115 protein-coding genes, 1 pseudogene and 1 riboswitch (2 of these 117 cut by a window edge) are annotated in these 111835 nt (G+C 62.7%); of the genes and pseudogenes, 92 read left to right on the top strand and 24 right to left on the bottom strand.

Annotated elements, in window-relative coordinates; translation table 11 throughout:
- The 3 genes in view from GEOBRER4_RS19085 to GEOBRER4_RS19075 are tightly spaced (each overlapping or abutting the next) and all read right to left on the bottom strand, a layout consistent with a single transcriptional unit that may run on beyond the window.
- On the bottom strand, positions 1–1544 hold the 5' portion of the coding sequence (locus GEOBRER4_RS19085) for an ArnT family glycosyltransferase (protein ID WP_185243573.1). The gene continues 76 nt to the left of window position 1, outside the view; 1544 of the gene's 1620 nt are visible here — the first part of the coding sequence; the start codon lies at positions 1542–1544; the stop codon falls past the left edge of the window.
- The gene (locus GEOBRER4_RS19080) at positions 1522–1809 is read right to left on the bottom strand and encodes a lipid-A-disaccharide synthase N-terminal domain-containing protein (protein WP_185245370.1); all 288 of its coding nucleotides are present in this window, start codon (positions 1807–1809) and stop codon (positions 1522–1524) included. Before GEOBRER4_RS19080 ends, GEOBRER4_RS19085 begins: the two co-directional genes overlap by 23 nt.
- On the bottom strand, positions 1809–2522 hold the full coding sequence (locus tag GEOBRER4_RS19075) for a glycosyltransferase family 2 protein (RefSeq protein WP_185243572.1): 714 nt from the start codon (positions 2520–2522) through the stop codon (positions 1809–1811). The genes GEOBRER4_RS19080 and GEOBRER4_RS19075 overlap by 1 nt, the downstream gene beginning before the upstream one ends.
- 205 nt (positions 2523–2727) lie before the next feature.
- Here GEOBRER4_RS19075 and citC point away from each other — a divergent pair, with 205 nt between their 5' ends.
- From citC to flhB, 42 genes are all read left to right on the top strand, one after another.
- On the top strand, positions 2728–3729 hold the full coding sequence (gene citC / locus GEOBRER4_RS19070; RefSeq protein WP_185243571.1) for a [citrate (pro-3S)-lyase] ligase: 1002 nt from the start codon (positions 2728–2730) through the stop codon (positions 3727–3729).
- A complete protein-coding gene (citD, locus tag GEOBRER4_RS19065) occupies positions 3726–3986 on the top strand; it encodes a citrate lyase acyl carrier protein (protein WP_085814677.1) in 261 nt (86 codons plus the stop codon). The genes citC and citD overlap by 4 nt, the downstream gene beginning before the upstream one ends.
- Before the next feature lies 1 nt (position 3987).
- On the top strand, positions 3988–4464 hold the full coding sequence (locus GEOBRER4_RS19060; protein WP_085814678.1) for a PPC domain-containing DNA-binding protein: 477 nt from the start codon (positions 3988–3990) through the stop codon (positions 4462–4464).
- Positions 4464–5384 (top strand): HpcH/HpaI aldolase/citrate lyase family protein, encoded by a 921-nt coding sequence (locus GEOBRER4_RS19055; RefSeq protein ID WP_085814679.1) that lies wholly within the window; start codon positions 4464–4466, stop codon positions 5382–5384. The genes GEOBRER4_RS19060 and GEOBRER4_RS19055 overlap by 1 nt, the downstream gene beginning before the upstream one ends.
- Positions 5371–6909 carry a citrate lyase subunit alpha gene (citF, locus tag GEOBRER4_RS19050; protein ID WP_185243570.1) on the top strand — a complete coding sequence of 513 codons (1539 nt, stop codon included), beginning with the start codon at positions 5371–5373 and terminating at the stop codon, positions 6907–6909. Before GEOBRER4_RS19055 ends, citF begins: the two co-directional genes overlap by 14 nt.
- 4 nt (positions 6910–6913) lie before the next feature.
- Positions 6914–7378, top strand: coding sequence for a citrate lyase holo-[acyl-carrier protein] synthase (locus tag GEOBRER4_RS19045; protein ID WP_264177094.1), 465 nt, complete (start codon positions 6914–6916; stop codon positions 7376–7378).
- Positions 7368–8186, top strand: a complete 819-nt coding sequence (locus GEOBRER4_RS19040) for a triphosphoribosyl-dephospho-CoA synthase (protein ID WP_185243568.1) — start codon at positions 7368–7370, stop codon at positions 8184–8186. Before GEOBRER4_RS19045 ends, GEOBRER4_RS19040 begins: the two co-directional genes overlap by 11 nt.
- A gap of 130 nt (positions 8187–8316) precedes the next feature.
- The gene (locus GEOBRER4_RS19035; RefSeq protein WP_226377838.1) at positions 8317–9009 is read left to right on the top strand and encodes a class I SAM-dependent methyltransferase; all 693 of its coding nucleotides are present in this window, start codon (positions 8317–8319) and stop codon (positions 9007–9009) included.
- A gap of 295 nt (positions 9010–9304) precedes the next feature.
- Positions 9305–10198: an ATP-binding protein gene (locus GEOBRER4_RS19030; RefSeq protein ID WP_085814684.1), complete on the top strand. Its 894-nt coding sequence runs from the start codon at positions 9305–9307 to the stop codon at positions 10196–10198.
- Between the two features lie 292 nt (positions 10199–10490).
- Positions 10491–11834, top strand: coding sequence for a TolC family protein (locus GEOBRER4_RS19025; protein ID WP_185243567.1), 1344 nt, complete (start codon positions 10491–10493; stop codon positions 11832–11834).
- Positions 11831–12925, top strand: coding sequence for an efflux RND transporter periplasmic adaptor subunit (locus GEOBRER4_RS19020; protein WP_185243566.1), 1095 nt, complete (start codon positions 11831–11833; stop codon positions 12923–12925). Before GEOBRER4_RS19025 ends, GEOBRER4_RS19020 begins: the two co-directional genes overlap by 4 nt.
- Positions 12926–12970: 45 nt before the next feature.
- Positions 12971–16204, top strand: coding sequence for an efflux RND transporter permease subunit (locus GEOBRER4_RS19015; protein WP_185243565.1), 3234 nt, complete (start codon positions 12971–12973; stop codon positions 16202–16204).
- A 101-nt stretch (positions 16205–16305) separates the two neighbouring features.
- A complete protein-coding gene (locus GEOBRER4_RS19010) occupies positions 16306–16746 on the top strand; it encodes a C-GCAxxG-C-C family protein (protein ID WP_185243564.1) in 441 nt (146 codons plus the stop codon).
- A 10-nt stretch (positions 16747–16756) separates the two neighbouring features.
- A complete protein-coding gene (locus tag GEOBRER4_RS19005) occupies positions 16757–16969 on the top strand; it encodes a YgaP family membrane protein (RefSeq protein ID WP_085814688.1) in 213 nt (70 codons plus the stop codon).
- Positions 16966–17796 (top strand): MBL fold metallo-hydrolase, encoded by an 831-nt coding sequence (locus GEOBRER4_RS19000; protein ID WP_185243563.1) that lies wholly within the window; start codon positions 16966–16968, stop codon positions 17794–17796. The genes GEOBRER4_RS19005 and GEOBRER4_RS19000 overlap by 4 nt, the downstream gene beginning before the upstream one ends.
- Positions 17797–17816: 20 nt before the next feature.
- Positions 17817–18206: a rhodanese-like domain-containing protein gene (locus GEOBRER4_RS18995; RefSeq protein WP_185245369.1), complete on the top strand. Its 390-nt coding sequence runs from the start codon at positions 17817–17819 to the stop codon at positions 18204–18206.
- 164 nt (positions 18207–18370) lie between these two features.
- Positions 18371–19399, top strand: coding sequence for a sensor histidine kinase (locus GEOBRER4_RS18990; protein ID WP_185243562.1), 1029 nt, complete (start codon positions 18371–18373; stop codon positions 19397–19399).
- 114 nt (positions 19400–19513) lie between these two features.
- Positions 19514–19876 (top strand): response regulator, encoded by a 363-nt coding sequence (locus GEOBRER4_RS18985; protein WP_085814691.1) that lies wholly within the window; start codon positions 19514–19516, stop codon positions 19874–19876.
- Positions 19873–20382 carry a chemotaxis protein CheX gene (locus tag GEOBRER4_RS18980; protein WP_371674856.1) on the top strand — a complete coding sequence of 170 codons (510 nt, stop codon included), beginning with the start codon at positions 19873–19875 and terminating at the stop codon, positions 20380–20382. Before GEOBRER4_RS18985 ends, GEOBRER4_RS18980 begins: the two co-directional genes overlap by 4 nt.
- A gap of 15 nt (positions 20383–20397) precedes the next feature.
- On the top strand, positions 20398–21396 hold the full coding sequence (locus GEOBRER4_RS18975) for a response regulator (protein ID WP_185243561.1): 999 nt from the start codon (positions 20398–20400) through the stop codon (positions 21394–21396).
- 175 nt (positions 21397–21571) lie between these two features.
- Positions 21572–23665, top strand: coding sequence for a tetratricopeptide repeat protein (locus GEOBRER4_RS18970; RefSeq protein WP_185243560.1), 2094 nt, complete (start codon positions 21572–21574; stop codon positions 23663–23665).
- A 115-nt stretch (positions 23666–23780) separates the two neighbouring features.
- Positions 23781–24200 (top strand): flagellar basal body rod protein FlgB, encoded by a 420-nt coding sequence (gene flgB, locus GEOBRER4_RS18965; RefSeq protein ID WP_185243559.1) that lies wholly within the window; start codon positions 23781–23783, stop codon positions 24198–24200.
- Complete coding sequence (gene flgC / locus GEOBRER4_RS18960; protein WP_085814695.1) at positions 24200–24640, top strand: flagellar basal body rod protein FlgC; 441 nt, start codon at positions 24200–24202, stop codon at positions 24638–24640. Before flgB ends, flgC begins: the two co-directional genes overlap by 1 nt.
- An 18-nt stretch (positions 24641–24658) precedes the next feature.
- Positions 24659–24961 carry a flagellar hook-basal body complex protein FliE gene (gene fliE, locus GEOBRER4_RS18955; protein ID WP_185243558.1) on the top strand — a complete coding sequence of 101 codons (303 nt, stop codon included), beginning with the start codon at positions 24659–24661 and terminating at the stop codon, positions 24959–24961.
- Positions 24962–25032: 71 nt separating this feature from the next.
- Complete coding sequence (gene fliF / locus GEOBRER4_RS18950; RefSeq protein WP_185243557.1) at positions 25033–26592, top strand: flagellar basal-body MS-ring/collar protein FliF; 1560 nt, start codon at positions 25033–25035, stop codon at positions 26590–26592.
- 44 nt (positions 26593–26636) lie between these two features.
- Positions 26637–27629 (top strand): flagellar motor switch protein FliG, encoded by a 993-nt coding sequence (gene fliG, locus GEOBRER4_RS18945; protein WP_185243556.1) that lies wholly within the window; start codon positions 26637–26639, stop codon positions 27627–27629.
- The gene (locus GEOBRER4_RS18940) at positions 27616–28347 is read left to right on the top strand and encodes a FliH/SctL family protein (protein ID WP_185243555.1); all 732 of its coding nucleotides are present in this window, start codon (positions 27616–27618) and stop codon (positions 28345–28347) included. Before fliG ends, GEOBRER4_RS18940 begins: the two co-directional genes overlap by 14 nt.
- Positions 28340–29659, top strand: a complete 1320-nt coding sequence (locus tag GEOBRER4_RS18935) for a FliI/YscN family ATPase (RefSeq protein ID WP_185243554.1) — start codon at positions 28340–28342, stop codon at positions 29657–29659. Before GEOBRER4_RS18940 ends, GEOBRER4_RS18935 begins: the two co-directional genes overlap by 8 nt.
- Positions 29660–29682: 23 nt before the next feature.
- Complete coding sequence (gene fliJ, locus GEOBRER4_RS18930) at positions 29683–30126, top strand: flagellar export protein FliJ (RefSeq protein WP_085814701.1); 444 nt, start codon at positions 29683–29685, stop codon at positions 30124–30126.
- Entirely contained in the window at positions 30123–30596 is a 474-nt protein-coding gene (locus GEOBRER4_RS18925) for a MotE family protein (protein WP_143424312.1), read from the top strand. Before fliJ ends, GEOBRER4_RS18925 begins: the two co-directional genes overlap by 4 nt.
- Before the next feature lie 69 nt (positions 30597–30665).
- Positions 30666–32615, top strand: a complete 1950-nt coding sequence (locus GEOBRER4_RS18920; RefSeq protein ID WP_185243553.1) for a flagellar hook-length control protein FliK — start codon at positions 30666–30668, stop codon at positions 32613–32615.
- Positions 32616–32632: 17 nt separating this feature from the next.
- Entirely contained in the window at positions 32633–33301 is a 669-nt protein-coding gene (locus tag GEOBRER4_RS18915; protein ID WP_185243552.1) for a flagellar hook assembly protein FlgD, read from the top strand.
- Between the two features lies 1 nt (position 33302).
- Entirely contained in the window at positions 33303–33695 is a 393-nt protein-coding gene (locus tag GEOBRER4_RS18910; protein WP_085814704.1) for a TIGR02530 family flagellar biosynthesis protein, read from the top strand.
- Between the two features lie 114 nt (positions 33696–33809).
- Positions 33810–34694, top strand: coding sequence for a flagellar hook-basal body protein (locus GEOBRER4_RS18905; RefSeq protein WP_085814705.1), 885 nt, complete (start codon positions 33810–33812; stop codon positions 34692–34694).
- 444 nt (positions 34695–35138) lie between these two features.
- On the top strand, positions 35139–35657 hold the full coding sequence (locus tag GEOBRER4_RS18900) for a flagellar basal body-associated FliL family protein (protein ID WP_085814706.1): 519 nt from the start codon (positions 35139–35141) through the stop codon (positions 35655–35657).
- 15 nt (positions 35658–35672) lie between these two features.
- Complete coding sequence (fliM, locus tag GEOBRER4_RS18895; RefSeq protein ID WP_185243551.1) at positions 35673–36653, top strand: flagellar motor switch protein FliM; 981 nt, start codon at positions 35673–35675, stop codon at positions 36651–36653.
- Between the two features lie 41 nt (positions 36654–36694).
- On the top strand, positions 36695–36955 hold the full coding sequence (gene fliN / locus GEOBRER4_RS18890; protein ID WP_143424313.1) for a flagellar motor switch protein FliN: 261 nt from the start codon (positions 36695–36697) through the stop codon (positions 36953–36955).
- Entirely contained in the window at positions 36952–37428 is a 477-nt protein-coding gene (fliO, locus tag GEOBRER4_RS18885) for a flagellar biosynthetic protein FliO (protein ID WP_085814708.1), read from the top strand. Before fliN ends, fliO begins: the two co-directional genes overlap by 4 nt.
- A gap of 11 nt (positions 37429–37439) precedes the next feature.
- On the top strand, positions 37440–38183 hold the full coding sequence (fliP, locus tag GEOBRER4_RS18880) for a flagellar type III secretion system pore protein FliP (protein ID WP_085815202.1): 744 nt from the start codon (positions 37440–37442) through the stop codon (positions 38181–38183).
- A gap of 111 nt (positions 38184–38294) precedes the next feature.
- Positions 38295–38564 (top strand): flagellar biosynthesis protein FliQ, encoded by a 270-nt coding sequence (fliQ, locus tag GEOBRER4_RS18875; RefSeq protein ID WP_085814709.1) that lies wholly within the window; start codon positions 38295–38297, stop codon positions 38562–38564.
- Between the two features lies 1 nt (position 38565).
- Positions 38566–39351, top strand: a complete 786-nt coding sequence (gene fliR / locus GEOBRER4_RS18870; RefSeq protein ID WP_185243550.1) for a flagellar biosynthetic protein FliR — start codon at positions 38566–38568, stop codon at positions 39349–39351.
- A 7-nt stretch (positions 39352–39358) separates the two neighbouring features.
- Positions 39359–40417: a flagellar biosynthesis protein FlhB gene (gene flhB, locus GEOBRER4_RS18865; protein ID WP_185243549.1), complete on the top strand. Its 1059-nt coding sequence runs from the start codon at positions 39359–39361 to the stop codon at positions 40415–40417.
- 34 nt (positions 40418–40451) lie between these two features.
- Here flhB and glgP read toward each other — a convergent pair whose 3' ends face one another.
- Genes glgP through GEOBRER4_RS18850 form a run of 3 tightly spaced genes read right to left on the bottom strand, consistent with a single transcriptional unit; the run spans position 40452 to position 45856 of the window.
- Positions 40452–43004 carry an alpha-glucan family phosphorylase gene (gene glgP / locus GEOBRER4_RS18860; RefSeq protein ID WP_185243548.1) on the bottom strand — a complete coding sequence of 851 codons (2553 nt, stop codon included), beginning with the start codon at positions 43002–43004 and terminating at the stop codon, positions 40452–40454.
- 23 nt (positions 43005–43027) lie between these two features.
- Entirely contained in the window at positions 43028–44395 is a 1368-nt protein-coding gene (locus tag GEOBRER4_RS18855; RefSeq protein ID WP_185243547.1) for a sigma-54-dependent transcriptional regulator, read from the bottom strand.
- 54 nt (positions 44396–44449) lie between these two features.
- Positions 44450–45856 carry a sensor histidine kinase gene (locus GEOBRER4_RS18850; protein WP_085814714.1) on the bottom strand — a complete coding sequence of 469 codons (1407 nt, stop codon included), beginning with the start codon at positions 45854–45856 and terminating at the stop codon, positions 44450–44452.
- A gap of 196 nt (positions 45857–46052) precedes the next feature.
- On the opposite strand from GEOBRER4_RS18850, the gene GEOBRER4_RS18845 reads away from it, so the two are divergent.
- The gene (locus tag GEOBRER4_RS18845) at positions 46053–46247 is read left to right on the top strand and encodes a hypothetical protein (RefSeq protein ID WP_085814715.1); all 195 of its coding nucleotides are present in this window, start codon (positions 46053–46055) and stop codon (positions 46245–46247) included.
- A 2-nt stretch (positions 46248–46249) separates the two neighbouring features.
- On the opposite strand, the gene GEOBRER4_RS18840 is transcribed toward GEOBRER4_RS18845, so the two are convergent.
- Positions 46250–47101, bottom strand: coding sequence for an HDOD domain-containing protein (locus GEOBRER4_RS18840; RefSeq protein ID WP_085814716.1), 852 nt, complete (start codon positions 47099–47101; stop codon positions 46250–46252).
- Positions 47102–47246: 145 nt separating this feature from the next.
- On the opposite strand from GEOBRER4_RS18840, the gene yihA reads away from it, so the two are divergent.
- The 12 genes from yihA to GEOBRER4_RS18785 all read left to right on the top strand — a co-directional run bounded on the left by yihA (position 47247) and on the right by GEOBRER4_RS18785 (position 56945).
- Positions 47247–47891: a ribosome biogenesis GTP-binding protein YihA/YsxC gene (yihA, locus tag GEOBRER4_RS18835; protein WP_185243546.1), complete on the top strand. Its 645-nt coding sequence runs from the start codon at positions 47247–47249 to the stop codon at positions 47889–47891.
- A 37-nt stretch (positions 47892–47928) separates the two neighbouring features.
- Positions 47929–48109, top strand: a riboswitch (cobalamin riboswitch).
- Between the two features lie 87 nt (positions 48110–48196).
- A complete protein-coding gene (cobU, locus tag GEOBRER4_RS18830; RefSeq protein WP_185243545.1) occupies positions 48197–48721 on the top strand; it encodes a bifunctional adenosylcobinamide kinase/adenosylcobinamide-phosphate guanylyltransferase in 525 nt (174 codons plus the stop codon).
- 44 nt (positions 48722–48765) lie between these two features.
- Entirely contained in the window at positions 48766–49818 is a 1053-nt protein-coding gene (gene cobT, locus GEOBRER4_RS18825; RefSeq protein ID WP_185243544.1) for a nicotinate-nucleotide--dimethylbenzimidazole phosphoribosyltransferase, read from the top strand.
- Between the two features lie 11 nt (positions 49819–49829).
- A complete protein-coding gene (gene cobS, locus GEOBRER4_RS18820) occupies positions 49830–50585 on the top strand; it encodes an adenosylcobinamide-GDP ribazoletransferase (protein ID WP_185243543.1) in 756 nt (251 codons plus the stop codon).
- A gap of 9 nt (positions 50586–50594) precedes the next feature.
- Positions 50595–51191: a histidine phosphatase family protein gene (locus GEOBRER4_RS18815; RefSeq protein WP_185243542.1), complete on the top strand. Its 597-nt coding sequence runs from the start codon at positions 50595–50597 to the stop codon at positions 51189–51191.
- Positions 51192–51195: 4 nt separating this feature from the next.
- Complete coding sequence (locus GEOBRER4_RS18810; RefSeq protein ID WP_185243541.1) at positions 51196–52584, top strand: cobyrinate a,c-diamide synthase; 1389 nt, start codon at positions 51196–51198, stop codon at positions 52582–52584.
- A complete protein-coding gene (gene thiC, locus GEOBRER4_RS18805) occupies positions 52581–53888 on the top strand; it encodes a phosphomethylpyrimidine synthase ThiC (protein WP_185243540.1) in 1308 nt (435 codons plus the stop codon). The genes GEOBRER4_RS18810 and thiC overlap by 4 nt, the downstream gene beginning before the upstream one ends.
- Before the next feature lie 47 nt (positions 53889–53935).
- Positions 53936–54667 (top strand): energy-coupling factor ABC transporter permease, encoded by a 732-nt coding sequence (locus tag GEOBRER4_RS18800; protein ID WP_226377968.1) that lies wholly within the window; start codon positions 53936–53938, stop codon positions 54665–54667.
- Positions 54660–54944, top strand: coding sequence for a cobalt ABC transporter permease (locus tag GEOBRER4_RS20180; protein ID WP_226377836.1), 285 nt, complete (start codon positions 54660–54662; stop codon positions 54942–54944). The genes GEOBRER4_RS18800 and GEOBRER4_RS20180 overlap by 8 nt, the downstream gene beginning before the upstream one ends.
- Position 54945: 1 nt before the next feature.
- On the top strand, positions 54946–55710 hold the full coding sequence (cbiQ, locus tag GEOBRER4_RS18795; protein WP_185243539.1) for a cobalt ECF transporter T component CbiQ: 765 nt from the start codon (positions 54946–54948) through the stop codon (positions 55708–55710).
- Between the two features lie 13 nt (positions 55711–55723).
- Positions 55724–56560: an energy-coupling factor ABC transporter ATP-binding protein gene (locus tag GEOBRER4_RS18790; protein ID WP_185243538.1), complete on the top strand. Its 837-nt coding sequence runs from the start codon at positions 55724–55726 to the stop codon at positions 56558–56560.
- A 166-nt stretch (positions 56561–56726) separates the two neighbouring features.
- Positions 56727–56945, top strand: coding sequence for a hypothetical protein (locus GEOBRER4_RS18785; protein ID WP_185245374.1), 219 nt, complete (start codon positions 56727–56729; stop codon positions 56943–56945).
- Positions 56946–57016: 71 nt separating this feature from the next.
- On the opposite strand, the gene GEOBRER4_RS18780 is transcribed toward GEOBRER4_RS18785, so the two are convergent.
- Positions 57017–58453 carry a transglutaminase-like domain-containing protein gene (locus GEOBRER4_RS18780; protein WP_185243537.1) on the bottom strand — a complete coding sequence of 479 codons (1437 nt, stop codon included), beginning with the start codon at positions 58451–58453 and terminating at the stop codon, positions 57017–57019.
- Between the two features lie 456 nt (positions 58454–58909).
- On the opposite strand from GEOBRER4_RS18780, the gene GEOBRER4_RS18775 reads away from it, so the two are divergent.
- Together GEOBRER4_RS18775 and GEOBRER4_RS18770 are read left to right on the top strand one after the other, a co-directional pair.
- The gene (locus tag GEOBRER4_RS18775) at positions 58910–61189 is read left to right on the top strand and encodes a sigma 54-interacting transcriptional regulator (protein ID WP_185243536.1); all 2280 of its coding nucleotides are present in this window, start codon (positions 58910–58912) and stop codon (positions 61187–61189) included.
- 239 nt (positions 61190–61428) lie between these two features.
- A complete protein-coding gene (locus tag GEOBRER4_RS18770; protein WP_012532229.1) occupies positions 61429–61608 on the top strand; it encodes a hypothetical protein in 180 nt (59 codons plus the stop codon).
- Positions 61609–61686: 78 nt separating this feature from the next.
- Here GEOBRER4_RS18770 and cysS read toward each other — a convergent pair whose 3' ends face one another.
- The 6 genes from cysS to GEOBRER4_RS18740 form a co-directional block, all read right to left on the bottom strand.
- On the bottom strand, positions 61687–63129 hold the full coding sequence (cysS, locus tag GEOBRER4_RS18765) for a cysteine--tRNA ligase (protein ID WP_185243535.1): 1443 nt from the start codon (positions 63127–63129) through the stop codon (positions 61687–61689).
- A 191-nt stretch (positions 63130–63320) separates the two neighbouring features.
- On the bottom strand, positions 63321–65018 hold the full coding sequence (locus GEOBRER4_RS18760; RefSeq protein ID WP_185243534.1) for a glutamine--tRNA ligase/YqeY domain fusion protein: 1698 nt from the start codon (positions 65016–65018) through the stop codon (positions 63321–63323).
- 250 nt (positions 65019–65268) lie between these two features.
- Positions 65269–65748 carry a 2-C-methyl-D-erythritol 2,4-cyclodiphosphate synthase gene (gene ispF, locus GEOBRER4_RS18755; RefSeq protein WP_185245368.1) on the bottom strand — a complete coding sequence of 160 codons (480 nt, stop codon included), beginning with the start codon at positions 65746–65748 and terminating at the stop codon, positions 65269–65271.
- 5 nt (positions 65749–65753) lie between these two features.
- Positions 65754–66452, bottom strand: a complete 699-nt coding sequence (ispD, locus tag GEOBRER4_RS18750) for a 2-C-methyl-D-erythritol 4-phosphate cytidylyltransferase (protein WP_185243533.1) — start codon at positions 66450–66452, stop codon at positions 65754–65756.
- 184 nt (positions 66453–66636) lie between these two features.
- Positions 66637–68043, bottom strand: a complete 1407-nt coding sequence (gene selA / locus GEOBRER4_RS18745; protein WP_185243532.1) for an L-seryl-tRNA(Sec) selenium transferase — start codon at positions 68041–68043, stop codon at positions 66637–66639.
- A 309-nt stretch (positions 68044–68352) separates the two neighbouring features.
- Entirely contained in the window at positions 68353–69042 is a 690-nt protein-coding gene (locus tag GEOBRER4_RS18740; RefSeq protein WP_185243531.1) for a GntR family transcriptional regulator, read from the bottom strand.
- Positions 69043–69187: 145 nt separating this feature from the next.
- On the opposite strand from GEOBRER4_RS18740, the gene GEOBRER4_RS18735 reads away from it, so the two are divergent.
- Together GEOBRER4_RS18735 and GEOBRER4_RS18730 are read left to right on the top strand one after the other, a co-directional pair.
- Entirely contained in the window at positions 69188–70240 is a 1053-nt protein-coding gene (locus GEOBRER4_RS18735; protein WP_185243530.1) for a potassium channel family protein, read from the top strand.
- Positions 70233–71003 (top strand): sugar phosphate isomerase/epimerase family protein, encoded by a 771-nt coding sequence (locus tag GEOBRER4_RS18730; protein ID WP_185243529.1) that lies wholly within the window; start codon positions 70233–70235, stop codon positions 71001–71003. The genes GEOBRER4_RS18735 and GEOBRER4_RS18730 overlap by 8 nt, the downstream gene beginning before the upstream one ends.
- Here GEOBRER4_RS18730 and GEOBRER4_RS18725 read toward each other — a convergent pair.
- From GEOBRER4_RS18725 to GEOBRER4_RS18715, 3 genes are all read right to left on the bottom strand, one after another.
- On the bottom strand, positions 70991–71461 hold the full coding sequence (locus tag GEOBRER4_RS18725; RefSeq protein WP_185243528.1) for a DUF2127 domain-containing protein: 471 nt from the start codon (positions 71459–71461) through the stop codon (positions 70991–70993). The two genes, GEOBRER4_RS18730 and GEOBRER4_RS18725, sit on opposite strands and share 13 nt — an antisense overlap.
- A gap of 23 nt (positions 71462–71484) precedes the next feature.
- On the bottom strand, positions 71485–71790 hold the full coding sequence (locus GEOBRER4_RS18720) for a putative quinol monooxygenase (protein ID WP_185243527.1): 306 nt from the start codon (positions 71788–71790) through the stop codon (positions 71485–71487).
- A 77-nt stretch (positions 71791–71867) separates the two neighbouring features.
- Positions 71868–72197: a DMT family protein gene (locus GEOBRER4_RS18715; RefSeq protein ID WP_085814738.1), complete on the bottom strand. Its 330-nt coding sequence runs from the start codon at positions 72195–72197 to the stop codon at positions 71868–71870.
- A gap of 433 nt (positions 72198–72630) precedes the next feature.
- On the opposite strand from GEOBRER4_RS18715, the gene GEOBRER4_RS18710 reads away from it, so the two are divergent.
- From GEOBRER4_RS18710 to GEOBRER4_RS18700, 3 genes are all read left to right on the top strand, one after another.
- Positions 72631–74073 carry a glyceraldehyde-3-phosphate dehydrogenase gene (locus tag GEOBRER4_RS18710; RefSeq protein ID WP_185243526.1) on the top strand — a complete coding sequence of 481 codons (1443 nt, stop codon included), beginning with the start codon at positions 72631–72633 and terminating at the stop codon, positions 74071–74073.
- Positions 74074–74239: 166 nt separating this feature from the next.
- Entirely contained in the window at positions 74240–77806 is a 3567-nt protein-coding gene (locus GEOBRER4_RS18705; protein ID WP_185243525.1) for an AsmA family protein, read from the top strand.
- Positions 77807–77877: 71 nt separating this feature from the next.
- The gene (locus GEOBRER4_RS18700) at positions 77878–78549 is read left to right on the top strand and encodes a DUF1318 domain-containing protein (RefSeq protein WP_185243524.1); all 672 of its coding nucleotides are present in this window, start codon (positions 77878–77880) and stop codon (positions 78547–78549) included.
- Between the two features lie 303 nt (positions 78550–78852).
- Here the strand turns inward: GEOBRER4_RS18700 and GEOBRER4_RS18695 are convergent.
- The 5 genes and pseudogenes from GEOBRER4_RS18695 to uppP form a co-directional block, all read right to left on the bottom strand.
- A pseudogene (locus GEOBRER4_RS18695) lies at positions 78853–79059 on the bottom strand (hypothetical protein); the annotation flags it as partial.
- Positions 79060–79078: 19 nt separating this feature from the next.
- Positions 79079–79549 (bottom strand): hypothetical protein, encoded by a 471-nt coding sequence (locus GEOBRER4_RS18690; RefSeq protein ID WP_185243522.1) that lies wholly within the window; start codon positions 79547–79549, stop codon positions 79079–79081.
- Positions 79550–79563: 14 nt separating this feature from the next.
- Entirely contained in the window at positions 79564–79923 is a 360-nt protein-coding gene (locus GEOBRER4_RS18685) for a hypothetical protein (RefSeq protein ID WP_185243521.1), read from the bottom strand.
- Positions 79920–80615, bottom strand: coding sequence for a RadC family protein (gene radC / locus GEOBRER4_RS18680; protein WP_085814743.1), 696 nt, complete (start codon positions 80613–80615; stop codon positions 79920–79922). Before radC ends, GEOBRER4_RS18685 begins: the two co-directional genes overlap by 4 nt.
- An 85-nt stretch (positions 80616–80700) precedes the next feature.
- Positions 80701–81516 carry an undecaprenyl-diphosphatase UppP gene (gene uppP, locus GEOBRER4_RS18675; RefSeq protein WP_085814744.1) on the bottom strand — a complete coding sequence of 272 codons (816 nt, stop codon included), beginning with the start codon at positions 81514–81516 and terminating at the stop codon, positions 80701–80703.
- 192 nt (positions 81517–81708) lie between these two features.
- On the opposite strand from uppP, the gene GEOBRER4_RS18670 reads away from it, so the two are divergent.
- Both GEOBRER4_RS18670 and GEOBRER4_RS18665 read left to right on the top strand, forming a co-directional pair.
- Positions 81709–82326: a DUF47 domain-containing protein gene (locus tag GEOBRER4_RS18670; protein WP_085814745.1), complete on the top strand. Its 618-nt coding sequence runs from the start codon at positions 81709–81711 to the stop codon at positions 82324–82326.
- Positions 82319–83320 (top strand): inorganic phosphate transporter, encoded by a 1002-nt coding sequence (locus tag GEOBRER4_RS18665; RefSeq protein ID WP_085814746.1) that lies wholly within the window; start codon positions 82319–82321, stop codon positions 83318–83320. The genes GEOBRER4_RS18670 and GEOBRER4_RS18665 overlap by 8 nt, the downstream gene beginning before the upstream one ends.
- Before the next feature lie 69 nt (positions 83321–83389).
- Here GEOBRER4_RS18665 and GEOBRER4_RS18660 read toward each other — a convergent pair whose 3' ends face one another.
- Positions 83390–83875: a DUF2062 domain-containing protein gene (locus GEOBRER4_RS18660; protein WP_085814747.1), complete on the bottom strand. Its 486-nt coding sequence runs from the start codon at positions 83873–83875 to the stop codon at positions 83390–83392.
- Positions 83876–84024: 149 nt separating this feature from the next.
- Here GEOBRER4_RS18660 and proB point away from each other — a divergent pair, with 149 nt between their 5' ends.
- The 9 genes from proB to GEOBRER4_RS18615 all read left to right on the top strand — a co-directional run bounded on the left by proB (position 84025) and on the right by GEOBRER4_RS18615 (position 91870).
- Positions 84025–85146, top strand: a complete 1122-nt coding sequence (proB, locus tag GEOBRER4_RS18655; RefSeq protein ID WP_185243520.1) for a glutamate 5-kinase — start codon at positions 84025–84027, stop codon at positions 85144–85146.
- A 24-nt stretch (positions 85147–85170) separates the two neighbouring features.
- Positions 85171–86484, top strand: coding sequence for a glutamate-5-semialdehyde dehydrogenase (locus GEOBRER4_RS18650; protein ID WP_185243519.1), 1314 nt, complete (start codon positions 85171–85173; stop codon positions 86482–86484).
- A 16-nt stretch (positions 86485–86500) separates the two neighbouring features.
- On the top strand, positions 86501–87151 hold the full coding sequence (gene nadD / locus GEOBRER4_RS18645; RefSeq protein WP_185243518.1) for a nicotinate-nucleotide adenylyltransferase: 651 nt from the start codon (positions 86501–86503) through the stop codon (positions 87149–87151).
- A complete protein-coding gene (rsfS, locus tag GEOBRER4_RS18640) occupies positions 87141–87527 on the top strand; it encodes a ribosome silencing factor (RefSeq protein WP_085814751.1) in 387 nt (128 codons plus the stop codon). Before nadD ends, rsfS begins: the two co-directional genes overlap by 11 nt.
- Positions 87524–87988, top strand: coding sequence for a 23S rRNA (pseudouridine(1915)-N(3))-methyltransferase RlmH (locus GEOBRER4_RS18635; protein ID WP_185243517.1), 465 nt, complete (start codon positions 87524–87526; stop codon positions 87986–87988). The genes rsfS and GEOBRER4_RS18635 overlap by 4 nt, the downstream gene beginning before the upstream one ends.
- 83 nt (positions 87989–88071) lie before the next feature.
- Positions 88072–89610, top strand: coding sequence for a 2,3-bisphosphoglycerate-independent phosphoglycerate mutase (gene gpmI, locus GEOBRER4_RS18630; RefSeq protein WP_185243516.1), 1539 nt, complete (start codon positions 88072–88074; stop codon positions 89608–89610).
- Between the two features lie 21 nt (positions 89611–89631).
- Positions 89632–90294 carry a flavodoxin family protein gene (locus tag GEOBRER4_RS18625; protein WP_185243515.1) on the top strand — a complete coding sequence of 221 codons (663 nt, stop codon included), beginning with the start codon at positions 89632–89634 and terminating at the stop codon, positions 90292–90294.
- Between the two features lie 58 nt (positions 90295–90352).
- Positions 90353–91006 (top strand): lactate utilization protein, encoded by a 654-nt coding sequence (locus tag GEOBRER4_RS18620; protein WP_185243514.1) that lies wholly within the window; start codon positions 90353–90355, stop codon positions 91004–91006.
- A gap of 144 nt (positions 91007–91150) precedes the next feature.
- Positions 91151–91870: a ComF family protein gene (locus tag GEOBRER4_RS18615; RefSeq protein WP_185243513.1), complete on the top strand. Its 720-nt coding sequence runs from the start codon at positions 91151–91153 to the stop codon at positions 91868–91870.
- 217 nt (positions 91871–92087) lie between these two features.
- On the opposite strand, the gene GEOBRER4_RS18610 is transcribed toward GEOBRER4_RS18615, so the two are convergent.
- Positions 92088–94580, bottom strand: a complete 2493-nt coding sequence (locus tag GEOBRER4_RS18610) for a helicase C-terminal domain-containing protein (protein ID WP_185243512.1) — start codon at positions 94578–94580, stop codon at positions 92088–92090.
- Positions 94581–94692: 112 nt separating this feature from the next.
- On the opposite strand from GEOBRER4_RS18610, the gene GEOBRER4_RS18605 reads away from it, so the two are divergent.
- The 19 genes from GEOBRER4_RS18605 to GEOBRER4_RS18515 form a co-directional block, all read left to right on the top strand.
- Complete coding sequence (locus tag GEOBRER4_RS18605; RefSeq protein WP_185243511.1) at positions 94693–95634, top strand: TIGR01212 family radical SAM protein; 942 nt, start codon at positions 94693–94695, stop codon at positions 95632–95634.
- Between the two features lie 190 nt (positions 95635–95824).
- Positions 95825–96619, top strand: a complete 795-nt coding sequence (locus GEOBRER4_RS18600) for an FRG domain-containing protein (RefSeq protein WP_185243510.1) — start codon at positions 95825–95827, stop codon at positions 96617–96619.
- A 560-nt stretch (positions 96620–97179) separates the two neighbouring features.
- Positions 97180–99258 (top strand): flagellar biosynthesis protein FlhA, encoded by a 2079-nt coding sequence (gene flhA / locus GEOBRER4_RS18595; protein ID WP_185243509.1) that lies wholly within the window; start codon positions 97180–97182, stop codon positions 99256–99258.
- Positions 99248–100609: a flagellar biosynthesis protein FlhF gene (gene flhF / locus GEOBRER4_RS18590; RefSeq protein WP_185243508.1), complete on the top strand. Its 1362-nt coding sequence runs from the start codon at positions 99248–99250 to the stop codon at positions 100607–100609. The genes flhA and flhF overlap by 11 nt, the downstream gene beginning before the upstream one ends.
- A complete protein-coding gene (locus GEOBRER4_RS18585) occupies positions 100609–101526 on the top strand; it encodes an AAA family ATPase (RefSeq protein ID WP_185243507.1) in 918 nt (305 codons plus the stop codon). The genes flhF and GEOBRER4_RS18585 overlap by 1 nt, the downstream gene beginning before the upstream one ends.
- The gene (locus GEOBRER4_RS18580; RefSeq protein WP_185243506.1) at positions 101510–102262 is read left to right on the top strand and encodes a FliA/WhiG family RNA polymerase sigma factor; all 753 of its coding nucleotides are present in this window, start codon (positions 101510–101512) and stop codon (positions 102260–102262) included. The genes GEOBRER4_RS18585 and GEOBRER4_RS18580 overlap by 17 nt, the downstream gene beginning before the upstream one ends.
- A 10-nt stretch (positions 102263–102272) precedes the next feature.
- Positions 102273–102986 carry a flagellar basal-body rod protein FlgF gene (gene flgF / locus GEOBRER4_RS18575; RefSeq protein ID WP_185243505.1) on the top strand — a complete coding sequence of 238 codons (714 nt, stop codon included), beginning with the start codon at positions 102273–102275 and terminating at the stop codon, positions 102984–102986.
- Between the two features lie 61 nt (positions 102987–103047).
- Positions 103048–103836 (top strand): flagellar basal-body rod protein FlgG, encoded by a 789-nt coding sequence (gene flgG / locus GEOBRER4_RS18570; protein WP_085814765.1) that lies wholly within the window; start codon positions 103048–103050, stop codon positions 103834–103836.
- A gap of 6 nt (positions 103837–103842) precedes the next feature.
- Entirely contained in the window at positions 103843–104598 is a 756-nt protein-coding gene (gene flgA, locus GEOBRER4_RS18565) for a flagellar basal body P-ring formation chaperone FlgA (RefSeq protein ID WP_185243504.1), read from the top strand.
- Positions 104599–105288, top strand: coding sequence for a flagellar basal body L-ring protein FlgH (locus GEOBRER4_RS18560; RefSeq protein ID WP_143424315.1), 690 nt, complete (start codon positions 104599–104601; stop codon positions 105286–105288).
- An 81-nt stretch (positions 105289–105369) separates the two neighbouring features.
- On the top strand, positions 105370–106443 hold the full coding sequence (locus GEOBRER4_RS18555; protein WP_371674868.1) for a flagellar basal body P-ring protein FlgI: 1074 nt from the start codon (positions 105370–105372) through the stop codon (positions 106441–106443).
- A 10-nt stretch (positions 106444–106453) separates the two neighbouring features.
- Positions 106454–106786, top strand: a complete 333-nt coding sequence (locus GEOBRER4_RS18550; protein ID WP_185243503.1) for a rod-binding protein — start codon at positions 106454–106456, stop codon at positions 106784–106786.
- The gene (flgM, locus tag GEOBRER4_RS18545; RefSeq protein ID WP_185243502.1) at positions 106776–107075 is read left to right on the top strand and encodes a flagellar biosynthesis anti-sigma factor FlgM; all 300 of its coding nucleotides are present in this window, start codon (positions 106776–106778) and stop codon (positions 107073–107075) included. The genes GEOBRER4_RS18550 and flgM overlap by 11 nt, the downstream gene beginning before the upstream one ends.
- A gap of 46 nt (positions 107076–107121) precedes the next feature.
- The gene (locus GEOBRER4_RS18540; protein ID WP_185243501.1) at positions 107122–107622 is read left to right on the top strand and encodes a flagellar protein FlgN; all 501 of its coding nucleotides are present in this window, start codon (positions 107122–107124) and stop codon (positions 107620–107622) included.
- 1 nt (position 107623) lies between these two features.
- Positions 107624–109072: a flagellar hook-associated protein FlgK gene (flgK, locus tag GEOBRER4_RS18535; RefSeq protein WP_185243500.1), complete on the top strand. Its 1449-nt coding sequence runs from the start codon at positions 107624–107626 to the stop codon at positions 109070–109072.
- Positions 109073–109102: 30 nt separating this feature from the next.
- Positions 109103–110002 (top strand): flagellar hook-associated protein FlgL, encoded by a 900-nt coding sequence (gene flgL, locus GEOBRER4_RS18530; protein WP_185243499.1) that lies wholly within the window; start codon positions 109103–109105, stop codon positions 110000–110002.
- 36 nt (positions 110003–110038) lie between these two features.
- Positions 110039–110278 (top strand): carbon storage regulator CsrA, encoded by a 240-nt coding sequence (csrA, locus tag GEOBRER4_RS18525; RefSeq protein ID WP_185243498.1) that lies wholly within the window; start codon positions 110039–110041, stop codon positions 110276–110278.
- Positions 110279–110282: 4 nt separating this feature from the next.
- The gene (locus GEOBRER4_RS18520) at positions 110283–110714 is read left to right on the top strand and encodes a flagellar assembly protein FliW (protein WP_185243497.1); all 432 of its coding nucleotides are present in this window, start codon (positions 110283–110285) and stop codon (positions 110712–110714) included.
- A gap of 561 nt (positions 110715–111275) precedes the next feature.
- On the top strand, positions 111276–111835 hold the 5' portion of the coding sequence (locus GEOBRER4_RS18515) for a flagellin N-terminal helical domain-containing protein (protein ID WP_143424316.1). 256 nt of this gene lie beyond the right edge of the window; the window shows 560 of its 816 coding nt (coding positions 1–560); the start codon lies at positions 111276–111278; the stop codon falls past the right edge of the window.

Genomic DNA, 111835 nt, shown 5'->3' with positions numbered 1-111835 from the left:
ACCACCTGCTTGCTCCTGAACGGCTGCCGGAAAAAGGCCTCATCCGGCGGCACCGCCTGGTCCTCCCGCGGATAGGTGACCAGCGCCACCTTCTCGTGGGTCTGGGCATAGCGGCGGATCTCGTCGCTTCCCTCCAATTCCAACAGCGGCTGCTGCAGCCGTCCCATGAAATGGTACTGGCCGTGGTATTTTCCCTGGTGCAGCACCTGGTACCCCTCCTGCTGCTTCTTAAGCACCGCAGCCGAGACCGCGTGTATGTCGTAGCGACCGGAGAAGGTGTGGCAGCCGACCACGACCAGGGCGACGAAGGGGAGCGTGGACGCCGCCACGAGCTTCAGCGCGGCCGAGGTGTCGCGCGGCTTCGGGAAAGAGAGCGCCGCGCCCAGGAGCAGGAGACCGCCTGCGGCGATTCTCAGCTCGCCCAGGTCGAAGCTGTGCAGCGCGCGCCCCTGCTTCAGGAAGGTGAGCGTCATGATTGCCGCGCCGACCAACAGGTAGAAGGCAGCTATCGGGAGCTGGAAGCGCCGGCCGCTCTCCTCGCAGCAACTGACCGCCTTCGCCATCAGCAGGGAGCAGGCGGGGATCAGGGGGATCAGGTAGTGCACCTGTTTCCCGCTCAAAAGCGAGAAGACGACGAAACCGCCGGCGATCCAGGTGAGCACCAGCTTGGTTCCCGCGTCGAGCGTCAGGCGGCGGCAACCGCGCCAGAAGGGGGCGAAGAAGATCCAGGGGGCCAGAAGGACCGGTACCCACTGGAAGTACCACCAAAGCGGCCTCTTATGGGCGAAGGAGTTGGCCATCCGGTTCACCGTCTGCCCCCACAGGATCGCCTTGCGGTACACTTCCCCCCCGGTGAGAGCCGCCGGAATGAGCCAGACGAGGACCACTGCGATCCCTATCAGCAGGGAGAGGAAAGTCCAGGCGTACCACCTTGGGGTGACCTCGCCGCGGGGGCGCCACCAGAAGGCGAAGAGCGCCACCGGCAGGATGTAGACCAGCACCACCGGCCCCTTGGTGAGGATGCCGCCCCCAATAGCCACCCCCGCCAGCGCGAAGGGGCCAAACCGCCCCTCTTTGCCCGCGCGGATCAGTGCCGAAACGGCGATCAGCACCCAGAAGGAGAGGAGCACGTCGAACATGATGATCGAGGACCAGAGGAGGTAAGCGAAGGTGGAGCCGAGGATGACGGCCGCGTTCAGCGCCAGCTTGCGGTCCTCCCAGAGCTGCAGGGCGATCCGGTACACCAGGCAGACGTTGAAGAGGCTGAAGATAAGCGGGATGAAGCGGAGCGTCCCCTCGTTCACCCCGAAGAGCAGCCAGTCCAGGTTGATGAGCCAGAAGAGCAGGGGGGGCTTGTGCGAGTAGGGGAGCGCGTTCTGGATCGGGACGATAAAGGAGTCATGCACCTTCATCTCCCAGGCCACTGAGAGGTAGCGGGTTTCATCCACCGGGAAGAAGGGGAGGACCAGCGAGAAAAGGAGGCAGGTCCCGGCGAGGATCAGGAAGGGGAGCCAGAGCCCTTTAGCTTGAGGCGTTTGCGACATCTTTCTTTTCCTTGTGGATGAAGAAGAGGTTGCGGACATAGACCGTGGTGCCGAAGGCCTGTCCCAGGATGAAGACCGGGTCCTTGCGGTAGAGCGAATACACCAGCAGGATCAGCGACCCGAAGATGCTGAAATACCAGAAGGATTCGGGGATGACGCTCCTGCGGCTCCTTTCGGTGGCGATCCACTGCACGACAAAGCGCATGGTGAAGAAGAACTGCCCGGCAAGCCCTATCCCTACCCACATCTTCTCGGAGAGCACCATCAGTCGCACCTCGTGATCTTCACGTTCTTGGCCCTCATGCGCAGCCAGCAGACTCCGAAGATGTCGACGATCCCGACCCAGAGCCGGTTCAGCGTGCCGTACTTGGAGACGCCGTGGGTTCTCGCGCGGTGCCCCACCTCCACCGAGATCACCTCGCCCCCCTGCATCTTGATCAGGGCGGGGAGGAAACGGTGCATGTGGTCGAAGAAGGGAAGGTTCAAGAACGCGGCGCGGTAGAACACCTTCAGCCCGCAGCCGGTGTCGGGGGTCTCATCCCTTAAGAAAAAGCGGCGGTAGGCGTTGGCGATCTTGGAAGAGATGATGCGCCATGCCGCGTCGTCGCGTTTCTTGCGGAACCCGGCGACCATCTTGAGATTTTTGTCACCGCTTTGAAGGAGCGCCTGCACCATCTTCGGGATGTCGGCCGGGTCGTTCTGGCCGTCGCCGTCCATGGTGGCGATCAACTCTCCGCTGGCATGCCTGATCCCGGTAGACACTGCGGCGCTCTGGCCGTAGGAGCGGTCGTGCTGGACGATCTTCAGCGTGGGGACCGTCTTTTTCAGCGCGAGCAGCGTCGCGTGGGTTTCGTCGGTGCTGGCGTCGTCGACGACGACGATCTCACATTCGAGCCTGGTGGCCAGGATTTCCTGCACCAGGGCGCCTATGTTGCCTGCCTCGTTGTGTGCAGGTATCACGATGGAAATTGTGCTCATTAAGTCCTCGATTCTGTGTCGTTTACCAGGGTGTGGCTGGGGAAATCGGCAACTCGGCAAAATAGCACAATCGTTGCCGATAATCCTAGATTTTTCTCTGTGGGGGCGGAAACCGCGGACAGGGCGCCCAGGCCCCCGGGAAGATAAGGAATTTTTGCGGTATACACGGTTTGGTTTACGGTGGAATGGTGCTAGTCTTTCCCGCATGGTCACTTCGCTACTATCCACCGATGATCTGAAGCAGGCGCAGGCGCTGGTTGCCCAAAGTGGCCTGCGCTTCGAGCTTCCCTACGACGACCTGGTCGGCGTGTTCGAGTCCGGGCAGCTGGTGGCGGTCGGAGCCAGAGAAGGGCGGGTGCTCAAGATGCTGGTCGTCGCGCCCGCGCACCAGGGGGGGACCCTGCTCGACGAGGTGGTGACCGAGCTCGTTGGGCGTGGTTACCAGGAGGGGATCGATTCCTTCTTCGTCTTCACCTCTCCGGCGCTCGCCACAAGCTTCGAGGCGCTCAACTTCAACCTCCTGGTCGCCTCGGGAAAGACCGCTCTTTTGGAGTACGGAGACGGGCTGCGGCGCTACCTGACCCGGTACGGCAGGCAGGTTTTCCCCGGCAACAACGGCGCCGTGGTCGCCAACTGCAACCCCTTCACCATGGGGCACCGCTACCTGGTGGAGGAGGCGGCCTCAAGCGTCGACCACCTCTACCTCTTCGTGGTGCGCGAGGAGCGCTCCCTGTTCCCCTTCCCGGCGCGCCTCAGGATGGTGCAGGAGGGGACCGCCGATCTGAAGAACGTCACCGTCCTCGATACCTCCTGGTACGCCGTCTCCAGCGTCACCTTCCCCACCTATTTCCTGAAAAGCGACGACCCGGCCGGGGCCATCCAGATGGAGCTCGACCTGCTACTTTTCGCCACCCGCATCGCGCCCTTTTTCCACATCGCCACCCGCTTCATCGGCTCCGAGCCCTTCAGCCGCACCACGGCGGAGTACAACCGCGCCATGCACAGGATTCTGCCCCCCCTGGGGATCGCGGTGCGGGAGCTGGAAAGAAGGAGCGCGGTCGGAGCGGCCGTCAGCGCCTCGAGGGTGCGGGAGATGCTGATGCGGGGCGAACTGGAGGGGATCGCCGAACTGGTGCCGGTGAGCACGCTCGACTTTCTCCTCTCCAGCGAGGGGATCAAGATCTGGGACAAAGGGGGGAGCAAATGAAGATCATGAAGAAGGTGCAGGCGGGAACGCTGCAGTCGAGCGACCTGATGGTTTTCCTGGAGCCGGCCGAGAGCCTCACCGTGACCATCGAGTCCACCGTGTTGAAGCAGTTCGGGGAACTGATCCGCGCCAAGGTGGACGAGGTGCTTGCCAAGCACGGGGTCGAGGCGGGTGAGGTGCGCATCACCGACCGGGGGGCGCTGGACTACGCCATCGAGGCCCGTCTGGAAACGGCCCTGATGCGGGCGGAGGGTTGACATGGAAGGTCTCTGGTACAAGGAGTGCTCCAACGGGAGACGCTTCATCATCAAGATCACCCCGGGGGAAAGCCTCACCACGCGGCTTTTGCAGTTCGCGCACCTGACCGACGTGCGCTACGCCATGATCGTCTCGGCCCTGGGTAGCGTGAAGAACGTGAGGCTCAGGGGGATCAAGACCGGCGCGAAGCTCCCCATCACCGAACCACGCATCACCATCCACGACATCGAGGGTCCCTGCGAGCTTTTGGGGCTGCAGGGAAACATCGTCCCCGGCGAGGCCGACCTCCTCGATTTCCACTTCCACATCATGATGTCCAAGTCCTCCGGCGAGGTCGTCGGGGGGCACCTCTACGACGCCGAGGTCTTCGCCACCTGCGAGATCGTCCTCACCGAGCTCGACGTCTCCGGGGTGGAACGCCACGTCTCCAAGGTGGGAGGGATCCCCACCATCTACATCGACGAGGAGGCACCTTGATGCCGGATTACAAGCTCAGGCGCTCGCTTTTGTACGTCCCGGGCAACATGCCCTCCATGCTGCAGAACATCCCCATCTTCAACTGCGATTCCGTGATCATCGACCTGGAGGACGCGGTCCCTCTCTCCGAGAAGGACGCGGCGCGCCACCTGGTGAAGCGCTTCCTCATGGAGTACACCGACCGCAACAAGGAGCTCCTGGTCCGGATCAACCCGCTGGACACCCGGTGGGGGTACGAGGACCTGAAGGTGGTGCTCCCGGCCATGCCGGACGGCATCCGCCTCCCAAAGGCGGACACCCCGGAGATCGTGGAGCGGCTGGACACGCTTCTGACCGAGTTCGAGGAGGAGCTCGAGGTCGAGATCGGGCGCTTCGGCATCCTCCCCTCCCTGGAGAGCGCGCTGGGGGTCATCAACGCGGTGGGGATCGCCCGCAGCTCGCAGCGCATCTTCGCCCTTGCCTTCGGCGCCGAGGACTACACCGCCAGCATGGAGATCGAGAGAAGCCGCGGCGGCGAGGAGCTCTTCAACGCGAGGACCCGGGTTCTCTGGGCCGCGAAGGCGAACGGGATCCAGGCGCTCGACACCATCTTCGCCGATGTGGGGGACATGGAGGGGCTCAGGGCCGAGACCGAGCTGGCCAAGAGGCTCGGCTACACCGGGAAATGCCTGGTCAACCCGCGCCAGATCGAGGTGGTGCACGAGGTCTTCGCCCCGAAACAGCACGAGGTGGAGTACGCCCTGCAGGTTATCGAGGCGATCCAGCGGGCGCGCCAGCTAGGGACCGGCGTCATCTCCCTTGGCGGGAAGATGGTGGACGCCCCCGTGGTGAAGCGGGCGGCGCGGGTGCTTCGGACCGCCTACGCCCACGGCATGGTCGACACCCTGATAGACGAGGAGGCGATACATGGCGCTCAATAGTCTGGGCCGCGAGATTCCGGAGAGCTACGCGGGGAGAAAGCTTGTTCCCTACGGCGACCCCTACTCCATCACCCCGCAGGGGAAGGTCGCGGCGCGACGCTTGAGGCGCGTAAACCCCGGCGCGTCGAAGCTCCTCTCCAGCCTCAGGGAGGCGATCGAGGCGAGTGGGCTGAAAGACGGCATGACCATCGCCACCCACCACAGCCTGCGCAACGGCGACTTCCTCTTGAACCGGCTGGTGGCGGAGATCGCCGCGATGGGGATCCGCGGCATCTGGATCGCCTCCTCCTCGGTGCACCCGGTGCACGCCGAGATCATTCCCCACATCAAAAGCGGCGTCATAGCCGGCTTCCAATGCGGCGTTAACGGCCTGATCGGGGAGATGGCGAGCCGGGGGGAGCTTTCCTGCCCCATCGTGGTCAGGACCCACGGCGGCCGGGCCCGCGCCATCATGGAAGGATCGGTGCAGGTGGACGTCGCCTTCATCGCCGCTCCCTGCTGCGACGAATACGGCAACATGAACGGCTACAGCGGCCCCTCCGCCTGCGGCAGCCTGGGGTACGCCCAGACCGACGCACTCCACGCCGCCTGCGTCGTCGCGGTCACCGACAACCTGGTCCCCTTCCCGGTGGTGCCGGTGAGCATCCCGCAGACCCTGGTGGATTACGTGGTGACGGTGGACCGGCTGGGGGATCCGGCAAAGATCGTCTCCACCACCACCAGGATCACCACGGATCCAGTAGGGCTCCAGATCGCCAGCTACGCCTCCCAGGTGATCGAGGCATCCGGCCTCTTGAAGGACGGCTTCTCCTTCCAGACCGGCAGCGGCGGCATCTCGCTCGCAGTCTCGGACAAAGTGAGAAACGCCATGCGACGCGGCAACATCAAGGGGAGCTTCGGCTGCGGCGGCATCACCGGCTATTTCGTGGAGATGCTGGAGGAGGGGCTCTTCGACGCGCTGATGGACGTGCAGTGCTTCGACCAGGAGGCGGTGAAGTCGATCGCAAAAAACCGCGCCCACCAGGAGATCGGCGCCGACATGTACGCGAACCCGTTCAACGCGGGGGCCGTGGTGAACCGGCTCGACTGCGTGATCCTCGGGGCGACCGAGGTCGACACCTCCTTCAACGTCAACGTGAACACCGAGTCGAACGGCTACCTTTTGCACAACACCGGCGGCCACTCCGACACGGCTGCCGGCGCCAAGCTCTCCATCATCGTCGCGCCGTCGATCCGCGGGCGCCTCCCCATCGTGCGCGACCGGGTCACCACCGTCACCACCCCGGGGGAGACCATCGGCGTGGTGGTGACTGAGCGGGGGATCGCGGTGAACGAACAGCATCCCGAGCTCAAGGAAGAATTGATCAGGAGGAAGCTCCCGGTGAAGGAGATCGGCGAGCTGCAGCGTGAGATCTGCCGGGTGACCGGGACGCCCAGGGCGCTGGAGTTCGAGGACGAGGTGGTGGCGGTGATCGAGTACCGGGACGGGAGCATCATAGATGCGGTTAGACGCGTTAAGGAATAGCATTTTGCAGGCGAGGGACCAGCGGCAGGCGCTCTTGGACGGGATGTTCCCCACCCCGTTCCCGGCGACGGTGATGCTCTCCCTGAACCTGCCGGGGACGGAGAAGACCGGGGATCGGGCTGAGCGCCTGTTCCAGTGGGGGGAAAAGGCCCTTTTGGGCGCGCTGAAGACGGAGGGCTCGGTCCGGGGGGGCGACGACCTCGGCCCCTTCGCCATCTACCGCACCCGCCTCCCCTCGACCCAGGTGAAGCGGCTGGGTATCTCGCTAGAGTCGAGGCACCCGGCGGGCCGGCTCCTCGACCTCGACATCTACGACCATGCCGGCCGCCCGGTTTCCAGGGCCAACCTCAAGATCGCTCCCCGAACCTGCCTTGTCTGCCCCGAGCCAGCCGTTGCCTGTATCCATGCCGGCCGGCACGGAAGCGAGGAGCTGATGCACCATGCCAGGAGGATCATCGATGCGCTCTGAGCTCGGGACGCTCTCCCTGAACCTGGTGCGCGGCGCCTTCATGGAGCTCTACCTCACCCCCAAGCCGGGACTGGTCGACCTGATCGATTCCGGCTCCCACCGTGACCTTTCGTTGCAGCGGATGGAAACCTCGCTGAAGATCGTTTCGAATTACCTGGCCGAGGTCGCCGAAAGTCTCGCCCGGGGGGAGGAGCTGTCCGCGCAGGTGCGGCTTGGGGTGGAGGCGGAGACGGCGATGCTGCAGACGGCCGGCACCAACTGCCACAAGGGGTACATCTTCCTCTCCGGGCTCCTTCTCGCGGCCCGCGCGCAGGTTGCGCATCGCGACGAGGGGGAGCTTGGTCTCGCCGTGGCGCGCCTGGCACAGCGGTTTTTCGACCATGCCCAGCCCGAGGCGACCAACGGCAGCCGCATTCGGCACAACTCCGAGGCACAGGGGGTGAGGGGAGAGGCGCTCGCGGGGCTTCCCTCGCTCTTCGGTGCAGCGCTCCCCGCCTTCAGGCACGAGCTTGCTGGGGGAGGCAACCGCGGCACAGCGGTCTACGCGATGCTCGGGCGTCTGATGGCAACCGTCGAGGACACGACCGCCCTGCACCGCTGCGGCAAAGAGGGACTGGCCACGGTCCGGGAGGACGGGCGGAAGCTGGAACTGCTGGTCTTGCAGCGCGGCGACTTCATCGGTTTTCTCGCCGAAAGAAACGAGGCGTACATCAGCCGCAACCTCACCATGGGAGGGGTAGCCGACCTCCTCGCCCTCGCCTTCGCCTGGCTCGCCCACACCGGCGAGTTGCAGCTCGCGGCTTCCTAGCCCCCCGAAAGACGAACCGTCGTTTGACAAAATAAGGTTGATACATTCTAATATTTGCTGCTTTGCAGCGCCCGGCGACGGCCCCGGCGCAAACGGACTATCCGGCTAATCGCGGTGCAAGGGAGGCTGCATGGACCTCAAGGAGATGCGCGACGAGCAGCTAGGGAGGCACCCTTGGGAAACGGCCCGGGCTGCGGCCCTGGCCGGATTGCTGGAGCCCTGCCTGCACCAGGGGATGTCGGTGCTGGACCTTGGTTGCGGCGACGGCTATCTGAGCCGCACCCTTTTCCGGCATCTGCCTGGGAGCAGGGTGACGGCAGTGGACCCGAATCTCACCCCGGGCCAGCTCGCGCTATTGCGGGAACGGGGAGAGTGGATCGCCTACCAGACGGAACTCCCTCCGGAGGGAAGCCGCTTCGACCTCACCCTGCTGCTGGACGTGCTCGAACACGTGCCGGAGGACCGGGACTTCCTGACCCAGGTCGTGGCGCGGCACACGGAAAAGGGGGGGCATGTGCTGGTGACCGTCCCCGCGTTCCCCGCGCTTTACAGCGGCCATGACTTCTCCCTGGGACACTACCGGCGCTACAGGTTGCAGGAGTTGGAGGGACACCTGGCCTCGGCGGGGCTCGCCGTCGTCGCCGCGGGCCACCTCTTCGCGTCGCTGCTTTTCCCCAAGTACTTTCTATTCAAGCTGCTCGACCGCTCCCTCGTCGCTGCGGGGGTCGGTTGCTGGAAAGGTGGCCGTATCCTCACCTCGATCCTGGAAATGTGGCTCAAGCTGGAAAATTCCTTGATGATCCTTTTAGCCCGCCGGGGGTGAGGCTTCCCGGGCTCACCGGCTGGGCGCTGTGCCAAAAGATGACTGCCGAACCCTGAGCTGCACCGTCCCCACCCGCCATAATCATCGGCATCCCCCCGCCTCCTCGTCTGTTTCCTCGAATCGTGTTGACGAAATTGAACGCTGTTTTAATTGACAGTGGGGCGTGTAATGACGTATACAAGTTGGACTTTTTTACCCTGCCTACCGTTTCCCAGCGGCACAAGCAGGAAGATCAATCCGGCCCGGTACGCTTTTTCGCGTTTCGTCGCCACAACACACAGGATGGAAACAGCACATGTTGAATCTGAAACCAGAGGTCGTTGCCCAGCTTGAGCGAGTGCTCAGCTCTGTCGAAATGCTGCTCCCCAGGGCCGTGAAAGCGGTGGACTGGAGCAAGTGCCATGCCGCCAACTGGCGCCGCCACTCCTTCTCGGGTTATCTCGAAGCGGTGAAGGTGACTGACAATACCAGGCTTGAAGAACTCCTCGGCTGCGAGAAGCAAAAAGAGGTGATGATCAACAACACACGCCAGTTCCTGAAGGGGCTCCCCGCGAACAACGCCCTCCTCTGGGGGTCGCGCGGGACCGGGAAATCCTCGATGGTCAAGGCGCTCCTGAACGAGTACGGCTGCGAGGGGCTGCGCGTGATCCAGGTGGAGAAGGAAGACCTGATCTACCTCTCCGAGATCTTCAGCGCGGTGGAGAACGAGCCCTACCGTTTCATCCTTTTGTGCGACGACCTCACCTTCGAGGTGGGGGAGCTTTCCTACAAGATGCTCAAAAGCGCACTGGACGGCTCGGTTTACTCGGCTCCGGAAAACGTGCTCATCTACGTCACCTCGAACCGCCGGCACCTGCTCCCCCAGTACGAGACCGACCTTCTCGGTGGCAAGTACGTGAACGGGGAACTGCAGCAGAGCGAGGCTATGGAGGAGAAAGTCTCCCTTTCGGACCGCTTCGGCCTCTGGGTCCCCTTCCACGTCTTCACCCAGGACCGCTATCTCGACGCGGTGCGCCAATGCGTGGAGCGGGAGGCTGCGACCCGTAGCCTCACCATACCCTGGACCAAGGAACTGGAACTCGACGCCATCCAGTGGTCGCACGACAAGACCAAGCGCTGCGGCCGCACCGCTTTCCAGTTCTCCAAGAACTGGGTCGGGCGTTACCTGCTGACTCAGGCGGGAGCGTAACAGGTACAAGAACCTAAGCCACTGACTCAGCGGCTCGGCTATGAAAGACAATAACCGGCGTCCATCGTTATCGATGGGCGCCTTTTTTATCTGGTACAGGGAACCGGCCGTAACTGCAGTGACAAAGACCGGTAAAATGCGGGAAAAACGAGCGAGACCTGCTAAACTTGGTCCGCGTGACCAGGAAACCTGCCGCCTCAGAAATTGCCTTGACATACCAAGGGGGAATATTTATATTCAGCTTCGCATATATATAAATTTGTTTACACGACCTGTGAAGGGGGGATGCCGGGTGAGCCCAAAGATAATGCCGCTGATCGTAATGCTGTTTGCACTCCTCGCGGCGCCGGCCTTCGGGGAGACGGTCACGTTGCGCGAGGCGGTGAACCGTGCGCTTCAGAGCAACAACTTGCTGAAAGCTGCGTCGTATCAGCGTGGCGCCGCCGAGCAGGAGGTCGCCGTCAGCAAGAGCCGCTACCTTCCCCGGGTCCAAGCCGAAAGCGGCGTGGTCCTCTCCAACACCCCCTCCAGCGTCTTCATGATGAAGCTGGACGAGGGACGCATCGATCCCGCTAGCGACTTCGCTGCCGATACCCTGAACAACCCATCGCCGCGCGCGGATTTCCGCACTTCGGTTTCGTTTGAGCAGCCGCTTTTCGATCTCGGCATCGGCAACGGCGTGCGCATGGCGGGCAAGAGTGCGCAGGCGGCGGGCCTTTCGCTGCAGGGAAGGCGCGAGGAGGTGGCTTTCCGGGTCTACCTCGCCTATCTCGGGGTGCGGCGCGCCCAGGCCTACCGCGGCATCGCCGACCAGGCGGTGGCCAACGCGAAGGAACACGACCGCCTGGCAGGGTTGCGGGAAGAGGACGGTCTCGGGCTCAAATCCGACCGGCTGCGCACCGCGACGGCGCTGGCCGAGGCGGAACAGCGGCTCGCATCGGCGCAAAACGACCTGCTGCTCGCGCGCATGAGGCTGAACCTGGCAGTCGGAGGTGAGCAGGGTGGCGTGCTGGATATCGGCGAGCTTCCCCAGGTCAGGGATCCGGTCCTGGCCCAGCAGGAACTGGTGGCCTTGGCCCAGCAAAACCGTGCCGACCTGAAAGCGGCCGAGACCTCGGTGCAGCTCGGGGAGCTCGCGGTACGGCAGGCAAAGGACGCCTATCTCCCCACCGTTTACGCCCGGGGCGCCTACCAGATAAACGATCGCGACCTCCCGCTGGGGATGGACAAGGATTCCTGGAACCTGGGCGTCAACCTGCGCTGGGAGCTCTTCGACGGCGCCAGGCGCTCGCATGAGAAGGAAAAGGCCGAGCTCTCCCGCAAGGCTGCGGCGGCCATGCTCGAAAACGACCGCAGGGAAGTTTCGCTCCAGGTAGCCGAGAGCGTGCTGCGGCGCCAGGAGGCGCTGCTGAGGCTCGAGAGTGCGAGGCGGGCGGTGCAGGACGCCGAGGAAGGAGTGCGCCTGGTGGCGCTGCGCTTCGGCAACGGCCTCTCCCCGCTGGTCGAGCTTATGGATGCGGAAGCGGCCCTAAACCGCTCCCGCGCCACCCTGGTCGAGGTGGAGAACAACCTGCTCGCCTCGACCGGCGAGGTCTACTTCCGTGCGGGGGTATTTCTGAAGGAGGTCATCCAATGAGAAGCTACCGGGCCGCAGTTTTCGCCCTGATGATACTGTCCGCTGCCGGCTGCGGCAAAAAAGAAGAGCACGCGGTCCAGAGCGCGCCGCCAGTGGTGCGCGGGGTGACGGTCGCCGCCGTGGCGGCCGAGGATCTACCCGAGGTGCAGGAGGCGGTCGGCACCGTCCGGGCCCGCACCTCCGCTGTCCTCTCGGCCAGGCTTTCCGGCACGGTCACAGGGGTTTACGTCAGGGAAGGGGACCGGGTGGGGAGAGGAAAGCTCCTCGTCGCCATAGAGGCGGTAGAAAGCGGCGCTGCGGCGGCCGGAGCGGCCTCCGGCGTGGACGAGGCGTCGCGGGCCCTTTCCGAGGCGCAGGCGAGGAAGAAGCTCGCCGACGTCACCTTCGAGCGCTACAGCAGGCTCTTCGAGCAGCAGGCGTTGACCCGTCAGGAGCTTGACACCAGGAGAACCGAGCAGGAAGTGGCGGCGCAAGGGGTGGCCCGGGCTGAGGCAAGGCTTGCGCAGGCGCGCCAGACCGCGAGGGCGGCAGGCGCGGTGGCAGGCTATGGCCGCGTCACCGCTCCCATCTCCGGGGTGGTGGTAGCGAAGCAGGTCGAGGCGGGGCAGACGGTCTTTCCGGGGACGCCGCTTCTGACCGTGGAGGGGGATAGCGGCTTCAGGCTGGAAGTGGCGGCGCCGGAAGGGCTCCTCGGCAAGGCGAAGCCGGGGGACCGGGTGCCGGTGTCGGTCGAGGGGACCCCCGCTGTGGGGACCGTCTCAGAGGTGGTGCCCGTCGTCGATCCGGCGAGTCGCACCTTCACCGTCAAGATCGATCTATCCTCCGGCGGGGTTCGCTCCGGCAGCTACGGCAAGGCCTTTTTCAAGACGGGCTCCCGGCAGGGCGTAGCCGTTCCTGCCGCAGCCGTGGTGCAGCGGGCATCGCTTACTTCCGTGTGGACGGTGTCTCCGGAAGGGATAGCGAGGCTCAGGCTGATCCGGGTGGGTCGGGAACTGGACGGCAGGGTAGAGGTGATCTCCGGTCTCGCCGCCGGCGATAAAGTGGTCACCCAGGGCATTGAGCGCATGGTAGACGGCGCGAAGGTGCAGTGATAGACAACTGCGACGAAGGCTTGCCGATAACCACTGGAGAAACTGATGACTAACCTGGGCTTCGCGGGGAAGATCGCCCGCGCCTTCATAGATTCGAAGCTGACGCCGCTCATCGTGGCAGCCTCGCTGCTGCTCGGGCTCTACTCGATCATCGCCACGCCGCGCGAGGAGGAACCGCAGATCGTGGTTCCCATGGTGGATATCTACTTCCCCATGCCCGGCTCCTCCCCTAAGGAGGTGGAAGAGCGCCTGATCACCACCTTCGAGAAGAAGATCTGGGAGATCAAGGGGGTCGAGTACCTATACTCTGTGAGCAAGCCGGGGATGGGGATGATCACGGTCCGCTTCCTCGTGGGCGAGGACATGGAGAACTCGCTGGTCAAGCTCTACAACAAGGTGATGAGCAACCGCAACTTCCTCCCCCCGGGCGCCGCGGAACCGTTGGTGGTCTCCAAATCCATCGACGACGTACCTATCCTTTCCCTCACCCTCTGGTCGGACCGCTACGACCACCATGCCTTGCGGCGGGTGGCCAGGGAACTCTGCGACGACCTTCAGAAGGTGGACGACGTCGCCAACTCGGAGATCAGGGGGGGAGTCTCGCGCGAACTGAAGGTGAGCCTGGACGCGGCGCGCCTCTCCTCCTACGCCCTAACGCCGGCCGCGGTCATGGGCGCACTCGAGCGCGGCAACGTGGCCCAGCGCGCGGGCGACGTCTCCTCCGGCAACCGCGACTACAAGCTCGACGCGGGGAGCTTCATCTCGACCCCTGACGACGCCCGAAGGGTGGTGGTGAGCGTGAAGGACGGCCGCCCGGTCTACCTCTCCGACGTGGCGACGGTGACCGACGGCGTCCAGGAACCCAAGGACTACGTCTTCTTCGGCTTGGGGCCTGCGGCGGCGCAAAAGGGGCTCACGGGCGGGGCGGCTGATTACCCCGCGGTGACCATCTCGATCGCCAAGAGGAAGGGGGCTAACGCCACCTGGGTCGCCGAGGACCTGCTGAAACGGGTCGAGTTCCAGAAAGGGAAGATCATCCCCTCCGAGATGCAGGTCACGGTGACCAGGAACTACGGCGAGACCGCCAAGGACAAGAACAACGAGCTCCTCTTCCACATGTTCCTCGCGGCGATCTCGGTCACCATCCTCATCGCTGTCTTCATGGGATGGCGCGCCGGGGCAGTCGCGGCCATCGCGATCCCGGTCACCCTCGCCCTCACCATGTTCATCTTCAACCGGATCGGCTACACGCTGAACCGGATCACGCTCTTCGCCCTCATCTTCTCTATCGGGATACTGGTGGACGACGCCATCGTGGTGGTGGAAAACATCCACCGCTACTTCACGACGACCAGGCTGAAGCCGCTGGAGGCGGCGGTCAGGGCGGTGGACGAGATCGGCAACCCCACCATGCTGGCCACCTTTGCCGTCATCGCCTCGATCCTCCCCATGGGGTTCGTGGGCGGGCTCATGGGTCCCTACATGCGTCCGATCCCGGTGGGCGCCTCCATGGCGATGGTGTTCTCGCTTTTGATCGCGCTCATCGTCACCCCCTATTTCGCCTACCGCTTCATGAAGGGCGAGTCCCACTACGGCACCGAGGCCCCACCCGAAGAGAGCTGGATGACCCGCTTCTACCGGCGCATCATGGGGAGGCTTCTGCACGACAAGAAGGTCCGCTACGGGTTTCTGACCACGGTGGTGGTGCTGCTCCTCTTCTCCTGCGCGCTCATCTATTTCAAGGCGGTGACGGTCAAGATGCTCCCCTTCGACAACAAGAGCGAGCTGCAGCTGATCGTCGACGCGCCGGAGGGGACCACGCTGGAGGAGAACGCCCGCATGGTGGCGGAACTCGGGGAGGCGCTCAGGAAGGTCCCCGAGGTCACCGACTTCCAGAGCTACGTCGGGACCAACTCCCCCTTCAACTTCAACGGGCTGGTGCGCCACTACTACCTGCGCAAGGGGCCGAGCGTCGCCGAGATCCAGGTGAACCTGGTCGGCAAAGACGAGCGCAAGGGGCAGTCGCACGACATCGCCCGGAGGATCCGCCCCACGCTCAAGGCGATCACCGACCGCTACCACGCGCGCATCAAGGTGGCGGAAATCCCACCAGGCCCGCCGGTCATCTCCACCCTGGTGGCGGAGGTGTACGGCCCGAACCAGGAAAGCCGGGTGGAGATCGCCAGGAAGATCAAGGCTATCTTCACCTCGACCCCGGGGGTCGTCGACGTGGATTGGTACCAGGAGGGCGACCAGCCGAACCTGCATTTCGAGGTGGACCGCGAGAAGGCGGCGCTCTCCGGCGTCGACGCGGCCCAGGTGGTGCAGACCCTGAAGATGGCGGTGGAGGGGACGGACGTGGGGATCATGCACGTCCCGCAGGAAAAGGAACCGGTCCACATCAACCTGAGGCTCCCGCTCGCCTCCCGAAGCGACATCGCCTCGCTCTCCTCCATCTACCTCGCGGGGACGAAGGGGAACGTCCCGCTCTCGGAACTGGTGCGCGTGGTGAGGGGGGTGGAGGAAAAATCGCTCTACCGCAAGAACCTGAAGAGCGTGGTCTACGTCACCGGCGACGTGGCGGGGGTGATCGAGGCGCCGGTCTACGCCATCCTCAAGATGCAGAAGGATATCGACAACATACCGCTTCCCGGCGGCTACCACATAGAGCAGCGCGCAGCGACGCAGCCCTGGAGCGAGGAGCGCCCCGGGATCAAGTGGGACGGCGAATGGCATATCACCTACGAGGTGTTCCGCGACCTGGGGGCCGCCTTCGCCGCGGTCATGGTGCTGATCTACGTCCTCGTGGTGGCCTGGTTCAAGGATTTCACCACGCCGCTGGTGATCATGGCACCCATCCCGCTCACCCTGATCGGGATCCTGCCAGGGCACGCCCTGATGGGCGCCTTCTTCACCGCGACCAGCATGATCGGCTTCATCGCGCTCGCCGGGATCATCGTGAGGAACTCCATCATCCTGATCGACTTCGCCGAGTTGCGCCGTCGCGAGGGGATGGCGCTCGACGAGGCGATCATCGACGCGGGGGCTATACGCTTTCGCCCCATGCTGCTCACGGCGGCGGCCGTGGTGGTGGGGAGCTTCGTGATCCTCTTCGACCCGATCTTCCAGGGGCTCGCCCTCGCCATGATGTGCGGCGAGATCGCCTCCACCACCCTTTCCCGCATCACCATCCCGATCCTGTACTTCATGGTGGAGTCCTGGAAGGAGAAGCACAAAAAGGGTGGCGAGGCGGAAAAACAGGCCGAGGCACAGGTTTAGCTTGAGAAATGGGAGATAGAAATATTAAGATATAACGCTGACGCAGCCAAGGCGGAGCGCAAATCCTGTACCCCACCTTGGCCTGCCTTAAAGGAGGCTTCTTGTTGCAAAACGTAGCGGAAAAAATCGATCAGACGGTGGCCGGCAAGGTCGCAACGGATGCCGAGGGGCTCTACCGCTCGGGGAAGATGCACTGCGCGGAGGCGGTGCTGGCGGCGGTGAAGAACCAGTTCCTGCCTGAGGCAAGCGACGAGCTGCTGCGGCTGGCCGCAGGTTTCGGCGGCGGCTCCGGCTCCGGCTGCATCTGCGGCGCGGTGGCGGGGGGGACCATGGCGCTCGGGCTGGTCCTGGAGGGCGACCGCAGAACGGCCGCGGAGCTCACCCGCGAGCTGCACAGCTGGTTCAAGTCGCAGTACGGGGCCACCTGCTGCAAGGTGCTCTCGGCGAAAGGGAAAAGCGGCTGCCCCGGCATCACCGCGAGCGTGGCGGGGACGGTGGCGCAGCTCTTGGAGCAAAGAAGCTGCGCCCAGGCGAAAGGATAGGAGGCATACCATGTACATCGACAGACTGTTAAGGCTCATCGCCGGGAGCTTCACCCTCATCTCGCTGGCTTTGGCCCACTACCACGACCCCCGCTGGCTCTGGTTCACCGCGTTCATCGGGTTGAACCTCCTGCAGTCCGGCTTCACCAACTGGTGCCCGATGATGACCATCCTGAAGAAGCTCGGGGTGCCGCAGCTTCCGCCGCAGGGATGCCAAAAGTGAGCTGCCGCATCAGGATCCTTTGCGACAACAGCGCCGGGGCGCTCTCCGGCACCCTCGGCGAGCACGGCTTTGCCGCCTTGGTGCAGCAGGGGGACGAGTCGCTTCTCTTCGACACTGGCGCAGGCCAAACCCTGCTCCACAACGCCCAGCGCATGAACGTCGACCTAAGGTGCGTGGAGCAGGTGGTCCTCTCCCACGGGCACCACGATCATGCCGGCGGGCTGTGGCCGCTTTTGCAGGCGGCCGGCCCCAAGAAGGTGCTGGCGCACCCGGAGGTCTTCGCCAAGCGCTACGTGCTGCGCGAGGGGAGCGCCCGCTCGGTCGGCATCCCATACTCCGAGGAGTTCCTGGCCGGGCTGGGGGCGAGCTTCTCCTACGGCGACGCCTTCCGCGAGGTCCTTCCCGGCGTCTTTTTGACCGGGGAGGTCCCCAGGCGCACCAGCTTCGAGGAGGGGGACGCCGGCCTTTTCTGCGACCTCGCCGGCTGCCGGCGCGACACGGTGCTTGACGACCAGTCCCTGGTCATCGTCACCGGGAAGGGGCTTTTGCTCCTTCTTGGGTGCTGCCATGCCGGGGTCGTCAACACCCTGGAGCTCGCCCGGGAGAAGACCGGGGTGGGTGAGGTGTACGGGGTGGTGGGGGGGTGCCATCTCGCCTTCTCGTCGCAGCCCCAGATAGACGCCACCATCAAGGCACTCAAGAAGTACGGGCTGAAGAAGGTCTCCCCCGGCCACTGCACCGGTTTCCATGCGGCGGCTCGCCTGGCCCACGAATTCCCTGGCGGGTTCAAGCCTTTGCAGGTAGGATACCTGCTCGAAGTCGAATAAATGTAAGGGGTTGATCAATGATGAAAGTTTTTGCCGTACTTTTTTCCCTGCTGCTTCTGGCCGTGGCCCCATCCTTCGCCACCGGCGCCGTCAACGTCAACTCCGCCCAGGCCCGGGCGCTTCTGGCCAAAAACGCGAAGATGGTGGTCCTGGACGTACGCACCCCCGAGGAGTACCGCCAGGCGCACCTGAAGGGATCGCTGCTCATCCCGCTGGGGGAGCTGGGCCGGAGGGTGCAGGAGGTCCCGCGGGACCGGCCGGTGCTGGTTTACTGCGCCGTCGGCGCCCGCTCGCAGACCGCAGCAAGCTTCCTCTCCTCCAAGGGATACCGCGACGTGTACAACATGGCCGACGGCCTGGTGGGATGGTACAGAAACGGCCTCCCGCTGCAGATCGGCTCTTCCCGCTGAAAAGCCGCCGGGTCTCCCGGCGGCTTTTTTTTTTCGCCTCCCCCCTCCTCCCCTCCTGGAAGCTCTCCACAATCTGGTAAAATTTTTCAGGCCTTTTGGCTCAAGATATGCACAACCATTTCCGATAAACCAGGGACAGGTTTTAAGGTCCAGGCGGAGGTACCATGCAGGTGGAACCTGAAAAAATCCCGGCCATGCTGCTGGAGCGGATCGATTGCGGCGTCGTTTACCTGGACGAAAGCGGCAAGGTTCTCTTCATCAACAACAGGGCCGAACAGTTGCTCCACGTCCAGCGCGGCCAGGTGCTGGGGCGCAGGGTCGACATGCTCCCCTTGCGTACCCCGCTCTACCGCGTGCTGAGCGAGAACTCGCTGGACGCTCCCGTGGAGATGAGCGTCGAGGGGACGGTGGTCCAGATCCGTTCCTGCCGCCTGCCTGCCGATTGCGGCAAGGGGGAGCTGTACCAGCTGCGCGACATCACCCCGGAAAGAAACGAGAGGCGGCAGCGCGAGGAGTTCGTGGCCATGATGACCCACGACCTCAAATCGCCGCTCACCGTGATCATGGGTTACATCCAGGCCCTTCTGGGGGAAAAAGGGAAGATCGACCACTCGCTGCACCTGTTCCTCGGGGAGATGGACAAGAGCTCCGTGAAGATGCTCACCATGATTGACGACGTGCTGGACGCCTACCGGCTGGAGGCGGGGCTTTTGCAGATCGACCGCCACAGCTGCGACATCCGCCCGCTTTTGGAGGGTTGCAGCCGCGACGGAGAGCGCGAGGCGGCGGTGCATGGCTCCAGCTTCCAGAGCGAGCTCTGCGACGAGATCCCCCCGATGGAGCTCGACTCGAAACAGATCAGCCGGGTCTTCGCCAACCTGATCGGCAACGCGGTGAAATTCACCCCCAGGCGCGGCACCATCACCCTGAGCAGCGAGGTGAGGGACGGCTTTCTCCGGGTGCAGGTGAGCGACACCGGCATAGGGATTCCCCCCGAGGAGCTGCCGCGCATCTTCAACAAGTATTTCCGGGCCCAGGCCGCAAGGGGGTTCAAGGGGACGGGGCTAGGCCTCACCATCAGCAAGGCGATCGTGGAGGCACACGGCGGGAGCATCGGAGTGGAGAGCACGGCCGGCAAGGGGAGCCGCTTCTCGGTCCTTTTGCCGCTGCACCGAGAGAAGGAAGCCATTTAAGCGTTAAAGTTCGGGGCCGAAAAACCGATTAGCCTAGCATCGAGCCAAAACAACTGCAAAAAGACGCTGTTGCGAGCGATACCACTTATCAATCAGCCAAGGAGGAGCACAAACATGGGCAACGTATTAATAGTCGACGATTCCTCGACCATGAGAAAGATCATCTCCCGCAGCCTGCGCCAGGCGGGACTCGCCGTGGACGACATCTACGAGGCGGGCGACGGCATCGAAGGGCTTGCCGCCATGGAAGGAAAGACGATCGACCTCATCCTCTCCGACATCAACATGCCGAACATGGACGGCCTGGAGTTCATCAAGAGCGTCAGGGCCAAAGGGGTCAAGACCCCAATCGTCATGATCACCACCGAGGGTGGCGAGGACATACTCAAGGAAGCCATCAGCAACGGCGCGAGCGACTCGATCAAGAAGCCCTTCACCCCCGATCAGTTGAACGAGAAGCTGGGAGGGTTGCTATGATGTCGCTGAACCAGGAAATCGCGCACGCTACGCATCTTGAGGAGGCGGACCTGGCCAGCTACGTGATCAACGCCACCAAGGAGGTCTTCGACACCATGGTGATGATGGCTCTCGAGGACAGCTACCCCCTCAAGGAGCCGGTCACCGCGTTCCACTGCTCGGTCACCGGGATGGTCGGCCTCGCCGGCACCTACACCGGCATCCTCTCTATCCACTGCCCGCAGAGCTTCGCCCTGCGCATCACCTCCAACATGCTCGGGATGGACGTCGAGGAGGTGGGGGAGGACGTCAACGACGCCCTGGGCGAGATCGCCAACATGCTGGGAGGGTACGTGAAGCAGATCCTCTCCAAAGGGGGGCTGGACATCAACCTCTCCATCCCGACCGTCATCTCCGGCGAGGATTACACGGTCAACTCCATGGCCGACAGCGACTGCGTCATCATCCCCTTCACCAACGAGGGAGACCGGTTCCTGGTCGGGCTTAAGCTGCGCAAGGAAGTATAGAAGGCGGTACAGACAATGGCGTACGACAAATTACAATCGATGCTGGACGCGGCGATGAAGCAGGCGGGGGAGGAGAGCAGCATGCTGCTGGGCCAGCCCCTGACCGTCGCCGCCTCCGACGTCCTGAATGCCGACAGGAAGAGCTACCTGGGTGGGGACGACAGGGCGATCTACGTCGTCGGAGTCGAATCGCGGGAGGCCTATCCGGGGCGGTTTTACCTGCTGTTCTCGCTGGCCGACACCATCGTGATGAGCTCCATCCTGCTTGGCATACCGGGGCCCCGGATCCAGGAGAAGCGCAGGCTGAGCATCCAGGAGCCAGACGACGCAGACGCCTTCGGGGAGATCGCCAACCAGATCATCGGCTCCTTCAACTCCGTGTTCCAGCCCAACCTCCCGGAGAAGGTGCATCTGAAGCTCCTCCCCCCCATCAAGTACGTCCCCGAAGTCGACCCCCTGGACGACGAGCTCCCGTTCCCGGACGGCAACTACATGATGTACCGCGCCCCCCTGGAGATCGAGGGTCAGGAGATGGACCATCTGGACATCCTGATCCCCCACCCGCTTGCCTGCCTCTTCGACCCGCAGCCGGAGGAGGCTGCAGCCGAGGCGCCGGAACAGGCCGAGGAGACCCCAGAGGAGGCGCCGGCGGAGATACCGTCGATCCTGGTCCTTGGCGACGACAACAGACGGCAGGAGCTCATCGACGGCCTGGAGACGAAACTGGCGCTCCTCGACGCCCCCCTGTCGGCGGACCTCCCGCAGCTATTCTCAGGGGGGAACATAAAGCTGGCGCTGATATCGCTGCGGCAGACTGCCGACCGCGACCTCTCCATCTGCAAGCGCGTGGTGCCGATGGTGGAGAAAACCGGGGGGGCGGTCGTGCTCTGCGCCCCCGAGTGGACCCGCGTCTCGGTGCTCAAGGCGCTCAAGGCGGGGGCCCGGGGTATCATCAGCTATCCGCTGGATGCGTCGGACCTGAACGCTAAGGTCTCGGGATTACTCTCTGTTTGACATCTCCCCCGCCGAGTCAAAAAAACCGCTCTCCGGGGTGTGTTTTTTTGACTTCGGCTCGCCATGCTGCAACCGCTTCAGCCGCCGCCACCCGCTTCCTGCCGAAATATCACTGTAAAATCCGCTGTTTGCACGCCACTCGCGGCACGGCACGCCTTTTGCCTCACCCGCTCTCATGACCTGCCATCCACGTTCCCATCATCGATCCCTTTGCGCCCTGCTGCTTCTGCTGGTTCTGCTCGCGTTGTCCGCCGCGGCCCAGGCGCAGCAGCAAAACCGCCTGCAGCGCATGAAGATCGCGCCCCACAAGGGATACACCAAGATCGACCTCTTCTTCGCGGCTCCCCCGGACTACGCCCTGAGCAGCACCCGGGACCGGGTCCGGCTGGTGGTGCGCGAAACGGATGCGCCCCTGTTCCGCAGGTTCCGCTCCTACAGCGACCCCCGGGTGGCCGGCGTCTTCACCTCTTTGCGCGACGGCGGTGTGAGTGTCGTCATCCCGGTGAAGGGTGGAGGGGCGGTAGCCCAGGTTGTGGGGGGAGGCGACGCCACCTTGCTCTCCCTGGTGATAAGCACGAACAAGGGGGGCGAGGCGGTGCAGCCGGACATCCTCCCGGGACGCGAAGCGATTCTGAGCGGCGCGGCCGAGCTGGTGAACGCGGTCGGTACTTCTCCCCGCGCGGCGCTCCCCTTCGTTCCCACCGACCCCAAGCTCTTGAAGAAACTGCTCACGGCCGACGAGGTCGCCCTTTTCCTGGCGGGAGAGGAGATGCTCTACGTCGGCAAGGGAGCGGAGGCGGTGCAAGTATTCACCCAGTTCGGGCAAAAGCCGCAGGCCGTGAGGGCCCTGGCGGGTTTCCGCCTGGGCGAGGCTTACGCCCTTCAGGAGCGCAACCGGGAAGCGCTCGCCGCCTTCAGGGAGGGGATCGCGCTCGCACCGGGGCACCTGGAACAGGCACCGGAGATGATGCAGCTCTACGCCGAGGTGCTGGCAAAGACCGGCGACCAGGTCCAGGGGAAGGCGCTTTTGGTGCGGCTCATCGGCGAACAGGCCGGGACTCCCTACATGGCGCCGCTCATGAACCGGTTGGCCGAGATCTGCGAGCGCCATGGCGATACCGAGCAGGCGCTTGCCATGTACCGCACCGTGGCGCAGCACGCAGAGGGAACCGAGGCCGCGGGTAGGGCCCTGATGAAGCTGGCCGACCGCGAACTGTTCAAGATCCAGCGGGGGCGCTATCCCTTGCTGCAGCAGCGCTACCAGGCGATCTACGCCGCCCCGGGAGGCCAGGCGCTCAGGGACGAAGCACTGTTCAAGATAGCGCTGCTCCCGGCACTCTACGGCCCCGCCGCGGAGGCGCTGGACTCGGTGGCGACCTACGACAGGCGCTACCCCAGGGGTATCTTCTCCACCATCGTCAAGAAGATGCACCAGCAGCTCCTTTTGCCGGTGTACCACGAACTGGCCCAGGCCAAGGACGACGCGGGTTTGGTGCAGCTTTGCCAGGACCACCGCGACGCCCTGGCCCTTTGCCTTGCCGAGCGCGGCTTCATCGAACGCCTCTCCGCCGCCTTCGAGGCCACCGGGAAGCGCGCCGAGGAGATCCGGTTCTTCTCCTATCTGGCGGAGCGCAGCTGGGTGGGGGACAACGGCCCCTTCCTGCTGGCCCGCATGGTGGAGGACGCCTTCGCCCTGGGAGACGTCTCCCTGGCCGAGTCCACCGCGCGCAGGTTCCTGATGCGCTTCCCCAACGAAGCGCGCGGCTACAGGCTGCGCGAGCAGCTGGCAAAGCTCTCCTTCGAGCGGGGGGATCTCGACGAGGCCCTCTCCCTGCTCGGCTTCCTGAAGGGGAAAAAGCCGCTGCCTGAGTTCGCGGAGAGCTCCTACTATTTCGGGAAGGCGCTAGCCCATGCAGGTGACCACAAGGGAGCCGAGGGGGCGCTTGGCCGGTTCATCCAGGCGGCGGGAACGTCGCCGCTTCTCAGCGACGCCTATCTCGCCCAGGCGACCGAGCGGGAGGCGCTCAAGGACCCCCGCGGGGCTCTGGCCGCCTATCAGCAGGCGGAGAAGATCACGGACGGGGAGCTGAACCAGCAGTGCCTGTACAAGATCGGCGAGTTGTACCTGCAGCTCGGGATGCCGGCCAGGGCGGCCGAGAGTTGGGAACAGGCGGTGCGGCAAGGGGGCTCGGGGAGCTGGGTCAAGCTCGCCACCATCTCTTTGCAGGACCTAAAGTGGCGGCTCAATCTTTCAAAGGAACTGCGCTAGCTGTCATAATTCTGACAGACGGGGCGGAAAAAGGGCGTAACTCCCTGGAGACAGGATAAAACCGGGCATGGTACGGGTTTTGCTGTAGCAGGAAGTGCGAAAAGGGAGGCGCTTTATGCCGATAGAGGGACTTTTTGGAAATACCGTGGAACTTTTGGGCAAGACGCTGGACTTAAGGGCCAAGCGCAACTCACTGGTGACCTCGAACATAGCCAACGCCGAGACGCCGAACTACACCCCCACCGACCTTAAGTTCGACGCCCAGCTCCAGAGCGCCCTGGGCAAGGGGAGGGTGGCGGTGACCCAGGCGCACCCCAGGCACATCCCGCTCAAGGGGCAGGCATCCAGGGTGGACCAGGTGCAGGGTGACCTGGTGGAGGTGCCCGGGAAGAACCGGGGCCCCGACGGCAACGCGGTCGAGCTCGAGACCGAGATGGGCAGGCTGTCGGAGAACCAGATCATGTACAACGCCACGGTGCAGCTGCTCAGCAAGAAATTCGAAGGGTTGAAACAGGCGATAAGGGGTACTCTCTAATGGACTTTTTTTCGGCAATGGACATAAGCGCGTCGGCGCTTGCGGCGGAACGGACCAGGATGAACCTCATTTCCAGCAACCTCGCCAACGTCAACTCGACGCGGACGGCGGAAGGGGGCCCCTACCGCCGCAAGGACGCGGTCTTCACCGCGACCGCGCCCAACCAGGGAAAGGGCTCCTTCCAGAGCACGCTCGGCAATGCGATGAAGGCGAGGACGGTCGAGGTCTCCGAGATCGTCGAGGACCAGAAGCCCCCCCGCATGCAGTACGAGCCGAACAACCCCGACGCGAACGCGGCAGGATACGTAGCCTACCCCAACGTCAACGTGGTTGAGGAGATGGCGGACATGATATCGGCGAGCCGCAGCTACGAGGCCAACGTCACCGCCACCCAGGCGGCGAAGAGCATGGCCTTGAAGACGCTGGAGATCGGTCGCTAACCAAAAGGAGGCAGAGTAATGCAGATTGCAGCTATATCAGGCGTAGCAGGGGTATCGGAAACCGCTCTCCGTCCGGCCGCCGGGGCCACTGCGGCGCCGGGCCAGGGGTTCGGCAAGCTGGTGGACGAGATGGTGAGCAAGGTGAGCGACCTGCAGGTCCAGGCGGATCAGTCCATTCAGAGCCTCGCCACCGGCCAGGGTAAAGGGCTCCACGAGGTGATGATCGCCGTGGAAAAGGCGAGCCTCTCCTTCCAGATGCTGACCCAGGTCCGCAACAAGGCGGTGGAAGCGTACCAGGAAATCATGAGGATGCCGGTCTAGCCCCTCCCGGGCTGCCTGCGGCGCTGTCCTTGGCGCCGTGAAGAAAAGTACAACCGTGACACGGGGATGCCATGCCGGAAGGCCTTAAAAAATTACTGGAACCTTTTCTCGCTCTGAGCGTATCCAAGCGGCTCATGATCGGCGGGGCGGCTCTCATCTCCCTGATCGCCTTCGCCGTGCTGATCGCCGTGGCCAACAAGACGGACTACCGTCCCCTGTTCGCCAACCTGTCGGCGGAGGATTCCGGGGAGATGGTGAAGAAGCTCAAGGAGCTGAAAGTCCCGTACCAGATCTCCGAGGATGGCAAGGCCCTCCTGGTCCCGGCGGAAAAGGTGCACGAGCTGAGACTCACCATGGCGAGCGACGGGCTGCCTCAGGGAGGTGGGGTCGGTTTCGAGATCTTCGACCGGAAGAACTTCGGCATGACCGAGTTCGTGCAGAAGCTCAACTACCAGCGCGCCCTGCAGGGGGAGCTCTCCCGGACCATCGGACAGCTGACCGGGGTGGAGTCGGCCCGGGTGCACCTGGCGATCCCGGAGAAGTCGCTCTTCAAGGAATCTGAGAAACCTCCCACCGCTTCGGTGGTGCTGAAGATGCGTTCCAACCGCACCCTGAGCGAGTCCGAGATGCAGGGGGTGGTGCACCTGGTGGCCGCCTCCATCGAGGGGATGGACCCCGAGAACGTCTCGGTGATGGACAGCCGCGGCAAGATGCTGAGCAAGCGCTCCGCGGGGGACGCAACAGACAAACTTGCCACGGTGAGGCAGGAGACCCAGCGCCAGTTCGAGAGGACGGAAGAGGACAAGCTGCAGACCCTTCTGGACAAGGTGGTCGGCACCGGCAAGTCCGTGGCGCGCGTCTCGGCCAACTTCGACTTCAAGCAGGTGGAGAAATACGAGGAGCGCTACGACCCGGAAACGGCCGCTGTGCGCAGCGAGCAGCGGAGCGAGGAAAAGGGGGGGCTGACCACGCTTGCCTCAGGGGCACCCGGCGTCCAGTCCAACCTCAGGGGCGGCCCGGCCGGCGCGACCACCGGCGGCGGCTCCAAGACCGACGAGACGCTGAACTACGAGGTGAGCCGCTCCACCGCCCGCACCATCGAGCCGGTGGGGAGCCTCAGCAAGGTGTCGGTGGCGGTGCTGGTGGATGGCAAGTACGAGCTTCCCCCCGGCGCCAAGCCGGGCGCGCAGCCGAAGTACCAGCCCAGGAGCCCGGACGAGCTGCAGAAGATCGAGGCGCTGGTGAAAAGCGCCGTCGGCTTCAACGCCGAGCGCGGCGACCAGGTGACCGTCGCCAACATCCCCTTCCAGGACAGCGGGATGGCCGAGGATGAGCCGGCGCCCTGGTGGGAAGCTCCCTTCGCGCAGGCGCTGCTGAAGAACGGGCTCATCGGGCTCGCGTTCCTGGCGCTGCTGTTCTTCGTGGTCAGGCCGCTGATGAAGGGGCTCAAGGTGGAGAAGCCGACCAGCTTCGTGCCGCTTGAGCCTGACATGGAGGCGATGCAGCTCATCGAGGAGCAAAGGCGCGAGCAGGAGATGCTCAAGATGACCCAGAATGAACTGATTGAGAAGGTGAAGCAGGACCCCTACCAGGTGGCCCAGATCCTCCAGAACTGGCTGGCGCAGAAATAGGAAAGCGATCAGGTGAATAACACGATGCAGCAGCGAGGTGCTGAATGACCGGAGCCGAGAAGGCCGCCATACTCCTTTTATACCTGGGACCCGAGGCCACGGCCGCAGTTTTCGAGCACCTGGACGACTTCGACATCAAGAAGATCAGCCAGAGCATGTCGCGACTGGGGCACGTGCCGCGCGAGGAGATCGCCGCGGTCGTCGCGGAATTCACCGACATCACCAACCCCGAGACCGGCTTCTTCTCCCAGGGGGAGGAGTTCGTCAAGAAGATCCTCGAGCGCGCGCTAGGTCCCGCGCGGGCGGAGAACCTGCTCCAGGAGATCCGCACCTCGGGGATAGGGGACATGGCGGACGTCCTTTCCAGCATGGACCCCCGTACCATCGCCAACTTCTTCTCGCAGGAACATCCCCAGACCATCGCCGTGGTGCTCGCCAAGCTGAAGCCCAAGCAGACCAGCGAGATCATCTCCCTTTTGCCGCAGGACCTGCAGGCGGAGGTGGTGATCAGGATCGCCGAGGTCGACCAGGTCTCGCCTGAGATCCTGGCCGAGATCGACGAGGTGATCAGGCTTGAGCTCACCGCCCTGGGCGGCGTGCAGAGGTTCAAGGTCGGCGGCGTGGAGAAGGTGGTGGACGTCTTCTCGCACCTGGACCGCAGCCGCGAGAAGAAGATCCTGGACAAGCTCGACACCATGAACCCGCCGCTGGCCGAGGTGATCAGGAAGCACCTGTTCACCTTCGAGGACATCTTCAAGCTGGACGATCGCGCCATCCAGACCATCATGAGGGAGGTCTCCAACGACACCCTGACGCTCGCCATGAAGACTTCCATCGAAGACGTGAAGAACAAGATCTTCCGCAACATCTCCAGCCGCGCCGCCGAGATGATCAAGGAAGACCTCGAGGTCATGGGGCCGGTGCGCCTGTCCGACGTGGAAAAGGCCCAGTCGGAGATCATCAAGGTTGTCAGGAAGATGGAAGAGGAAGGAAAGGTCGTGGTCGGCGGCCGTGGGGCGGACGATGTCCTTGTCTAACATCATCAAGAATGACGGTTTCGAGGTGCGTCCCTGGGTGCCGGGGCAGTTCGGCGCCCCGGTGAAACCGGTCGAACAGGGGGGCGGCTTCCAGCGCATCCGCATCGGGATGCCGGACGCCGAAGAGCCGCTGGTCGAGGAGGAACCGGAGCCCGAGCCCGAGCCCGAGCCGGAATTGCCGATGATGCTGGAGGAGGAGGCGCTGCGGCGCATCCGGCAGGCGCATGCCGAGGGGCTCAAGGCGGGGAAGGAGCAGGCTGAGGCGGACCTCGCCACGGTGAGCGGGGCGCTGGCGCAGGCGCTTCTGGCCACCGGGTCGCTTAGGGCCCAGCTGCTCCAGGAGTCGGAGGAGGACCTGTTGCAGCTTGCCATGCTGATCGCCAGAAAGGTCATCCAGCAGGAAATCTCACTGGACCCGGGGCTCTTGGCCCGGATGGTGCAGTCTGCACTGCAGCTCGCCTCGCAGACCGGGGAGGTGGTAGTGAGGCTGCACCCGGAAGATTACGCGGTGGCGATCCGCACTGGCGAACTGCAGCGGTTAATGGAAGCGAAGGGGGAGCTCTCCATCAAGGAGGACCCCACGATAGGCAGCGGAGGGTGCATCGTGGAGACGGCGCGGGGGAACATCGACGCGGGGATCGAGGCGCAGCTCGAAGAGGTGAGCAACCGGCTGCACGAGGAGAGGAACACCCGGCGCGAGGAAACAGCCTATGCCTGACCTTAAGCGCTACTTCCCGGTGGTCAACTCGATGAAGCCGGTCCGTTTCCACGGCAGGGTGACCCAGGTGGTGGGACTCGTGATCGAGGGGTACTGCCCGGAGAGCGCCGTGGGGAGCCTGTGCCAGGTCCACTCGCAGGGGTACCCCCCGATTCCGGCAGAGGTGGTGGGCTTTCGCGAGGACAAGACGCTGTTGATGCCGCTGGGCGAATTGCGCGGCGTGGGACTTGGCAGCGTCATCTCGGTGAGCCGCGAGAAAGCGGCGCTAGGCGTAGGCCCGGGGCTTCTGGGCCGTGTCATCGACGGTCTCGGCGCTCCCATCGACGACAAGGGACCCATCGCCGTGGCGGACGAGTACCCGATCTACGCCGCGCCGGTGAACCCGATGAAGCGGCGTCCCATCAGGAAGCCTTTGAACCTCGGGATCCGCGCCATCAACGGCCTGCTCACCTGCGGCGAAGGACAGCGGGTGGGGATCATGGCTGGATCGGGGGTCGGGAAATCGACCTTGCTGGGTATGATCGCCCGCTACACCGAGGCCGACGTCAACGTCATCGCCCTCATCGGCGAGCGCGGGCGGGAGCTCAGGGAATTCATCGAGAAGGACCTGCAGCAGGAGGGACTCAGGAAATCGGTGGTTGTGGTCGCCACCAGCGACCAGCCCCCCCTGGTCCGGATGCGCGGCGCCTACATCGCGACCACCATAGCCGAGTACTTCCAGTCCCAGGGGAAAAAGGTGCTCCTCATGATGGACTCCGCCACCCGCTTCGCCATGGCGATGCGCGAGGTGGGGCTGGCCATCGGCGAGCCCCCCACCACCAAGGGGTACACCCCCTCGGTCTTCGCGGCCCTGCCGCGGCTTCTGGAGCGCTCCGGCAACTTCCAGGGGGGGAGCATCACCGGGCTCTACACGGTGCTCGTCGAGGGGGACGATTTCAACGAGCCGATCTCCGACGCCATGCGGAGCATCCTGGACGGGCACATCATCCTGAACCGCGAGCTCGCGGCGCGCAACATCTACCCCCCCATCGACCTCCTCAACAGCGCCAGCCGTGTCATGTCCGACGTCACCTCCAAGGAGCACCGGATGCTGGCGGGGGAGTTCAAGGAGATCCTGGCCGCTTACCGGCAGGCCGAGGACATGATCAACATAGGCGCGTACAAGGCGGGGACCAACCCGAAGATCGATTACGCCCTGGCGAAGATGGACCGGATGATAGCCTATGTGAAGCAGGATGTGACTGACGGCGTCGGCGTCGAGGAGTCCATTGAGGCGCTGGCCGCCATTTTCGACGGCGGGCAGTCCCAGTGACAGGCAAACGGAGGCAATAAATCATGGCCGGATACGAGTTCAGGCTCGAACAGGTGCTTAAGTTCCGCAAGGAAGTGGAAAAGATACAGCAGCTGGAGCTGCTGGCGGCAAGGCAGCGCCACGAGACGGTCAGCGACCAGCTGAACTGCGAGGAAAAGGCGATCGAGGAGCTGGACCGGGAGTTCACGCAGCGCCAGATGGAAGGGATCCAGGCAAGCGACCTGCAGCTTTTCGGCGATTACCGCCTTAGAAAGCGCAACGAGATCAACAGGATCAAGGAGGAGCTTCCCGCCTTGGAGCAGGCGGTGCAGGAGAAGCGGGAGTCGCTCATCGTCGCCGCCAAGGAGAAGAAGGTGCTCGAGATCTTCAAGCAGAAGAAGCTGCACGCCCATAGGGTGGAGCTGCTGGAGAAGGAGCGGAACTTCATGGACGAGGTGGCGATCCAGGGCAGGGGGGCGCGGCAGTGAGAAGTCGATGGCACCTGACCCGCATGACGCTTGCGCTCTTCGCGCTCCTGATCCTTTGCACCGGCACCCCTTCGGGCGCGGTGGTGATCTCCGGCGACTCGGCCAGGGCCGAGGAAAGGCTGAAGCGGCTGGCCGAGAGGGAGGCCGCCTTGAAAGCGAAGGAGGAAGCCTTCCAGAGGGCGAACGCCGCGCTGGAGGCAAAGGTCAGGGAGCTCGACGCCGCCAAGAAGGGGCTGGAGAAGCAGATCTCGGCCAGAAAGAGCCAGGACGGCGACCGTTACAAGAAGATGGTCAAGATCTACAAGAGCCTGAAGCCCAAGGACGCCGCCGATCTTCTGAACAAGCTGGAGCCGAAGCTCGTGATCACCCTCCTCGACAACATGGATCAAAAGACGGTGGTGAAGCTGATACCGCTGATCACCCAGCCGACGGTGCTCGAGTGGAGCCGCCAGAACCTGGGGGGTAGATAGCCCGGTTCCCTTTCGGGGGCAGCCGGCGGAGTTGGGAGTCAAATCCAGGAAAAAAGGAGGTGAGAAAGGATGAATATGATGCAGATAGCAGTACAGGCAGTCGATGCCCTGCCTGCCGCCTCGAACCCGTTCGCGGCAGCCGCGGCGCCGGAACAGGGACAGGGGTTCGAAAAGCTGCTGCACGAAAGAAGCAAAGCCGTAGCAGGCGCGGGAGGCAACATGCCCGAGACCCTCTTGGATGCGGTGTTCCAAGGGGCGCCGCAGATTTCCGAGCCGGTCCTGCCGGCACTTCAGGAGCCGATGCCGCAGTTGGCGCCGATTCCCGCCGAGGAAAACGCAGGCGGCGATGCCATCGACCAGGATACGGACCTGACGCAGGTTGCCGATCCGACGAACGCGGCGATGCAGGTCGTTGCCGCTGTCACTTCCGTGACAGTGAACGCGGGCGCACCCGTCGCGGAGCAGCAGGGTCAACCCGGCACCACCCCGGTTGCCGAACCCCAGGGCTCTTCGGCTAAACCCGCTGAACTCCCTGAGGCCCCTGCCCGGTCCGAAGCTGACGGGGAGCGGGTGGCGGTTGCGGAAACCGCGGTGCACCAGGGAAAACCCGCCTGGGGCGAGGCGGCGCCAGAGGGGCGCGGCAACGAAGTGCAGAGGCCGCATCCGATGGCAGGCGACAAGGAGCCCAGGATGGCTGGGGCTCAAAAGGAGGGGGGACTTTCCGCGGAGAAAGCCCAGAGTTTCCCCGATGTCGCAAAAGCAAGCGGGCCTTCGCCCGCGCAACCGGGCAACACTGCAGCCGCGGAGCCCGTCGGGCGCACAGCTGCCGGCCTCTCCCTGCAGCAGGAGATAGCCGACCGGCTTGCCGTTTCCAAGGCGCAAACGCCAAACCGGCAGCCTTTGGAGGTTGCAGCCCAACAGGCCCCGCAGGGAGAAGATGCACAAGGGGCAGAGCAGGAAGTAGCAGGCGAGGCTCTGCGCCAAGGTGGGGCGGCCCGCGGTGAAGTGGCGCCGCAGGAAACGTCGAAGGTCGCTCAGCCGGCAACGAGCGGCACTGCGCAACTGGGAACAACCGGCACCGCGCAGCAGGCAACGAGCACCGTGCAGCAGGAAACAAACAGCACCACGCAGCAGGCAGCAACCGACACCGCGCAGCAGACAATAACCGGTACTGCGCAGCAGGCAGCAAGCAACAGCAGCCAAACGGCAACAGGCAACATGGCACAGCCGGCAGACTCGGCGCCGCAGGCGGCAGCAGCCGCAATCGGCGGGCAGGAGCGGAAAACCGAGGCACGCACCGGTCAGGCCAAGGGGGAGGGGCAGCGCCAGGAGCTGCGGGAAGCGGCAGAGGAGCCGCTTGAAGCAGTGAACGGCGACACCGTGACCCAAGGGCGTCCCGCAGTAAAACCGCAGGGCGGTTTCAGCGTCGCCGGCGATGCCGACCACGCGGATGGCCACGCTGGGGGAGCGAAGGATGCACCCCGGAAGGTTGCCGGCATCGAAGGGGCCGGTGAGGCAGCAGTAAGCAAGGCGCAGCAGGTCGAACAACCGGCGCAACCCCAGGCCGCCGCCAAGGCGACTAGGGAAGAGGGGGCGCTGCACCGGGACGTCCTGGCCCAGGTCAAGCAGGGGACCATGGTCCACGACGGCAAGGGGAACGGCACCATGAGCATCAGGCTCAACCCCGGCGAACTGGGCGAGCTGAAGATCCAGGTCCACATGGAGGACAACCGGTTCAAGGTCGAGGTGCACGCGGAAAACCGGACCGTCAGGGATCTCCTGATGAACAACCTCGACAGTCTGAAAGAGGCCCTTTCCGGCAAGGACCTGGCCATGGAGGGGTTCGACGTCTCGACAGGGGGCGGCGACTTTTTCGGACGCCAAGCCGAGCAGCGGGAAAGCCTCAGGCAGCAGGCGATGCCAAAGCCGGTGCGCCTTGCAGGGTACGAGGCTTTGGAAGAACGGCGCTTCACCTACGCGACACCTGCCGGCGGCGGTCTTCTCGACCTGAGACTCTAGAGGAAGGAGGAACAAAAGTGATAACCAATGTGACAACAGGGGCAACTGGCGCGAGCGCAGCCGAAGCAGCCATGAAAAAGTCCACCGGGATGAACAAGGACGATTTCCTCAAGCTCTTCGTGACCCAGCTGCAGAACCAGGACCCGCTAAACCCGCAGGACGGCACCGAGTTCATCGGACAACTGGCCCAGCTGACCCAGGTCGAGCAGGCCTACAACACCAACACCAACCTGCAGAACCTGCTGAACCAGGGTAACAACAGCACCAGCTTTGCCGCGGTCTCTTTGATCGGCAAGGAGGTGCAGGCGCTGGGATCCCAGGTGGACCTGCAGCAGGGAGCAACTGCCCAGCTGAACCTCTTCCTGGAGGGCTCCGCGAGCCAGGTGAACCTGACCATCCGTGACGAAAACGGCAACGTCGTCAAGACGCTCGATGCCGGGGCGCTTGCGGCCGGAAAGGCCAGCCTGGCCTGGGACGGCACCGACAATTCCGGGGCGGCAGTCGCACCGGGAGCCTACACATTCAACGCAGCCGCCGTCGATGTCAACGGCGAAAAAGTGGCCGCCACCCCCTTCATCAAGGGAAGGGTGGACGGCGTCGACATATCGGGCACCAACCTGATCCTCTCGCTGGGCAACGTCAAGCTGAACCTGACCGATGTGACCTCCGTAGCCCAGGGGGTGTAAGGTGATCGACAACAGCGTACTTTTTCCGCAACCGATCCAGGCCCCGGTAAAGCCCCGTCAGACGGGCGCGGTCCAGCCGGGCAAATCCGTGGGAGGGACCGTTCCCTTCGAAAAGGTGCTGGAGGGGAAGCTCCCCGGCCAGCCGGTGCGGCTGTCGCAGCACGCCACGGAAAGGCTTCGCTCGCGCGGGATCTCGCTGTCGGAAGAGGACATGAAGCAACTGAGAGGTGCCGTAGACAGCGTGGCGCAAAAAGGGGGGAAGGAATCCCTGGTGCTGCTGGGCGACGCGGCCCTGGTGGTTAGTGTCAAAAACCGGACAGTGGTCACGGCGATGGATCGACAGTCATTGAACGGGAACGTATTCACCAACATAGACTCGGCCGTCATCCTCTAGGAAGCGGCAGAAAAGGCAAACGACAACGACAACAAACGGGCTGGACCTCCAAGAGGAAGCCCCAGGGACACCGACCGACAGAGGTGCCCAGAACCAACATCAAGGAGGCAACACATGAGCATCACATCCGCATTGTTTACCGGCGTAAGCGGTCTTCTCAACAACGGCGAGGCCATGAACGTGATCGGCAACAACATAGCCAACGTCAACACGGTCGGTTTCAAGGGGGCCAGGAGCCTCTTCTCCGACCGCCTCTCCGAGTCGATCGGCAACAACTCGCAGGTGGGCAAAGGCGTGCAGCTGCAGACGGTGCAGAACCTTTTCACTCAGGGTTCCTCCCAGAGCTCCGAGAACGTGACCGACCTCTCCATCCAGGGTAACAGCTTCTTCGCGCTCAAATCTCCGGTGACCGCGGCTCCGGTTGCGCTGCAAAGCGGCGCCTACCTCTCCCGCGCCGGCGCCTTCCATGTGGACAACAACCTCTACCTGGTCAACCCCGACGGCTACCAGGTGCTCGACACCACGGGGAACCCGATCCAGTTCTCGCGTACCACCGGGTCCGCCACCACCGATTTCGGCAAGGTCACCAAGGTCGACCCGAACGGCCTGATCACCTACCTTGCCAGCGACGGCATAACCCTCAACTACTACAACACGACCGGGGCCGCCGGCCTTCCGGCTCTCCCGGCCAACCAGGCCGCGGTGCAGAAGATCGCGGTGGTGACCGCTTCCGACCCTACCGCCCTCTCGAAGCTTGGGGGCTCGCTGTACCAGGCGACCGCCGACGCGGGCGTCCCCGCAGCGGCCTTCTCGATTCCCGACAACCAGCCTAACGGGACCAGCGAGCAGGTGCTTTCCAACTCGCTCGAGCAGAGCAACGTCGACATGGCCAACGAGTTCGTCAAGATGATCATCACCCAGAGGGCCTACTCGGCCAACTCCAAGACCATCACCACCACGGACCAGATGACCCAGGAAGTGCTGGGGCTGATCCGCTAACAGCATCAGGCCAGGCCTGGGCGCGGCAGCCGCGCCCGGGCCCCCGGCTTGAGCTCCTTTCTCCCCGGAAGCCCCCCCCGTCCAGTGCCAAGCCCTCCCCCCAGGGCGTCTCAATCATCCGTCCCGACAACCGTCTGCAACAGCAGGATTTGCCGATCCCTTTCCAGTTCCAATGCCCCTCATGGAGTTTTGACACTACGGATCCCTTGACACCTTTATGGGCGGGTCAAAAAAATGACCCGCCGCCGCGTGGGCGATGCCAGTCGAGCCCAAGAAACAGGCCCGGGGGGAGGGGAGAGCGGCAAACCACTGCATTTGCGTCGCCTTTTCCGGGGGCGGAGCGGGAGGCGATGCCCCTTTGTTCCCGATCGCCGCAATCTGGCACTTCGGTTGCATGGGGAATCTACCCGTAGATACCAGTCACAGACAAAGGAGACGCTAGGTATGGCCGAGCAGGCAAAGGCGGAAGATCAACCCAAGGATAACAAGAAGATCTTTATCATCATCGGTGCCGTGGTGGCGGCCTTGGCCGTGGGCGGTGGGGGGATGTACCTTATCGGCGGCAAGGGTGGTGGTGCCAAGCACCAGCAGGAGCCGGCCAAGGTCGAAGGGGCTGCTGCAAGCGGGGAGAAAGGCGCCGCGAAGGAAGGCGAGGCTGCGGCCGCAAGCTCCAGCTACGCCCTGGAACCTTTCATCGTCAACATCTACGACGGGCAGGAGATGCGCTACCTGAAGCTCAAGGTGGAGTTTGAACTTTCCAGCTCGCTCGCCAAGGCCGAGATCGATTCGCACCTGGCTCCGCTTCGTGACGCGATCCTGATCCTGCTCACCACGAAGACGATGCAGGAGATCCAGGACCTGCAGGGGAAGAACACCCTGAGGGAACAGATACTTGCGGCAGCGGCCAAGACGGTGCCCGGCAAGGTGACTAAGGTATATTTCACCGATTTCGTGGTGCAATAAAAGGGTATGGGTTCGATGGAAAAAATCCTGACGAAGGAAGAGATCGATGCCCTGGTTGCCGCGGTGTTCGAGGGGACGCTGGTCCCCGATGCCGAGCTGGCCAAGGCGGGGGGGCACGCGGAGCAGTTCGACCTGCTCGACATCGAGGCGCACCGCGTCATCCCCAACCTGGACATCGTCTACGACGGGTTCATCCGCTACAACAGGGTGACCATGTCGAACCGTCTCGGCAGGATGGTGGAGATAAAGAAGGAGGAGGCGCGGCCGTTCAAGTTCGGCGAGTTCTTGAGCGTGCTCCCTTCGCCGGCCTGCATCGCCATCTACAAGATGGACCCGTTGAAGGGGGCCGCGCTGCTCGCTCTGGACAGCACGCTCGTCTTCACCATCGTTGACAGCATCCTGGGGGGGAGCGGCGTCGCTTCGGGCAACCGCATGAACCGGCTCTTCACCTCGATCGAACTGAGGCTGGTGGAGAAAATCGTGAAGGACGCGCTGGCGGACCTGGAAAGGGCCTGGGCGCCGTTGTGCCAGGCGAGCATGGCTTTGCTCCGTCTGGAGATGAACCCGCGCCTGGTGAACATCGTGCCGCCCGAGTACCAGGTGGTGACCATGTCGATGAAGGTGCAGATCGAGGAGACGGTGGGGAACATGATCCTTGCCATCCCCTTCCTCACCATCGAGCCGATCCGGGACAAGCTGAAGCGCGGCGTGCAGATGGACATGATGGTCGTCGACCCGCTCTGGTCCTACCGGCTTTCCGAGGAGCTGCTAGAGGCTCCCATGGAGGTCTCGGTGGAAATGGGCGGAGCCACCATAACGCTGGCCGAACTCCTGGAGCTTACGTCGGGTGACACCGTGATGCTCGATTCGGGGTGCCAGGACGAGCTGGTGGTGAAGGTGGGCGAGGTCAAGAAGTTCTTCGGAGTAGCCGGAACAAACAACGGCAACAAAGCCGTGCAGATCAGCCGCGCCGTGAGCGCAGGGGGTGCAGATTGACGGAAAAGCTGACACTTGAGGAGCACCAGGAAAGCCCCCAGATGAAGAATCTGGAATTCATACTGGATATAGCTCTGCAACTGACGGTGGAACTGGGTAGGACCAAGCTGCTGGTGAAGGATGTGCTGCAGCTGAACCAGGGATCGGTCGTGGAGTTGACGAAGCTGGCGGGCGAGCCGCTGGACGTGTTCGTGAACTCGAAGCTGGTGGCCCGGGGCGAGGCGGTCGTGGTGAACGACAAGTTCGGCATCAGGCTCCTGGACATCGTGAGCCCCAACGAGAGGGTGGACAAGGTCATATGAGAAACGCCGCGCTGCTGATAGGCGCAACGCTCCTCCTCCCGGTGCAGGCATGGGCCGGGCAGGAAGGGTCGAGCCCTGATCTTTTGGGGAGCCTGGCGCAGACGGCGGGTTCCCTGATACTCGTCATCGGCATCATACTGCTCCTCTATTACCTGGCGGGGCGGTTCCTGAAGGTGCCGCAGGGCGGGGGCGCGGGCTACATCCGCGTGGTGGAGACGAGGCACTTCGGCCCCAAGAAATCCCTGGTGCTGGTCGAGGTCGGCGGGGAGTACCTGCTCTTGAGCAACAGCGGTGAAGGGATGCAGTTCATCAAGCAGGTGGAGATGCTCGAGGAAATCGAGGTGGTCCCCGAGCGGGGTTACGAGACGCTGATCCCGGTCCAGTTGAAAGAGAGGGTCAAGACGCTCCTCCGCGGGAGCTCCCCCGGGGGGATCCCTCTCGGGCAGTTCAAGAAAAATGGTGACTTTGCGTGAGAAAGAAAAGCATGGCGGGAGCGCTGCTCCTGGTAGTCGCAATCCTGCTCCTGGCGGGAACCGCGCTGGCTGAACCGCTGGCGCTCCCCACGGTAAGCGTCGGGATGGGGAAGGTGAGCAAGCCGGCCGACGTTTCAGTAGTGCTGCAGATCTTCTTCCTGATGACCGTCATCTCGCTGGCTCCCAGCCTCCTGATGATGACCACCTCCTTCACGCGCATCGTGGTGGTGCTCTCCTTCCTCCGCTCCGCGCTCGGGACCCAGCAGGCCCCTTCGAACCAGATCGTGATAGGGCTCTCCCTGTTCCTCACCTTCTTCATCATGGCGCCGGTCTGGGAGCAGGTGAACAGCCAGGCCCTGCAACCGTACCGGGCCCAGCAGATAACGCAGGAGGAGGCGCTCAAGCGCGGTATCGCGCCGGTGCGGAAGTTCATGCTCTCCCAGGTGCGCGAAAAGGACCTGGCGCTCTTCATAAACCTCTCCAAGCTCCCCAGGCCCCGGAGCGCCGACGAGATCCCGACCCTGACGCTGATCCCCGCCTACATGGTGAGCGAGCTGAAGACCGCGTTCCAGATCGGCTTCCTGATCTTCATCCCCTTCCTGGTGCTGGACATGGTGGTCGCCTCGGTCCTCATGTCCATGGGTATGATGATGCTGCCGCCGGTCATGATATCGCTGCCGTTCAAGATACTGCTCTTCGTGCTGGTGGACGGCTGGGGGCTCGTCATCGGGTCGCTGGTCAAAAGCTTCGGGTAACCCTCGCGCGAAACCTCATGGCCCCTTTTGCACCCCGTCCCCGCCAAAGGGAACGGGGGCGCCGCAACAATCCCTTGATCTTAACCATCGCTTGGTTAACGGAGTTTTCCAATGACACCTGAACTGGTCGTGCAACTCGGGAGAAGGAGCTTCGAGGCCGTGCTGCTTTTGGCCGGGCCGCTTCTCATCTGCGCCCTCGTCGTGGGGCTTTTGGTCAGCATCTTCCAGGCGGTTACCTCGATAAACGAGGCGACCCTTGCCTTCGCGCCGAAAATCGTCGCGGTGATGGTCGCCATGGTGGTCTTCTTCCCCTGGATGATGACCTACATGAGCGACTTCACCCACGAGATCTACGGCATGATCGCCAACATGAGGCATTAGCTTGTTCCCCGGTCTGCCGATCAACGCACTGGACGACCTGATCCCCTTTGCCCTGGTTCTGGCGCGCGTCGCAGGTCTTTTTTCGGCCATCCCCATTTTCGGCAGCCGCGTGGTGCCGGCTCGGGTGAAGACGCCGCTTATCTTCGCCCTGGCGCTCCTTCTCTTCCCCATCATCCGCCCGGAAGCGGCCGTCGCGGCCAACGATTCGATCTCGCTGATGCTTGTCGTGATCAAAGAGGTGCTGATCGGCCTCACCCTCGGTATCCTCTCCCAGCTAATCTTCGCCGCAGTCGAGTTCTGCGGCTTCCAGGTCGGGATGCAGATGGGGCTTTCCATGGGGACCATGTTCGATCCCGCCACCCAGGCCAGCGTCCCCACCATGGGGATGTTCCAGGGAGCGCTGGCGACGCTCGTGTTCCTCTCCCTGGACGTGCACCACTTCTTCCTTTCGGCGATGGCGGAGAGCTACCGCATCGTCCCCGTCGGGGCGTGGCACGCCAGTAACGGGCTTCTCAGCTTTCTTGTCAGCGCCAGCTCGGGGATGTTCGTGGTGGCCCTGAAGCTCGCGGCGCCCGTTGCCGTGGCGCTGCTGGCCACAGGGGTGGCGCTCGGCATCGCCGCCCGCAGCTTCCCCTCCATGAACGTCTTCATCGTCAGCATGCCCCTCAACATCGGCATCGGGTTCCTGGTGCTCGGGATCTCGCTGCCGGTATTCGTGCGGGTCCTCAGCGGTTCGTTCGGCACCCTAACCGGGCAGATGCGGACCCTGTTCGAGCTGCTCAGGTAGGTAGGCCATGTCGGAAGACAAACATTCCAAAACAGAACAACCGACACAGAAGAAGATCTCCGACGCCAAAAAGAAGGGGCAGGTCCCGCGCAGCCGGGAGATCACCTCGGCGGTCACCCTTCTCAGCGCCATGATAGTTCTCTACGTCAGCTCCGGCACCATGCTCTCCACCATGAAGCGGATCATGCAGGAGACCTTCGGCGGCCTTTCCGCGAAACCCCTGACCCAGGCGTCCGTGCACGGCCTGATGATCAAGCAGCTGGGGTACATGGCAACGATGCTGGGGCCGTTCCTGTTGCTGCTCCTCGCCGTGACCGTGGCGGTGGAGGTAGGCCAGGGGGGGGTGCAGCTCACCTCCGAGAAGTTCAAGTTCGACCTGGGGAAGCTGAACCCGCTGCAGGGGGCGAAAAGGCTCTTCAACAAGGACTCCATCTTCGAGGTGACCAAGTCGTTTTTGAAACTTGGGATCGTCGGCTACATGGGGTACAAGGTCATGACCGAGGAGATGGAAAATATCATCTACCTCGTGGACAGCGATGTGGCGGGGATCGTCAATTTCCTGGGGCACCTGGCCTTCAAGATAGTGCTGCATACCTGCGGGGTGCTCATCGTCCTCGCGGTGCTCGACATCGTCTTCGTGAACTGGCGCTTCCTGGACAACCTGAAGATGACCAAGCAGGAGGTAAAGGACGAGCACAAGAACGCCGAGGGGGACCAGGGGATCAAGGCGAAGATAAAGCAGAAGCAGTTCCAGATGGCGCGCCGCCGCATGAGGCAGATCATACCCACCGCCGACGTGGTGGTCACAAACCCCACCCACTACGCGGTTGCGCTCAAGTACGACCGCTTGAAGATGGCGGCCCCAGTGGTGCTTTTCAAGGGGGTGGACCAGATGGCGCTGCAGATGAGGATCATGGCCAAGGAGAACAACGTGGTGCTGGTGGAGAACAGGTTCCTGGCCCGCGAGCTCTACAGCCAGGTGGAGGAGGGGGATATGATTCCCGAAGCGCTCTTCGCCGCGGTAGCCGAGATCCTGGCCTACGTGTACAGCCTGAGGATGCGGTAGCGCCTCCCCCGCAGGAGGCGCCACGAAAGTCAACCTACCCCCAAAGTATCAGCCCCGGATCGTACACGGTCCCAAGCTCCGGGTGCCTGGGCATCACCCGCAGCATGAAGCCGTGCCTGCCGCAGAAGCGGCACTCCAGCTCCCCCTTGAAGTGCCCGGCCTTTTCCGGGTCGGCCGCAGGCTTGAGCGGCACGATCTCCCCTCCCATGATGGCGCCGCGCGAGTCCAGCACCCCGAAGTAGACCTCCACCGCGATCTCGGAAAGCGGGATCCGCCCCGGCGTGATCTGCACCGAGATGGGGAGCATCTCCCCTACCGTCACCTCCTTCTGGATCTCGGCGTTTACCGCCACGATGGCCAGCTCCCCCCACATGCCGTGCAGCCGCTCCTTCCAGCGTGCCAGCTCCACCGCGAGCCTCAGGTCGTCCCGGTTCAGCCGCTCCCAGTGCTCGAAGGCGGGGAGGTAGCAGCGCCGGGCGTACTCCTGCACCATCCGGTCCGTGCTGAACACCGGGCAGAGCGTCTGCATCGAGCTCTTCATGAAGGTAGTCCAGCCGCGCGGGATGCCGTCGCTCCCCCGGTTGTAGAAAAGCGGCACGATCTCCTTCTCCAGGAGGTCGTAGATGGCGCGGCTCTCCACCTGGTTCTGGTAGGAGAGGTCGTCGTACACCTCGCCGCGCCCGATGGCCCAGCCGTTGTTGCCGCGGTACCCCTCGCACCACCACCCGTCCAGGATGCTCAGGTTGAGGCCGCCGTTGAAAGCGACCTTCATGCCGCTGGTGCCGCTGGCCTCAAGCGGCCTGAGCGGCGTGTTGAGCCAGATGTCCACCCCCTGTACCAGGCGCCGGGCCACCGAGATGTCGTAATCCTCCAGGAAGATGATGCGGCGCCGGAACTCGGGCTGCTGCGACAGCTGCACGATCTGGCGGATCAGCTCCTTCCCCTGGTGGTCTGCCGGGTGCGCCTTGCCGGCGAAGACGATCTGCACCGGCCGCTCGGGATGGTTCAGTATCTTGGAAAGCCGCTCCTTGTCGTGCAATAGGAGGGTCCCCCGCTTGTAGGTGGCGAAACGACGCGCGAACCCGATGGTGAGTATCTCCGGGTCGAGGACGTCCCCCGCCTCATCGATCTCCTTGGGGCTTGCGTCCAGCTTCTCCAGCTGCGCCCTTAAGCTGCGGCGCGCGTAGTCGACCAGCTGCTCCGTGCCGCGACGGTGCGTGCGCCAGAGCTCCGCGTCCGGGATGCGCGACACCTTGCGCCAGAGCTGGTCGGCGCTTTGCTCGAGCCACCTGGTGCCGAGGAACCGGATCAAAAGACCGGTCATCTCCTCTGAGAGCCAGCTCTTCTGGTGCACCCCGTTGGTGACGTAGGTAAGCGGCAGCTGCTCCTCGGGGAGGTCCGGCCAGACGTCCGCCCACATCCTGCGCGACACCGCCCCGTGCAGCTCGCTCACGCCGTTTGAGTGCAGCGAGAGCTTCATGGCCAGAACCGCCATGCAGAAGCTCTCGTTGCTCCTGCCGTGGTTCTGCATCCCAAGCGCCATGAACTGCTCCCGGGAGAGCCCGAGGCCGCGGTAGTAATGCCCCATGTAGTGGTCGAGGAGATCAGGGGGGAAATGGTCGATCCCTGCTTCGACCGGGGTGTGGGTGGTGAAGACGTTGCCCCCTCTCACCGCCTCCATCGCCTCGCGGAAGGTGAGCTGCCGCTCTTCCATCAGGGTGCGGATCCGCTCCAGTGCCAGGAAGGCTGCGTGCCCCTCGTTCATGTGGCAGACGTTGGGCTCGATCCCCATAAGCCTGAGCGCGCGGATGCCGCCGATGCCGAGCAGGATCTCCTGTCTGATCCGCATCTCCTGGTCGCCGCCGTAGAGCCTGGTCGTGATCTCCCGGTCGGCGGGGGAATTCGCCTCGAGGTTCGTGTCCAGCAGGTAAAGGGCCACCCGCCCGACCTGCACCCGCCAGACCTGGACCAGCACGTTTCTCCCCGGGTACTCAAGGTAGAAGACCAGGGGCTTTCCTTCCCTGTCCTTCTCCTGGTGCAGCGGCAGGTTGTAGAAGTCGTTTTCGGGGTAGATTTCCTGCTGCCACCCCTCCAGGTTCAGGTACTGGCGGAAGTAACCCTGCCGGTACAGGAGACCGACGCCGACCAGGGGGAGGCCCAGGTCGCTGGCGGACTTTAGGTGGTCGCCCGCCAGGATGCCGAGCCCCCCGGAGTAGATGGGGAGCGACTCGTGCAGGCCGAATTCCATGGAGAAGTAGGCAATGCGGGCGCCGGCGTTGCCGTGCCGCTCGTACCAGGTGCGGGAGGAGAGGTATTCGCTAAGCCGCTCCTCGACCTGTGAGAGGTGGGACATGAACCCTTCGTCCGCCATTAGGCTCTCGTAGGTCGCCTGCTGCAGGCTTCCCAGCACTTCGAGGGGGTTGTGGCGCGTCTGGCGCCAGAGTTCGGGGTCCAGCCGTTTGAAAAGGCCGATGGCTTCAGGTTCCCAGCTCCACCAGAGGTTGCAGGCGATGCGCTGCAGCCCAGCAAGCTCCTTGGGAAGAGAGGGGACGACGGTAAATCTGTGCAGCGTCGAGCTCAGGTTCATACCGCGCTCCTGGCTACTTGAGGCTACTCCGGTCTGCCGATGCCGAACTTTTCCAACCGGTATTGCAGCGTCTTGTAGCTCATACCGAGTAGTGGTGCCGCTTTGGCGATGACCCAATCCGCCCTTTGCATCGCCTTCATGATCAGGTCCCGTTCCAGGTTGTCGATGGATATCCCCTCGGCCGGGAAGTCAAAGGGGAGGCTCCCGGCGGGGGAGGCCTCGTGGTGCACCTCGGCCGGCAGGTCCTCGGGCTGGATGTACTCGCTCTCGGCCATGAGCACGCCGCGCTCTATGACCGATTCCAGTTGCCGCACGTTGCCGGGCCAGCTGTAGTCGAGCAGGATCTTCAGCGCCGGCTTGGCGATCCCCTTCAAGGGGATGCCGCAGGAGGCGCTGTACTTCTTCAGAAAGAAATCGGCCAGCGTCACGATGTCGTTGCCGCGCTCCCTGAGGGGAGGGAGGGTGATCCTGATGACGTTGAGCCGGTAGAAGAGGTCCTCGCGGAAGTTGCCGCGCCGGGTCTCATGCTCCAGGTCCTTGTTAGTCGCGGAGATGATCCTGACGTCGACGGGGATGTTCACCTTCCCCCCGACCCTGCGGATCTCCTTCTCCTGGATCGCGCGCAGAAGCTTCGCCTGCATGGCGATGTTCATCTCGCCGATCTCGTCGAGGAAGACGGTCCCCCCCTCGGCGGCCTCGAAAATCCCTATTTCCCTCGTGCCCGCGCCGGTGAACGCCCCCTTCTCGTGACCGAAGAGCTCGCTTTCCATCAGCGAATCGGGAATCGCGGCGCAGTTGATGGCGAAGAAAGCCTTGTCCCGGCGCGGGCTCCCGTCGTGGATGGCGCGCGCCACCAGTTCCTTGCCGGTCCCCGACTCGCCGTAGATGAGGACCGTGGTGGAGGTGGGCGCTATCTTGTTGATGACCCGGACCACCTCGTGCATCTTCGGGTGCTCCCCGATCATGTTGGGAAGCCTTTTGGTCTCCGCGAGCTTCTTGTGCAGCGCCTTGTTTTCCTTCAAAAGCCCGATGCGCTCAAACGCCCGCTGAACGGTGAGGATCAGGTCCTCGCGCTCCAGCGGCTTTTCCAGGTAGTCGAAGGCCCCCTTCTTCATCGCTTCCACGGCGGAGTCGATGGTGCCGTGGGCTGTCATCATCACCACGCACTGGGACGGGTTTTCAGTCAGGACCCGCTCCAGGAGCTCCATCCCCGAAATCCCCTGCATCTTGAGGTCGGTGAGGAGGAGGTCGAACTCTCGGTGCTGCAGTTGCTGCAGCGCCTCTTCCCCCCCCGAGGCGGTGTCGATCTTGTACCCCATCTTGGTGAGTATGGCGCTGAGGATGTCCCTCTGCCCCTTCTCGTCGTCGATTATCAGGATGCTGCCACTCATTGCGACTCCTTGCTCTTTTCTTGCCCCCGTCTGGACAGGGGGGCGGGGCGGCCTTTACGCCGCTGCTGCCGGGAGGGTGACCGAGAAGGTGGTCCCTTCCCCTTTGGTGCTCTGAACCGTGATGCTGCCGCCGTGCTCCCTCACTATGCGCTCGGTGATGGCGAGGCCCAGGCCGATCCCCGCCTCTTTGGTGGTGAAGTAGGGCTGGAAGACCTTCTCCAGGTCCTGGGGCTCGATGCCCGTTCCCTCGTCGCTGAAGGTGAGGCGGAAGAGGCCGGAATCCGGGTCCATGCTGGCGCCGATGGTCAGCTTCCCCCCCTCCGGCATCGCCTGGGTGCTGTTGCTGATGAAGTTGCAGAGGCAGTTGCGCATGAGCTCCGGGTCCGCCAGCATCGGCGGCAGGTCCTGGGGGATCTCCCGAACCACCTGGATCCCCCTCTCGTCGAGCCGGTCCTGCATGATCTGCATCGCCTTGTCCACGAGCTCAGGGTAGCATACCCGCTGCAGCCGCAGCTTCAAGGGGCGGCCGTAATTCATGAAGTTGAGCACCATGTAGTTGGCCTTGCGCACCTCTTCCTTGATGTTGTTGGCGATCGAATCCAGCTCCTGCGCCTTTTCGGGGCAGGATGGGAGGAATTCGCTCTTCAGGTGGTCGATGGCGAGGCTGATGTAATTGAGCGGGTTCCTGATCTCGTGGGCGATACCCGCTGCCAGCTGCCCCACCTTGGAGAGGTGCTCCGCCTCGTAGAGGCGCTTTTCAAGCTGCTCCTTTTCCCTCAGCTTCTCCACCATCTCGTTCAGGTTCTCGGCCAGCTCCCCGATCTCGTCGCCGCTTCCCACCTGGAAGGTGACGCTCAAGTCCCCCCCCGACACGTCTTTGACCCCGGCAGCCAGCCGGTGGATCGGCCGTGTGTAGCGGCGCGCCAGGTAGATGATCAGTATCATCCCCATCATGAACACGATGGTGGTGGCGGCGAGCCGCCTGACGAAGTTGGCGTGCTGGATGTCGCGGATGTTGTCGAGAAGGAGGTTCACCTGCACGTAACCGAGTTGCTCGTCCCCTACGATGACCGGAACCACCAGGTCATAGGGCTTGAGCGAGCCCCCTCCGCCGCCGCGGCGCGACGCCCTGAGCCCCTTCTCCAGCTTTTTGATTTCCCGTTTCTTGCCGACCTGGGCGGGATCCGAGGAGTTGATGATCTCCCCCTCGTTGTTGATGATGTTGATCTCGTTGACCCCTTTGCTCTTCGCCTGCTGGAGGTACTCGGTCAGGCGCGATGATTCGACCTCGGAGGTCAGGTCTTCCACGCTTAGCTGGATCGCCTTCGACACCACGGTCGAGCTCTCCTGGATCTCCCCCACCAGGTCGTTCTGGCTCACCTGGTTCAGGATGAAGAGCATCGCTGTTGCCACGATAAGCATGGTGAGCATGATCATCACCAGCTTGGTATTGAGTTTCATGTGATCCTTCCCATATGAGATTTCGCTAAGCTGGGAATTATACTGCGCTGCAGTGTGCTGGGCAAGGGGAATGTCCGGCAGCGTCAGGTCCAGATAAGAATCTCGATTAATTCTCTTCCATTAGGGTTTGGTTGCTGTTAAGATGCCGCGCGGCAATGCTTTGCCAAGGCCGGCAACGGCGGGGGGAGGTGCGCTCATGAGTTACGTCGTCGACAGGATTCCGGGTAGCATCAGGATCGACCCGGACGCGGGTGGGCAGGAACGTCAGCGCAAGCGGGAGAAGCCGTCCCGGAAGTCCGAAGGGATGGACAGCGTCAGCATCTCCGAAGAGGCGAAGCGGCGCAGTTCCCTGGAAGAGGTGGCGGACAGCGGGGAAAAAGCCGGCTCCTGATGCTAGCTGATGAACAGGGCCTTGTCTTCCTGGAAGGCCTTGTCGAAGGTCTCCAGCAACTGTTGTGCGGTCTCCGGACCGATCTTCAGCATCTGGGCCGGTTTCGAGCTCCCCAGATCGATATCCTCCTCCGGCTCCCGGATCCCGATGCCCAGCTTCAGGCAGAACAGGTTCGCCAGGGCGGTGATGGCGGTAAGGTTCACCACGGTCGGATCCTCGAACTCGTCGAATTCCAGCGTATGGTGGTGCAGTATGGCGCTGGTGAGGATCTCCGGGAAGTTCCACTTCCTGATCACGTGCGCTCCCACTTCGGCGTGGCTGAAGGGGTAGACGCTCCGCTCGGCCTGTCCGAAGGAGATCCCCTCGTTGTAACAGTGCTGCATGACTTCCTGGAACTTGTTGCGGTCCAGCGTGTTCATGATGATCTTGCCGATGTCGTGGAACAGCCCGGCGAGGAAGGCCTCCTCCTCGTTGGCGATGCGGGTGCGGTTGGCTATGATCCTTGCCGCGAGCCCGGCCGCGAAGGAGTGCTCCCAGAGCATCTTCTCGGTGAGCCCGTAAGGCTTGTAGACCTGTTTGACGGAAGCTGCGACAACGAGGCTTCTGAGCGTGCTGAACCCGAGGATGACGATGGCGCTGGAAAGTGTCTGGATCTGCCGGCGGCAGCCGTAGAAGGAGGAGTTGGAGATCTTGAGCACCCGGGCTGCGACGGCGGGGTCGGAGGAAACGATCTTAGCCAGCTCGTCCGCCGTGGCGCTGTCGCTCTCGATCAGTTGCATTACCTTTATCGCTACGATGGGAATGGTCGGCAGATCGGCCGCGCTCATGATCGCTGTTTCGAGTTCTTTGTTCATGCCTAAGGTGTCCTCGCTGGGGCCGGTTGCCGGTCAGGTTCCAAAATATACCAAAACGTTAGCTTAAGGCAAGCGGGGATTTAATGATTGAAAGGGGGGGCTCAGAGGGCTATACTGCCCGGAAAAAACGGGATAGGTCCTCTCATTGATAGTAAAGCAAACCGAGTTTATTAAAAGCGCCACGAAACCCTCCCATTATCCGGAGGGAAGCCTCCCCGAGATCGCCTTCGCCGGGCGCTCCAACGTAGGGAAGTCCTCTCTGGTCAACGTGCTGGTGAACCGGAAGAACCTGGTCCGCACCAGCTCCACCCCGGGCCGCACCCAGCTGATCAACTTCTTCCAGGTGAACGACGACTTCATGCTGGTGGACCTTCCCGGTTACGGCTACGCCAAGGTCCCCTTGGCCGTCAAGAAGGAATGGCGCCCCATGATGGAGACCTACCTCTCCAAGCGCCGCAACCTGCGCGGGGTGGTGCTGATCCTCGACATCCGCAGGACCCCGACCGAAGAGGACCAGCAGATGCTCGCCTGGCTGCGCGCCTTCTCCGTCCCCCCCATCATCGTGATCACCAAGTGCGACAAGGTCTCCAAGAACGAACGCGCCAAGCAGAGTTCCGTCATCATGGAGAAGCTGCAGCTGAAGAAGGAGGATCTAAACTACTTCTCGGCGCTCTCCAGGGAAGGGAAGGACGCGGTGTGGGCCCGCATAGATGCGCTGCTCGCGCCTGAGGCGGCGGAAACAGCGGAAATCCCGCAGGATCCGGCGCAGCTCGATCCGGTTATTGATTGACTTTCCCCGCCGGCTCTGTTAGTAAACAGACCGTAATCGAATAAAGAACCATCCGGGTGCCCCGAGAGGGGTTAAAAGGGAAGAGGGTGTGAATCCCTCGCTGTCCCGCAACTGTGAACGGTTATGAAAGCCGCAACTACGCCACTGACAAAATCGGGAAGGCGCGGCGAGTAAGATGACCCGTGAGTCAGGAAACCTGCCAGGATGAACGCTTGTCGCAACCTCCGTGGCAGAGGGGCTAAGCCGGAATCGTTTATAGACACGATTTTTGACCCGCCTTCCGTCATCGGAAGGGGGGTTTTTTTATGTCCAAAGTGGTACTGGTGACCGGCGGGAGCCGCAGCGGCAAGAGCAGGTTCGCCGAGACGCTCGCCCTGGGGTACCCCGCCATGCGCGGGTATCTCGCGACCGCCGAGGCGGGGGACGCGGAGATGGCCGAGCGCATCGCGCGCCACCAGGGGCGCCGCGGCGAGGAGTGGCATACCATGGAGGAGCCGCTGCAGGTCGAGGAGAAGGTCCGCGCCAACGACGGCCGTTTTCAGGTCATCCTCCTCGACTGCGTGACACTCTGGCTCTCGAACCTGCTGTTTAGTTGCGAGGGAGGGGCTGCCGAGGCGCTGTCGCGGGTGGAGCGTTTCACCGAGAGCTTCAAGAGCTTGCAGACCCCCCTGGTCATCGTCACCAACGAGGTGGGGATGGGGATCGTCCCCGAGCACCCGCTCTCGCGCACCTTTCGGGACCTCTCCGGTGAGGCGAACGAGTTGATCGCGGCGCGGGCGGACGAGGTGCATGTCTGCTTCGCCGGGCTGCCGCTGAAGCTGAAGGGATAGCGGCAGGGAATAAAGAGAATAATTTTAATGCAACGGAGGGAACCATGGAACTTCTGGAATCGGCGCTGGCTAAAATCCAGCCGTTAGACGAGGCGCTTTTGGCGCAGGCGCAGGCCAAGCTGGACAACAAGACCAAGCCGCAGGGGTCCCTGGGACTCCTGGAGGATATGGCGCGCCGCTACGCCGCCATCACCGGCGACCTCACCCCCAAGATCGGAAGGAAGGTCATCTTCACCTTCGCCGGCGACCACGGCATCGTGGAGGAGGGGGTCTCCCTCTTCCCGAAGGAAGTGACCCCCCAGATGGTGCTCAACTTCCTGCGCGGAGGCGCGGGGGTGAACGTCCTAGCCCGTCACGCGGGCGCAGAGGTGCGGGTGGTAGACGTCGGGGTCGATTACGATTTCGAGCCGACTGAAGGGCTCATCATCAAGAAGATCGCCAAAGGGACCCGCAACTTCGCCAAGGGAAGCGCCATGACCCGCGAGGAGGCGGTGGCCGCTATCGAGGTCGGCATCGCCCTTGCGGACCGCGCCAAGGCCGAGGGTATCGCCATGGTGGGGACCGGCGAGATGGGGATCGGCAACACCAGCCCCTCCTCCGCCATCATCGCGGCCTTCGCCGGCTGCAGCGTGCGCGAGGTGACCCATCGCGGCACCGGGATCGGGGACCAGGCGCTGGAGCACAAGATCAAGGTGATCCAGGCGGGCCTCGACCTGAACCGCCCCAACCCGGAGGACCCACTGGACGTGCTCTCCAAGGTGGGGGGGCTGGAGATCGCCGGCATCGCCGGGCTGGTGCTCGGTGCTGCCGCCAACCGGATCCCGGTCGTCGTGGACGGCTTCATCTCCACCGCGGGGGCGCTTATCGCCTGCGAGATGCATCCGAACGTCAAAGAGTACATCTTCGCCGCCCACAACTCGGTGGAGATAGGCCACCAGATGATGCTGCAGCGGATCGGCGCCAGGCCGATACTCGACCTGCAACTGCGGTTAGGCGAGGGGACCGGCGCTGCTCTTGCCATGGGGCTCATCGAGGCAGGCGTGAAGGTCCTGAACGAGATGGCGACCTTTGAAGAGGCCGGAGTGGCCTCCTCCTAGGAGATTACCCGATGAGACTTTTCCTGATCGCCTTCCAGTTTCTCACCATCCTCCCCCTGCCTTTCGCGGTCCGCTGCGAGGAGGAGGACCTGGGGCTCTCCATGTCCTTCTTCCCCCTGGTGGGGCTCGCCCTGGGGGCGCTCCTGGCGGGGGTGGACTACCTCCTCGCCCCGCTCCTTCCCCGGAGCGTCGGGGACCTGGTCCTGATCACGCTGATGAGCGTGGCGACGGGGGCGCTGCACCTGGACGGCCTGTCCGACGTAGCCGACGGGCTCGCCGCCCGCGGCTCCCGCGAGCGTTTCCTGGAGATCATGAAGGACTCCCGCGTCGGGGCCGTAGGCGCGGTTGCCCTGGTGCTGGGGCTGGGGCTCAAGTACCAGGCGCTTTTGGCGGTGCCGCTCCAGTACAAGCGGGAGGCGCTCTTCCTCTTCCCGATGGCGGCGCGCTGTGCCCAGGTGCAGATGACGGTGGGCGCGAAGCGGGCCAGAAAGGACGGGCTGGGTTCAGCCTTCGTGGGAGGGGCCGGGCTCACCCAGCTCATGGTCGCCTGCCTTCTCACCTTTGTCGCTGGGTATCTCCTGCTGGGGTTGACCGGCGTGATATGCCTGCTCTTTCTCTTTCTCCTCACCTGGTGCCTGAAACTATGGTCGCACCAAAGGCTCGGTGGGGTGACCGGAGACGTGATCGGCTGCGCCAGCGAATTGAACGAGATCTTTTTCCTGCTGGTCCTCCTGGCACTTTTGCGTCAGGGGGGAGCAGGAGCATAGGAGCCGCAGATGATGGAGAGAACACGCCTGCACCTGATCCGCCATGGCGAGGTGGAAAGGCCGCATTGTTACAACGGCCAGTATGACGTGCGCCTGACCGCGCGGGGGGAGGAGCAGTACCAGCTCTTGAAGCCGCGCCTCGACCCGGACCGGATCAGCGCCCTTTACACCAGCGACCTCATAAGGACCGTCCGCGGCGGCGAGATCCTTGGCCCCTACCTCGGCGTGGAGCCCAGGAAGGTGCCGCAGTTCAGGGAGCTCAACTGCGGGGAGTGGCAGGGGCTTTCCGTGACCGATATCCAGCGGGACCGCCCCGACGAGTGGGCCGCGCGGCTGGCGGACCTGGAGCATTTCCGCGCGCCGGGGGGGGAGAGTCTGGGGGATCTGGCGGGACGGGTGCTTCCCGCCCTGAAGGAGATCGTGGCGAGGCACAGGGGGGAGGAGGTGCTGGTGGTGGCACATGGGGGAGTGAACCGGATCATCCTCATGGATGCCATAGGCGCGCCCCTTTCATCCTTTTTCAGCATCGACCAGCAGTACTGCGGCATGAACCTGATTGATTACTACGCCGATGGCAACACGGTGGTGCAGTTGGTGAACGGCTAACGGCGTGGTGACGAAGCGCATCGTCATAGCGGCCCCCTCCAGCGGCTGCGGGAAGACCACCGTGACCCTGGGGATCATGGCCGCCCTGAAAAGGCGCGGCCTCAAGGTCGCCCCCTTCAAGGTCGGGCCGGACTTCATCGATCCCGGCTACCACCGGCTGGTGACCGGTGTCCCCTCCGTTAACCTGGACGGCTGGATCTGCGATCCCGGCTTCCTGAGGGAGAGCTTCCTGCACCATGCGGCCGCTGCGGACATCGCCGTCGTCGAGGGGGCAATGGGGCTCTTCGACGGGATCGACGGGATCTCCGAATCAGGGAGCAGCGCGCAGGTAGCAAAGGAACTTCGCGCACCGGTGGTCCTCGTGGTGGACGCGCGCAGCCAGGCGAGAAGCGCCGCAGCGCTGGTGCACGGTTTCGCCTGCTTCGATCCGGCGCTCCGGGTGGCCGGCGTCATCTTCAACAACGTCGCCAGCGAGAACCACGAACGCATCCTGCGGGAGGCGCTGGCCGCTGCGTTGCCAAGCGTGCAGGTGATCGGCTGCCTCCCCAGGGACCCCGCACTCGGCATCCCGTCGCGCCACCTGGGGCTGGTGACGGCGGAGGACAACCCTCTTTCGGATTCCTTCCTGGACCACCTGGTAGAGGTCGTGGAACATCACCTTTACCTCGACGCGCTCTTGGACCTGGACGTTGACAGGCTTTGGGAAGATGCCGCGCCAGCTGCCGTAAGCGCCTCGGCCGACCCGGAGCGGGTGCGGATCGCGGTGGCGCGGGACGCCGCCTTCTGCTTCGTCTATGAGGACAACCTGCGGCTTCTGGAGCAAAGCGGGGCCGAGCTCTGCTACTTCTCCCCGCTTGCCGACAGCTCGCTTCCGGAAGATATCGGCGGCATCTACCTCCCCGGCGGTTACCCTGAGCTCTTCGCGGCGCGGCTTGCCGCCAACCAACCTTTGAAAGAAGAGATCCGCGCGGCGGTGGAGGGGGGGATGCCCGTCTACGCCGAATGCGGAGGGTTCATCTACCTGACCCAGGGGGTCGCCGCGGAAGAGGAAACCCACAGCTTTGCCGGCATTTTCCCGGTGCAGAGCCGGATGCTGCCGCGCCGCAAGGCGCTCGGGTACCGCGAGGTGGAGTTGCTGGAAGATTGCATCATCGGCCGCAGGGGGAGCATCGCCCGCGGCCACGAGTTCCACTATTCCGAGATGGAAGAGATGCCCCCCGACGTGGAGCGCCTGTACCGGGTCACCCGCAAGGGAGTTGATCTCGCGCCGGAAGGGTACCGCTACAAGAATTGCCTCGCCTCGTACATACATCTACACTTCGGCAGCTCGCCTGACCTGGCTCCTCATTTCGTGGGAGAGGCAAGGGCATACCGCAAAAGGAGCCTTACTTGATGACGCAGATAGAATCGGCGCGTGCCGGCATCACCACCCCGCAGATGGCGCAGGTCGCTTTAGACGAACATTTGACGCCGGATTACGTCCGGGAAAAGGTGGCCCTGGGACAGATAGTGATCCCCTGGAACCACGTCAGAAAGCCCAAGGTGGCCGGGATCGGTGTCGGCTTGAGGACCAAGGTGAACGCCTCCATCGGGACCTCCTCCGACATCATCGACTACGAGGCCGAGGTGAAGAAGGGGCTCGCGGCGCAGGAATCCGGGGCCGACACCCTGATGGAACTCTCCGTCGGCGGCGACTTGGACCGGGTGCGGCGCGAGGTGATCGCGGCGGTGGACCTCCCGGTAGGCAATGTTCCGCTCTACCAAGCCTTTTGCGAAGCGGCCAGGAAGTACGGCGACCCCAACAAGCTCGACGAGGAGATGCTCTTCGACATCATCGAGAGGCAGTGCGCCGACGGCATGGCTTTCATGGCGGTGCACTGCGGCATCAACCTCTACACCCTGGAGCGCCTGAGGAAGCAGGGGTACCGCTACGGTGGCCTTGTCTCCAAGGGGGGGGTGAGCATGGCGGCCTGGATGATCGCCAACAACCGGGAAAATCCGCTCTACGAGAAATTCGACCGCGTAGTGGAGATCCTGAAGCGCTACGACACGGTGCTGTCGCTCGGAAACGGTCTTCGGGCCGGCGCCATCCACGACTCCAGCGACCGTGCGCAGATCCAGGAGCTTTTGATCAACTGCGAGCTGGCCGAGTTGGGGCGCGACATGGGGTGCCAGATGCTGGTGGAGGGGCCGGGACACGTGCCTCTCGACGAGGTCGAGGGAAACATCAAGCTGCAAAAGCGGATGAGCGGCGGCGCCCCCTATTACATGCTGGGGCCGATAGCCACCGACGTCGCCCCCGGCTTCGACCACATCACCGCGGCGATAGGCGCCGCCCAGTCTTCGCGCTATGGCGCCGACCTGATCTGCTACATCACCCCGGCCGAGCACCTGGCACTTCCCAACGAGGAGGACGTCCGGATGGGGGTGAAGGCCGCTAAGATCGCAGCCTACATCGGCGACATGAACAAGTACCCCGAAAAGGGGAGGGAGCGTGACAAGGAGATGAGCAAGGCGAGGAGGGACCTCAACTGGCAGCGCCAGTTCGAGCTCGCCCTGTTCCCCGAGGACGCCGCCGCCATCAGGAAGAGCCGCGTCCCCGAAGACGAGCAGACCTGCACCATGTGCGGCGACTTCTGCGCCTCACGCGGCGCTGGCAAGATCTTCGCGGGCGACCTGCGGGGTGACAAGATCTGATGCTGAGGGGAGTTTTGAAAAAAGGTGGACGGGTGGGATTCGGCTTGATGACGCTGGTTGCGCTGCCGCTTCTCTCCGCCACCCCGGCCTTCGCCATGCACATCTCCGAAGGGATACTCCCTTTCCACTGGGCCGCCTTCTGGTATCTGGTGCTGGCCCCCTTCGTCGCCCTCGGGGTGAGGCGCCTGAACGCCATCTCGCGCGAGGACCTTTCCCTCAAGCCGCTGGTGGGTCTTTTGGCTGCGGTGGTCTTCATCATCTCCTGCATGCCGATCCCGGTCCCGACCGCCGGGACCTGCTCGCATCCCTGCGGCACCGGCGTTGCCGCTATCCTGGTGGGACCTCTGGTCAGCGTGCTGATCGCCGCGGTCTCGCTGCTGATCCAGGCGCTCTTCCTCGCCCACGGCGGGCTCTCCACGCTGGGCGCCAACACCTTCTCCATGGGGGTGGTGGGCTCCTTTGCCGGGTGGCTCGCCTTTCGTGGCGCCCGGCGCCTGGGGGGAAGCCTCGCCGTCGCCGGGTTCGTCGCCGGACTTCTCGCCGACTGGGCGACCTACGCCGCAACCGCGCTCATCCTGTCGCTCGGCATCCGGGGTGAGGCGTCTTTTACGCCGCTCTTCGTCAAGGTGGTGCTCGCCTTCCTGCCAACCCAGCTGCCTCTGGGGATACTGGAAGGTGTCATCACGGCGGGGATGGTCACGCTTTTGTACCGCAAACGTCCCGATCTCCTGGTGAAGATGCGGGTAATAACGGAAAAGGAGCTCCCTGCCCATGCCTGAACGCAGAAGGAAGTGGAAGATACTGCTGATGCACCTGGTGCTGCTCCCGACGCTTTTGTTCGCGTTTTACTTCTTCACCCTGGCGCCCAAGTCCTGGGAAGGGGTGGACGAGGCGGTGGTGGAGAAGATCGCCAGGGAGCACGGACGCGAGGCAACTGCACCGCTGATCGAGCCGGGCTCCGGTGACCTCCTCCTTTTCGGGTTCCTGGTGGGGGGCGTGGTCGCCGGTTTCGCAGCCGGGTACTATTGGCGCCAGCTGACGGGGAAGGACAAGTAAGATGGCGATGCACCACCTGAAGGCGCATATCTGCGACGCCTCTCACCCGGTCAACCGCATCGACCCCAGGGTGAAGCTCCTCTGCGCCTTGGCGCTGCTGGTCATGGTAATCAGCTGCCGGGGCGTCGCCTTCCCGCTGCTGGTCTCGGTCTCAAGCCTCGCCCTCTGCCGCTACATCGGAACGACCTGGCGCCTCCTCGCCCTGCGCTTTTCCGAGCCGCTCTTCATCGCGGCCACCGTCCTCCTGCTGAAGATGTTCTTTTCCGGGAGCGACCCTCTTTTCTCGTTCGGCGTCGCAGGCTACGAGCTTGCCGCCTACCGGGAGGGGCTGAAAGAAGGGGTGCTCATTGCGAGCCGCATTCTGGGGGGTGTATCGCTCCTTGCCGTGGTCGGCTTCTCGACCCCGTTCACCGACCTGATGGCCGCGCTCTCCTGGCTCAGGGTGCCCCAGGTCCTGGTCGACGTGGCACTCTTCGCCTGGCGCTACCTCTTCCTGCTCCTCGAGGAGGCGCAGGTGGTCTACAACGCGCAGAAGAACCGCCTGGGCTACGTCGGCTACCGGCGCTCCCTCTCCTCGTTCGGGACCCTCGCCGGGGTGCTGGTGATCAAGGCCTTCGACAACAGCCAGAGCATCACCACCGCGATGGTGCAGCGCGGCTACGACGGCGACATGCCCATGACGCTGCAAAGGCCCCTGCGTTTGACCGAGGTCGCCTCCGCCCTCCTGTTCATCCTGGCGATGATCGCCCTCAGAAGCAGCGTGTAAAAAAGGATCAAACGTGGACACAAGAATCTCCGTCGACCTCCAGAGCTACAAGTACCCCGATGGCACCGTCGCCCTCTCCGACATCCGCCTGGCCGTGAAAAGGGGAGAGTTCACCGGCATCCTGGGTTCCAACGGTTCCGGCAAGACCACCCTTTTGAAGGTCATGGACGGGCTGATCAAGGGGTACCAGGGCGAGGTCCTTTTGGACGGTGACAACGTGCTGCGCCTGCACCCCCGGGACATCTACCGCAAGGTGGGGCTCGTGTTCCAGAATCCCGACGACCAGCTTTTCGCCAGCAACGTCTTCGAGGACACCGCCTTCGGCCCACGCAACATGGGATGCGCCGAGGCCGAGGTGCGGAGCCGGGTGGAGCAGGCACTTGCCAGCGTGGACATGGCCGAGTTCGCCGCCAAGGGGATCCACAACCTGAGCTACGGCCAGAAGAAGCGGGTCTGCATCGCCGGTCTTCTCGCCATGGGACACGAGATCCTGCTTATGGACGAGCCGACCGCCGGGCTCGACCCGATGGGGGAGTACCGCATGATGGAGCTCCTGACCCGGCTCAACAAGGAGCAGGGCGTCACCATCGTCATGGCGACCCACAGCGTCGACCTGGTCCCCATTTTCCTGCACCAGCTTCACATCCTGAGCCGCGGGCGGCTGGTGCGCGGCGGCACCCCGGAAGAAGTCTTCACCGCGCCCGACGAACTGGCCAACGTAAAGCTGCGCCTGCCTCACATAGCCGAGCTGATCTACAAGCTGAAGCACGACGAGGGGCTCCCCTTCGCGCGCATCCCGCTCACTATCGGCGAAGCCCGCAGGGAGATAGTGGAGGCCATGGGGAAATAGCTGCGAGTAGCTGCTGTGTTCGTCTACGTAACACCTGCCCCGTTCCAACCTGGAACATCGATTTTATTACTATGTGACAATTCCCTTATCACGTAAAAGAAAACACGTGGTTACGGCCAAGAGGCTGGCGGCACGGATGCTGCTATGCAGGTAAGGGAGTATAACAATGACGGTTGAGCACTCGCAGCGAGCGGATAATAGCCAGCTGGTTGCAGGCTCAAAGGAGTTAGGAATGGGAACTTTATTCATGGTGCTCGGCGCTTTTTATGCGCTGGCACTGGCGGTTCAGGCTGTGTGCTATATGAATAGCGTAAAGAAGCAGGCAGATCTGAAGGAGCTGAAAACTCTGGGTGAGGTGGCCAATCGGGAATGCTGCCAGGCCTAGCAACTGGATCGTGCAACAAAAAGCGGGGCGGTCTTTACAGGCCGCCCCGGTTCCCTGATGTTGCCTTCAACTCAGTACTTTAATTCCAAGACTTTCGCCCGTACCTTCCCGATCATTCCCGCCAGTGCCCCCATCTCGTCCAGCGTTTCCCCGTCCACGAACTTGACGTGGCTCAGGTTGGCCGGCATCTCCCCGAAAGTGGGGTCGATGGGGACCCAGGCTCCCCCCAGGTAGCTTTCGGCCCAGCTATGGTAGAGAAAGCCCTCTCCCTGGTAGACGATGCCTGAGACGAAGCGGGTCGGGATCCCGGCGGCGCGGGCCAGTGAAGCGTAGAGCCTCGCGTGGCTCTGGCAGTTGCCGCTGCGGCTTTTCAGCGTTTCCAGTGAAGACTGGCTGTCGGTGACGGCCCCCTTGATCTCGCGGGCCACCCAGTCGGACAGAAGCCGGGCTACCCGTGCCGGATCCTGCTCGCTTCCACGTATCTCTGAGGCTTTCGCCTTTATCTCCGGGTGATCGCTCGGTATCCGCTCCGCCGGTTCCCGATCGGCGGCGGTCGGGGGCGCCTCTTCGACAGGGGCGGGGTTGGGCAGAGTGATAAGCACCGTGCCGTCCGGCTGGCGCAGCACCTGCTGCCTTTTCCCCTGTAAGAGCGGCAGGTTGGTAGGGAAGCCTGTCAGCTCCAGCACAAGCTTCTGCAATTGGGCGGGACGCTCTATGGGAGGGGTGACACGGATCATGCTGAAATCCAGAATCAGGTCCGTCTTGCAGAGCGCGTCACGTGCCAGTTCGGCACGGGCCGTCGCCTCGTCCTCGGCCTCGGTGACCACCAACCCCTCGCGCACCGATTCCTTGAGCACGTTCCCCTGGAGGTCCACCCAGATATCGTTGTCGACCATGGGGTAGACGTCGTTTTTCAGATGGACCGCCGTCCGCCCGGGGGGAAGCGTCTCCTCGCCTACCACCTCCACCTTGAGTTTCTTAACCTTCTGCGCTTCCACGTCCAGGACGGAGAGCTTGTAGCTTTTCCCCTTGGACGCGCCCTGCATGAGCGGGTAGAGGTTCAGCGCGTGGGGGGGGTAGAGCGCTCCCTTCAACTTCAGGGTCCGCTCCTTCTGTCCGCTACCGGACCGGGAAACGATGGCCACACCTCTGGGAGTGACCTCGCCGGTGATGGCGACCGGGCTGCCGTCGATGCGGTTCTCAGCCGAGAACGATTGCAGCACCAGGTCCCGGGCAACCAGATAGGACTCTTTCGAGGTGGCCTCCCTGGAGAACCCCATCACCCGCATCTTCACGCTACCCTCGGAATCGATGCGGTACCCCGTATCGGTCCGGGTGATGGTTAGCCGGCTGAAGCCGACGCGCTCGTCGCCGAGCTTGATGCTGTACCAGCGCACTCCGAGGGGCAGCTCGGTCAGCTTCGGGAGGGGCGCCGCAAAAAGCTGGAGCGGCAGCAGCACCAGCAGCGAGGTGAAAATTAGCCGCAGTAAGTGTAAGGGAAGATCCATGACTATTCCTCGTGACCCAGCCCATCAAGACGACGCGGGGTCGCCGGACGGCACTGTTATTCGGTGTTGATTCCCATTAGGGTTATCCTTACGGGGTAAAGAATTTCCGGTAACTTATACCACAGCGGAAGCGCACCGCGCAACGCAGGAAAACCGGCTCATAGCGGTGAAAGCGGTACGGCCGCCAACCTCATTAACTACGCCGGCGAAAGAACTCTCTGATTAATTGCATTTAACTCGTTGCAGTTAAATTTCCTGCTGGGTATAATGGGAATAGATAACAGAGTTGCGGAGGATCAAAGGATCCTCCTTCCCCTAGCCGACTTGCCCTCCTAGTCGCTAGGGTTTTTTTTGCCTAAAATTTGACCGATTTTGTGCCAGTTGTTGCACACTTTTCCCGATTCCTATACAATCCCCGCTGTACTCATTAAACAAGTTCCCGCGAGAAGAGGCCGAATGTACCCCATCGTCACCATTACCGACCATTGCCGCAAATGCTACTCCTGCGTCCGAAGCTGCCCCGTGAAAGCGATCAAGGTGGAGAAAAGCTATACCGAGATCATCCCCGAGCGCTGCATCGGCTGCGGCAACTGCCTGAGCCACTGCCCGCAGCACGCCAAGGTGATAGCCGACAACGTCGAGGTGACCAATGCTCACCTTTCCTCCGGCGAGCCGGTGATTGCGGTTCTCGGCTGCTCGTTTCCCTCCTTTTTCCATCACTGCTCTCCCGGCCAGCTCTCGGCAGGGCTCAGGCGGCTGGGATTTGTCGAGGTGCACGAGGGGGCGAGCGGGGTGGAGCTTATCGCGGGCGAATATCGCGACGCCATTGAAAACGCCAACCTGCCGCTTATCTCCTCTCACTGCCCCGCCGTCGTCGACCTCGTGGAGCGGCACTACCCGCAGTTGATCGAGAACCTGGTGGGGGTCGTGACGCACATGGTCGCCATGGGGCGCTTTCTGAAACAGGTCTGGGAGGGAAAGGCCAAGGTCATCTACATCAGCTCGTGCATCGCCGGAAAATTCGAGGTGCAGGCGGAGCAGACCAAGGGGGCGGTCGACGTGCTCCTCACCTATCGTGAGCTGGAGTCCATCTTCAAGGAGCGGGGGATTGACCTCGCAGCGCTGGAGGAGGAGCCTTTCGACGGGAAGGAGCCGCACATGGGAAGGATCTTCCCGCTGTCGCAGGGGTCTTTCCAGGCCTTCGGCATCGAGGCGGACCCGCTCGACACCGAGGTGGTCACGGCCGAGGGGGAGGTCAATGTCATGGGGATCATCAAAGACCTCGCCGCTGGCAGGATCAACCCAAAGCTGGTCGATTTGCGCTTCTGCTACGACGGCTGCATCGGGGGGCCGGGCCGGAACAAGACGCTTACCGAGTTCTCCCGGCGCAACCTGGTAATCTCCCATCACCGCAACAAGATCCCGTACCGCACCTCGCAGGCCTACCTGGACGCGGAACCGGTGTCGCTTTCGCGCACCTTCGCCGACAAGTACGCTAAGCTCCCCACCCCCAAGGCGGGAGATGTGAAAAAGATCCTGCACGCCACCAACAAGTTCACCCAGAAGGACGAGCTCAACTGCCGCGCCTGCGGCTACCGGAGCTGCCGCGAGTACGCCGTAGCCGTGTACCAGGGGCTTGCAGACCTGGAGATGTGCCTGCCGCACAACCTGCAGCAGCTTGAGGAGGAGCGCGGGAGGCTGATCGAGAAGTACGAGCTGGCCAAGAGGGAGCTGGACCGCTACGGCGACGAGTTCATCGTGGGGAGCGACCGCAATACGCTGGAGGTTTTGGACCAGATCAAGCAGGTGGGGCCGACCCCCACCACGGTCCTCGTGCGCGGCGAGTCCGGTACCGGCAAGGAGCTGGCTGCGCGCGCCATTCACCGCTACTCCAAGAGAAACGACAAGCCGCTGGTCACGGTCAACTGCACCACCATCACAGATTCGCTCCTGGAGAGCGAGCTCTTCGGCCACAAGAAGGGGTCGTTCACCGGCGCAATCATGGAAAAAAAGGGGCTCTTCGAGGCGGCGGACGGCGGCACCATCTTCCTCGACGAGATCGGGGACATAACCCCGAAGCTGCAGGCGGAGTTGCTGCGTGTACTCGACCTGGGCGAGGTGAGGCCGGTCGGGGGGACCGCAGCGAAAAGGGTCGATGTACGTCTTATCGCGGCAACCAACAAATCGCTGGAGGACGGTGTCAGGGAAGGATGGTTCCGCGAGGACCTCTATTACCGTCTCAACGTCTTCTCCATCACCATGCCCCCTTTGCGCGAGCGGGTGGAGTCGATCCCCCAACTGGCACACTATTTCCTGGAGAAGGCACGCACGAAACTCAACAAGCACATCGACGGCATCGAGGAGCGGGCGGTCAGCGCCATGGTGAAGTACCCCTGGCCGGGGAACATCCGGGAGATGCAGAACGTGATTGAGCGCGCCGCCGTGCTCACCCACGACGACATCATCAAGCTGGGGAACCTCCCGCTCGCCTTCGCCGAAAGCTATGCCGAGGAGGCCGAGGATGTCATCGACCTGCGTTCCTTCAAGAAGGAGCGTGAGCCCCATGTGCTGCGGGTGGAGAAGAAGCTGATCCAGCGCTATCTAGCCGACGCTGGGGGTAATGTGTCAAAAGCGGCACAACTTGCCAACATCCCGAGGCGCACATTTTACCGTCTTTTGGCGAAACACGGGCTCAAAGGGCGCACGTTAAGGGCGAGGGAGGAAGCTGAGGATTAGCCGGCCCAGAAAAGGCTGGTCAAAATGATACAAATGGGCACATTTACCACGTTTGTGCCAAAAGTGGCCCACTTTGTATACACTGCTTTATAACCTTTTGGGGGCGATTTTTTTTCGGTATACGTGAAAACAACCACTTATCCTCGCTGGTTGCTTATTTTTTGAGTTGGCACGCATATAGCAATATGTAGGGCGTGTGTCACCAAAATTGAGCAACTAAAACAAAAGGAGAGCAGCAGATGGGCAGAATGAGGGAGAACCCGAGGTACAACGTAATTTCCATGAGGATCAGCGACGCAGAGCGTGAGACGCTCGAAGCAATAATGGACTCCACCAAGAAAAGCGTTTCCGACATCATGAGGGAAGCGATGGAACTCGTGAAAGCAAGAAGCACCGAACTTAGCCAGAAGGCGGCCTAAGGCCGCCTCGCAGCACCCAACCCAATAAAAAACGGCCGCGTTAAGCGGCCTTTTTTTATACCTGCAGCAAGCTGAACCCTACTTCACCTTCCAGGTAGTACCCTGCGCGCTGTCCAAAAGGACGATGTTCTTCTCCAGGAGCAGGTCCCTGATCTCGTCCCCCCGCTTGAAGTTTTTCGCCTTCCTCGCCTCGGCGCGCTCGGCTATCAGCGCCTCGATCTCTTCGCTCGACATCTCCATGTCGGAGGTCTTGCGGTCCTTAATGCGTTGCAGGAACGCGGCGGGAACGGAGTCGCAGATCCCGAGCACGGCGGCCAGTTTGCCAACCTCGGCCTTGACCTTTTCCAGGAGCGCCGTAGATGCGGTGGGAAGTTCCCTGTTGACCACGCGCACCAGGTCGAAAAGATGCCCGAGTGCCAGCGCCGTGTTGAAGTCGTCGTCCATGGCATCGCCGAAGCGCCCTGCAAACCCAGCCACCTTCTCCTCGAATTCGGCGTTGTCGGGGCCCGCGGCGGCACTTGCACCCGAAGCCAATCTCTCGTCTATCCCCGCGAGCGCCTTGTAGATACGCTCCAGCCCGAGCTCGGCTTCCTTCAGGTTCTGGTCCGAGAAGTCGATCGGCGAGCGGTAGTGGGCCGAGAGTAGGAAGAAGCGGAGCACCTCGGCGTCGTAGCTCTCCAGGATCTCCTTGATGGTGAAGAAGTTCCCAAGCGACTTGGACATCTTCTCCGAGTTGATGTTGACGAAACCGTTGTGCAGCCAGTATTTGACGAAGGGCTTGCCGGAGGCCGCCTCCGACTGCGCGATCTCGTTCTCATGGTGCGGGAAGATCAGGTCCTTGCCGCCGCCGTGGATGTCGAGAGTCTCCCCCAGGAACTTGGTGCTCATGGCGGAGCACTCGATGTGCCACCCCGGCCTTCCCTGGCCCCATGGGGATTCCCAGAACGGCTCGCCCGGTTTCGCCCCTTTCCAGAGCGCGAAGTCCATCGGGTGCTCCTTCCTCTCGTCAACATCGATGCGGGCGCCCGCCTGCATGTCTTCCAGGTTCCGCTTGGAGAGCTTCAGGTACCCCTCGAAGCGGTCCACGCGGTAGAAGACGTCGGAGCCGGACTGGTAGGCGAATCCTTTGTCGATCAGCTTTTGCACCAGCGCGATGATCTCGGTGATGTGCTCCGTCGCCTTCGGCTGGAAGGTGGGGAGCTGCAGCATGAGCCGCGCCATGTCGTTGTCGAACTCCTTGATGAAGCGCTCGGAGATTTCGTTGTAAGGAACCCCGTCGCGGTTGGCGCGGTTGATGATCTTGTCGTCTATGTCCGTGTAGTTCCTGACGTAGGTGACCTCCAGCCCCTTGGAGCAAAGGTAGCGGTAGATCATGTCGAACACCACGTTGGCGCGGGCGTGACCGATATGGCAGTGATCGTAGACCGTTACGCCGCAGACGTACATGCCGACCTTGCCGGGGTTGATCGGTACGAATTCTTCCTTGCTGCCGGTAAGGGTGTTGTAGACGCGTAAGGGCATGTCAGTTCCTCTTTTCAAAAATGTTGAAGGTCTTGCGACCGCATGTCATCTGTTGCCACTTATCTATTTCAAGCGGCACTCCCCGACGCCGTACAGGCGCGGGGCGATCCATTCTTCCTCTCCCTTTGGGCCTTCACCCACCGTAGGCTTCGGTCCGCAGGTGGGAGAGGGTTGGGGTGAGGGCGCTTCCCCTACTTCTTCTGCTCGCTCCAGGAGTCGCGCAGCGTGGCGGTGCGGTTGAACACCAGCGCGCCCGGTTTCGAGTCCTTGGAATCGAGACAGAAGTAGCCGAGCCTCTCGAACTGGTAGCGGCTCTCCAGGGTGGCGCCGGCGAGCGAAGGCTCGAGCTTGCAGCCGGAGAGGATCTCGATCGACTTCGGGTTGATCGAAGTGCGGTAGTCCGGCTCGTTCTTGCCGCCAGGGTTCGGGGTGCTGAACAGGCGGTCGTACAGGCGCACCTCGGCGTCGACGGCGTGGTTGGCGCTCACCCAGTGGATGGTCCCCTTGATCTTCCTGCCGTCAGGGGCGCTCCCGCCGCGGGAGCCGGCGTCGTAGCTGCAGCGGACTTCGACGATCTCGCCGTTTTCATCCTTCACCACGGACTCGCAGCGGATGATGTAGGCGTAGCGCAGCCGCACCTCCCGGCCGGGGGCGAGACGGAAGAAACCCTTCGCTGGCTCCTCCTGGAAATCGTCCTTCTCGATGTAGACCGTCTTGGAGAAGGGGACCATGCGGGTTCCCATCTCCGGGTCGTTGGGGTGGTTAGCAGCCTCGAACTCCTCGCTTTCACCTTCGGGATACCCTTCGATCACGAGCTTCAGGGGGCGCAGCACGGACATGGTGCGCGGGGCGCGCACGTTCAGGTCCTCGCGCACCGACTCTTCCAGGATGCTCATGTCGATGAAGCTGTCGCTCTTGCCGACACCAATGGTCTCGCAGAAGTTTACGATGGACTGCGGTGTGAAGCCGCGTCTTCTCAGGCCGACGAGGGTCGGCATGCGCGGGTCGTCCCAGCCGTCCACGAGCTTCTCCTGCACCAGTTCCAGGAGTTTTCTCTTGCTCATCACGGTGTAGCTCAGGTTCAGCCTGGCGAACTCGATCTGCTGCGGGTGGCAGGGGACCGGAAGCTGGTCCAGAACCCAGTCGTAGAGCGGGCGGTGGTCCTCGAACTCAAGGGTGCAGACGGAGTGGGTGATCCCCTCGATCGCGTCGGAGATGCAGTGCGCGTAGTCGTACATCGGGTAGATGCACCAGGCGTCGCCGGTTCTGTGGTGCTCCACCTTGCGGATGCGGTAGATGACCGGGTCGCGCAGGTTGATGTTGGGGGAGGCCATGTCGATCTTCAGCCTGAGGACGTTCGATCCCTCCTCGAACTCGCCTGAGCGCATGCGGCGGAAAAGGTCGAGGTTCTCCTCGACGCTGCGGCTGCGGTACGGGCTCTCCTTCCCTGGCTCGTTCAGCGTGCCGCGCAGGGCGCGCATCTCGTCGGCGGAGAGGGAGTCGACGTAGGCAAGCCCCTTCTCGATCAGGAGCACCGCGTAGTCGTAGAACTTTTGGAAGTAGTTCGAGGCGTAGTACATGTGCTGGCCCCAGTCGAAGCCGAGCCACTTCACGTTCTCCTTGATGGAGTCCTCGTACTCGATGTCTTCCTTCGTCGGATTGGTGTCGTCGAAGCGCAGGTGGCAGCGTCCGCCGAAATCAAGCGCCAGCCCGAAGTTGAGGCAGATCGACTTCGCGTGACCTATGTGCAGGTAGCCGTTGGGCTCCGGCGGGAAACGGGTGACGATGCCGGTGTGCTTGCCGGTTTTGAGGTCGTCGGTGACGATGTTCCTGATGAAGTTGGCAGCCTTTTCCGGCGCCGGGGTTTCTGCGGTCTTGGTCTCGGTCATATCGGTTCCTTTGCGCCTGAAATTCGCGGCGCGAAGTGTAATGGGTGCTCCTGATTGCGTCGATGTTGCTGGAGCCGACTAGTCTCCCCGCGCTACCTCCCCCTCCGGGGGCGGGGATTCGTGTGTCGAGATCGGCTTCCTCAAAAAATAAGTGATCTTCCGCTGACCCTCCGCGAAAATTTCAACTAAAGAGTCAATTGCATTCCCCTCGCCCTCTGGGAGAGGGGCAGGGGGGAAGGATGCGGGAATATTACCGCTCTTTCCGCTCCAAAAGGGCAACCCCGTAAGCGGCGATTCCCTCGCCGCGGCCGGCGAAGCCGAGCTCCTCGGTGGTGGTCGCCTTCACGTTGACCCGGTCGTCTTCGGTCGCCAGAGCCCTGGCGATGTTCTGCCTCATCTGCAGGATGAAAGGCGCCAGCTTCGGGCGCTGCGCAACTACGGTGGCGTCGACGTTGCCGATGCGGTACCCCTTGGCGTCGGCAAGCCCCATGACGTGCTGCAGGAGCTTGATGCTGTCGGCCCCTTTGTAGGCGGGATCGGTGTCAGGGAAGTGGCGGCCGATGTCCCCCTCGCCGATGGCTCCCAGGATGGCGTCGGAGATGGCATGCAAAAGGACGTCCGCGTCGGAGTGCCCGAGGAGCCCCTTGGCGTAGGGTACGTCGACCCCTCCGAGGATCAGCTTGCGCCCTTCCACCAGCCTGTGAACGTCGTAACCGTGCCCAATACGCATGTTGCTCATCCCTTTCCTTTCAAAAACGCCTCCGCGAGGACCAGGTCCTCGGGAGTCGTGATCTTGATGTTGCGGTAGTCGCCCGTGACGATGCGCACCTCGCCCCCCTGGTGCTCGATGAGGGAGGCGTCGTCGGTCCCGAGAAATCCTTCTCCCTTGGCACGCGCATGTGCGTCGCGGATCAGGCCGTAGCGGAAAGCCTGCGGCGTCTGCGCCAGCCAGAGCTCTTCGCGTGGCGGTGTCTCGGCGATGACGCCGCCTCGGACCACCTTCACCGTATCCTTCACCGGGACCGCGACTACGGCAGCGCCATACTGCATGGCGGCATCAGCTGCGGTTTTCAGCACCTGCTGCGAAACGAAGGGGCGCACCCCGTCGTGGATCAGCACCAGGTCGTCGTCAGCCGCCGCGCCTGCCATGGCGTCCAGGCCGTTGCAGACCGAGTGCTGCCGCTCCGCGCCGCCGGGGACGATGGAGCGCACCTTGGAGAAGCCGTAGCGGTCGACCACCTCGCTGTGGCAAAAGGGGATCTCCTGCTCAGGAGAAACGAGGTAGATCCCGTCTATGAACGGGGCGGCCTCGAAAACCGAGACGGTCCGGGCGAGTATCGGCATGCCGTCCAGCAGAAGGTACTGCTTGTTGGAACCGGCGCCCATCCTTTTGCCCATTCCGGCGGCAGGTATCAGCGCGAAAATCCTGCTCAAGGGTTACCTCTGAAGGTTCAAACGTCGGTTCTGAAACCGCCGAATTATACAGGTTGAGGAGGAAAAAACCACATAATTCTATGTCTGGCGACTCTCCCGAACCTGTCAGCCGGCCTCCCCTTAATGGGGGGTGTGGAAGACCAGGTACTGACTTGGCAGACGAGTGAGGGTCGCCGCGCCGTCGCTACCCTGCCAGGTCGGAGATGGCCTTGGCGAGGTCCGGAAGGTCGCTGTCCAGCAGGGTGCGGGGGTCGAGCAGGAAGGCGTTCTTGTTGATCCTGCCGATCACCGGGATCTCCGATTTCCTGAGCCGCGACTCGATCTCGTTGGGGGTGAGTCCCTCTACGGCGACCTCGATCAGCATGCTGGGGAGGTTCAAAAGCGGCAGCGTCCCGCCGCCGGCCTGGGAAAACCCCTCGCTCAGCTTGAAGCTGATCCCCTGCGCCGTGCGACGGCGTAAAAAGCCGGCGACCTTCTTGGCGCGCGCCGTCAATTCGGGAAGGGTGGCGGTCAGCATCTTAAGCGTCGGCACTTCCTTGAGCGCGACCATCTCATCCCGGTACAGGGCGAGCGTCGCTTCGAGGCTCGCCAGGGTGAGTTTGTCCATCCTGAGCGCGCGCAGCAACTGGTGCTTTTTCATCGCCTCGATGAACGGCTTCTTCCCGACGATGATTCCGGCCTGCGGGCCTCCCAGGAGCTTGTCGCCGCTGAAGGTGATGACGTCGACCCCGGCGCGCACGAAATCCTGCACCGTCGGCTCCGGTACCGGCAGGCGACCGGAGAGGTCTATCAGGTTGCCGCTCCCCATGTCGGCGAGCACCGGGACACCGGCGGCGGCGCCAAGCGCCACCAACTCCTGCGCGCTAACCTCGGCGGTGAAGCCAAGGACGGCGAAATTGCTGCAATGCACCTTGAGAAATACCGCGGTCTGCTCGTTCACGGCACCGCTGTAGTCCTTGGGGTGGGTCCGGTTCGTGGTCCCGACCTCCTTCAACGTCACGCCGGAAAGCCGCATCACCTCAGGGATGCGGAAGGATCCGCCGATCTCCACCAGCTCCCCGCGCGAGACCACCGCTTCGCGTCCGGCGGCCATCGAGCTCAGCGCTAGAAGGACGGCCGCGGCGTTGTTGTTGACGACGATGGCGGCCTCAGCCCCGGTCAGCTCGCAAAGAAGCGCCTCCACATGGCTGTAGCGGCTGCCGCGCACCCCGGCGTCCAGGTCGAACTCAAGGTTCGAGTAGGAAAAGGCTATGGTATTGAGCGCGTCGCGCGCTGCCTCGGGGAGGATGGAACGTCCAAGGTTGGTATGGATTACGATGCCGGAGCCGTTGATCACCCTGCGTAGGCTGGGCCTGGAAAGCTGGGCCAGTTCCCGGGCCACCTCCAGGCAGACGGCGGGTTCCTGGAAGGCGGAGTCGTCAAGACCGCCTGCGCGGGCGCCGCTGCGCAGCCTCTCCAGTACGCTGCGGACGGCTCTCAGCACCAGTTCCCTTGGGTGGGTCGCGATAAGCTTGCGCACCGGTTCCCACTCGAGGACCCGGTCGACTTTCGGGATCAATTTAAGCTGCTGCACCGGCACCCCCTCCTGCATCGAATGGCAAAGGGCTAATTTAGCTCAAAGCGGCGCCGGAGGCAAAGGAAAACAGGCGGAAGCAGGAGAGGCAATTGACAATTGACGATGGACAATTGACAACGAAAGGCGAGGAGAGACAGAAACCGGATTGAAAATTGACAACGGACGATTGACAACGCGAGGCGGTTGAGACGCAAGCTGGCTCGACGGTGGTAACTGACGACAAATAGATGGCAATGGAGTTAAAGAGTTAGGATGAGACAGGATGGAAGAGGGTGAGAAGCGATGGACAATTGTCAATCGTCAATTGTCCATTGTCAATTGGTGTTAAAGGTCCAGTCCTTTGCTGTTCCAGAGCTCGGTGGCGCTCTCCTCCTCGATCAGGACCTTACCGCCGTACTCCGCGTTCTTTTGCACCAGCATCTCGGCTAGGACCGCGTCCCTGTTGCGGAACGCTTCGATGATCTTCTCGTGCTCCTCTACGGAGAGCTGCATCCTCCCGGGCTTGCTGAGCGACGCCATGCGCAGGCGTTGGAACTTCTTCAGGAGCTGGGCGATCATCTCGTGCAGCTTCTCGTTCCCGGCGCCCCTGATGAAAAGGTCATGGAAGCTGTTGTGCACTTTGAAGAAGTGGCGCACATCCCCTTCCGCGGCGATCTCCCTCAGCTTCTCGTTGATCGCCTCGAGCTTGTTGATCTCGCGGGTGCTGAGCATCGAGCACGCCTTGCGGGCGGCATACCCTTCGAGGATGCTCTTGATAGCGTAGAATTCTTCGACGTCCTTCGGGGAGAAGCAGGCAACCAGCGCCCCCTTGCGTGGCACTACCGAGAGGTACCCTTCCGATTCCAGCTGCCGGAACGCCTCGCGGATGGGGGTACGGCTGATGCCGAAGCGGGAGGCAAGTTCGGGCTCTGCGACCTTCTCTCCGGGCTTGAGAGCACCTGACATGATCGCGTCCCGGATGGTCTCAAGTATCCGTTCTCTAAGGGTAAGGTGCTTCTCCACGCTCTTCTTCATACGGACCCCCTAAATGATCGGCCGTATTGTATACAGTATCCAAAGATTGTCAAGAACTTCCCTTTGTATTTATAGACTTTCACGTGAAAACACTTGAAATATCAAGACGGCAACGGTATCTTGCCCCCCTGAGGGAGTATTGCCTATGGATCCGGTCCGGCACCTGAAAATCTCGTTGGGAGTATTGTTGCTCCTGCTGTCGTTCGGCACCTTCGGCTATATCGCCATCGAGGGGTGGGACGCACTCGACGCCCTTTACATGACGGTGATCACCCTGGGCACCGTCGGCTTCAGAGAGGTTCACAACCTGAGCCCGGCCGGGAAGATCTTCACCATGCTGCTGATCTTCTTCGGCGTCGGCGTCATAGGTTACATCGTGGGCAGCCTGGCCCAGATCATGTTCGAGGGGCAGTTTCAGCGGATCATGGGGAGGAAGAAGGTGGAAAAGGCGATTGCTGCGCTGGAAGGTCACTACATCATCTGCGGGTTCGGACGGATCGGGTCACTGATCTGCAAGGAGTTTTCGGCGAAGCCGCTGCCGTTCGTGGTGGTGGAAAAGGATGCGGCCATGGTGGATCTCATGGAGCAGGACGGGCCGGGGTACCTGGTGCTGCGCGGCGACGCCACCATCGACGACGTACTCCTGAAGGCGGGGATCAAGAAGGCGAGGGGGCTGATTTCCGTGGTCACCTCGGACACTGAGAACGTCTACATAACCCTCACCGCCCGCGGCTTGAACCCGGACCTCTTCATTCTGGCGCGCGCCGGCGAAGAGGGGTCGGAAATAAAGCTGAAGCGGGCCGGCGCGAACAAGGTCGTCTCTCCCTACCTCATCGGCGGCTCCCGCATGGCCCAGGCCATACTGCGGCCAACCGTGGTCGACTTCATCGAGATCGCCACCGGGCACGAGCACATGGAGCTGCAGATGGAGGAGATCATGATCCCCCATCGCTGCGGCTTCATCGGAGAGACACTGGCGAGTTCGGGGTTCAGGAAGGAGACCGGGGTCATCATCGTCGGCGTGAAAAAGCAAAACGGCAAGATGGTGTTCAACCCGGAGTCCCACACGAAGCTGGAGGCGCACGACACGCTGATCGTTTTGGGCGAGCCCGGGGCGATCCAGAAACTTGAACAGCTGGTGGGGTGCGACTCCTGCGCCGAGGAGCTGATCAAAAAACACAGGAAAACTAATGGCTAAGCGCGTTTTCGTCCACGTCCCCTATCTGCAGATCGAGCAGCATCTTCCCTTCATCCTGGAGCGTAGACTCAACCCGGAGATCTTCTTTTCCGCCGACGCCCTGGATGCCCTGGCGCCGGCTCCGCTTGCCACCACGGCGCAGACGCTGAGAGATGCAGGGCTTAGTTGCACCATCCATGCGCCGTTCATGGACCTGAACCCGGGGTCCTTCGAGAAAATGCTGAGGGCCGCCACGGTGCGCCGTTTCCAGCAGGTGCTCGACGCAGCGCAGACTCTGCGCCCGGAGGTGATGGTGTTCCACCCCGGGTTCGACCGCTGGCGCTACGGGGAAGCGTCAGCGCAGTGGCTCGAGCTGAGCGTCGCCGTCTGGCGGGAGGTGCTGGTGCGGGCGGAGGAAATCGGCACGGTCATCGCCGTAGAGAACATCTTCGAGGAGGAGCCGTCGACCCTGAAGGCTCTCTTCGAGGCGGTGGAGCACCCGCGTCTTGGGCACTGCTTCGATGTGGGACACTGGAACCTGTTCAAAAAGGTGGGGATGGCGGAGTGGTTCGACGCGCTCGGGGGGAGGATCGCCGAGGTGCACATCCACGACAACGGCGGCACCCGCGACGACCATGCCCCTCCGGGAGAGGGGGAGGTCGACTTCGTGCAGTTCTTCGACCTGATGGAGCGCTACGCCCCCAACGCTGCCTACACCATCGAGGCGCACAGCAGGAGAGACTTGGAGAGGTCGCTTGAGGCGCTCAAGCCCTACCTTGGATAGAGGCGCCGCCTGCGGCGCTTGAGCGTCGCGGCGAGGTAGCCGACGACGGCCACGTTGACGATAAAGAGAGCGATGCGGGGCCAGACAGGCTTGCGCCAGATCTCGAAGAGTTCGATAGGAAGATAGATGCCTCCCGACAGAAAGCCCAGCCACTCCGCCCATGGCTGCTCTTTCCACAGCCCGTACGCTTCCGCCAGGCGCACCGCCGAATAGGCAAGCGCCGACAGGGCGAGAAGCCAAAGCTGCGGTTCGGTGATGCGGTTCGCAGTGTCGATGAAGATTGAGGGGTAGTGCCTTGCCGGGTTCATGTGCAGGACCTCGACCAGCTGCACGGCCATCTGGTGCAGGTCCTTGTGGATCAGCGTGAGCACGCCGCATCCGGCCGCGAGCACGATGATCCCTTTCATCCCTTCCATCACCGAGACTAACCGCAGCCCCTTGTAACTTGTCCCCTTCATCCCCGCCCCTCCGCCGGGCGCCGTCAGGCCTGCTGCAGCACCTTGAGCGACACCCCTTCCACCAGATCCTTCACCCTTTCGCGGTATTCCAGCATGTGGGCCGACTCCAGGTGCCGGTTGAGCGCCTCGAGATTCTGCCACTTCTCCATCACCGTCACGACCTGCTGGTCGAGCTTCTGCACCCCGATTCCCGACTCGACGTCGACCGCCGGGAAATATTCGACGCACCCTTGCTCGTCCCGGACCTTGGGGACGTTCGCGTTGAAGATCTCCAGGAACTCTTCGCGCTTCCCCTCCTTCACCGTTATCGAAGCTACCACACAGATCATTGTCATCCTCCCGATTATGTTGGATCTATTCGCGATAAGCCCCAGCCGGCTTATGGCATTTACCTGATATCTTCCCATCACCCCCGGAAGATGAAGAATACCGCTCCCGCCATGCAGCAACCTGCCCAGAGGTAGTCGAGCTTGAGCGGCTGCCCCATGTAAAAGACGGCAAAGGGGACGAAGACGGAAAGGGTGATTACTTCCTGCATTATTTTTAATTGTCCCAGGTTAAAAGTGCCGTAGCCTGCGCGGTTGGCTGGGACCTGCAGCATGTACTCGAAAAGGGCGATGCCCCAGCTGGCCAGGATCGCCACATATACCGGCGCGCTGCGCAGGTCCTTCAGGTGGGCGTACCAGGCGAAGGTCATGAACACGTTCGACAATACGAGCAGAATTATGGTTCTCATTGCGGTCCTTCATGGGAGTCGTGGTCTTGTCCCGGAGCATGGGCTTGGGGGCCGGGGGCGGCTAAAAAAGATTCAGGCAAGCCGGCAACTGCGCAGCATAGCACGACAGCGGGCGCCGGTGCAAAACTTTGGCGCTGACGGCTGCGTCCCCTTTCAAAAGCAAGTAAATTTATGTACCAATAATAATTAATAAAAACACTATTTAACTTCTACCTCGAAGTAACAATTGTTTACAGGACGCAAATGCAGTAGCATGCAGGGGTTTGCGCTGGATCAGCTGCATTTTTTTCCTGCTGCTGAATAATAATTTGCCGAGGCTACACAGGCTCACCGGGAAAACCAGATACTGCCACCTTTTTCCCTGAGACACAAAATTTTGCGCCGTACTTTATCTCCAAAGGACCGGCGTTATTTTCCAGAAGGGAACGAATCTATGATCATGAAGAAACAGGAAGCGTATTTGAAGGAGTGGCAGGGGCACGAGGAGCTTGCAGAGCAGATGCTCCCCATCATCGGTCGCTTGTACCGTGACCACAACATCGTGACCACCGTGTACGGCAAGTCGCTGGTCAACACCCCGACCATCGACATCCTCAAGGCACACCGGTTCGCCCGCCTGATCCTCGACGGCGAACTGACCGTGCAGGAGACTTACCCCATTCTCGAAGCCATCGGCAAGATGGACCTCGCTCCGGCCCGCATCGACCTGGGGAGGCTGGCGGTCCGCTACCAGTCGCAGCAGGGGATTTCCGTCGCCGATTTTGTGAGCCGCGAGCTTGCCTCCGTCAACACCGGCCGCACCCCGCTTTTGGACGAGCCGCAGGACATCGTGCTCTACGGCTTCGGCCGCATCGGGCGCCTGGTGGCCCGGATCCTGGTCGAGAAGTCCGGCTCCGGCGAGAAGCTCAGGCTCCGCGCGGCGGTGGTCCGCAAGGGCGGCCCCGACGACCTGGTGAAAAGGGCGAGCCTCTTGCGCCGCGATTCGGTGCATGGCCCCTTCAACGGGATCATCACCATCGACGAGGAAGAAAACGCGATCATCGCCAACGGCAACATGATCCGCATCATCTACGCCGATGCGCCGGAGAACGTGGACTACGCGCAGTACGGCATCCATAACGCCATCGTCATCGACAACACCGGCAAGTGGCGCGACCGCGAAGGGCTCGGGCGTCACCTTAAGGCGCCGGGGGTCTCCCAGGTCGTCCTCACCGCCCCGGGCAAAGGGGACATCCCCAACGTGGTCTTCGGCGTCAACAACGAGCTGATCACCTCCACCGAGAGCATCTTCTCCGCGGCGAGCTGCACCACCAACGCCATCGTGCCGGTGCTCAAGGCGGTGAGCGACAACTTCGGGATCGTGAGCGGCCACGTGGAAACCTGCCACTCCTACACCAACGACCAGAACCTTATCGACAACTACCACAAGGCGGACCGCCGCGGGCGGAGCGCCCCTTTGAACATGGTCATCACCGAGACCGGCGCTGCCAAGGCCGTCGCCAAGGTGCTTCCGGAGCTGACCGGGAAGCTCACCGGCAACGCCATCCGCGTCCCGACCCCGAACGTCTCGCTGGCGATCCTGAACCTGCAGCTCAAGTCGGAGACCGACGTCGCGACCCTGAACGGTTACCTGCGGGCTATGTCGCTTGACTCGCCGCTGCAGAACCAGATCGACTACACCAACTCCCCGGACGTCGTCTCCAGCGACATGGTCGGTTCGCGCCACGCCGGCGTGGTCGACTCTCTCGCCACCATCGTCCAGGGCAACCGCTGCGTACTTTACGTCTGGTACGACAACGAGTTCGGCTACAGCTGCCAGGTAGTGCGCATGGTGCAGAAGATGGCAGGTCTGGAACTCCCGGTGCTGCCGGCTTAACAGGCTAGATTCAACTAGAAACGCCGAGGGGGCATCCGGGAGACCGGGTGCCCCCTTTTTTGATCCTCCGCTGGAAAAGGTCACTCCGCTTCACCTTGCGCGTTCCGTTTTCTCTTGTCAAAACGGCCATTCAGGGTAAAGTTCTCGCTGCAAAGGAACCTGAACCATGAGCGAGCCCGAGAAGAAAGAGAAGGACCTGAAAAAAACTGCGACCATAGTTTTTATCGTGGCCGCATCGGCTCTCGGCCTGGTGCTCCTTTGTCTCGTCGCGTTCCGGATCTACCTCGCCACCTCCTATCCCGCGTCACAGCTCTCCCGCCTGGTCACCGACCGGCTGCAGCAGGATTTCTCCGTCAATAAGATAGAGCTTTCCGGCAGGACCTTGATCCTCAAGGGGGTGCGCCTGAAAAACCCGGCGGGGTTTAAAGCCGGGGAACTCTTCGCGGCCGACAGGGTGCTGCTCGCCCCGCGCTGGATCGAGCTTTTGCGTGGGGGGCAGCGCTTCAAGCTGATCGACGTGGAGGGGGGGAAGCTCGCCCTGGAAAAGGATGCAAACGGCTCCTGGAACTTCGAGAATCTACAGCGACACTTGGCGGCCAAAAAGCCTGCCGCGGGAAGAGCCGCCCCGGAAACGGTGATCGGCAAGCTCCTGGTGAAGAACAGCAGTATCACCGTGCAGGGGGAGGGGGTGCACGGGATCAATCTGCAGGTCTTCAACCTGGCGAGCGGCGGATCACGCAGCGCGCAGGTGGAACTCGCCTTCGAGGACGCCGCCCGCAACCGCTATCTCCTGAAGGGGACCGCCCGCCCGGGTGCTGACGCCGCTGTCGACCTTTCCCTAACCGCACCGGCCCTGTCGCTGAAAAACCTGGCGCAGCTTTTCAAGCTGAAGGATCCCGAACCCTTTCAGGATGCCCAGGGTGCACTGCAGGCGAGTGCGGTCCTGGCAAAAGGCGAGCTGAAAAGCACCGGGAGCTTCTCCTTCCGCAGGATACTGATCCCTGCTGCCCGCGGCGACTACCCCATCGCCGGTCTTTTGCAGTTCAACGGCGTCTACAACCTGTCCGAGGACACCGCACACCTGAATGAAGCGACACTCACCATAGACAAGATGGCGCGGCTGCAGGCAGGCGGAACCGTCACCGGCGTGAAGAAGGATCGCCAGTTCGACCTGCTTCTTGCCCTGGACGCAGTGGACCTTGCCCTGGTAAACGTGCTGCTGCCCGAGGAGTCGCGCCACGACCTCAATTTCGGCGGCAGGCTCCGCTGCGAATCTCTGCGCCTTGAGGGAAACGGCAAGGTCGGGGTCGAGAGCGTGGTGGGAAACCTGGAGTTACGGGACGGCTCGCTCGCCCGGGAGCGCGAAGTCTTTGCGGCGGGTGTGGCGGGAAACCTCGCCCTTTCCAGGCGCGGCGCGACTGTTACCGCGCGCGGCAAGCTTTCTCTCCCTACTCCCGACCCGAAGGCGCTGGTCCAGGCGCTGGATCTTCCCGTGGAGCTCACTCTCTCGGCCGGGCTAAAGCCGCTTCGGGCGAAGAGCGAAGGGTTTTCCGCCCGGATCATGGGTGTTGCCGTGTCGGGTCGTGCACTCTACGATGCTGGGGATTCCGAGCCGCTGCGAGCCGATCTCGCGCTGGCGACCAGGGAGCCGGAGCGGCTCAACCCGTTGCTCTCCCGCTACGGCATCGAGGCGCTCTCCGGAACCGGTTCAGGGAGCCTGCAACTTGTGGGGAAGGGGGCGCAGGAGCTGAATGGGGCGGCCCGGTTCACGGTCGCGAACCTGAAGGCCAAGCAGGGGAAGGAACCACTGGGGGTGAAGGCCGGTACGGCAACGGCCAACTTGAAGAAGCGGGGCGACAAATTGCAGCTACATGGGGATGTGCGGATCGCGGCGCTCTCCTTCCAGGGAAAGAGAGGCGACGCACGTTTCGCCTACCGGGTGACTGAGCGATACCTCTACCTGAACGGTATGCAAGCGTCATGGGGAGGGACCCGCTTCTCCGCTTCTAGCGTGAGCGGAGAAATCCCGGCCGCAGTGGTTACCGGCAACCTCACCCGACGTCCGCTGCGCTTCGACCTGGAGGGGGGTGGGCTTGGACAGGGGGATTTCCAGCTCTCCGGCCTCTCGGGGAGGGTGAGGGGGAGCCTCGTCGCCGACGGCAAGGAGAAATGGCTGGAAGGAAGCGCCGATCTCGCCTCCCGCACCCTATCCTGGCGCAAGCAGGCAATGGCCGCGCCCGTCTTGCATGCCGCCTTCGCCAGGCAGGGGGGGCGGGCCGAGCTGCGCGGGCAACTGCTGGGGGGGAAGGTGACGGGGCAGGCCGGATTCCGCCCCTTTTCTCCCGAAGCCGCTACAAGCTTCAACGTCAGCCTCACCGGCGCAGCCGCCAGGGAATTTGCGCTCCTTGCCTCCGGCGCGCCTGGCGTCCGCCCCAGCGCCGGTTACGTGGACCTGCGGCTGGAAGGGACCACGGGCGGCAAGAGCGGGCTTTCCTGCCGCTTCGACGCCAGGGGACGTGACCTTGCCCTCGTCAACGCCACGGGTAAAAGCCTCGTGTCGGGTGCCGCCGCCTCGGTCCAGGGGCGTCTGTCCGGCGGGACCCTCACCATTTCAGAAGCGAGCGCTGAGCCGGGGCGGGGCGTCAGGCTTACCGCGCGGGGGGAGGTAGCGGACGCTTTCTCGGACAAGCGGCGCGGTACTCTGCTATTCGCCCTGCCGGAGAGTTCGCTGAACGATCTGGTGGAGTCCCTCATCAACCTCGCACCGCCGCTGATCCAGGAAGCGACGCTGAAGGGGAGCGTGGCGGCGGAAGGGAGGGTCGAGCTGCGCGAAGGGCGCAAGCTTCTCAACGGCGGGGTGACGTTTAGGGGAGGGAGGGTCGAGGCGCCGGCCCAGAAGTTCGTGGTGGCGGACATTAACGGCAGAATTCCCATCTCTTTGGAAATCGGGGGGAAGGGAAGTAGCGCCCCGCGGGTCACCCGGGAGTTCAGCCGGGATAATTACAGTCGGGTCCTGGCTCAACTGAGTGGGACCCCGCCGGGGGGGGAGCTGGTCACCGTGGAGAAGATCGGCTTCGGCTCGGTCCAAACCGGAAAGCTCACGGCGCAGTTGCGTGCGCAAAACGGGGTCACGGAGATCACCTCCCTGCGCACCACAATTTACGACGGGACCGTGCTGGGGACCGGCCATCTTGCCTTTACCGATCAGGCGACCTACCGCGGCGACCTTGTGGTGAACGGTCTCAGCCTGAGGGCCCTGTGTAAGAGCCTGCCCAACCTGGAAGGGTACATCTCCGGACGCTTGGACGGGGTTGTCAGCGTGCATGGCATCGGGGGAGATCAAAAGCGGCTGACCGGTTTCGTGGATCTCTGGGCGCGCGAAGGGGGGAGAGAAAAGATGCTGGTGAGCAAGCAGTTCCTGCAGCGCCTGGCGAAGCAGAAGCTGTCCGGTTTCTTCCTGAGCCGAGACCGCCCCTATGATAGGGCGGAGATCAAGGCGACCCTGGAGCGGGGTGAGCTCACCTTCAACGCGCTCCAGATCCTTAACACCAACGTCCTTGGGGTCCGGGACCTGAACGTCAACATCGCCCCGACCCAGAACCGGATCGCCCTGGACCACCTGCTCGAGTCCATCAAGGAGGCCGCGGTGCGCGGCGCGCCAGCGTCCGGCGGAGCGGCCCCGGCAAAGCAGCCGCAGCAGGAACCGGCGCCAGAGTTCAAGTGGGAGGAGTGAACAGTAACCAGGCTGTGTTATATTCACCGGGTGAATCAAGCAAAGATAAACAAAGGCATCGGAGGTATCCCATGAGAGGAAGATTGCTTAAATCGCTGCTGGCCCTGACCTGCTTTCTTTTCAGCGCCTGCGCCGTGATCACCGTCAACGTCTACTTCCCCGAGAAGGCGGCTAAGGAGGCTTACAAGTCGCTGGACGACATGCTCTTGAAACCGAGCGAGAAGCCGGGCGGGGAGAGCGCTCCCCCCGCGCCTGCGCCGCTGGAACAGCAAGGGCCCCAGAGCCGGCTCTTTGACCAGCTCCCTTCCTTGTCGCTGGTATCTGAAGCGTGGGCGGCCGACACCGATGCCGATGCCGACGCCCTGGCTGTGGAGCTTTCCAGTATGCCGGAGGTCTTGAAAGCCTATGACGATATGAGCAGCCGGCTCCCAAGGCTTACCGCGCTCTTCAACAGCGGCGCGATTGGGATCTCGAAACAGGGGCTGGTGGTGGCGCCGCCGACGGCAAAGGCGAAACTGGCGCCCCAGGACGAGAGCCTTTTGGCGGCGGAGAACCAGAGCCGCAAGACGGTGGTGATGAGCATGGCCAAGGCGATACTGAAGCTGCAGAAGCAAAAGGAAAGCAAGGAAGCGCTGAACCTGGTGCTGGGAAAAGCCGCGGCCACCTTCGCCGAGACCAAAAGGGAGGCCGCCCGGCCAGGGTGGTGGATGCAGTTGCCGAACGACCGCTGGGTGCAGAAGTAGCTGTCCAAAATTTGAACTGCGTGTTGAATATTTGAAACTACCCGTTTATACGCCACTTTTGGGTGCAGGAGTGAACCTTTTCCTGCCGGCTGTTCAACCTAGGGGTTCTCACGGCAACGGGGAGCTGTGTGGTTTCGCACAATTTAATGACTTGTTTTCAAAGGGTTACACGGAAGTAAGGTTTTTTTCGAAGTTGGCACCGCTTTTGTAATAGTGAAGACAGCAGCACGAACAAAAACCTTACTTTGCGCCGATGATGGAGTCCTCCTTTCGTCTCGGCGCTTTTTTTTTGTCCGCCGCTTTTCACTCGATCATGTCTTTCACGTCGGAGATGAAGGTCGGGTAGGTCCAAAGCACCTGGCGCAACTCCCGGTCGCTGATCCCGAACTTGAGCGCCAGGACGAAGATGTTTATGGTTTCGCCTGCGTTTTGGCCCAGAAGGTGTGCTCCCAGGATCTTTCCGGTTTCCTCCTCGATGAGCACCTTGTAAAAGCCCCCTGTTGTCCGATGCGGCGCGACGAGGGCCTTTTCAGGCCAAAAGCAGCCGCCCCAGCGAGGCGCGGGCCGCGGACCCCGAGACGTCCGGCATGATCTCCAACTCCAGCACTGCCACCCCCGTCAGCCCCACCTTATATTCCTCCTGCTCGATGGTGGTGCCGGGAGGGGAAAAGGTGAACTGCTGCCGCACGATCTCGCGGAACTTTTTGCCGTCCGGGGACCAGCGGAGCACGAATTCCTGCGTTCTTGGCACCTGCTCCTCGTCTATCAGGAGGTAGATCCGGGAGAGCCGCTGCGGCTCGTCGAAAAGAATCCTTACCATCTGCGGTCCGGGTTCCGCCGCACGCCACCCCGGCGCCCCCACCGGCTGGAGTGCCGCGTCTATCGGCTGGGCCGGGTCCTCGGAGCTTATTTCCACGCTGGCGATGCTTCCCAGATCCAGCCACTTGGTGCCGCCCTTGGGTTCCTCGCGGGACTCGCGGGAGATGATGGTCTTTCGCATGTGGTCCTCCTGTTTCATGTTGTTTTTGGGAGATAGAAGACAGCCCAGCCGATGATAAGCGCCACTTCCGCAGCGGCGTCGGCCAGGTAGATACGCGAGATGACTCGCTTTGAGGCGTAGATGACGTCGACTGCGGCAAGTGCAGCGGCGCTTCCCGCGGCAAGGTGCGCGACGGCGGGAGTGACTTCGTGCGTTCCGCCGGCCGTGAGGAGGACGGCACCTGTCACCGCCAGCACCGCCCCGACCGTCTTGACCAGCCAGAGGTCGGTCTTAGGGCCGGTCACCGCCATGAAGGTATTGATGCTGAAGATCGGCCAGACCCCGGTCAGCAGGAAGTACCATCCCTGGATCATGGCGAGGGTCTCGGGGGTCATATCCGGCCGTGCTCCGCGAAGCTGTAGAACTCGTTTTCCCCGATGATGATGTGGTCGAGCACCCTGATCCCCAGGAGCTCTCCCGCCTCGCAGAGGCGGCGGGTGACTTCCATGTCTTCGGGGCTTGGGGTAGGGTCTCCGGTGGGGTGGTTGTGCAGGAGGATCATTGCGGCCGCGGAGCTGCGCACCGCGACATTGAAGACCTCGCGGGGGTGGACGATGCTCTGGTTCAGCGACCCCTCGGAGATCTGGGCACGGGAAATGATGCGGTTCTTGCCGTCCAGAAGCAGCGCCAGGAACTGCTCCTTGTGCCTGTCCCTGAACTCCGGGTTCAGGTGCTCGAATACCTGCGAGGCGGAGGTGAAGCGTGTGAGCGACTCGATGGGGCGCCGGTCCCTTTCTCTTAAGCGCCGGGCTAGGTCGAGTGCCGCAAGGATGCAGGTGGCTTTCGCGGGACCGATCCCTTTCACCTTCTGGATTTCACTGCAGGAGGCGTCGGCTAAAAGGCTCAGCGAGCCGAACTGGAGCATCAGCTCGCGTCCCAGGTCCAGCGCACTCCGTCCGCTGGCGGCGTCGCCGCTCTTCAGGATCAAGGCGAGGAGCTCCGCCTCGGAAAGAAAAGAGGCCCCCTGCTGCATGAGCTTCTCGCGAGGGCGCTCCTTTTCGGGCCAGCACTTGATTCCGCCGCTCATGTGACCTCCCCGCCGGGTACCCGGCCGGAAAAAAACAAAGGTCAATGATACCCGATGGGGGGGAGTTTGCCAGACGCAGCGAAAACTAGAGGATGGGGAAGAAGATCAGGGCGAGGGCGCCTCCGCCGGCGAAGATGCGGTACCAGACGAAGGGGTAGAGGGAGTCGCGCTGCACCAGCTTCAAAAGGAAGGCGACGCTCAAAAAGCCGAAGACGGCGGAGGTGGAGATGCCGATCAGAAGCGGGAGCTCCTCCCCTGCGGGGATCCCGGTCTGCACCAGGTGCCCCACCTTCAAAAGGGCGGCGCCGGCCACGATGGGCAGCGAGATGAGGAAGGAGAAGCGGGCCGCCGACTCGCGGTGAAAGCCCAGAAGAAGCGCGGCGGTGATGGTGATCCCGGAGCGGGAGACGCCCGGCAGCAGGGCCAGGCACTGGGCCAGTCCGATAACCAGGGCGCACTTCAGGGTGAGCCGGTCCACCCGCCAGCGCTTGGCCCCGGCGGTGTCGGCGAAGGCGAGCACCAGCCCGAAGAAGACGAGGAGCGCCGCAATGGTCGCCGGGCTCTTGCGGAACATCTCGTCGATCGGCCCCTCCAGCATCTTTCCGGCCACCGCCGCGGGAATGGTGGCCGCGATGATGTAAAAAGGGAGCCGTCTAGCCGGCGTGTTGAGCCCGTTGCGGCATGCCGCCACGAAGTTGCCGATCAATTCAAGGATGTCGCGCCAGAAGTAGAGGACCAGGGCCAGGAAGGTCCCGATGTGGAGCGCGACGTCGAAGGTGAGCCCCGACTCGGGCCAGTTCAGGAATTTCGGGATCAATATCAGGTGGGCGGAGCTGCTGATGGGGAGGACTTCGGTGAGTCCCTGCAGCGTGCCAAGCACAGCGGCGTGTAAAGGGTCCATGCGTGTAACTCCCTGTCGGTAAACGATCCGGCACGATAAGCGAAACCGTCGCAGAAATCAAGAAGTAAACAGATTTGGGCTAATTAGAGTAGTCGCATTACACATTTCATGGTTTAATATTTGGCGCGAATATGTTATGTCTGCACAGTTTTGAACGCAATCGGCCGTTATGGCCGCTACTTGGAGGGACAAATGTTTGGGTTGATTCCGAAGGAAGAGAAATTTTTCGCCATGTTCAGGGACATGTCTCACAACATCATCGAGGGTGCGCAGCTCTTGAAGGACATGCTGGACAACTTCGACGACCCGGTCGCCAGCCAGCGCAAGATCAAAGAGGTCGAGCACAAGGGCGACACGATCACCCACGACATCATCAAGAAGTTGAACAAGAGCTTCATCACCCCCTTCGACCGGGAAGACATCTACGCCCTTTCCGCGGCGCTGGACGACATCCTCGACCTGATCGACGCCTCGGCGCAGCGCTTCGTCATGTACAACGTTGAGAAGCCGACCCCGGAGTCCAAGGAGCTTGCCTTCCTGATCCTCAAGTCCTGCCAGACCATCGACAAGACGGTGGCTCTTCTGGGCGGCAAGCTGGAGCCGATCAGCGCCTACTGCATCGAGGTGAACGCCCTGGAGAACGAGGCGGACCGCGTCTGCCGCGAGGCGATCAGCCGCCTGTTCGACGAGGAGAAGGATCCGATCCAGCTCATCAAGTGGAAAGAGATCTACGAGACGCTGGAAACCGCAACGGACAAGTGCGAGGATGCAGCCAACATCCTGGAAAGCGTGGTGGTAAAAAATGCCTGAGGTCACATTAGTCTTGCTGGTCGCGGTAATAGCCGCGGCGCTTTTGTTCGACTACATAAACGGCTTCCACGATACGGCCAACGCCATTGCAACCTGCGTTTCCACCCGTGCCCTCACGGTGAGGACCGCCATCTTCATGGCCGCCGGCCTCAACTTCGTAGGCGCCATGATCTCGACCAAGGTCGCCGCGACCATAGGCAAGGGGATCGTGGACGCCAGCAGCATCACCCAGGTAGTGGTACTGGCCGGGATCATGGGAGCCATCATCTGGAACCTGATCACCTGGTACTACGGCCTTCCCTCCTCCTCCTCGCACGCCATCATCGGCGGACTGGCGGGGTCGGTCGTGGCACATGCGGGCACCTCCGCGCTGCACTGGGCGGGATTGAAGAAGATCATCACCGTGCTGATTCTATCCCCGATCGTCGGCGCCTTCTTCGGCTTCCTCTTCATGGTCATCATGATGTGGACCTTCAGGAACAAGGCCCCCTACACGCTCAACAAGGTGTTCCGCAAGCTGCAGATCTTCTCCGCGGCAGTGATGGCCTTCTCCCACGGCACCGCCGATGCGCAGAAGTCCATGGGTGTCATCACCATGGCGCTGGTTAGCTACGGCAGCCTTGCCACCTTCGAGGTCCCCAACTGGGTGAAGCTCTCCTGCGCCGTCGCCATGGGGCTTGGCACCGCTGCGGGGGGGTGGAGGATCATCAAGACCGTCGGGCACGATTTCGTCAAGCTGCAGCCGGTGCACGGCTTCTGCGTCGAAACCGCGTCGGCAGGGGTCATCCTGGGCGCTTCCGCCATGGGGCTTCCCACCTCGACCACGCACGTGATCACCTCTTCCATCCTCGGGGTGGGGCTTTCCAAGAGGATCTCCGCGGTCAACTGGGGGGTCGCCTACCGCATAGTCACGGCCTGGGTCATCACCATACCAGCCTCGGCGACGGTCGGCTTTGTGAGCTACATGGTTTTCTCGCCGTTTCTCGGGAAGTAAAAAAGGGAAACGAAATAACGAAGTGACTTCGGGAGCGGTTGAGAAACCGCTCCCTTTTTTTTGGTGGGGTTAATCCAGTTCTTCTCCGACCTCCGCCATCTCCTCGGCGATCTCCGACTGGGCCGCGTCCTTGGACCGGAAGCGGAGCACCAGGTAATAACAGAGGAAGTAGGCGATGACGGCGGAGACGAAGCCGATCAGGGATGAGCCGAGGATGAGCGACTTGGCGTAACGCTCCAGGTTGTGCCACTCAAGGCTTCCCGAGATCTGGAGCTCCTTGACCCGGGCGCCGGTGAGGAAGGCGCCGAGCTTGTAGCTCACGCCGAGGATGGGGACGATGGTGACCGGCGTGTTGACCCAGGCGCCGGTGATGCAGGTGAGTTTGTTGAGCCTGAAAATGAAGGCGGCCGCGATGGCGAGGGCTGTGTGCAGTCCGACGAAGGGTGTGAAGCTGATGAAGACGCCGACCGCAAAGCCTGCGGCGATGTGCCCCGGATGGCTGTCCAGCGACAGTATGCTGTAGATCCTTTTTTTCCAGAGCTCTTTGTTGAACAACAGTCACCTCGAAATTTCGGCACAGTCTAAAGTTCCACCCCATCTTTGTCAAATGATTTGACTATGACAAAAGGGTCAACTGAATTGCCATGGTCCAGGAAACATGTTAGTATCCTAGCCTTTATTAACTGATTATCGAAGGTATCCTGATGCGCAAGGAACTGCTTAAGAAGGTAAAACGGGTCGTGGTCAAGATAGGATCCGGTGTTCTTACCGACGAAAACGGGGGGGTGGATCCCCGCTTTCTTGACGGGCTCGCGGCGCAGGTCGCGGAACTCAGCGGGAAGGGGGTCGAGGTGGTGGTTGTCTCCTCTGGGGCCGTGGCGGCAGGGCGCCAGGCGCTGGGGCTTCCTGACCGCCCGAGGACCCTCCCCCAGAAGCAGGCCGCGGCCGCGGTGGGGCAGTCCCGGCTGATGCGTGCCTACGAGGAAGCATTCTCCTCCTACGACCTCAAGGTGGCACAGATACTCTTGACGCGCGACGACCTTGCCAACAGGCGCCGCTTCCAGAACGCCCGCGGCACCCTGGACACCCTTCTTGCCTGCGGCATCATCCCGGTCATCAACGAAAACGACACGGTCGTGGTCGACGAGCTCAAGTTCGGCGACAACGACAACCTCTCGGCGCTGGTGACCAACCTGGTCGAGGCGCAGCTACTTTTGATCATGACGGACATCGACGGCCTCTACACCGCCGACCCACGCACCGACCCGAGCGCCACCCTGATCCACCAGGTGGGAGCGGTGACCCGCGAGTTGGAGCGGGGCGCCGGTGGCAGCGGCACTAGCGTCGGCACCGGCGGCATGGCGACCAAGCTCGCCGCGGCCAAGAAGGTGGTCAAGTCGGGTGTCGCGGCGATCATCTTCGCCGGGCGGGGGGAGCGCACCCTTTCCCGCGTGATGCAGGGGGAGCTCTTAGGCACCCTGTTCCTGCCGGCCGGCGAGTCGCTGAACCGGCGCAAACACTGGATCGCCTTCACCATCAAGCCCGCCGGCAGCATCGTCGTAGACGCCGGCGCGCGCGACGTCCTCTCCCGGCACGGCAGGAGCCTCCTTCCTTCCGGCATCGCAAAGGTGGAGGGGCGCTTCGACCGAGGCGCCTGCGTACGGGTGCTCGACCCCGAGGGGGTGGAGTTCGCGCGCGGCATCACCGATTATTCCAGCCAGGAAGTGGAGAAGATCCGCGGGCACCAAAGCGGCGAGATCGAGCAGATCCTCGGCTTTCGCTACGGCGACGACGTCATCCACCGGGACAACCTGGTCCTGCTTTAAAACTTTTCACAGAGGATGGAGGGAATGGAACCCTTCATCCCTGTCAATAAGCCTTTGGGTTTTGCCTTACGGGAGGTACACATGTCAGTTGCCGAACAGATCCGCAGCATCGCCGCCGAAGCCAGGCAGGCCTCCTTCGCCATGGCGAAGCTCTCCTCCGCCGCCAAGGACCAACTGCTCCTGGACATGGCGCTCGCGCTCATCAACGACGCGCCGCACATCATAGAGGAAAACAAGAAGGACCTTGAGGCCGGGCAACAGCGAGGGCTCTCCGCCGCGATGCTTGACCGCCTGATGCTGAACGAGCAGCGGGTCAAAGGGATGGCCGATGCCATCCGCGAGGTGGCGCAGCTCCCCGACCCGGTGGGCGAGGTGACCGGCATGTGGAAGCGCCCCAACGACCTGATGGTCGGGAAGATGCGCATCCCCCTCGGCGTCATCGGCATCATCTACGAGTCGCGCCCGAACGTCACCTCGGACGCCGCCGCCCTCTGCCTTAAAAGCGGGAACGCGGTGGTCCTGCGCGGAGGCTCCGAGGCGATCCACTCGAACCTCGCCATCGCCACCATCCTGAAAGCGCAGCTCGCAAAGCACGGCATCCCGGCCGCCGCCCTTTCCCTCATCCCGTTCGTGGAGCGCGAAGGGGTGACCGAGATGCTCAAGCAGGAGGAGTACATCGACGTCATCATCCCCAGAGGGGGGGAGAGCCTGATCCGGTTCGTGGTGGAAAACTCCAAGATCCCGGTGATCAAGCACTACAAGGGAGTCTGCCACATCTTCGTCGACGCCACGGCCGACTTCGAGATGGCGCGCGAGATCATCGTCAACGCCAAGACCCAGCGCCCCGGCGTCTGCAACGCGCTGGAAACGCTCCTGATCCACAAGGACATAGCGGAAACCTTCGTCCCCTTCATCTACGAGGCCCTTTCCACGCTCAAGGTGGAGCTCAGGGGGGACAAGGCCTTCCGGCAGTTCGCCCCCAAGGCGACCGAGGCGACCGAGGAGGACTGGTACGCCGAGTACCTGGAGCTGATCCTGGCGGCGGCGGTCGTGGACGGGCTCGATGCGGCCATCGACCACATCAACCGCTACAGCTCGCTGCACACCGAGTCCATCATCACCGGCGATTATGCGAACTCGCAGCGCTTCATCCGCGAGGTGAACTCCGGCGTGGTGATGGTGAACGCCTCCACCCGCTTCTCGGACGGAAATCAGCTCGGTCTCGGCGCGGAGATCGGCATCTCCACCACCAAGCTGCACTCGTTCGGGCCGATGGGGCTCACCGACCTCACCACCACCAAGTTCATCGTCTACGGCTCGGGGCAGGTGCGCCCCTGATTAAAGGAAACGCCAGATGAGACTGGGGATTCTGGGGGGGACCTTCAACCCCATCCATAACGCTCACCTGCGCATCGCGGAGGAGGCGCGCGACCTCTACCAGCTGGACCGGGTCGCCTTCATCCCGGCTGCGACTCCGCCGCACAAGCCGCTGGTGGGGGAGCTCTCCTTTGCCAGCCGCCTGGAGATGGTGCGCTTGGCTGTGGCCGACAACCCGGGCTTCATGGTTTCCGACATGGAAGGTGTGCGCGGCGGGCGCTCCTACTCTATCGACACGCTGCGCGAGCTGAAGGCGCAGTACCCTAAGGACGAGCTCTTCTTCATTGTGGGTGCCGACTCCTTCAACGACATCTCCACCTGGAGGGAATACGCGGCGATTTTCGGGCTTTGCAACGTGATCAGCGTGCAGCGCCCCGGTTCAACCATCACCAGCCTTGCCGAGGCCCTCCCTGTTGCCATAGCAGGCGAGTTCTGCTATGATTCGGCGGCTAAACGGCTCAATCACTGCTCTGGCCACGCAGTTTACGCGCTGGACGGGGTCCTTTTGGACATCTCTTCCAGCCACATCCGCCAGCTGGTCCAGGGCGGCCGCTCGATCAGGTATCTGCTGCCGGATGCCGTAGAGCAATACATAAAGGAACAGAGGTTATACGCTGATGCAAGATAAGGAAGTATTGACGGCCGAAGAGCGTGCCATCAAGTGTGCGGCATTCGCCCTGGACAAGAAGGCGCTCGACGTCAAGGTCCTGGAAATCAAGAAGATCTCCAGCATCGCCGATTACCTGGTGCTCGCCACCGGGCGCTCGGACCGCCAGGTGATGGCGATGGCCGACGCGGTAAAGCAGGGGATGAAGCCCTTCGACCGGTCGATAGACATGGAAGGGTACGAGCAGGGACGCTGGGTGGTCATCGACTACGGCGACGTTATCGTCCACCTCTTCCTGGAAGAGGTGCGCAACACCTACAACCTGGACGAACTCTGGCAAAGGGCTCCGCGGCTCGAGATCCCCGAGGAATACCTTTGGGAGAATAAAGGGGCATGAGGCTGAAGCTCCTTTGGGTCGGCAAGACCCAGGAGAGCTGGGTCAGGACCGGTATTGAGGAGTACGCGGGGCGCATCAGGCGCTACATGCCGCTGGAGATCCTGGAGGCCCGGGAGGAAAAGGGGGCGCAGGCCGCCGCGATGCGGGAGCGGGAATGCGAGCGCCTGGCGAAGCTGATTCCCAAGGGGGGGAAGCTGGTGCTCCTGGACGAGCGGGGGGAGGCAATGACCTCGCCGGAGCTCGCCTCCTTTCTCTCCAAAAACCGCGACCAGGGAACGCAGGACCTGGTCTTCGCCATCGGGGGGGCCTTCGGCTTCACCGACGCTTTCCGCAGCCAGGCCTTCAAGTCGATATCGCTTTCCCGCATGACCCTCACCCACCAGATGGTGAGGGTCTTCCTGCTGGAACAGATCTACCGCGGCTTCACCATCATTAACGGCGAGCCGTATCATCATGAGTAGCTGAAGGTTGTGATGTAAAAAGGGTGAAGCTCAACTTCACCTTTTTTAATTGGTCTCAAAAAATCTAATGAGGGAGAAAAGCCATGCCTAAGAAGCCTCTGCTCTTGATGATCCTCGATGGCTGGGGGATCAATTCCGACACCGAGTCCAACGCCATCGCGCAGGCGAAGACCCCGAACATGACCCGGCTCACCGCCGAGTACCCAAGCGGCACCATCGACGGCTCCGGCATGTCCGTGGGGCTTCCCGCAGGCCAGATGGGGAACTCGGAGGTGGGGCACACCAACATCGGCGCCGGGCGCGTGGTGTACCAGGATCTCACCCGGATCAGCAAGTCCATCGACGACGGCGATTTCTTCCAGAACCCCGTCCTTCTGGACTGTATGAAGAAGACGGTGCAGGGAAGCGGGAGGCTGCACCTGGCGGGTCTTCTCTCCGACGGCGGCGTGCACTCCCACGACACCCACCTCTACGCGCTGATCGACATGGCGAAGCGCAACGGCGTCCGCGAGGTCTTCGTGCACTGCCTCCTGGACGGCCGCGACACCCCCCCGCAGAGCGGGGTCGACTACCTGGCGAGGCTCGAGGCGGAGATGAAGCGCCTTAGCTTCGGCAAGATCGCCACCGTGATCGGGCGCTACTACGCCATGGACCGCGACAACCGCTGGGACCGGGTGGAGCAGGCCTACCGCGCCATGGTTTCGGGCGTCGGGAAACCGTACCCGTCCGCCGCCGCGGCCATCGAGCAGAGCTACCGGGACGGGGTCAACGACGAGTTCGTGCTCCCGAGCGTGATCATGGAAGCTGGCGCTCCGGTGGGTAGGCTTGGCGACGGGGACGGCTTCATCTTCTTCAACTTCCGCTCCGACCGCGCCCGCGAGATCACCCGCGCCTTCACCGATACCGGCTTCGACGGGTTCAAGAGGGAGGAATGGCCCAAGCTCGCCAGCTACGTCTGCATGACCAGCTACGACGAGACCTTCGGCCTTCCGGTCGCCTTCGGAAACGAGGAACTGGTCAACATCTTCCCCGAGGTGATCAGCAACGCCGGGCTCACCCAGCTGAGGATCGCGGAGACCGAGAAGTACGCTCACGTCACCTTCTTCTTCAACGGCGGCAGGGAGAACCCCTTCCCCGGCGAGGACCGCGCCATGATTCCTTCACCCAAGGAAGTCGCCACCTACGACCAGAAGCCCGAGATGAGCGCCTACCTCGTCACCGAGGAGCTCCTGAAGCGGCTCGACCAGGACAAGTACGACGTGGTCATCCTCAACTTCGCCAACGCCGACATGGTCGGGCACACCGGCATCTTCCCGGCGGCGGTGAAGGCGGTCGAGGCCGTCGACGAGTGCGTCGGCAAGCTGGTGGCGAAGGTGCGGGAAAAAGGGGGTATCGCCCTCATCACCGCCGACCACGGCAATGCCGAGATGATGAAGGACGAGCAGGGGGGACCGCACACGGCGCACACCTGCGAGATGGCGCCGGTGGTCCTGGTGGACGATTCCCGCAAGGGGGCGAAGCTCAGGACAGGGGTGCTGGCGGACTTGGCTCCCACCATGCTCGAGCTCTTAGGCCTCCCCCAGCCCCCGGAGATGGGGGGCAAGAGCCTGCTGGTACATTAAAGGCATCAACGGAGATATCGCATGAAAATCCTGGCAATCAACGGCAGTCCCAGGGGTATGAACGGCACCACGGGGCGTCTTTTGGAAGAGGTAATGGCGGGTGCGGTGCAGGCGGGCGCGGACATCGAGATCGTGACGCTGGCCCAGACGCCGATTAAGCCTTGCGTCGCCTGCGACGTCTGCCACAAGGTCGGGACCTGCCCGGTCAAGGACGAGTTCGAGGAGATCAAGCAGAAGCTTGTGGCTGCCGATGCCTTCATCCTGGCCACCCCGAACTACCTCCTCAGCATCACCGCCCAGTTAAAGGCGTTCCTGGACCGCTGCAACGGGCTCATCCACCTGACCTCGCTGGAAGGGAAGTACGCGGCGCTGGTAGAGACCTCGGGCGGGGGCGGGGACGAGGAAGTGCTGGAGTACATGCAGCGGATCGTCAACGCCATGGGGGCGCAGAACGTCGGGAGCATCGGTTCCCCCGGCGCCGGCCATCGTGTTTTCCCGGATCAGGACGCCCTGTTCCAGAAGGCGCGTGCCCTGGGTAAGGATCTTTGCGACAGCGTCCGCGAGAAGCGGCAGTTCCCGGAGCAGGACGAGTGGCGCCTCGGCTTCAAGGCGCGCATGGAGCAGCTGATCGGCTACGTGGGGGAGGCCTGGCCCTACGAGCACCAGATAGTGGCGAAGCGGTAGGAGGAAATTCCCGCGGCGCAGGTTTATGTATCGAAGGCGAGACAAGCGGAGGTAGAAGATGAGCAAGACCGAAGAACTGAACGACTGGAGCTATGCCCAGAAATGCAAGAAGGCGGTGGAGAACCTGAAGAAGAACGGCTTCGAAGCGGTCTACTGCCACGACAGCCAGGAAGTGTTCCACTACATACTGAACGAGGCGGAAGCGGCGCACAGCGTCGGGTTCGGCGGCTCCCTCTCGGTAGCCGACCTCAAATTGACCGACAAGCTGAAGGGGATGGGGAAGGAGATCCTGAACCACGGCGCGCCCGGCCTCGCACCGGAGGAAAAGCTTGCCATCACCAAGAGGCAGCTCACCTGCGACCTCTTTCTCACCGGGAGCAATGCCGTTACCCTTTCCGGCATACTGGTGAACGTCGACGGCAACGGCAATAGGGCCGCCTCCATGTTCTTCGGGCCCGAGAAGGTGATCGTGGTCGTGGGGCGGAACAAGCTGGTGGACGGCGGCGTTGAAGAAGCGATGCAAAGGATAAAGACCTACGCCGCTCCTCCCAACGCCAAGCGCCTGGACCTTTCCACCCCCTGCGCCAGCACCGGCTTTTGCGCGGACTGCAACTCTCCTCAGCGGATCTGCCGGGTGACCACCATCATCGAGAAAAAGCCGCGCAACACCGACATCCGGGTGCTCGTGGTAAACGAGGATATGGGGCTGTAGAAAAAAACTGAAACCATTGGCAAGGGGAAAATCCGAGGATCTCTGAGAGACACCAGGGAGAGAAACAAACCTGGGCATTCTTCGCCTTTCTCGGATTTTCTCCGTGACCAATGGTCATGTTTCTCCGGTTCAAAGGGAGGAAGCATGTTCTTTCGCCCGCTGCTGGATCTCTTTTTCCCCCCACTTTGCCACGCTTGCCGGGCGTTCATCCCCGAAGCCGGCGAGCTCTTCATCTGCGCCGACTGCCTCGATAAAGTCGCTTTCCTGACCACCCCGCTTTGCACCGTATGTGGCGCTCCCTTCGCCACCGACCAAGGCTCCGACCACACTTGCGGCGCCTGCCTGACCCATCCCCCGTTACACACCTGCCGCTCGGCGGCGATCCTGGAGGGCCCTCTCCCGCAGCTGATCCATCGCTTCAAGTACGGCGGCCGCGTGCAGCTGTCCCTCCCCCTGGGGCTTCTCGCGATATCGGCCTTGTCGGAGTTCTGCACCGAGGCGGCGCCGGACCTGATCGTCCCCGTGCCGCTGCACAAAAAGAGGTTGAGGCAGAGGGGTTACAACCAGTCCCAACTGATCGCACAGGTGCTGGCGAAGAAGCTGGAGCTGCCGCTCGAGGTGGGGAACCTGCGGCGGCTGCGCTGGACCGAGCCGCAGACGACGCTGGATGCGGCGAAGAGGGTGGCGAACGTGAAGGGGGCTTTCGGGGTGCGGGAGGCGAAGCGTCTGGAAGGAAAGCGGGTCCTGCTGGTGGATGACGTCTTGACCACCGGGAGCACCATGCGCGCCTGCGTCGACGCGTTGATGGATGCGGAAGTCTCGGCGGTAGCCGCCGTCACGGTAGCCCGGGGAGTACAGCCATAAAGAGGAAAGAACTAAAAAGGCGGAACACAGAGGGCGCGGAGGTCCACGGAGGTCACCGAGGTTTCTTGGGGAAAAGCAAAGGCACTCACCACGGAGGTACACAGAGGAACCACAGAGGAAAGGCAAAAGACTAAAGCCTTTGTTACCCCCAAAAGCTTAGTGATTTTCATGCTTTTGTTTTTCCTCTGTGATCCTCTGTGGTGAAAGCTTTTAAGCCTTAGGGTTTTCCGAAGAACCCTTCCAGCTTCTCGCAGAGCACCGCCTCTTCCCCTCGCACCACCTCTACCCCGTGCAGGGCGGTCAGGAAGATCTTCCCGTAGTTCTTGGTCAAGACCCGCGAGTCGAGGATCAGCACCGCGCCGCGGTCTTCCTTGCTCCTGATCAATCTACCGAACCCCTGCTTGAACTTGATCACCGCCTGGGGAACCGTGTAGCTCATGAAGGGGTCTCCCCCCTGTGCAGCGATGTGTTCGCTTCTCGCCTCCAGGATCGGCTCGGTCGGGACCCGGAAGGGAAGCCGGGTGATCACCACCAGCTCCAGCCCCCGCCCCTGCACGTCCACCCCCTCCCAGAAGGAATCGGTGCCGAAGAGGACCGGGTTAACGGCGCTACGGTAGTTGGAGAGAAGCATGTGCCGGTTGGTCTCCCCCTGGCGCATCGGGGTGAGTCCGGCGGCCTTGAGCGGCTTCGCCAGGCGGTTGAAGACCCGGATCAACAGGTCGTAGGAGGTGAAGAGGACGAAGGCGCGCCCCTGCGAGATCTTGAGCGCCTTCAAAAGGTGCTCGCAAAGCCTTCCTTCGAAAAGCGGAGAGGTCGGCTCGGGCATGTCGGAAGGGGCGCCGACCAGCGCCTGGCTGGCATAGTCGAAGGGGGAGGGCAGGAGCAGCGTGCTGACGCGCTCCTTGGGAAGGAGCTCGATTCCTGTCCTGCGCTTTAAATAGTCGAACTTCTCCCCCACGGCGAGCGTGGCCGAGGTGACCACCACGGTCTTGAAGCGGTCCAGGATCGCCTTCTTGATCGATTCGGCAACTTCGAGCGGCGAGCAGCAGAGCTTCACCAGGGGGCCCTTTCTCAGCTCGAACCAGCGGCAGTGCTCCTCCTCGCGCGCCGTGAAAAACCGCAGTGCATCGACCGCGCACTCCACCCGTCCCTTCACCCCCCTAAGGTCGGTGAGCGGCCCGGCTAGCTTTTCCAGCACCTTGTCCGATAGCTTCTCGCACCGCTTCAGGAAGGTTTGCAGGGCTAGCGCGTACTCGGAGAGCGCCTGGCACATGATCTCCACCTGCTCGGTGACCTCCTGCCAAAGCGGCGTCCCGTACAGGGCCGGGGTCACCCGCAGCTTCTGTTCGCCGCTTTCCTTCTTGAGCTTCTGGAACAACGACTCGCCGATGGCATCCATCCCCCGGGTAACCGCGTCCAGCACCGACACCCTCCTCGGGATCAGACGGTCCTCCAGCACCTCGGCGATCTCCAGGTAGAGGTCGTCCTGGTCCTCCGGGACCGCGGAGGAGAGGAGCGAGGAGAGCTGCGGGAGGATGCCGCGGTGCGCCTTCTTCGGGTGCTGCAGTTTCCCCATGAGCTTCACGAGCGCAAGCCGCGAGACCTGGCTGGAGAGGAAGTTGGTGGCGACGTCCTCCAGGTGGTGCCCCTCGTCGAAGATGAGCCTGGTGAACGGGGGGAGGATGGCGGTTGCGTCGTAGCCGGTTTCCTGGCGCACCGAAAGGTCGGCCAAAAGGAGGGCGTGGTTCACCACCAGGAGGTCGGCGCCGGCAGCCTCGCGTCTCGCCTTGTAGAAGAAGCAGCGGGCGTAATCGGGGCAGCGCACCCGGCCGCACTGGTCCGACTCGCAGCAAAGCTCCTCCCAGACCTCGTCTTTGGGTATGAATGCCAAATCCGAGCGGCAGCCGTCGTCGGTCTTCTTGCTCCAGGCGACGATGGCGTCGAGTTCCTGCGCGGTCTCGTCCTTGAAAAGGGAGGCGTCGGCGGCGTTCACGTGGAGCTTTCTCAGGCAGAGGTAGTTGCCGCGCCCCTTTACCAGGACGGCCCGGAACTTGATCTGCGCGTGCTGCTGCAGGAAGGGGATGTCCTTCTGGATCAACTGCTCCTGGAGGTTGATGGTGTTGGTGGAAACAACCACCCGCTCCTTGTTGCGCACCGACCAAAGCGCCGCCGGTAGCAGGTAGGCAAGCGACTTACCGGTGCCGGTCCCCGCCTCGACCACGGCGACCTTCTCGTCGTTGAAGGCTTCGGAGAGGTTCAGCGCCATCCGGGTCTGCTCGGGGCGGTGCTCGTATCCAGGCAGCGCCTGCGACAGCACCCCGTCAGGAGCGTAGAAACGCTCGATCTCGGAGTAGGAGAGCGATTCCACCACCTTCCGGGAGAAGGGGGCGACAACCTGGTTGCAGCGGTCGGCCTTGTTGTTGACGATATAGAACCCGACCCCCTGGTTTCCAAGGAGCGAGGCGATCTCGATGTCGGGCTGGGAGGGGGTGAGGTTGCCGGAGGGGTGGTTGTGGATCACCACGTCGCCGAAGGAGCAGGCGATCATGATGGCGGGGACCGCGTCGCGATTGCCGCGCGCCAGGGGCTCGACCTCCACGACGATGCGTGCCTCGTCGGTGCGCCCCAGGAAGAAGACTTCGTTGCCGTTTGCCTCGTCGATTGCGCTTTTGAGTTGCTGTATTGCCTGATCGGAAAAAGACTTTTGCATGACCGGTCGAAGATACAGGCTTTGCCCTGGGGAGGCAACCTAAAAGGGGTAGAGAACCTCTCCCTTTCCCAATCTCCCGTAGATATGTTAGAAGAGAGACCGAGGAGTTTTCATGTCGCGTTACAACGCATTTTCCGATGAGCTGAAAAAGGTGTTCGGCTGCAAGGTGCAGAGGCTTTCGGTCGACGCCGGGTTCACCTGTCCCAACCGTGACGGGAAGGTCGGCACCGACGGTTGCATCTTCTGCGGCGGCAAGGGGTCCGGCTCCTACGGCATCCTGCAGGGGGCGGGCGTCGCGCAGCAGCTCGAACACGCCAAGGAGGTGATGGTCCGTAAGTACAAGGCGGCCCGCTTCATCGCCTACTTCCAGTCCTACTCGAACACCTACGCTCCGGTCGAGCGACTGAAGGACCTGTACGACGAAGCTTTGAGCGTCCCGGACGTGGTGGGGCTCATCGTCGGCACGAGGCCCGACTGCCTTCCGGAAGCTACCCTCGACCTCCTTGCCTCTTACGCAGGACGCACCTATTTCTGGCTGGAGTTGGGGCTGCAGTCCCACCTGGATCGCACCCTGGCCGCTATCGGCCGTGGGCACGACCGTGCCTCCTTCGAGAGCGCGCTCAAGGGGTGCCGGGCGCGCGGCATCCGGGTCTGCGCCCATGTCATCTTGGGGCTCCCGGGGGAGAGCCGGGAGGAGATGCTCTCCTGCGCCGATTACCTGAACGCTTCAGGGGTTGACGGCGTCAAGGTCCATCTGCTGCACGTCATGCGCGGCACCCGGTTGGCCGACCAGTACGAGGCCGGGGAGGTCGCGCTTTTGGATCGGGACAGCTACGTGGGGCTCGTCTGCGATTTCCTGGAGCGGCTCGACCCGCGCATCGTGGTGCAGCGCCTGACCGGCGACGGGAACCGCCGCGACCTGATCGCCCCCCTCTGGTCGCTGGCCAAGTTCGAGGTGCTGAACTGCATCGACAACGAGCTCAAGAGAAGGGGGACCAGGCAGGGAGGCAAACTGGCCACCGTGACCGAGGTGGCACCTACCCCCACCCCCTAACCCCCTCCCGCAGGGGGAGGGGGACTAAAGTGACCGGGTTCCCTTTATTCGTCTCGTGCCTGAGCTCCAGCACCCTAGCCTCCAGCCCCTAGCCCCTAACCTCCAGCCCCTGTAGTTGGCCTTTCAAGTTAATTGTGGTTAACTCTTTCCTGCGTTTGCCGTCGACTTCACCTTCCGTCACAGGTAAGCCATGGAAATTTCCGGCGAGATCAGGTCCTTCGAGGAGTTCCGCAGGCTGATCAAAAAGACCAACCCGGGTTCCTGGAACTTCTTCAGGGGGGAGAGCCGCGATTTCTATTCCCTGATCCCGAAGATAGGGCGCCTCACCAAGGAGCCCCCGGCCCACTGCGGCAAGACCGACCGTCGCATGCCCGCGGACATCTACGGGGAGTACGAGGCGCTGCAGGAATTCAAGAAGTCTGGACGGCACATGGTGGAGGTGCAGCCGGCGACGGAGTGGGAATGGCTCGCCCTGGCCCAGCACCACGGCCTCCCCACCCGGCTCCTCGACTGGTCGGTGAACCCCCTCATCGCCCTCTACTTCGCCGTAGCCGACCCCTACCACGACATCGACCTCAAGAAGGACCAGCTCTGCAACCCCGACTACTGCGGCGGCGCCGCCTTCTACATCGCCCACACCATGTACGGCCTCTCCGAAATCGACGAGAAGGCCAGTCCCTTCGAGGCCGGAACCTGCTTCTTCTCCGCTCCGGTCATCGCCTCCCGCATCAAGGCCCAAAGCGGCGTCTTCTCCGTATTGAAAAACCCCTGGAAATCGCTGGAGCAGCAACTCTCAGAGAAGGAGCATATCCGCAAGTACCGGATCCCCTTCCAAAACCGCACCTTCCTCTCCCAGGAGCTGAGGCTCTTGGGGATCAACCACGCCTTCGTCTTCGCCGACCTGGACGGGCTCGCCCGCTATATCCAGGAAAAGGTGTCGGACAAGACCGACCCGCAACACTCCCTGGCCGCCCGCCACGTTTAAAGAGGCGTCTTTTCCAGCCTCTCCCCAGCGCACGAGCCGGTTCTGCCGGGCATCAGGAGGTGTAGATCCGGTTCTGCGGCCCTGCAGCGGTGCAAGTCACCACTTTGACGGACGGCGTTCAGCCGGCAGCCCGCCTAAGGGAAAAGGTGTGCAAAAGCCGTTAAGCCGGTGCGGACCGGGAGCCGTAAAACAGCAAAATGGTCGACATCATTAATGATCGCGAGAATTTTCCCCTGCCGTCGGGGAGCGTGCCTGAAAAGTATCTACTCCGGGGAACTGCCGGTATGGCGATGGGGGGACAAGGTTGTGCAAGTGAACTGCCGGCCGGGCCCGGACCGCGATGGGTATCCGCCGGTCAAAAACTTGACTGCGATGCTGGTTCAAAAATGACGTAAAGGGGCAAAGTAGCGATCACTTCTGGGCACCATTGTCCCTGTCGGGACCAATTCCCGCCGATTCGACCTGAAAGTTGCCTTTGTCGGATGCCTTAGGAGCCGATGGCATAACGGTTGCACAGATGACCACGCGAGAGGAACCCCTCCAAGGCAAAGGACAGTAGAATGGCAAACTCAACCGCGGGCGCGCTGTCGCTCCCAGGTCTCAAATCCAACTCCGATGTCTACATGGCGGTAGCCCTGATAGGGGTGCTGTCCCTGATGATCATCCCGGTTCCGGCATTCATGCTGGACATCTTCCTTGCCGCGAACATCACCATCGCTCTGGTCATCCTGCTGGTCTGCCTGTACACGGTACAACCTCTCGATTTTTCGACCTTTCCGTCCATACTCCTGGTCACCACCTTGTTCCGGCTTTCCCTCAACATAGCATCCACGAGGCTCATCCTGCTGCACGGCAACGAAGGGGTCGAGGCGGCTGGGGGGGTGATCAAGGCCTTCGGACAGTTCGTGGTCGGCGGCAACTACGTGGTGGGTGCGGTCATCTTCCTGATCCTGGTCATCATCAACTTCGTGGTCATCACCAAGGGTGCCGGTCGTGTGGCCGAGGTTGCCGCCCGCTTCACCCTTGACGCGATGCCCGGCAAGCAGATGGCGATCGACGCCGACCTCTCCAACGGTCTATTGACCGACAAGGAGGCCAAGGAAAGGCGCAAGAAGATCTCCCGCGAAGCCGACTTCTACGGCTCCATGGACGGCGCCAGCAAGTTCGTGCGCGGGGACGCCATCGCCGGGATCATGATCGTCCTGGTGAACATCATCGGCGGCTTCGTGATCGGCGTCTGGCAGAAGGGGATGCCGCTGGACCAGGCGCTGACCAACTACACGCTGCTCACCATCGGCGAGGGGCTGGTGGCCCAGGTCCCCGCGCTGATCATCTCCACCGCGGCGGGCGTCATCGTAACCCGCTCCGCAGACGAGAACAACTTCGGACACGAGATATCCGGCCAGCTCCTGAACTACCCGAAGGCCTTCCAGGTCGCTTCGGGCGTTCTTTTCATTTTCGCCATGATCCCGGGGCTCCCCCATTTCGCCTTCTTCCTCCTCTCCGGCGTTTCGTACCTGGTGAGCAAGATGGCCGTCGAGAAGAAGTTTGAGGAGGCTGAAGATCTGCCGCAGTTGACCGGGGCCCAGGAGAAGGAGCAGATCAACTCGATCCGCCCCCTGGACATGCTGGAACTGGAGGTTGGTTACGGTCTGGTCCCCATGGTCGACGCGAGCCAGCAGGGAGAACTGCTGGACCGCATCCGCTCCATCCGCAAGCAGGTCGCAGACCGCATGGGGATCATCGTTCCCCCGATCCACATCCACGACAATCTGCAGCTCAAGCCTTACGAGTACAACATTATGATCAACGGCGCCAAGGTCGGCGGCGGCGAGCTGTCGGGGCAGTACCTGGCCATGGATTCCGGCGGGGCCACCGGGCAGCTGGAAGGGATCAAGACCACGGAGCCGGTCTTCGGCCTGCCGGCGGTCTGGATCAAGGGGAAGGAGAGGGACCAGGCGCAACTCTCCGGCTACACCGTGGTCGACAACACAACCATCCTCGCGACCCACATCAGCGAGATCATAAAGAACCACGCCCACGAACTGGTCGGCCGCCAGGAACTGCAGCAGCTTCTGGACGGCATCGCCGCCACCCTGCCGAAGGTGGTGGACGAGTTGGTCCCCTCGCTGCTCAGCCTCGGCACCGTGCTCAGGGTGGTGAAGAACCTCTTGAAGGAAAACGTCTCAATCAGGGATCTGCGCTCCATACTGGAGACCCTGGCCGATTACGGCGGGGTGACCAAGGATCCCGAGATGCTCACCGAATTCGTGCGCCAGAGCCTTGGCCGCTACATCGTGGAGCAGTACAAGCGCGAGGACAACACCCTCTGCATCGTGTCGATGGACCGGGAAGTCGAGGAAATCATCGCCGACGGCGTCCAGCTTTCGGAGCAGGGAAGCTACCTAGCCATCGACCCCAACGTGGCCCAGAGAATCTTGCACGCCATCAAGCGCCACGCCGAGAAGTTCGAGAGCACCGGCGCCCTCCCGGTCCTGATAGCCTCGCCGACCATTCGGCGTCACGTGAAGAAACTTACCGAACGGTTCATGCCCAATCTTGCGGTGATCTCCCACAACGAGATCCCTCCCAACATAAAAATCCAATCTTTAGGGGTGGTGGTGCTCAATGCTAGTTAAAACGTTCCAGGCAGGTGAGATGTCCGAGGCGCTGCGGATGGTGAAGGCCGAGATGGGGCTGGATGCCATGATCCTCAGTTCAAAGAAGGCAAGACGCGGAGGTATCCTCGGCTACTTCTCGAAACCCTACTTCGAGGTGACCGCGGCCCTGGAGCCGCGCCCCGCGCAGCGCAGCAACCCGTACCGGGAAGAGCCGCAGCCGGTGCAGGAGCGGGAACTCTCTACCCGCGAGGAGTTCCAGAACTCCATGCTGGGCCCCCTGGCCCGCGAGGTGCGGGAACTGAAGCTCCGGTTGGAGGCCTTGACCCGCCGGGACGCAGAGCTGGCGCAGCAGGCAGTCGCCCCCGCTCCCGAGCCGCAGCAGGAGCTGGCGCAGCAGTCTCCCAGGGTCTTCGCCAAGGAGGAGCTGGAGGAGATCAAGAAGCTTCTTTACAACGCGGTAGCAGGCAACAAGGAGAAGCAGTCGGCGCGTCCGGTGAGCTTCCCCATGGCCTCGCTCGCCGAAGAGCCCCAGCCTGAGCAGCCGGAACTCACCAGGCAGACGATCGTGCAAGCGGTCCGCGGGGAACAGCCCCTGCTGGATATGCTGGCGGAGGAGCTGCGCGGCGAGGAGCTGGGATCACAGACGGTGGAGCTGCTGTTGGAGCAGCTGCGCGCTCCCGCTGAGGACGGGGCCTGCCTCGACGAGCTGAGAGGGCTCCTGGCGGAGGCCGTTGCGGGTATGGTCAAGTGCAGCGGCTCGCTGCGCATGAAGAAAACCGGCCCCCGGATCATGGCCCTGGTAGGCCCGACCGGGGTCGGCAAGACCACCACCATAGCCAAACTCGCCGCCATGCATGCGCTCAACCGCGGGGTTTCGGTGGCCATGATCACCACCGACAACTTCAGGGTGGGCGCCGTAGAGCAGCTGAAGACCTACGCGAAGATCATGGACCTTCCCCTCGAGGTGGCGTCCAGCGGCGTGGAACTGAACGCCGCCCTGGCCAAGCACTCCGACAAGGACCTGATCCTGATCGACACCGCCGGCAGAAGCCCCAAGGACTCGGAGCGTATCGACGAGCTCCGGGGATACCTGGAGTGCACCCCCGGCATCGAGGCGTATCTCTGCCTTTCCGCCACCACCCGCTCGTATGAGCTCGACGAGGTGATCGCGACCTTCGGGGTGCTCCCGATAAGCAGGCTGCTCTTCACCAAGCTCGACGAGAGCAGGAAATTCGGCTGCATCGTGGAGACTTACCTGAAGCACAAGCTCCCCCTGTCCTATCTCAGCACCGGCCAGAAGGTCCCCGAGGACCTGGAAGTGGCGACGCCCAGGAAGATCGCTTCCCTGGTGGTCAAGGAGTCCGCGTAATGAGCGCATCCGGTCTGGTAGCCGATCAGGCTGACACCCTGCGCCGTCTTGCGGGACGCGCCAAGGTCCGTACCGCTTCCGACGCCGCGCTGCGCATCCGCGCAGGCCTCAGGGTGATCTCGGTCACCAGCGGCAAGGGGGGGGTGGGCAAAAGCTCCATCGTGGTGAACCTCGCCTCGGCGCTGGCCGCCCAGGGGAAACGGGTCCTTATCATCGACTCCAACCCCGGGATGGGCGACATCTGCATGAGGCTCGGGCGGGAAGCGAACTCCAGGTTCGACCGGGTCATCGCGGGCGATGTGCCGCTTGCCGACGCGCTGGTCGAGGTGGGTGGAGGGATAAGCATCCTCCCGGCGGGGGTCGAGATACAGCAGTACACCTCGCTCACCCCCAGCGACCGCCAGGCGCTGCTTCAGGGGATGATCTCCCTGCAGGACCGTTTCGATTTCTTCCTGATCGATACCGGCTCCGGGGTCTCGGCCAACGTCACGAGCTTCGCCTCGCTGGCGCGCGAGATCCTGCTGGTGGTGACGCCGGAGCCGACCTCGGTGATGGACAGCTACGCACTGGTCAAGACGCTCTCCGGACGCGACAGCTCGCTGAAATTCAAACTTTTGGTGAACATGTGCCGGGACGCCAAGGAAGCCGCCTCACTTTATGCCAAACTTTCCGCAATTACGGGACGCTTTTTGCAAGTCTCTCTGGAGCACTCCGGGTCCATCCTCCACGACGAGATGATCACCGAGTCGGTCCGGCGGAGGGGGGCGCTCTGCTCAATCTTCCCCGGCTCGAAGGGGGCCCTGGGGTTCCGGGAATTGGCAACAAACCTTTTATCGCAGGATACGGCAGAGTCTGTTCTCGTGCCGGAAAACCTCGCTGCCGCGCCAAGCTGGAGGAATCATGAACTGTCTTCTTAAGGCATACGAACAAGAGGCCCACCGTGGGGTAACGCAGACCAGGGACGAACTGGTGGTAGCACACCTCCCCTTGGTCAAATTCATCGTCGACCGGATCGCTTCGTCGCTCCCCCCCCATCTGGACCGCGATGACCTGAGGAGCGCCGCCGTGATCGGGCTCATCTCAGCGGCAGAGCGCTTCGACCACACCCGCGGCGTACAGTTCAAGACCTTCGCCGAGCAGCGCATCCGCGGCACCATCATGGACGAGCTGAGGGCCCAGGACTGGCTCACCAGGAGCCTCAGGGACAAGTTCAAGAAACTTGAGCGCGAGTTCTCGCAGCTGGAGCAGCGCCTGGGGAGGAACCCCTCCTCCGACGAGGTGGCGCTCGCCATGGGGCTCGAGCTTAAGGACTACTTCCGGCTCCTGGAGGAGATCCACCTTCTCTCCTTCGTCTCGCTCGACGACGCTTGGCACGACGAGGACGGCGCACCGTTCGGCCTTCTGGACGTGCTCGAGGACAAAGGGACCGAGAGCCCGCAGAATCAGCTGATTGCGCGCCAGACGGTGGAGAGGCTGGCAGAGGCGATCGACAACCTCCCCGAGAAGGAGAGGATCGTCATCACGCTCTACTACTACGAGGAACTGAACCTGAAGGAAATAGGGGCGGTGCTCGACCTCACCGAGTCGAGGATCTCGCAACTGCACAGCCAGGCCATCATCCGGCTGCGCGGCAAGATGAAGCGCACAGCCTAAGGAGCCAGACATGAACACGGGAATGTACGCCGCCATCTCCGGGAACCTTACCGCGATGCGCAGCCTCGAGGTGATCTCAAACAACCTCGCCAACGCCGCCACCCCCGGTTTCAAGGCGGACCAGTTGCGGTTCGAAAGCGTACTGGCCAACCAGAACACCGGAACGCCGGACCCGGTCTTCAGCCGCGAGACCTTCTACACGGACTACTCCCCGGGGACGATACTGCAGACCGAAAACCCGATGGACCTGGCGCTGCAGGGGGACGGCTTCTTCGCCGTCAACACCCCACAGGGAACCGCCTACACCAGGCAGGGTAACTTCCAGCGTGGAGTGGGCGGGAAGCTCGTGACCAGCGAGGGGTACGAGGTGCTGGGCAAGAGCGGGCCGATCACGGTCGGCGGCAACAAGGTCTCGATCAGCCCCAACGGTGCGGTGACAGCGGACGGCGTGGCCGTCGGGAGCCTCAACATCGTGGATTTCCCCAAGCCGTACCAGTTCACGAAGCTTGGAGCCGGGCTGCTCGTGCCGGCAAACCCGCAGGCGCAGGGAACCGCCTCCACCGCCGAGGTGAAACAGGGGTACCTGGAGGGGTCAAATGTGAACGTGGTTGCGGAGATGGCGCGGATGATAGAGACGAGCCGCTACTTCGAGACCTGCACCAAGGCGATCAAGAGCTATGACGAGATAACCACCAAGGCGGCCAACGACCTGGGGAAGATCTAGGGAACCGGTAGCGCCGGAAACGGCGGGCAGATTCAAAAAATTGACTGTAAGGAGATCAGATATGATAAGGGCTTTGTGGACGGCAGCATCAGGCATGCAGGCGCAGCAGTTGGCCATAGACGTGGTGGCGAACAACCTTGCCAACTCCAGCACCACCGGCTTCAAGAAGAGCCGTGCCGATTTCCAGGACCTCATGTACCAGACCGAGAAGACCACCGGCGCCCCCGCCACCAACGCGACCACCATCCCCACCGGGATCCAGGTGGGCTTGGGGGTCAGGCCCGGCGCGGTGAGCAAGATCTTCACCACCGGCAACATCATCGCCACCGGCAACGAGCTCGACCTCGCCATCCAAGGGGACGGCTTCTTGCAGGTGCAGCAGTCCGACGGCTCCACCGCCTACACCCGCGCCGGGGCGCTCAAGCGCGACGGCCAGGGGAGGGTGGTCACCTCTGACGGGCAGCCGATCATCCCCGAGATCCTCATCCCCAGCAACGCCACCCGCGTGACAGTCGGGAGCGACGGCACCGTGTCGGTGCAGCAGGCGGGGCAGACCGCGGCGACCACCGTGGGGACCCTGCAGCTCGCCTCCTTCAGCAACCCCTCCGGGTTGAACGCCATCGGCAAGAACCTCTTCCTCCCCACCGACTCCTCCGGGGCCGCGACCACCGGCACCGCCGGGCAGAACGGCCTGGGGACCATCGAGCAGGGGTTCCTTGAGAACTCCAACGTGAGTGTCATGGAAGAGATGGTCAGCATGATCGTGGGGCAGAGGGCGTACGAAATCAACTCCAAGGCCATCCAGGCTTCCGACGACATGCTTCAGCAAGCGGCGTCGCTTAAGAGGTAACCTTTGATGCGGCTAACTCACCTCACGCGTATCCTGTCGGCACTCCTCGTCTTCTCCTTTTCGCTCCCCGCTTTCGCGGCTACCGCTCCGGCGGCCGCGGCCAAGCTTCCGGCTGCCGCGGGAAACGTGGTGGCCGAGGCGACGGTGCGGGGGGTCATCTCCGACTACCTGATGCAGAAGGCCTCCGCCTTGGCGGCCGAGATAACCGTGAAGAGGATCGGTTACTACGGCGACCTGAAGCTTCCCGCCGGAACCGTCAGCTACGACGTGGTGGCGCCGGACCGCTGGGAAGGGTACGGCCCCGCGTCCGTGGCCCTCGTGGTCCGGGTGGACGGCCAGGTGAAGCGCAACCAGACGGTCCAGGTCGAGGTCGAGGCGCTTACCGAGATGGTGGTTGCGGCCCGGACCCTGGAGCGGGGCGAGGTGCTCTCCGCCTCCGACCTCGCCCTGGCGCGGCGCGACCTGAACCAGGTGCACGGCAGCTACATGAAGGCGATAGACGAGGCGGTTGGGCTCAGGGTGAAGACGACGCTGCGGGCCAACACCCCTTTGCGCAGGGACAACCTGGAGAGGCCGCCGCTGGTGAAAAGCGGGCAGCTGGTGACGATCCTGGCTGAGAACGAGGTGGTCAGGGTCACGGCGAGCGGCCGGGCCAAGGGGGCAGGCGCCCTGGGTGACGTGATCATGGTGCAGAACCTCTCCTCGCAGAAGGACATCGCGGCGCGGGTGTTGGACGCGACCACGGTAAAGGTGGACTTTTAGATGAACAGAAAGACGGCGAAGATAAAGGCGGCGGCCCTGGGCCTGCCGCTGTTGCTGCTTGCGGCTTGCGCGCACCAGACCGCGGAGGTGCAGACCCCCACCTTCGACGAGCAGATACCGGCGCCGCAGCTAAGCTACGCCTCGGGCTCGCTGTGGCAGGCAACTTCGACGGGGCTTGCCGAGGACATGAAGGCGCGCAGGCGCGGCGACATCATCACGGTCCTGATCTCCGAGAACGCCAGCGCCAGCAAGAAGGCCTCCACCGGCACCAGTCGCGGCTCTTCCATCAGCGGCGGAATCCCGAAGCTCTTGGGGCTTGAGACCACCGGAATCAGGAACTGGGCCGATCTCGCCCAGCTTTTGAGTGCAAGCTACGGTTCCAAGTTCGACGGCAGCGGTTCTACCTCAAGGGAGGAGACGCTGCAGGCGACCCTCTCGGCCAAGGTGATTGACGTGATACCCAACGGCAACCTCCTCATCGAGGGGAGGCGCAACGTCAGGGTCAACAACGAGGACCAGATCATCGTGCTCACCGGCACGGTGCGCGGTCGCGACGTAAGCGCCGACAACACCGTCAGCTCCGCGCTGGTTGCCGATGCCAAAATCGCCTACTCCGGCAAGGGAATCATCAGCGACAGGCAGAAGCCTGGGTGGCTTTTGAACGTGCTGGACAAGGTCTGGCCGTTCTAGGGTTTCCGGCGAGCCAACGTGAAACGCCGGAAAGGATCGGGTGAGAAATTGAGATTAAACACGAAGACATGCTGCACGCTTTTGCTCCTTTTGCTGGTGCTGGTCCCGCAGTTCGCGCTCGGGGCGCGCATCAAGGACATCGCGGCGTTCGACGGCGTCAGGGAAAACCAGCTGATCGGCTACGGCCTCGTGGTCGGCCTGAACGGCACCGGCGACTCCGACCAGACCAAGTTCCCGGTTCAGTCGCTGGTGGGCGCCCTGGAGCGGATGGGGATCACCATCAACCGCAACGACATAACGGTCAAGAACATAGCGGCCGTCATGGTGACGGCGCAGCTTCCCCCCTTCGCCAAGCAGGGAAACAGGCTCGACGTCCTGGTCTCCTCTCTGGGCGACGCCAAGAGCCTTGCCGGCGGCACCTTGATGATGGCCCCGTTGAAGGGGGCGGACAGCCAGGTATACGCGGTTGCTCAGGGGGCAGTGCTCACCAACTCCTTCTCCTACGGCGGCCAGGCGGCGAGCGCCATGAAGAACCACCCGACCGCGGGGACCGTCCCCGGAGGGGCGCTCATCGAGCGTGAGCTCCCGAACGTGCTGGCAAACCGCAGGGAGTTGAAGCTGAACCTGCACCAGTCCGACTTCACCACCGCCTCCAGGGTTGCCAACGCCATCAACGAGCGGTTCCAGGGGCAGGTAGCCACCCTCACCGATCCTGGGAGCGTGCAGATCGCGGTCCCCCGCGAATACGAGAACCGGGTGGTCGAGTTCGTGGCGAACCTGGAGCGGCTGGAGGTGAACCCGGACGTCCTGGCGCGGGTGGTGATGAACGAGCGGACCGGCACCATCGTGATGGGCGAGAACGTACGCATCTCCACCGTGGCCGTGTCGCACGGCAACCTCACCGTGGTGGTGAAGGAGACCCCAAAGGTCTCCCAGCCGCAGCCGTTCGCCAAGGGGACCACGACCGTGGTGCCGAGAACGGATATCAGGGTCGCCGAGGAGAAGGTCAACCTCTCCATGGTGCGCGAGGGGGCGAACCTGGGCGAGGTGGTGCGTGCCCTGAACACCCTGGGGGTCACCCCGCGCGATCTGCTCGGCATCATGCAGGCGATCAAGGCTGCGGGTGCCCTGAACGCTGAATTGAGCGTGATGTAGAGGAGGGTTCATGGAGATCGGCAACCTGGCGCCGGCGGCGCCGGAGCAAAAACAGATCAAGCCGGCGGGGGGAGCCGCCGATAAGGAAAGGGCCGCGGTTAAAAAGGTGGCCCAGGAATTCGAATCGCTCTTCGTCACCATGATGCTGAAGTCGATGCGGAGCACGGTAGGGCAGGACCAGCTCACCGGCGGGGGGCGCGGCGAGGAAACCTTCCGCTCGCTGCTGGACCAGGAGTACGCGAATGCGGCGGTGCGCGGAGGTGGCATAGGGCTTGCCCCGGTACTGGAGCGCGAGCTGATGCGCCAGCGAACCACAGTAAAGGGAGACAGCAATGCGGATTGAACAGTCCCCGCCGTACGTGGTCAAGATCAGAGGGAGTGAGCCGGCCGCTGCCGCCCAGGCGGCTCCCGCCAGGGAGCAAAACCGGACCGCGCAGGGACCCGTCCAGGAGGTCGTGATCTTTTCTCCCCGGATGCGGGAGATAGCGGCCTTGAGGGAGCAGCTTTCCGCTCTCCCCGAGGTGAGAACGGAAATGGTGGCCCTGGCCAAGCAGCAGATGCAGTACGGTCCCTACCGGATCGATCCCGACGAGGTGGCGCAAAAGCTGGTGGACAGCCTGAAGCGCGGTTGAGGCGCCACCTGCGGTTGAAGCAAAGAAAGCAAACGGAGACAAAAATATGACACAGCACGCACGGGAACTGGTGGAAGCCCTGTCGGACCAGGAGGCGCTTTTGGAGCGGATGCTCCAGGTCCTCGATGAGGAGAGGCGCTGCATCCTCGGCAGAGAACTGGAAAGGCTCGAGCAGCAGGTGCTGCAGAAGAAGGAGCTTTTCCTGGCCCTGGAGGAAGAGGGGTTGCGCTGCGCCAAGCTGGTTCAGGCCATGGCGCTCGAACTGGAGCTCCCAGAGGCCCAAAGCCTCACCCCGGTGCTGGAGAAGGTGGCGGAACCTGAGAAGGGAACCATACTTTCCTGGCAGCGCCGCGTGCTCGAACTCGGGAGCCAGCTGGAGAAGAGGCTCGCCCTGAACGCGGACCTTTTGCAGGGGGCGTTGCAGACGGTGACCGGCACGCTGGATTTCTTCGCGAGGATCTTCAACAACAGCAATACCTACGGGTATGGCGGCAACCTGGTAGGCAGCGGCGGCGCGCAACCCAGGATCATCTGCAGGGAGGCGTGAGATGAGCTTGAACAGCCTGCTGAGCACCGGACTCAGCTCCTTGAACGCGCAGATGCTTGCCATAGAGGTTACCGGCGAGAACATCACCAACGTGAACACCCCCGGCTACTCGCGCCAGACGGCGATGCTGGTGAACGCGCCCACCACCTTGTTCCGGTCCTTCCCGATGGGAAACGGCGTCAAGGTCTCCGCGGTCCAGCGCTCTTACGACAGCTTCCTGCAGGGGCAGATGATGGTGGCCAACTCCTCAAGCGGCCAGGCCAAGACGGTCAACTCGGCCCTGCAGATGGTCCAGCCGCTTTACAACGAGCTGACCACGGAGGGGCTCGGCCAGACCATGCAGCAGTTCTTCAGCACCTGGCAGGACCTGGCGGCGAATCCCCAGGGTGTGCCGGAGCGCCAGTCGATCCTTTCCGTCGGGCAGCAGCTGGTTGAGGACTTCCACCGGATCAACACCAGCCTGGTCAGCGTCAAGGACAACATGAACCAGAGTCTGGAGCAGGTGACCTCCGACATCAACGATGCGCTGAAACAGATCGCCCAGCTGAACGTGAGCATCAAGCAGATCGAGACCGGCCAGGGTGTCGCCAACGAGCTGCGGGACCAGCGCGAACTCGTGGTGCGGCAGTTGTCCGAAATGGTCGGCGTGACCTTCAAGGACGAGACCGACGGCAGCGTGAGCGTGAACCTCCTCTCCGGGCAGTCGCTGGTTTCGGGAAAGGACGCGGCTTCCCTGTCGCTTAGCACCAATGTCGCCACCGGCTACTACGACGTCATGCTGACCCCGCCGGGAGGCGGCCCCGCGGCAAACGCGACCGCATTCATAGGGGGGCCGGGCAACACCAAGGGCGAGATCGGCGGCATGCTCCAGATCCGCGACACCACGATAAACAAGTACATCGCCGACCTGGACGAGCTCGCCTACTCCCTCGCCAACCAGATGAACGCACAGCACTCGGCAGGCTACGGCCTCACCGGCACCCAGATGGATTTCTTTTCGCCGGCAGCCGGGACGGCACCCCCCGTTCCTGCAGCGACAGCGGCAGGTTACAGCGCGCTGATCCAGGTCAACCTAACTTCGGCCAACCAGGTAGCGGCGGCGGATACCAACCCGGCGCTCGGCGGGACAGGGAACAACCTCAACGCTTTGTCCATCGCCGCCCTTTACAACAAGAGCCTCAACATGAGCACGGGGAACGCGACGCCCGAGGCGTTCTACAACTCGATGGTCGGCAAAGTCGGCGTGGACGTTCAGGGGGCCGAACGAGGCGAGAACCAGACCGGCGCCATAGTGAGCCAGCTGAACAACCAGCGCGAGTCGGTCGCCGGGGTGTCGCTCGACGAAGAACTGGTCAACCTGACCAAGTACCAGAAGGCCTATGAGGGCGCGGCCCGCGTGATAAACGTAGGCACCGAGATGATGGACACGGTGCTCGGTCTGATCAAGTAAGCGAAAATCCAGCTCGAAGGGAGCATTGCCATGCGCGTAACACAGAACACCTCGGCAAATCAGGTCCTCGCCAGTCTGCAGACCATACTGAAGCGTCAGCAGATGCTGCAGCAGCAGGCTGCCACCGGCGTCAAGATCAACAACCCCGGAGACGATCCGGTCGCGACGCAGCAGGTACTGCACCTAAAGTCCTTGAGCGCCGCCGGCGATCAGTTCACGAGGAACATCACCAACGCCACCTCCACGCTGACCGTCGTCGAATCGGCGATGTCGTCCATGGGCGACGTACTGGTCAGGGCCAAGGAGTTGGCGATTGCCATGTCGAACGATACCTACAACGCCGAATCCCAGGCGGCCGCGGCAAAGGAGTTCGACCAGCTACGCAGCCAGGTCATCTCGGTCGGGAACACCGAGTTCAACGGCAAGTTCATCTTCGGCGGGTTCAAGAACGACACTGCGCCCTTCGATCTGACCACCGGCGCTTTCAACGGCACGAACGACGAAACGAAGGTGGAAATAGCCCGGGGGTCGTTCCTGTCCACATCCTATTCGGGCGAGACGCTCGTGTCGGGCGGCAGTCCTCCAGGGAGCACCGGTGTCAACATCGTCGGGATCTTCGATAACATCGCCACTGCGCTTGCTTCAAACAACAGCGCCGGAGTGAGAGCGGAACTCGAGAACCTCGACGCTGCCCAGGCGCAGGTGATGGCCGGGCGCGCCGAAATCGGCTCCAGGATGAACCGCCTCACCAGCGCAAACAGCGTCAACGACGACATGAAACTGAGCATCACCCAGGTAGTCGCCGGGCTGCAGGACGTGGATTATGCCCAGGTGCTCAGCGATCTCACCAAGCAGCAGAACGCGTTCCAGACCGCGGTGGCGTCCTCGGCGAAGATCTCGCAGATATCGTTGCTCGATTACCTCAGATAGTGTATCAATGTGTTAGCGCCAGGGAGGGCGCCAGCCATGCTGGTTTTGACCAGGAAAAACGGTGAAGCAGTCACGGTCGGAGACCAGATCCGGATCATCGTGCTAGATGTGAAGGGGAACCAGGTGCGGCTGGGGGTAGAAGCTCCCAGCGACATGCGTATCTATCGCGAGGAGATCTACCTGCAGGTGCAGGAAGAGAACAGGCGGGCGGCGCAGTGGAACCTGGCTGACCTGGAAAACGCCGTACACAAGTTGGACAGCCACGGGAAGAGGTGACGCGATGCAAGTGGAGACGACACGTTTCGGGTCGCTCGAGATAGAAGATGACAAGGTGATCTCCATGCCGGAGGGGATCCTGGGCTTCGCGGAAAGAAGGTTCATACTGCTTAATCCGCCGAACCTGGGCCCTTTCTGCTGGCTGCAGGCAGTCGACAATCCCAACCTCGCCTTTGTCGTCACCGATGTCGAGAACCTCGCTTACGACTGCAGCTACAAGCTTACCGAGGAGGAATGCTGCGCCCTCGAGCTGGGTGAGGACGGCAAAGTCATCTACCTCTTGATCGTGAACATGGCGGCCGAGCCCCAGGACATCACCGTAAACCTGCGCGGCCCGATTGTGCTGAACCCGGACCGGCTCATCGCCAGGCAGTTGGTCATGGAGGGGGAGAGCTATCCGCTTAGGCATCCGTTTTTCCAGATCCGCGGCAACTGAACCTTCTACATCCTGACCGGCGCCTGAGCGCGCTGCGAAAGCCTCCCGGCACCTCACCGGGAGGCTTTTTTTGTCTGCGCCCGGCGGGGGGCGCGGAGCTCGCGCGCCATAGGAATCAGCCGTGGTGGCAGGTTTATGACTTGGAGGCGCAGCCTTCCACGGGCTTGGGAAGGGGGGCGACGGAGAAACGACAGGGGCGTCCGGGGACAAAAGAACGATGACACGAGGTCTTTTCGTGGTTTTTTGGCGTGGGAAAGCGCCCAAAAGGGGTGAGTCAGGCTGGTGTAAGTCCTGAACATCACGTTGAATAAGAAGTTTGGCTGAGTTTGGGCGTAAGTTATTTCACGGTCTGAACAAATGCCGTGATTTTTTTTCTAAAGTTTGCCGACCCGGCACCGATAAGTTGAACATAGGTTGGGGATGAGCCGGAACGGTTCCGGCACGATCGAAGCAGCCACCCACGCCGCGGCCGGGGCAGGGGTAAGGCGCAACGGTTACATCTTCGCCGCACAGTCAACCAAAGGGTACGGATACCCGAAAAAAACTCACGGAGGAATCACCATGTTATCTGTCAACACTAACGTCGCTTCTCTCAACGCCCAGCGCAACCTCGCCAAAACCCAGGTCTCCCTGAACCAGTCCCTGCAGCGCCTCTCTTCCGGTCTCCGGATCAACAGCGCGGCTGACGACGCAGCAGGTCTCGCCATCTCCGAGGGGATGAAGGCGCAGGTCCGTTCCATGAACCAGGCGAACCGCAACGCCAACGACGGCGTTTCCATGGTTCAGGTTGCTGAAGGCTCCCTGAACGAGGTGAGCAACATCCTGGGCCGTATGCGCGAACTGGCCACCCAGGCCGCAACCGGTACCGTCGCCGATTCCCAGCGCTCCTACATCAACTCCGAGTTCGGTCGTCTGGCGTCCGAGATCACCCGTATCGCCTCCGCCACCGCATTCAACGGTATCCACATGCTGATGGCGTCCACCACCACGACCATCCAAGTCGGTACCGGCAACCAGGCGTATGACAGGATCGACATCGTTACCGCTTCGATGGACGCAACCACCCTCTCCGTCCACACCGCTATCAACACCTCCGCTCTGGCGCAGGGCATGTTGGACAC

Origin of the sequence: Citrifermentans bremense (assembly GCF_014218275.1) — a bacterium.
Taxonomy (GTDB): domain Bacteria; phylum Desulfobacterota; class Desulfuromonadia; order Geobacterales; family Geobacteraceae; genus Geomonas; species Geomonas pelophila.
Note: the sequence above shows the minus strand (reverse complement) of the source record. Positions and strands in the feature narration are given on the sequence as shown.

Coding starts and splice junctions, on each gene's coding strand:
- selA (WP_185243532.1), bottom strand. CDS start 68,043: ATGCAGGAGGGGGTGCCGGTGCAGCAGCTTAAATTGATCCCGAAAGTC.
- GEOBRER4_RS19030 (WP_085814684.1), top strand. CDS start 9,305: ATGTTGAATCTGAAACCAGAGGTCGTTGCCCAGCTTGAGCGAGTGCTC.
- uppP (WP_085814744.1), bottom strand. CDS start 81,516: ATGGACCCTTTACACGCCGCTGTGCTTGGCACGCTGCAGGGACTCACC.
- GEOBRER4_RS19080 (WP_185245370.1), bottom strand. CDS start 1,809: ATGGTGCTCTCCGAGAAGATGTGGGTAGGGATAGGGCTTGCCGGGCAG.
- GEOBRER4_RS18995 (WP_185245369.1), top strand. CDS start 17,817: ATGAAAGTTTTTGCCGTACTTTTTTCCCTGCTGCTTCTGGCCGTGGCC.
- cobS (WP_185243543.1), top strand. CDS start 49,830: ATGAGACTTTTCCTGATCGCCTTCCAGTTTCTCACCATCCTCCCCCTG.
- GEOBRER4_RS19005 (WP_085814688.1), top strand. CDS start 16,757: ATGTACATCGACAGACTGTTAAGGCTCATCGCCGGGAGCTTCACCCTC.
- fliE (WP_185243558.1), top strand. CDS start 24,659: ATGCAGATTGCAGCTATATCAGGCGTAGCAGGGGTATCGGAAACCGCT.
- flgM (WP_185243502.1), top strand. CDS start 106,776: ATGCGGATTGAACAGTCCCCGCCGTACGTGGTCAAGATCAGAGGGAGT.
- citC (WP_185243571.1), top strand. CDS start 2,728: ATGGTCACTTCGCTACTATCCACCGATGATCTGAAGCAGGCGCAGGCG.
- GEOBRER4_RS18775 (WP_185243536.1), top strand. CDS start 58,910: ATGTACCCCATCGTCACCATTACCGACCATTGCCGCAAATGCTACTCC.
- GEOBRER4_RS18715 (WP_085814738.1), bottom strand. CDS start 72,197: ATGAGAACCATAATTCTGCTCGTATTGTCGAACGTGTTCATGACCTTC.
- flgK (WP_185243500.1), top strand. CDS start 107,624: ATGAGCTTGAACAGCCTGCTGAGCACCGGACTCAGCTCCTTGAACGCG.
- flgC (WP_085814695.1), top strand. CDS start 24,200: ATGGACTTTTTTTCGGCAATGGACATAAGCGCGTCGGCGCTTGCGGCG.
- gpmI (WP_185243516.1), top strand. CDS start 88,072: ATGCCTAAGAAGCCTCTGCTCTTGATGATCCTCGATGGCTGGGGGATC.
- GEOBRER4_RS19020 (WP_185243566.1), top strand. CDS start 11,831: ATGAGAAGCTACCGGGCCGCAGTTTTCGCCCTGATGATACTGTCCGCT.
- GEOBRER4_RS18970 (WP_185243560.1), top strand. CDS start 21,572: ATGACCTGCCATCCACGTTCCCATCATCGATCCCTTTGCGCCCTGCTG.
- flgL (WP_185243499.1), top strand. CDS start 109,103: ATGCGCGTAACACAGAACACCTCGGCAAATCAGGTCCTCGCCAGTCTG.
- GEOBRER4_RS18700 (WP_185243524.1), top strand. CDS start 77,878: ATGAGAGGAAGATTGCTTAAATCGCTGCTGGCCCTGACCTGCTTTCTT.
- fliF (WP_185243557.1), top strand. CDS start 25,033: ATGCCGGAAGGCCTTAAAAAATTACTGGAACCTTTTCTCGCTCTGAGC.
- fliP (WP_085815202.1), top strand. CDS start 37,440: ATGGCGGGAGCGCTGCTCCTGGTAGTCGCAATCCTGCTCCTGGCGGGA.
- GEOBRER4_RS18580 (WP_185243506.1), top strand. CDS start 101,510: ATGAACTGTCTTCTTAAGGCATACGAACAAGAGGCCCACCGTGGGGTA.
- GEOBRER4_RS18905 (WP_085814705.1), top strand. CDS start 33,810: ATGAGCATCACATCCGCATTGTTTACCGGCGTAAGCGGTCTTCTCAAC.
- GEOBRER4_RS18650 (WP_185243519.1), top strand. CDS start 85,171: ATGGAACCCTTCATCCCTGTCAATAAGCCTTTGGGTTTTGCCTTACGG.
- GEOBRER4_RS18850 (WP_085814714.1), bottom strand. CDS start 45,856: ATGAAACTCAATACCAAGCTGGTGATGATCATGCTCACCATGCTTATC.
- radC (WP_085814743.1), bottom strand. CDS start 80,615: ATGAGCGGCGGAATCAAGTGCTGGCCCGAAAAGGAGCGCCCTCGCGAG.
- GEOBRER4_RS19035 (WP_226377838.1), top strand. CDS start 8,317: ATGGACCTCAAGGAGATGCGCGACGAGCAGCTAGGGAGGCACCCTTGG.
- GEOBRER4_RS18800 (WP_226377968.1), top strand. CDS start 53,936: ATGACGCTGGTTGCGCTGCCGCTTCTCTCCGCCACCCCGGCCTTCGCC.
- GEOBRER4_RS18610 (WP_185243512.1), bottom strand. CDS start 94,580: ATGCAAAAGTCTTTTTCCGATCAGGCAATACAGCAACTCAAAAGCGCA.
- GEOBRER4_RS18600 (WP_185243510.1), top strand. CDS start 95,825: ATGGAAATTTCCGGCGAGATCAGGTCCTTCGAGGAGTTCCGCAGGCTG.
- GEOBRER4_RS19040 (WP_185243568.1), top strand. CDS start 7,368: ATGCGCTCTGAGCTCGGGACGCTCTCCCTGAACCTGGTGCGCGGCGCC.
- GEOBRER4_RS18560 (WP_143424315.1), top strand. CDS start 104,599: ATGAACAGAAAGACGGCGAAGATAAAGGCGGCGGCCCTGGGCCTGCCG.
- csrA (WP_185243498.1), top strand. CDS start 110,039: ATGCTGGTTTTGACCAGGAAAAACGGTGAAGCAGTCACGGTCGGAGAC.
- fliJ (WP_085814701.1), top strand. CDS start 29,683: ATGGCCGGATACGAGTTCAGGCTCGAACAGGTGCTTAAGTTCCGCAAG.
- glgP (WP_185243548.1), bottom strand. CDS start 43,004: ATGAACCTGAGCTCGACGCTGCACAGATTTACCGTCGTCCCCTCTCTT.
- GEOBRER4_RS18900 (WP_085814706.1), top strand. CDS start 35,139: ATGGCCGAGCAGGCAAAGGCGGAAGATCAACCCAAGGATAACAAGAAG.
- rsfS (WP_085814751.1), top strand. CDS start 87,141: ATGCAAGATAAGGAAGTATTGACGGCCGAAGAGCGTGCCATCAAGTGT.
- GEOBRER4_RS18670 (WP_085814745.1), top strand. CDS start 81,709: ATGTTTGGGTTGATTCCGAAGGAAGAGAAATTTTTCGCCATGTTCAGG.
- flgG (WP_085814765.1), top strand. CDS start 103,048: ATGATAAGGGCTTTGTGGACGGCAGCATCAGGCATGCAGGCGCAGCAG.
- GEOBRER4_RS18605 (WP_185243511.1), top strand. CDS start 94,693: ATGTCGCGTTACAACGCATTTTCCGATGAGCTGAAAAAGGTGTTCGGC.
- fliG (WP_185243556.1), top strand. CDS start 26,637: ATGACCGGAGCCGAGAAGGCCGCCATACTCCTTTTATACCTGGGACCC.
- GEOBRER4_RS18620 (WP_185243514.1), top strand. CDS start 90,353: ATGAGCAAGACCGAAGAACTGAACGACTGGAGCTATGCCCAGAAATGC.
- GEOBRER4_RS18615 (WP_185243513.1), top strand. CDS start 91,151: ATGTTCTTTCGCCCGCTGCTGGATCTCTTTTTCCCCCCACTTTGCCAC.
- GEOBRER4_RS18705 (WP_185243525.1), top strand. CDS start 74,240: ATGAGCGAGCCCGAGAAGAAAGAGAAGGACCTGAAAAAAACTGCGACC.
- flgA (WP_185243504.1), top strand. CDS start 103,843: ATGCGGCTAACTCACCTCACGCGTATCCTGTCGGCACTCCTCGTCTTC.
- GEOBRER4_RS19055 (WP_085814679.1), top strand. CDS start 4,464: ATGCCGGATTACAAGCTCAGGCGCTCGCTTTTGTACGTCCCGGGCAAC.
- ispF (WP_185245368.1), bottom strand. CDS start 65,748: ATGCGTATTGGGCACGGTTACGACGTTCACAGGCTGGTGGAAGGGCGC.
- GEOBRER4_RS18845 (WP_085814715.1), top strand. CDS start 46,053: ATGAGTTACGTCGTCGACAGGATTCCGGGTAGCATCAGGATCGACCCG.
- GEOBRER4_RS18720 (WP_185243527.1), bottom strand. CDS start 71,790: ATGATCTGTGTGGTAGCTTCGATAACGGTGAAGGAGGGGAAGCGCGAA.
- flgB (WP_185243559.1), top strand. CDS start 23,781: ATGCCGATAGAGGGACTTTTTGGAAATACCGTGGAACTTTTGGGCAAG.
- GEOBRER4_RS18730 (WP_185243529.1), top strand. CDS start 70,233: ATGGCTAAGCGCGTTTTCGTCCACGTCCCCTATCTGCAGATCGAGCAG.
- GEOBRER4_RS18760 (WP_185243534.1), bottom strand. CDS start 65,018: ATGACCGAGACCAAGACCGCAGAAACCCCGGCGCCGGAAAAGGCTGCC.
- GEOBRER4_RS20180 (WP_226377836.1), top strand. CDS start 54,660: ATGCCTGAACGCAGAAGGAAGTGGAAGATACTGCTGATGCACCTGGTG.
- fliQ (WP_085814709.1), top strand. CDS start 38,295: ATGACACCTGAACTGGTCGTGCAACTCGGGAGAAGGAGCTTCGAGGCC.
- GEOBRER4_RS18990 (WP_185243562.1), top strand. CDS start 18,371: ATGCAGGTGGAACCTGAAAAAATCCCGGCCATGCTGCTGGAGCGGATC.
- GEOBRER4_RS19060 (WP_085814678.1), top strand. CDS start 3,988: ATGGAAGGTCTCTGGTACAAGGAGTGCTCCAACGGGAGACGCTTCATC.
- GEOBRER4_RS18770 (WP_012532229.1), top strand. CDS start 61,429: ATGGGCAGAATGAGGGAGAACCCGAGGTACAACGTAATTTCCATGAGG.
- flhB (WP_185243549.1), top strand. CDS start 39,359: ATGTCGGAAGACAAACATTCCAAAACAGAACAACCGACACAGAAGAAG.
- GEOBRER4_RS18735 (WP_185243530.1), top strand. CDS start 69,188: ATGGATCCGGTCCGGCACCTGAAAATCTCGTTGGGAGTATTGTTGCTC.
- GEOBRER4_RS18920 (WP_185243553.1), top strand. CDS start 30,666: ATGAATATGATGCAGATAGCAGTACAGGCAGTCGATGCCCTGCCTGCC.
- GEOBRER4_RS18665 (WP_085814746.1), top strand. CDS start 82,319: ATGCCTGAGGTCACATTAGTCTTGCTGGTCGCGGTAATAGCCGCGGCG.
- GEOBRER4_RS18625 (WP_185243515.1), top strand. CDS start 89,632: ATGAAAATCCTGGCAATCAACGGCAGTCCCAGGGGTATGAACGGCACC.
- GEOBRER4_RS18690 (WP_185243522.1), bottom strand. CDS start 79,549: ATGCGAAAGACCATCATCTCCCGCGAGTCCCGCGAGGAACCCAAGGGC.
- GEOBRER4_RS18710 (WP_185243526.1), top strand. CDS start 72,631: ATGATCATGAAGAAACAGGAAGCGTATTTGAAGGAGTGGCAGGGGCAC.
- GEOBRER4_RS18585 (WP_185243507.1), top strand. CDS start 100,609: ATGAGCGCATCCGGTCTGGTAGCCGATCAGGCTGACACCCTGCGCCGT.
- GEOBRER4_RS18940 (WP_185243555.1), top strand. CDS start 27,616: ATGTCCTTGTCTAACATCATCAAGAATGACGGTTTCGAGGTGCGTCCC.
- GEOBRER4_RS19075 (WP_185243572.1), bottom strand. CDS start 2,522: ATGAGCACAATTTCCATCGTGATACCTGCACACAACGAGGCAGGCAAC.
- fliM (WP_185243551.1), top strand. CDS start 35,673: ATGGAAAAAATCCTGACGAAGGAAGAGATCGATGCCCTGGTTGCCGCG.
- flhF (WP_185243508.1), top strand. CDS start 99,248: ATGCTAGTTAAAACGTTCCAGGCAGGTGAGATGTCCGAGGCGCTGCGG.
- GEOBRER4_RS18815 (WP_185243542.1), top strand. CDS start 50,595: ATGATGGAGAGAACACGCCTGCACCTGATCCGCCATGGCGAGGTGGAA.
- GEOBRER4_RS18635 (WP_185243517.1), top strand. CDS start 87,524: ATGAGGCTGAAGCTCCTTTGGGTCGGCAAGACCCAGGAGAGCTGGGTC.
- GEOBRER4_RS18725 (WP_185243528.1), bottom strand. CDS start 71,461: ATGAAGGGGACAAGTTACAAGGGGCTGCGGTTAGTCTCGGTGATGGAA.
- cysS (WP_185243535.1), bottom strand. CDS start 63,129: ATGCCCTTACGCGTCTACAACACCCTTACCGGCAGCAAGGAAGAATTC.
- citF (WP_185243570.1), top strand. CDS start 5,371: ATGGCGCTCAATAGTCTGGGCCGCGAGATTCCGGAGAGCTACGCGGGG.
- nadD (WP_185243518.1), top strand. CDS start 86,501: ATGAGACTGGGGATTCTGGGGGGGACCTTCAACCCCATCCATAACGCT.
- cbiQ (WP_185243539.1), top strand. CDS start 54,946: ATGGCGATGCACCACCTGAAGGCGCATATCTGCGACGCCTCTCACCCG.
- GEOBRER4_RS18540 (WP_185243501.1), top strand. CDS start 107,122: ATGACACAGCACGCACGGGAACTGGTGGAAGCCCTGTCGGACCAGGAG.
- cobT (WP_185243544.1), top strand. CDS start 48,766: ATGGAACTTCTGGAATCGGCGCTGGCTAAAATCCAGCCGTTAGACGAG.
- GEOBRER4_RS18520 (WP_185243497.1), top strand. CDS start 110,283: ATGCAAGTGGAGACGACACGTTTCGGGTCGCTCGAGATAGAAGATGAC.
- GEOBRER4_RS18855 (WP_185243547.1), bottom strand. CDS start 44,395: ATGAGTGGCAGCATCCTGATAATCGACGACGAGAAGGGGCAGAGGGAC.
- cobU (WP_185243545.1), top strand. CDS start 48,197: ATGTCCAAAGTGGTACTGGTGACCGGCGGGAGCCGCAGCGGCAAGAGC.
- GEOBRER4_RS18975 (WP_185243561.1), top strand. CDS start 20,398: ATGGCGTACGACAAATTACAATCGATGCTGGACGCGGCGATGAAGCAG.
- GEOBRER4_RS18985 (WP_085814691.1), top strand. CDS start 19,514: ATGGGCAACGTATTAATAGTCGACGATTCCTCGACCATGAGAAAGATC.
- citD (WP_085814677.1), top strand. CDS start 3,726: ATGAAGATCATGAAGAAGGTGCAGGCGGGAACGCTGCAGTCGAGCGAC.
- fliO (WP_085814708.1), top strand. CDS start 36,952: ATGAGAAACGCCGCGCTGCTGATAGGCGCAACGCTCCTCCTCCCGGTG.
- GEOBRER4_RS18685 (WP_185243521.1), bottom strand. CDS start 79,923: ATGACCCCCGAGACCCTCGCCATGATCCAGGGATGGTACTTCCTGCTG.
- flhA (WP_185243509.1), top strand. CDS start 97,180: ATGGCAAACTCAACCGCGGGCGCGCTGTCGCTCCCAGGTCTCAAATCC.
- proB (WP_185243520.1), top strand. CDS start 84,025: ATGCGCAAGGAACTGCTTAAGAAGGTAAAACGGGTCGTGGTCAAGATA.
- GEOBRER4_RS18550 (WP_185243503.1), top strand. CDS start 106,454: ATGGAGATCGGCAACCTGGCGCCGGCGGCGCCGGAGCAAAAACAGATC.
- GEOBRER4_RS18980 (WP_371674856.1), top strand. CDS start 19,873: ATGATGTCGCTGAACCAGGAAATCGCGCACGCTACGCATCTTGAGGAG.
- flgF (WP_185243505.1), top strand. CDS start 102,273: ATGAACACGGGAATGTACGCCGCCATCTCCGGGAACCTTACCGCGATG.
- GEOBRER4_RS18840 (WP_085814716.1), bottom strand. CDS start 47,101: ATGAACAAAGAACTCGAAACAGCGATCATGAGCGCGGCCGATCTGCCG.
- GEOBRER4_RS18785 (WP_185245374.1), top strand. CDS start 56,727: ATGACGGTTGAGCACTCGCAGCGAGCGGATAATAGCCAGCTGGTTGCA.
- GEOBRER4_RS18780 (WP_185243537.1), bottom strand. CDS start 58,453: ATGGATCTTCCCTTACACTTACTGCGGCTAATTTTCACCTCGCTGCTG.
- GEOBRER4_RS18740 (WP_185243531.1), bottom strand. CDS start 69,042: ATGAAGAAGAGCGTGGAGAAGCACCTTACCCTTAGAGAACGGATACTT.
- GEOBRER4_RS18935 (WP_185243554.1), top strand. CDS start 28,340: ATGCCTGACCTTAAGCGCTACTTCCCGGTGGTCAACTCGATGAAGCCG.
- GEOBRER4_RS19015 (WP_185243565.1), top strand. CDS start 12,971: ATGACTAACCTGGGCTTCGCGGGGAAGATCGCCCGCGCCTTCATAGAT.
- fliN (WP_143424313.1), top strand. CDS start 36,695: ATGAAGAATCTGGAATTCATACTGGATATAGCTCTGCAACTGACGGTG.